Below are 115,343 nucleotides of genomic sequence, written 5' to 3'. Positions count from 1 at the left end.
CTGATATCACGACCATCGGCGCACAGCTGTACCACTTTTTTGGGACGGCCATCTTCCGCCAATTCCACCCAGCCCAAACCAGCGGCATTGAGCAGGCGTTCGCCGGAATCAGCCTGTTCCGGTTTACGGGGGATAATCTTCATTCGCCGCCGTTTGGTTAACCAGTTAAGTGGTGAACGAGGTGCATAAAGCCAGCGATTGAGGCGATCGAACCAATCCAGCAGACGGCGGGGAAATTCGTTTTTAATCCCGCTGCTGGTGATCTGGAAAATATCCGGCCCCCGCTCCCGACCTCGAAGTTCAATGTCATAAACAAACGAGTAGTGAACATCGCCGGAAAGGATGACGAAGTTTTGCGGGGTGCGGGGATGACGGAAGAGATTCATCAGGGCATAGGCAGAACCGGGATGGGCCATCCAGTTTTCGGCATCCACCATCAATGGCTGACCAGCCCAGGTAAACAGCCTTTGCACGCCTTCAATCAGCTTGACCCCGAACATGGGCGCCGGAGATACCAGCACCACGGCCTGATGCTCAAGCAATTCATGCTGCAGATCGGTCAGGGCTTCCCAGTCCATCAGCCCTGAAGGCTTGTCCGGTGAAATTTCTGAGCGCCAGCGATGAGTTCGGGTATCCATAACCAGCAGCGGGGGTTGGGTGTCCCACTGATAATGCCACTTCGGAAAACGTAACAACTGGTGGGCCAGCTCATCATGCCGCTCGCCGCCCGGCTGCCGGACTACACCGGCGATCTCTTCCCCTAGCTCCTCGGGAAAGTTTTCCGGTGCATTGCCCCAACCCTGGCAAATCCAATACCCCAAAAGGGCATTGCCCAGAATGCGGCGGGAAAAAGCCTGGCCATAGGCAGCTTCTTCCCAGGCAGCGGTCAGGTTCCAGTCATCGGTAATATCATGGTCATCAAAAATCATGGCCACCGGCAGATGGGCCAAAACCCGGCGAACCCGGTTAAGGCCCTGGGTAAAGCCACGCAAGGCTTGCTGTTCCTGGGCATAGAGAGCAGCCTGCTCACTGCTTAATTCCGGGGGGCACTGAGCGGAATCCAGGCTGGTCAGGCCCTTCCAGCCAGCCGGTGACCAGACCAGCAGATACATGCCCAGGACTTCACCCAGGGTAATCAGGTGGTTGTGGGCATGGTCCGCAGTAAAAATGGGTTTATGCACCCCGCCAAACACCTGGGATAGTGCCTGGCGTCCGGCTCGGGTCTTGGGCAAGAGGTCTTCGCGGTGGTAATAGTGGGGTTGCTGCTGGTGCAGTAGCTGGGAAGACGTGATTTCCGCTTCGGGCAGCTTTTCTTCCGGCAGTTCCAGTTGTGCCAGAAGTTCGTGAATCGCGGCCAAGAGAGGGCCGGCCACATCATCGGCATAAATCTGATCGCCACTCATCATCAGGAGCGAAGGCCAGTCCTCAGGTGGAGTTTCTTCGAGTAGCCGATCGGCGCGCCAGAGGCCATCACCACTGTCATGATGAGGTTTGCGGCAGGAACCGTGCAAGAGGTTGTTCAGGCGTGGTTGCACCACAAACCCGGGCCACTCCTGACCGGGATAGACCAGATCCTCGGCCCAATCCTGCCAGGCAAGGCCATTGACTCTCAGATCATAATCAATGCGCTCCCCCTGTGGCAGGGGCGAGGACAGCGGCAGATCCACCAGGTAAAAGTAAAGCCGCTCTCCAGCCTGGATAACTCGCGTGGCTTTTTGCAGTTGCTCGGTGGAATAAACCTGGGGTTCCTGGCTGGCGGGATAGAGGCTCAGGCTAAGCTCCAGTGGTTGCGAAGCCGCCAGCCAAAAAGTCATACGCCCGGCGGTAATCCGCCGCAGCAGAGGCCCGGCCAAGACTCTTTCCAGTGTTTCCTGCTGATCAGTCACTGCTGCCTGCATACTTGTCCACCTTTAACTTGCAACTTGCTTCAAAACCCTCGTAACGTCCGCTGGCGGGCGAGCGTAAAATCAGTTTTTCACCGAGGCCTTCCAAGAGGGCTGAAACCAAAGCCAGGCCCAAGCCGGCACCCTGAACCTCTACTCTACAACGGACAAAGGGTTGATGTAAGCGCTCCAGTTCAGCCTGATCCACAGGCGGACCCGCGTTGATCACCTTCAACCAGCCTTGCTGATCCAGCTGCAGCTGGATTCTTTGATCGGCCGGGGAATACTTGAAAGCATTTTCCAGCAGATTACCGACCACCAGGGCCAGAGCATCCGGGTCCATCAGAGTCATCACGGGTTGTTCCGGGTACTGCCAATCCAGACGCTGCTGATCCTGCTCCGGCAATTCATTCACTAGCCAGCGAAGCCAGGGGAGCAGATCATAGGCGTCTTCCACCAGCAAGCCGCCACCTTCGGCCAGCGCCAACTGAAATAGCTTATCCGTCAGCTGGCTTAAACGCTTCAAGCTGGTTTCCACCTTGCGACTGGCTTCTTGTTGATCGGGTTGCTGCAACTGCTGCTGCAGCAACTGCAGTTGAGCCAGGGCCGTTGCCAAGGGCGTACGCAGTTCGTGGGCTGCATTACCGGTAAAGCGCCTTTCAGCCTGAAGCGCTCTGTCCAGTCGAGCCAACAGATGATTGAAGCCCTGCCCGAGGGGTTGGATTTCCGCTGGCAGTTCTTGGGTTTGCAGCGGTGTCAGTTGACCGGGTGACAGGGATTCGACCTGACCCAGAAAATTTTTAACCGGCTTCAAGGCCTGCCTGACCGCCAGAAAACTGCTACCCAAACTCAAAGGAAGCAGCAACCCCAAGGGAGCCAGCAAAACCAGCAGGAAGCGAACCAGAAACTCACGGCGTTGAGAAAGGGGCTCCGCTATCTGGATAAAATAGTGATCACTGACTGCAGCAGCGGTATAAATGCGATAACCCGCTTGCTGGCTGAAACCCAGCCGGGGCTGCACGGGAAATCTATCCACCTGGGCGGTATGAGAAGCCAGAAGCGTCTCGCCATCAGGGTTGATTACCCGATAAGTAAGGTATTCGTCATGCTCATTCAAGGCAGGCAGGGATTGACCATTAACCTGCTGATCCCGGTTGAATATTTCCTGAATTGCCAGGGGCAGCAAACGCTCGCCGGTTTCCTGGAGCGCACTGTCATACATCTGGTTGAATTGCTGATACACCAGGCTGGCAGCCAGCCCGACCATCAGCAGCCAAAGTAAAGTCAGCCCCCAGCCGAGTCGCCATAGCAGCAGTGATTGCAGACTCACTCGCTTGCGCATGCTTTTTTCATCCTGTAGCCCAGGCCCCGGCAGGTTTCCAACCAACTCTTGCCCAGTTTTTTGCGCAGCCGACTGATATAAACCTCCAGGGTATTGCTTTCTATTTCCGCACCAAAGGCATAGAGACTATCTTCCAGTTGGGAGCGGGTCAGCAACTGACCGGGATGACGCAAAAAGACATCCAAAAGCGCCCATTCGCGTGAGGTCAGCTTGATCTCTTCGCCTTCTCGAGTCACCCGGCGAGCCGACAAATCGATGGCCAGGTCATCCAGCCGCAGCTGTGAACTGGCAGCGCCGGAGGCCCGCCGACAGACGGCCTGGATGCGCGCATCCAATTCCTGCAGATCAAAGGGTTTAACCAGATAATCATCTGCCCCGGCTTGCAGTCCGGCGATGCGTTCTGTCACCCGACCGCTGGCAGTCAGAATGATCACAGCCAGATCCTGGCCCCGGGCTCTCATTTTTTCCAGCCAATCCAGTCCCGAACCATCGGGTAAACGCAGGTCCAGTAGCAACAGTTCATAAGCAGTCGCACTCAGACAAAGATCTGCCGTATGCAGGTCTGCGGCCAGATCCACCGCCTGCCCCTGGTGCTCAAGATGGCTGGCAACCACCTCGGCCAGCTCTTGATTGTCTTCAACCAATAAAATACGCATGCTTGTCCCCGGTCATGGCTAGTCTGTTCATACTAGAGTTAAAAACTGACAACCAACTGAAAAGATCTTTAAGTTTTTTGACAGCTGCTTGGGTTAGACTCTTAAATGCCAGAATAACCCCAAGACAACAAAGGATGCTTTTGGATGTCCGCTTCTATTAAAGCCTTTCTGGACGAACTGCTTTTTTACTCCGGCCAGTTTGCTCTCTTTTATATCGTGATGCGTCTTTCTGCATCAGGCCCAATCTTTCTACTCGATACGGGCCATCTGCTACTGGTGATTACGCTGTTGATTCAAAGTGGCTGGCTGGCGGCTCAGGGCCAAAAACCCTGGGTTCGAATTGTCGGCAGCTTTCTGGTACCCGTGGTTTACAGCCTTTCGGAAATCGGTGAAGGCCTGGATTATTTCTTTAATGCCGCACACATGGGGTTCTGGATTTATGCGGCGGTATCCGCTGCGTTGCAATTGCAACTGATCCGCAGAAAAAAACAGGGGCGCAAGCAGCATCTGAGCGAACTCCTGCTGGTGGGCGTCACCATCAGTATCTTCTTGTTCCTGTATTTTTACTTTGATATTGCCAAGGAAGGTTTACCGGAAGAAGAACTGACGCTGGTGGGGATTTTTGCCCATCTGCCCGGTTTTTTACAGGACCCCACCCACCTTTACATCATTTTCGGCGGTCTGGTTCTGGCGCTGGTATTGGGTTTGGGACGGATGGAGGTAACCCGCCTCAAGGATCGCCTCAATACCCTTTTCGGGGTCTATGTCGACACCAGCATCCGTGATCGCATCCTCTCCGGCAAAGCCGTGGAATCGGAAACCGCAGAACTATGCATTCTCTTTGCCGACCTGCGTAACTTCACGAGTTTGAGTGAAAATCACAATGCCGAAGCGATCACCCGCATGCTCAATCGCTATTTTGAATTCTGGGACCAGGCAGTCCGTCGGGAAGGCGGGGTGATCGACAAGTTTATCGGTGATGCAGTCATGGTGATTTTCGGTTTGCGCCAGCAGGAACACCCCTGTGAAGCGGCAGTCAGCTGTGTGCATCAACTGCTTGAAGACTGGCCACGTTTTCAGAACTCCCTGGCCGAAGAAGGCCTGCCGGTTCCCGAGGTCTTTGGTGCTGGCTGCCATTTTGGCCGGGTGATTATCGGTAATGTGGGCAGTCGTGCTCGCCGCAGCTATACCGTCATCGGTGACGATGTTAACCAGGCCGCCCGCCTGGAATCCGCCTGCAAAAGTCAGCAACAGCAAATGATTATTTCCGACCGGGTTTACCAGCAACTCCCCCGGCACAAACAGGAGCCCTTTACCTCCCTGGGTTGGCTGGAGGTCAAGGGCAAGGCCCGCAGCATCCAAGCCTGGGGGGTTCGGGCCGAACACCACTAACAGCACCACGTTTTTCAGCAGCTTTAAGCCTGACGTCAGAAATCTCTGCAACCCTAATGCCTGTTTATTTTCAGGAGACAGGCATTATGTTTTTGTTGGCAAGATCGACCCCTTGGCTGCTTGTTTTTATCGGATTACAGCTGTTTTTCTGGGCAGGCTTATCCCCGGACCCGGCTCAGACACACTTCAGTTTTGATTCCCTGTTTTTTTTCAGCGGCTATCTGGCCATCAACAGCCTTTCCCTGGCCATGTTTCTGGCTTCGCGGCCTGCCTGGCTGGAACCCTGGCTGGGTGGTCTGGATCATCTATACCGGCTGCATCGCCGACTGGGGATTATTGCCGCCCTGACCGCGGTGGGTCACTGGCTGCTGGAAGAAGCCGATTCCACGCTGAAACATCTTTTAGGCCGCAGCTCACTGCAGGAGCCTGACTGGTCCGGCTGGTTGGAGAACCTTCAGGAAGCGGCAGAAGAATTCGGAGAAATCGGCTTTTACCTTCTGATTCTTCTGGTGGCAATCAGTTTTCTGCGTTTCTTTCCCTACCGTTACTGGCGTTATCTGCACCTGGGTTTTCCGGTGATCTACCTGCTCCTGGCCTGGCACAGCCTGCTGTTAACACCACTTGAATGGTGGCAGCAACCGCTAGGATGGTTGGAAGGAGGGTTGCTGCTGGTGGGCAGTTTATCGGCTTTACTGCTGCTAACCGGCCGAGCAGGCCGAAGGAAAAAGGTGAAGGGGCAAATCGAAGAGGTGGTGCGACTGGATGCCCGCCACCTCAAGGTTCGCCTGCGCCTGGATAAGGAGCTGCAGGGCTATCAACCCGGCCAATTTGCCCGAATCACTTTTAACCGCCTGGAAGGTGCCCACCCTTTCACGCTAGTTCCAGAGGGTACTTCGAACAATCACTTCAGTCTCTATATCAAAACCCTGGGTGATTACACTCGTCAGCTGCACCAGCATTTGCATTCCGGTCAAGGACTCGAGCTGGAAGGCCCTTACGGGCGTTTTTTACCACTGAAAAACAACTCGGCCAGAGCGCAAATATGGGTAGCCGGGGGCGTAGGTATCACCCCTTTTCTGGCTTGCCTGCAAGCTCGCAAAAACCAGCCGGGACCGGCAGTCAGCCTTCACTATGCCACCCCCAATGCAGCAACCGACCCTCTGGTTGACTGCCTGAATGGGCTGGCTGGCGAACAGCAGAATTTTACCTGGCAACTCCATGACAGCAGTCAGGGGCAACGGCTAACCGCCGATCGCTTGGCACTGCAACACCAGCGGGCCGATCTCTGGTATTGCGGGCCTGCATCCCTGGGCCAGGTACTGCAAACCCAAGCCGGTCAAGCGGCCCGATCGCTACGCTTTTACCAGGAAGCCTTCCGCTTTCGTTAAGGAACTGCGGGATTGGATTATTTTTATCACCGGGTACTTTATTCAGCTGAGTGTCAGCCTGCAAAACTAGACTGATCAGTGTCTGGAAAAACCAGCCAATACGAGGAGAAAGAAAATGAAAATGCTGAACAAATCTGCCCTGCTAATCTTGGCCGCCCTGCTTTCCAGCCCCCTGCTGGCCGACGATGATGATTGCTATGATCCCGTGGACAGCTGGCAACCCAAGGAGCAGCTGCAAGCCCAGCTGGAAGCCAAAGGCTGGCAGGTTGAACGCATCCGGGTTGATGATGGCTGCTATGAAGCCGAGGGCCGGGATACGCTGGGCAACTATTTTGAAGCCAAGTATGCACCAGCTTCCCTACAAATCCGGGAGCTGGAAATCCGTTTCACGGGTGAGGGGGCTGCAGAAGACTATCTGGATCAGTAAGCATCCTTAAGAAGATGACGCCAAAGTAACCACAGATTAGACTGGCCGCTTAACAGGAGGAATCCACATGAAATCCGGTTATCGCGGCTGGCGTCGTCTTCTGCAAGCCACCCGTTTTTCCTGGCAGGGTCTGCGCGCTGGTTGGAACAGTGAAGCAGCCATTCGCCAGGAAATACTGACCCTGGCCCTTTTACTGCCTTTGGCTCTGGCTCTGCCGGTTACTGCCTTGGAAAAGGCGCTGCTAATCAGTGTCAGTCTTTTGGTACTTGTGGTCGAGCTACTCAATTCGGCCATTGAAGCTCTGGTCGATCGCGTGGGTTCGGACTATCACCCCTTAAGCGGCAAGGCCAAGGATCTGGGCTCGGCAGCAGTGCTGGTGGCCCTGGTATTGGCGGCCAGTGTCTGGGTTCTGATCCTCTGGCCTTTGGTCTCAGACCACTTCAATTAAACAGCCGGAAAGGTTAATCTGGCCTGCCCGAGATCTTCAGGGTCCGCGCCCGTTAATGTCAGTTCGAGGAACTTCATGCCTGCCTTTACCCCGGAATTACCCACCAAACTGCCTCGGGTGGGAACCACGATTTTTTCCACCATGACCCAGTTGGCCCAGGAACATCAGGCCATCAATCTGTCCCAGGGGTTTCCGGATTATGATGGCCCTCAGGAATTGCTCGATCGGGTCGGCTTTTACATTCGCGAAGGGGCCAATCAATATGCCCCCATGACCGGGGTTCCTTTTCTGCGCCGCAGTCTGGCCGACAAGTTGGCTCGCTGTTATGGCCGCACTGCTGACCCGGAAACCGAAATCACCGTAACCTCCGGAGCTACCGAGGCCCTTTATGCCGCCCTAGCGGCCAGCATCCGGCCCGGTGATGAAGTCATCGTGTTCGATCCCGCCTATGACAGCTATGATCCGGCAATCGAACTCAATGGCGGCAAGGCCATTCACCTGCCCCTTTTGCCCCCGGATTTTCGTATCGATTGGGATGCCGTAGCTGCCGCCGTGACCCCCAAAACGCGCATGTTGATCATCAACTCCCCCCACAACCCAACCGGTCAGGTGTTGCACGAAGAAGACATTACTGCCCTGCAACAGCTGGTGGCGGGTACCGACCTGCTCTTGCTGGCCGATGAAGTCTATGAGCACATGGTGTTTGATGATCACGAGCATTTAAGTTTCAACCGTTACCCGGAGCTGGCGGCACGCAGCTTTATTGTTTCCTCCTTTGGCAAGACCTATCATGTCACTGGCTGGAAAGTGGGCTATGCTGTGGCTCCAGCCAGCCTGATGGCGGAATTTCGCAAGGTGCATCAATACCTGACCTTCAGTACACCGCCTGCTTTGCAGCTGGCACTGGGCGATTATCTGCATCAACATCCGCAAGCCGATGAACAGCTGCCGCGCTTTTATCAACAAAAGCGTGATTATTTTAATCAGCTGATGCAGCCCAGCAGTTTTATTTTCACCCCTTCAGCGGGGACCTATTTTCAGTTAATGGATTTTGCCGCTATCAGTCAGCAGGCAGATACGGACTTTGTTCTGGATCTGATTCGTCAGGCCCAGGTGGCTGCCATCCCGTTATCGGTCTTTTATCAGCAACCACCGGAAAACCTGCACTGGGTACGTTTTTGTTTTGCCAAGGAAGAAACCACCCTCAGGCGAGCGGCCGATCAGCTCAAACAGCTCTAGCAGCAAGGCCGAGCCCTTTCAGCTAGAGTAGTGATAAAGGAACTTTTGGAGGTTAACCCCTTGTTGCGCCAGCGGTTCGTGCAAAGCATCTTGTCTCCCTGGATACTTCTGCTTCCCCTGCCTTTTTGGGCCGGGGTTGTGGGACTGATCCATTTAAACAGCCACCAGCTGATTGAAGACGCTGGCTATGAGCTGGCCCGGCAGCGAGGAGAAGTCGCTTTTACGCTGGTTCAGACAATGCGCCACTGGAACACCCAGCATGGTGGTGTTTATGTTCCCCTCACCGAAGAAACCCCGGAAAACCCCTATCTGGAAGTTCCCGAGAAAAATATCACCACACCTTCAGGCGTGCAGCTAACCACCCTCAACCCGGCCTATATGACCCGCCAACTGGCGGAACTCATGCAAGGCAGTGATTTGGAAATCCACCTCACCAGTCTGCGCCTGATGAACCGGAACAATGAGCCGGATGCCTGGGAAAGGCAAGCGCTGCAAACCCTGCAAGAGACTGATCTCAAGGAATATGTTGAAGTTGAGGGTGACCGCTTTCGTTACATGGCCCCGCTTTATATTACCGAAGGCTGCATGCAGTGCCATGAACAGCTCGGTTATCAAGTCGGCGAGCAAAGAGGGGGACTCAGTGTTTCTTTTCCGAGCAGCTATATAGATCCGGTCACTGAACAGCTGCATCAGGAAAGTCTCTTCAACCATCTGCTTGCCTGGTTGCTACTCACACTGACCGGCAGTCTGGCGCTCTTTGGTCTGGGTCGCCTGCTTCGCAGTCTGCAACAGGAACGCAATGATCGTGAGGAGCTGATCACCGAACGTACAGCCAGCCTTAACGAAGAAATTGCCCGCAGTCGCCAGTCGGAAAACCAGCTTAACTACCTGGCGCACCACGATGAGCTGACGGGTGCCAAAAATCGTCGTTGGATACTCAACCATTTAGATCGCTTGCTAACAGAACAACAAGTCTTTGAACTGGCCGTTCTATTACTGGATATTGACCATTTCAAGGAGGTTAATGACAGCTTTGGCCACAATATCGGGGATGAAGTGCTCAAGGATTTTGTTGAGGTACTCCAGAGCACCCTGAGAGGCGAGGATTATCTAGGTCGTTATGGCGGCGAGGAATTCCTGATTATTCTACCTCATGCCAACCGTGATATTGCTGCACGAGTCGGCCAGAGGGTATGTGAAACAGTGGCTGCGGCCAGCTATTCCTCCCGATCGCTGAAGATTACCACCAGCATCGGCATTGCCCTGACAGCAGCTTCGGATCAGACCTCAGAAGATTTGATCAATCGTGCTGATGAGGCCCTTTACCAGGCCAAGGCAGCAGGGCGCAACCACTCGGTGATCATTTAATTTGAAATGAAAAGCTGCCCCCTAGGGGCAGCTCTAACCTATCAGAAGAGTTCCGGACGAATCGCAGTCAGAGGGTTGGCCTGCTGATAGGCATGCGCCGCTCTTAGCACCAGCAGGTCATCATGGCGGGCACCCACCAGCTGCAGACCTATCGGCAAACCGGCTTCTGTGAAGCCGCAGGGAACCGAGCAGGCTGGTTGACCGGTCATGTTGAACGGATAGGTGAAAGGCGTCCAGGTGGGCCAGCGCTTTTCCTTCCAGTCATCAGGGACTTCCTGGCCGGTCGTGAACGCAGGGATCGGCAGACTGGGGGTCAGCAGCAGATCATACTTCTTGTGGAAGAGGTTCATCTTCTCGGTCAAGGCCGCCCTGACATTCATGGCCCCGGTATAATCCAGCAGAGACAGCTTTTCCGCCCAGCTCACCACTTCAATCAAACCCGGGTCCATCAGGTCCCGCTTGTCTTTGCCCAAATCACGAACGGCATTGGCCGCCCCGCCATAGAAAAGCACGTTAAAGCTTTCCAGGGGGTCGTCAAATCCGGGGTCGACTTCTTCCACCTGTGCACCCAAGAGTTCGAATACACGGGCAGCCTCGGCCACACTCGCAGCAATTTCGGGATCGACATCCACGCGGCCAAAACGCGGGCTGTAGGCAATGCGCAGGCCGGAAATGCCTCCTTCGATGCCTTCCAGGAAGCTATCCTGACTGGGTGCCAAGGTGGTATCCCGGGCATCCGGGCCAACCATGATATCCATCATCAAGGCGGTATCCGCCACCGTCCAGGTCATGGGACCGGGGTGAGCCAGGGGTGCAAAAGGAGAAGCCGGCCACATGGGAATCAAGCCCTGGGTAGGCTTGTGCCCGACCAGGCCACAGAAACCTGCGGGAATACGAATCGAGCCACCGGCATCAGTACCCAGAGCCAAAGGAACCATGCCCAAAGGAACGGCGGCACCGGAACCACCACTGGAGCCCCCGGCTGTTTTTTCCGGGTTCCAGGGGTTGTTGGTGGCACCACACAGCGGACTATCAGTTACCCCTTTCCAACCCAGTTCTGGGGTTGTGGTGCGTCCCAAGCCGACAAATCCGGCCCGGCGCAGATTGGCCACCACCGGTGAATCCACCGGGTAGGGTTGAGGGTCTGCTGTTTTCGACCCCTTGAGATTAGGCCAACCCTGAGTCACAAACACATCCTTGATGGCCACCGGAATACCGTCCAGTGGCCCCAGTTCCAAACCCCGTATCCAGCGTTCTTCACTTTGTTTGGCCTGTTTGAGGGTGGTTTCCTCATCCAGATAACACCAGGCATTGACCTGATCATCCAGGCGGTGAATCTGGCGCAGATAAGCTTCTGTTGCTTCCACCGGGGAAACTTCCCGGGTGGCATACATCTCCAGCAACTCCAGGGCGGTGAGACCTTCGATACGGGTTGAGGTGGTCATGAACAGGCTCCTTTTTGAATCACCAACGAGGTTTACTCATCCAAACTAGACCTTTTTTCAACCCGGGGTCAAGTCAATTCAAACCCTTGATAATTAACTCTTGACCCGCCGTGTCTAGCGGCCTAGCCTGAAATTTCCAACCTTGGCAAGTTGCCGACCTTAGTGAACCGGGAGTTGTAGATATGAGTGATATGGATACTGAAATATATGACCGTTCCGAGGTTTCCATGTTTGGCCCTTCCATGCATGCCATCCCCATGCCGGGAATCAGGCGGATGATCAACATGGCGGCCGACCGTGAGAATGTGATTCACCTCTCCATCGGTCAGCCGGATTTCCCCACACCTGAGCATATTATTGAAGCTCATATAGATGCCTTGAGAGCAGGCCAGACCGGTTACACCATGGACTCGGGTCTGCCTGAACTCCTGACCGCTCTCAGGGATTACTACTCGGAACGCTATGGCGTTGACCGACTGACTGAAGACAACTTCCTGGTTACCACCGGCGCGACCGAGGCCATGTACCTGGCCCTGTCAGCGACAGCCGCGCCAGGGCGTCAGTTTATCTGTACCGACCCCACTTTTCTGCTCTACGCTCCGCTGATCCGTATGAACGGGGGCGAGGTTAAGCTGATCCCTACCCGTGCCGAGCATGGACACCAAATCGATCCCCAGGAAGTCATCGATGCCATGGGCATGCGTACCTTTGCCATCGTACTCAACTCGCCCAGCAACCCCACGGGCACTGTCTACCCGCGTGAAACCGTGGAAGCCATCGTCGAGGAAGCCGCTTACCGGGGCATCTATGTTTTTGCCGACGAAGTCTATGACCACTTGATTCTCGATCACATGGATTTCCCCAGTGTGATTAGCTGCACCTCGGATCTGGACCACGTCATGTCCATTTCCAGTTTTTCCAAAACCTTCAGTATGGCCGGCCTCAGGATCGGCTGGATTATTTCCAGTCAGGGCGCCATCCGTAAACTGCGTCGTTACCATATGTTCACCACCACCGTCGCCAACACCCCGGCACAGTGGGCCGGGGTAGCCGCCCTCAGGGGCGATCGCAGCTGTGTGGATGATATGGTGGCCGAATACCGAAGGCGAAGGGATAGAGTGGTGAAGCTGGTTAATGAAGCCCCCTACCTGCAAGGCTATGTGCCGGAAGGGGCCTTCTACATCTTCCCGTCCCTGCCCAAGGGTACAGACGGCAGTAAGCTGGCCCTGCAGCTACTGGATGAAACCGGTGTCTGCGTCATCCCCGGTGATGCCTTCGGGGAAGACTGCTCCAATTACATCCGCATCAGCTACTCCAACTCCATGGATCAGATCGAAGAAGCCTTTGATCGCATGATTCCCTGGTTGGGTAAACAGAAGCTGGGCAAGGACTACAAGTAGTCCCTTCTCAGCTGTCTGGCTGCTGCAACCATCGCCGCCAGTGCCGGTCGAACTTCGGCCCACTGGCGGGTTTTCAGACCGCAGTCGGGGTTGACCCAGAGGCGTTCGGCAGGAATTTTTTCCGCTGCCTTTTGCATCAGCTGCACCATCCAGTCAACTTCAGGAATATTGGGGCTGTGGATATCATAAACCCCCGGCCCGATTTCATTGGGGTATTCGAAATCTTCAAAAGCATCCAGCAATTCCATGTTGGAGCGGGAGGTTTCGATGGTAATGACATCGGCATCCAAATCAGCAATGGCTTCTATAATGTCATTGAATTCTGAATAGCACATATGCGTGTGTATCTGGGTTGCCTCTTCAGCCACAGATGCACTCAGGCGAAAGGAATCCACCGCCCAACGCAGGTATCCCGCCCAATCGGCTTGCCTCAAGGGCAATCCCTCGCGAAAAGCCGGTTCATCAATCTGAATCACGCCAATACCAGCCGCCTGTAAATCCTGCACTTCATCACGCAAGGCCAGGGCGATTTGTTTGCAGGTTACTTCACGGGGTTGATCATCACGAATAAACGCCCACTGCATGCAGGTTAAAGGCCCGGTCAGCATGCCTTTCATGGGTTTGGCTGTCAGGGATTGAGCATAACGACTCCACTCCACAGTCATGGGCTGAGAGCGGGCTACATCTCCATAAATGATTGGCGGTTTGACACAGCGTGAACCATAGCTTTGCACCCAACCGAAGCGGGTGAAAGCATAGCCTTCCAGCTGCTCACCGAAATATTCCACCATGTCATTACGCTCGGCTTCGCCATGCACCAGCACATCCAGTTCCAGGGCTTCCTGTTCCCTGACGGCCTGGGCAATTTCTTCCTGCATCACCTGCCGGTAGGTGTCGTCTGTTATTTGTCCCTGCTTGTAATCCCGACGTGTCTTGCGAATTTCAGGCGTCTGCGGAAAGGAACCGATGCTGGTGGTGGGAAACAGCGGAAGATTCAATGCCTGTTTTTGCACTGCTGCCCTAAGCGCATAGGCTGCTGGCCGCTTCAGATCGGCAGGGGTAATTGCTGCCAGGCGTGCAGCCACTTGAGGGCTGTGAATCAGCGCTGAAGTTTGTCTACTTTTCACTGCCGCCTGCTGTTCTATCCAAACGGAGGTGGTTTCAACCGCATCGCCGTCATCCAGGGCTTTGGCCAGGAGGGCCAACTCATCCAGCTTTTGGCGGGCAAAACTCAGCCAGGCCCGGATTTGCGGGTCCAACTGATCTTCCTGCGCCAGATCCTGGGGAAGATGCAACAGCGAACAGGAGGGCGCCAGCCAGAGCCGTTCGCCCAGGCGCTCTCGAGCTGACTCCAGGTTGGCTTTTAAGGCCGCCAGATCGGCCCGCCAGATATTGCGGCCATCGACAACCCCTGCAGAAAGAATCTTGTAGCCAGGCAGGCGGTCTAATACCTGTTCCAGCTCCTCAGGTGCTCTCACCAAATCCAGATGCAGACCGGCAACCGGCAGATTAACCGCCAGGCCGAGGTTATCCTGCAAACCACCAAAATAGACGGCCACCAGCTTATTGATAGTCACGGCCTGGAGCTGGTTGTAGGCAGTTTCAAAAGCCTGCTTCCATTCCTGGGGCAAATCCAGCGCCAGGATAGGCTCATCCAACTGCACCCAGTCCACTCCCTGATCCGCCAATTTCTGAAGCAGTTGAGCATAAACCGGCAGGAGAGCAGGCAGAAGCTCCAGGGCTGAAAACTCACCCTGGGGCTTGCCCAGCCACAGATAGGTCAGAGGACCCACCAGAGTGACCTTGGGCCGGTAGCCCAGTACCTGAGCTTCACTGACTTCAGCCAACAACCGCTGAGCATTCAGATTGAATAGCTGCTGCGGCTGAAATTCAGGCACCAGATAGTGGTAATTACTATCAAACCACTTGGTCATTTCACAGGCAGCGGCTGGCTGGCCGCAAGGTGCCCGCCCCCGGGCCATGCGGAAATAGGTATCCAGATCATCCTCCTGATCTGTGGTGTGAAAGCGCGGCGGTATTACTCCCAACAACTGGCTGAGATTGAGAATTTGGTCATAAAAGGCAAAATCACCGACGCTGACAAAATCCAGGCCTGCCTTCGCTTGCTCCAGCCAATGCTGCTCACGAAGCTGGCGACCCTGGGTCTCCAGTTCTGCCTTTTGCAGCTGACCGGACCAATACTTCTCCAGGGCAAATTTCAATTCACGCCGGGCGCCCATGCGAGGGTAGCCAGCAATATGGGTAATCGGTTTTGTCATCTTGCATCCTTATACTGATAGTCCAGCCACTGGGTAGCTGGTGATCCCAACATATGAAACGGCCGAAAACGGCTCGCAGAGAAGAACCCGTTTCCGGCCACAGAGGTTGCAAGTATTCTTGGGCAAACCCATAATTGAATCAAACTCAAGTTTTAAAACTTAAAATTGAATTTAATTCAAGGCAAAAGATGCTTGATCTAAGACACCTGAAAACCCTGGTCACCCTGCGCAGCTGCGGCAGCCTGGTGGATGCCGCCGAACGCCTGCATCTGACCCAGTCGGCACTTTCGCATCAGCTCAAATCCCTGGAACACCTTCTGGATAGCGAGCTTTTCATTCGCAAGAGCAAACCCTTACAGTTCACCCCGGCTGGTGAGCGCCTCCTGAAACTGGCTGATGACATCCTGCCGCGCGTGGATGCAGCCCATCGCGATTTACAACGCCTGGCCAAGGGGCAGGCAGGTCGCCTGCACCTGGCAATTGAATGCCACAGTTGCTATCAGTGGTTAATGCCGACCCTGGATGCCTTTCGCAAAGCCTGGCCGGAGGTGGAAATCGACATCCCCGGTGGTCATCATTTTGCTCCCTTGCCTGCCTTGAAACGCCAGGAGCTGGATCTGGTGATTACCGCTGATCCGCGTCCCATCGAGGGCGTCAGCTATACCCCCCTGTTTGAATACGAAAGCCTTCTTGCCCTGGCCAAGGACCATGCTTTTATCAACAAGGAATGGATTCAGCCTGAAGATCTGGCCGAAGAAACCCTGATTACCTATCCGGTGGAGCGTAATCTGCTGGATGTTTTTACCCGTTTTCTTGATCCGGCCGGCATCGAACCCCGACAAATACGTACGGCTGAATTGACTATCCTGATGATGCAACTGGTGGCCAGCCATCGCGGAGTTTGTGCCCTGCCCAGTTGGGCTTTGACGGAATATCTGGAAAGGGACTATGTTGCAGCTCGTCGTATGGGTGAAGAAGGAACCTGGGGAACACTTTATGCAGCCAGCCGGGATAACCAGCAGGATCTGGCTTTTATTCGTGATTTTATTCAACTGGCGCGCCAGACTTCAGCCCAGGTATTGAATAGCATCAAGGCCATTGAAGATTAGACCTTGCAGTCTACTGCACTTTTAGGCAAGATTAAACTTTACCACCCAGTAAACTAATCCGGTAACAGGGATGCAGATGCCAACCAAAAAAACCTTCTCCTTGCTGCTTGCTCTGGTTTTTCTTCTCCTGCTGGTTCTGTGGCTCATCAGCGGACAATTCTTGTCCAGCCGCGAAGAAGCTCCTCCGCCGCCGCCACCCGAGGAAGAAGAAGCTTTTCTGGTGGAAACCCGCAGTATTCAGGCTCAGGAATTCCAGCCACAGCTGCAACTCCAGGGTCAGCTGCAAGCCTCCCAAAGCCTTGTCCTCAAGGCTGAAACTTCGAGCCGTGTAACCCGTTTACCCGTGGCAGAGGGAGAGGCGGCTGAAGCGGGTGAAACCCTTTTGCATCTGGCAGCAGACAGTCGCCCGCAAGAGATCCAACGCCTGGAGGCGGAACGGGCGCGCAGAGCAGCTGAATTGCAAGCAGCAGAACGTCTGGTCGAGGGTGGCAATCTGGCACTTACCGAGTACCTGCGCCTGCAAAGCAGTCTGCTCCAGATAGAGGCCGATCTGAAATCAGCCCAATTGGATCTACAGCATACCCGGCCCCAGGCTCCTTTTAGCGGTTATCTGGAGGAGTTACTGGTCGAAATCGGGGATGCTGTCCAGCCCGGCCAGCAACTGGCTCGTCTGATCAATACCCGCCAACTGCGTGCCCTGGCCCGGGTTCCACAAAAATCAATTGATCAAGTCAGTGAAGGTCAGGTCGTGACCCTGGAGCTACTGGATGGTCAGCAATTAACCGGCGAAGTTGTGTTTGTCGGTCGCCAGGCCGATCCCCAGACCCGGACCTTCCGCCTGGAAGCCCAAATCGACAATTCCGGCCAGCAACGTCTGGCCGGGGCCAGCGCCACTCTAAGAGTTCAGCTACCCAGGACCCAGGCCCACTATCTGGCTGCCTCGCTACTGAGCCTCAACGAGGAAGGTTACCTGGGTATCAAGCATCTAGTGGACAACCAACAGGTGGCCTGGACCCGCGTAGAAGTTCTCAGTAACGATACCTCCGGTGTCTGGGTCGCCGGTCTGCCCGAACAGCTCGAGGTCATTACCCTCGGTGGTGGTTTCGTCAAGGAGGGTGATACTGTCAGAACTCGCACCGCCACCACAGCCGAGGCAAGTGAATAATGTATTTGCTGATCAAGACGGCTGTCGAGCGCAGTAGAGCGACCCTGCTGACACTGCTCTTTTTGTTACTGGGCGGCTGGTTTTCCTACGTGGATATTCCCAAGGAAGCCAACCCGGACGTCACCATCCCTTACGTTTATATTTCCATGTCGCTGGAGGGAGTCAGCCCGGAGGATGCCGAGCGTCTGCTACTACGCCCCATGGAACAGGAGTTGCGGGGGCTGGAAGGCATCAAAAAGATGGTGTCCACTGCCTCCGAGGGGCATGCCTCCATCATGCTGGAATTTGATGCCGGTTTTGATCCCGATCTGGCCTTGCAGAAAACACGCGAGCAGGTGGATACCGGCCAAAGCCAGCTTCCTGCTGAAGCCGATGAGCCACGTGTACACGAAATCAATACAGCCCTTTTTCCTATCCTCTCCATCGGCTTGTCCGGCCCCCTGGATGAAGCCACCCTCTTTGCCACCGGGCGACGCCTGAAAGAAGAATTGGAAGGACTCCCGGAAATCCTGGAAGTGGATATCGGCGGGGATCGCGAACATTTGCTGGAAATACTCGTCAGTCCCCAGGCCATGGAAAGCTATGGTTTGAATTACAGCCAGCTGTTCAACCTGGTTTCCCGCAATAATCGTCTGGTTGCGGCGGGTAGTCTGGATACCGGTTCGGGCCGCCTGGCCATGAAGGTCCCCGGTGTCATTGAGGAGCTGGATGATCTGATGCGCATGCCGGTCAAGGTCGAAGGCTCCACTGTGGTGACCTTTGGCGACCTGGCCCGCATTCACCGCACTTTCAAGGACCCTGATAGCTATGCGCAGATCAATGGTCAGCCGGCCTTGGTACTGGAAGTCACCAAACGCACCGGGACCAACGTCATCGAAACCGTGGAAAAGGTTCGTTACCTGTTGGAAGAGGCTCAGCCGCACCTCCCCGAAGGGCTGGAAGTGGACTTCATTATGGACCAGTCCACCGAGGTCAAAAACACGCTGGATGATCTGCTCAACAATGTTTTGACCGCTGTGGTGCTGGTATTACTTTTGGTCATCGCAGCCATGGGCGTTCGCTCAGCGCTTCTCGTCGGGGTCACTATTCCCGGTGCCTTTTTGATGGGGATATTGCTGATCTGGTCACTGGGTTACACCCTCAACATCATCGTTCTTTTTGCCCTGATCCTGGTGGCCGGGATGCTCGTTGACGGTGCCCTGGTGGTGACCGAGCTGGCTGACCGCTACCTGCACCAGGGGTTTAGTCCCACAGAAGCCTGGACTCGCGCCGCTTCACGAATGAGCTGGCCGATTATTGCCTCCACGGCCACGACTCTGTCGGTTTTTGCTCCCCTGCTTTTCTGGCCGGGCATGGTGGGGGAATTCATGAAATTCCTGCCCATTACGGTCATTCTCTGCCTGACTTCTTCGCTAGCCATGGCCCTGGTTTTTCTGCCTTCTCTGGGCAGCCTGGCCGGTGGACGCCGCTCGGTTGAACCCACGACCAGTGACCAGGACGACCTTAGCCTACTCGGAACCCAGGAATTAACACGCGCTGGGCGGGGTTATCGTAGTCTGCTGAATCAGCTGCTCAAGCGCCCCGGATTAACGCTCTTGGGGATGCTGGCATTAATCCTGGTGATCTATCTGGCCTATGCCAAATTCAACCATGGCATGAATTTCTTTCCTTCGATTGAACCCGAATCCGCCCAGGTTCAGGTCAGGGCAAGAGGCGATCTCTCCATTGAAGAAAGAGATGCGCTGGTCCGCCAGGTGGAAGAAAAACTACTGGGGATGCCCGAGGTCAAAGCCGTCTACGCCCGTTCCTTTGCCGGTCCTGCCGGTGGCGGCCCCTGGGGCGGACCTCCGGAAGATACCATCGGTATTATTCAGTTCCAGTTTACCGACTGGCATGAGCGTCGACCGGCCAGTGAAATCCTGGCCAGTATGCGAGAAAGAACAACGGGCATTCCCGGTATCCTGCTAAATTTCCGTGAGCAGGAGCAAGGACCGGGCGCAGGCAAGCCCGTGGTCTTGGAAATCAGCTCGCAAAGCCCGAGTAAGGCAGAAGAGGCACTGGAAGCCATCAAAGGCCGCATGCAGGAACTAGGTGGTTTCACCGATTACCAGGATGATCGTAATCTGGCGGGTATCGAATGGCGTTTCCAGGTGGACCGTGAAGCAGCAGCCCGCTACGGGGCCGATGTCGCTACCGTCGGCAGTGCTGTGCAACTGGTCACCAATGGCCTCTTACTGGCCACCTACCGCCCGGCCGATGCCGATGACGAGGTAGACATCCGGGTTCGTCTGCCCTATGCCGATCGTACCCTGAACCAGTTACAGCAGCAGACCCTGTCTACCAGTGCAGGGCAGGTCCCGTTGAATCAGTTCGTGACACTGGAACCTGCCCCCAAGATCGGCAACCTGCGCCGAGTGGATGGGCGCCGAACCCTCACTCTGCGCAGTGATCTGGAAAGCGGCTATCAGTTGGATGAAAGACTGACCCAATTACGCCCCTTTTTCAGCCAACTGCCTGAAGGTGTGGAAGTGAGAATCGGCGGTGAAGATGCCGATATGAAAGAAACCCAGACTTTCCTGATGCTGGCTTTTTTGGTCGCCATCTTCCTGATGCTGATTATTCTGGTGCTCCAGTTCAACAGCCTCTACCAGAGTCTGCTGGTGCTCTCGGCGATTGTTTTTTCCACTGCCGGGGTGCTTCTGGGGCTCCTCTTGGCCGGTCAGCCCTTTGGCGTGGTCATGGTTGGCATGGGGATCATTGCCCTGGCCGGTATCGTGGTCAATAACAATATCGTGTTGATCGATACCTATAATCATCTACGCCAGCAGGGTCTGGAAGCCCGCCAAGCCGCCCTGGAAACCGGCTGTCTGAGGCTACGCCCTGTTTTGCTGACGGCCTTGACCACTATCTTGGGGCTAATGCCTATGGTGATGGGCATCAACGTCAACCTGATAGAACCCAGTCTGGCTCTGGGTGCCCCTTCCACTCAATGGTGGCGGCAACTTTCCAGTGCGATTGCCGGTGGACTGGCCTTTGCTACCCTGCTTACCCTGGTTTTGACACCCTGTTTGCTGGTTTTGGGACAGAAGTTGTCAATCCGTGAAAGGAAAATGCAAGCCACTTCCTAGCTGCGTTCTTCTCTCAGGGCCACGAGATAGTACCCCGGAATAAAAAAGCCCGGCAAATTAGCCGGGCTTTTACAAATCAAGTGAGCAACGCATTACTTCTTAGCGTTGGCTGCATCCTTGTCCATGATGCTTTTCAGTTTTTTGATACTCCAGACGCTGGCAACAACCATTACGGCTACCAGCACAAGGCTTGCTACAACATATTGATCCAGATACATAAGGTCTCTCCACCGACTGATTAAGGCTGATGCCCATTTTCTAAGTTTAACGCATATTTTAACTGAGAGAATAGCACTAACCTTAATCTGGATCATGAATTACAATGTTCACCTTCCAACCATAAATGAGTCTGAGGGAGTTGCATCCAATGAAAAAAGCAGTTGAAGAGTTGAATCGTGGCGTTCCTACCTACTGGAAAGCCCGTTTGCTGCTCGCGGATGCAAGCCACCAGGGCTACAAGGGTTTTTGGGCCTACACCCAAAGCCTGAGTGAAGAGGAAATCCGCTTTCAAAGTGAGCGCAAGCTGAAAAAAGGTGCGGCGGTCAAACTCGAGGTTTTCGCCATTCACCAGGGACAAAAGCATCACCTGCTTCTGGGGGGCAAGGTGTTGAGCTCCGTACTCCTGGCTTGTGGAACCCTTTATGGTATTGATCTGGAAATCAAACAAATGAAAGCTGAAGACAAGGCTTTTATTCAGCAATACCTGAAGGATAAGAAGAACATGAAATTGACCTACACCAGCTTCTAGCTCAAAGATCAGGGAATCAGGCGGTTAATCCCGTATTCACGATCCAGCCACTGGCCAATGGCATTGTTACCACTAAGATGGTGGGCATACTGGGTATGCAGGCAGCGCACCTGCTGCCAGTTCTCGATTCCGCCAACACCTCGCCGCTCAAAGACTGGATTGAAACCCAGTTCTTCCACTCGGGCGCGGGTCGAAGCTGACATGGCTTCCCAACGGCGGCGAATATAATCCTCATGGCTATGCCGATAAGCCTGCATCAGGTCTTCGTCTTCCTGCAGACGTGCTTCCAGTTCCTTGATAACTCCGGCAGCCTCCAGGTGGGATAACTCCTTAACCAGAAGCCGACTGGAAAGCCAGTAGAGAGTGGGAAAAGGCTTGTCATCCACCAATGCATCCACCTGTACGACCAGAGGCCGGCCATGGCTGTCTACAGCAGTTACCCACTGCATTCCCTTGGGTTCGCGCCCCAGTTCTTCGGTAATGATGCGTTGCTGTTCGGGTGTCGGCTTTTGTTGGATGGCAGTTAACATGATGATCTTTATTCATTAAAAAAACCGAGTGGCCTGGCCACCCGGCTGTTGTACGACTGCTGAGAAAAGCCTGAAAACTTAACGGCCCAGATAGGCGCTCAACATCCAGACTGTTTTTTCCTGTTGAGAGATATAATCGCTCATCAGAGCAGCGGTGCCTTCATCATCGGCTTCACCGGCCAATTCCATGATAGAGCGCTGCATCTGAATAATGGTTTTATAGCCGGCCAGCAACCCTTCTACACAGGCTTTGCCTTCACTGACCTGCTTGTCTTCCTTGATCTCACTGGTAGCAATGTAATCACTGAAGGCATGCAAAGGACGATGGCCCAGGGTCAGAATACGTTCTGCCAGCTCATCAACCTTGAGCAGTAGGTCGTTATAGTGCTCTTCAAATTTAACGTGGAGTTCAAAAAACTCAGGACCCTGGATGTTCCAGTGGTAACCACGCACGTTCATGTAAAAAATCTGGTAGTTGGCCAAAAGGGTGTTCAGCTTCTCGGAAAGCTGGGTTGCCTTGGCTGTATCCAAACCGATGCGGTTAGTGCTCATTCTTACAACCTCCTTGCTCGTTAAATATTTCACTTAATACTTTAATGCTAAAAAGCCGGGCTGACTAAGTGAGACTTTTCATCTCTATTATAGGCATTGTTTATCAGAAACAAAGCTGAAATAGGGTTTGGGTGCAGAAGGCAACTCTTGCGCCAGTTCTTCTACCCCTCTAACCAGGGACTCAGTAGTCTCTGCCTGGAGATTGATATGGCCCAGTTTGCGCCCTGCTCTTTCTTCTTTGCCATAGAGATGCAGATGAGCCGCTTTCTTGGCCAGAATCTTCCGGGTAGCAGGCAACTGACCAATCAGGTTCAGCATACAAGTCGGTTTAACCACCTCAGTAGAACCCAAGGGCAAGCCAGCCACGGCCCGTAAATGGTTCTCAAACTGGCAGGTAATTGCGCCTTCCTGGGTCCAGTGACCGGAGTTATGCACGCGCGGGGCCATTTCATTGGCCAGCAACTGGCCATCGGCTTTCTGGAAGAGTTCCAGCGTCAGCACGCCAACATAGTCCAGTTCCTGAAGAAGGGAACGAATATAGGTTTCAGCCTGTTTCTGGGTATTGGCATCCAGATCCGGCAGGGGGGCCAGGGAATAACGCAGAATACCATCAACATGGTGATTTTCGGCCATGGGATAAAAGACCACTTCACCCTCCTGACCCCGGACAGCAATAATGGAAACCTCACGAACAAAATCGACAAAGGCTTCCACGATCAGGCAAGGGTGACCGATTTCCTGCCAGGCGGTTTCTGCTTGTGAAGCCTGCTTAAGCACTGCCTGCCCCTTGCCGTCATAGCCTTCAGTTACGGATTTGGCCACGACCGGACGGCCCTTGGCTTCACCTAATTCGGCAACAGCAGCGGCCAGTTCCTGAGCAGATTCGACCAAACGGTATTCAGGTGTTGGAATATCCAGCTGGGTAAAAAGCTGTTTTTCCAGTGAGCGGTTCTGACAAACCTCCAGAGCTCGGCTACCGGGATAAACCGGCTTGTGCTTTTCGATTTCTCTGACCAACTCGACCGGCAGATGCTCGAATTCATAAGTCACCTGATCCACCTGCTCAAGAAAAGCAGACAACTGCTCCCTGTCCGGATCGATCAGGGTGGTACCAATATCAGCGCTGGGATTACCACTGGTATCCAGGAAGACGAAGCGTTGACCCAGCGGATAACCCGCCAAGGCCAGCATCTGCCCGAGTTGTCCTGCACCGAGAATACCTGTTCGCATAGCGGCCTCTTAGTCTTCGCGCGGGTCGGGGTTGTCGAGAACGGTCTGGGTTTGCTGGCTGCGGAAAAGGTCCAGCTTTTCTGCAACGCCAGCATCCTGCAAAGCCACGATCTGAGCAGCCAGAATCCCGGCATTGGTTGCTCCCGCTTTGCCAATTGCCAGAGTAGCCACAGGAACACCGCCGGGCATCTGGGCAATAGAAAGAAGAGAATCCATCCCCTTAAGGGCCTTGGACTCAACCGGTACACCCAGGACAGGCAGCGGCGTTTGCGATGCAGCCATACCCGGCAAATGGGCAGCGCCACCGGCACCGGCAATGATGGCCTGGAGACCACGCTCTTTTGCTGTTTTCGCATATTCAAACAGCAGGTCAGGGGTACGGTGGGCAGAAACAACTTTCACTTCATAAGTCACGCCCAGTTTTTCCAGCATCTGCACGGCATGTTCCATGGTCGGCCAGTCCGACTTGGAACCCATAATGACGCCTACTTGTGGCTGCATGAGTTAAACCTCAGTTTTAAAAACTGCAAAAAAATGAAAGCTGGTGAGGATACCCTTAAACGCCACGCGGGAAAAGTCTCAATTATGACTTTTGCAAAGACAGTGTTCCGGTTAAGCTGACCGCTTTTAGCAACAAGCCTTAGGAGAGACTGAATGCTGGTTAAACTGGGACTGGCTTTGCTGGTACTACCTCTTGTGGTACTGATGGGTAGCTGGGGTATGGAATATGCGGATGTCAGTAGCTGCATTCATACAGGCAACCAGTATGACTACCAAACAGGGCAGTGTGTGGAAGGGTCCAGGGCTGTTTTCATTCCTTTTGCCGAACGCCACCCAACCCTCGTCAGTGCTAGCTTCTGGCTGGCCTGTGCCGGTCTGGTGATGTGTCTGGTAGGGCTCTACCAAAGCCGGCGCTAAAAGCGCCGGCCAGGTAGATTTAGATATAATTGAACAGACTCAATTGCGAAACCCGGCTGAAAGCCTGTTGGCCAGCCTGCAAAGACATCTGCTGTTGCTGAAAACGGGTGATGGCTTCGGCATAATCCAGATCTTCCAACTCGGACAGACTTTTCTTGGCAAAAAGCTCAAAGTCTTCGTTGCTGTTGATCACCGCTTCCAAAGTATTCTGGCGTGAACCAATTTGCGAACGGGTCTGAGACAGCTGCTCAAAAGCAATATCGATATTGTCCATGGACGTACGAATTGCTTCCTTGTCCACATCAGCGACGGTACCGCCGGTGCCATTACCCGTTGCGTTGACAAAATACTGGATAACCCCAAGCATATTGCCAACAGAGGGTGTAGAGGGATCAGCCACAGCAGGGATATCACCAACTCCCACAGCGGCATTATCAGCACCACTACCATCAGACTGCCAGAAAACCTCATCACCATTGGCATCAACCATACGCAAACCATCAAGATTCTCAAATGCACGGTCACCAGAGGTCAGCATCTTGATAAAGGTATCATCAGCGACCTGAGCCTCTCTTTCAATGGGATCACCCTGAAATTCATTGCCGTTATAAGCTTTTTGATCAGCCTGACTACCGGCAAAGATATATTCACCACTTTCATTCTTGGTATTCACCAACCCCTGCAGGTGACCCAGAATTTCCTTGGCTTCCAGCCCCGTGGCCTTGACCTGTTCGTCACTCCATTGGTCACTACTCAATTGGACGGCCATTTCTTTCAGACGAATCAGACTGCTTTCCATCTGATCCAGAACGGATTCAGTCTGGCTGAGGTTTTTATCGGCAAAATCCGCATTGCGGGTTTGCTGGGCCACCACGGAAATTCGGGTTTTGGTATTCAGGGTTTGAGCTGAAGCGACGGGATCATCAGCAGGGGTAACGATAGCCTTGCCGGAACCCAACTGGTTGTTGGTGTGGTTCATCCGGCTCTGACTCTGGGTCATGTTATAAAGGCCGGTATTAAACATCTGGGCTGTGGACATGCGAATCATGATCAATTACCTCCCGACGCTGTTCAGTAGCGTATCAAACATCTTCTGAGCAGCAGAAATCACTTGAGTGGAAGCCTGGTAGGCCTGCTGGAAACGAATCAAATTGGCTGCTTCTTCATCCATGTTGACGCCGGATGTCGATTCACGCATCGCCTTGGTCTGCTCAAGAACCGAGCGGCTGACTTCCGTGGCGGTACGCGACTCAGAGGTCTGGATACCCGTTTTCTCGACCAGCATGGAGTAGGTTTCCCCCAAACTGCTGCCACCCGTACCATCAGCCTGGGCTTCTACCAGGGCCTCATTTTGCAGTGCTGACAAGCCAGCACCATTTTCACCGCCGGCCTTGCCTTCCAAGACCCAGGAATCACCGGCTTGAGCAGCAGCGGCATCATTGACGTTCAAAATCAGGTTGGAACCACCAATTGTGAAAGTATAGGTGCCGTCACCATTATCGACACCAGTTGTCGCCGCACCGGTTTCATCGGTCAAAATAAAATCGGCACCATCATAGTCAACCTGAGCGCCAGACAGATCGACCGGACCAGCACCAAAGCTGGTCAGCTTCTCACCTGACAGATCACTAAAGCTCAGCGTGGTTGTACCTACATTATCTTCATCCGGTGAAATACCACTCAAGGCAATTTTATCGGTATTACTCAGGTCACCAGAGCGCTCTAGCTGGGATGCACCGATGCGCACAGGAGAAATCAGCAAGCCATCTTGAAATACTGCCTGAACATTGGCAGAAGCAGCATCCAGATCAAAGGGGTTGGTCCCTGTTCCTGCATCAGTGACCCGGAAGCCATACTCAGTTGCCATGGCATCGTTCAACAAACCCAATCCGGCTGTCGAGGCAGCAAAAGGGCCACCTGCTGGCGTAACATCTTGACCAGTCACCGAATCACGAAGTGTCAGGTTGGTACCATCGCTTTTAAGAATAAACTCTTCGGCAGGCAACTGATCCAGATTATCTGAATCCAGCCAAACGCCGATATCCAGATCGCGCTGCAAACCGGGTACCCGGTCCTGCATGAATTCACGCGTATTAATGTCTTTGAAAAAATTGCCGCCCTGGTCACCATTCAGATCCACACCCTGCTGGTGCTGATTATTGAACTCACCAGCAAAAACCATGGCGATGCGCCCCATTTCATTGAGCGCCGGGTCCAGGGTATCAGTGCGATAGCGCAGTACTCCACCCATTTCGCCGCCAGTCAGGCTGGAGTTGACCTTCATGGTCGCACCATCCTCATCAACCAGATTGACGTCATAGCGACCCTTGTCATATTCACCAGGCACAGCTTCCAGATGATTCACATTTTCGCCGACAATCAGGGGCACCCCCTTGCCGATGAAAACATTGACATCCAGCTCGTCCTGCTTGATCACATCCACTTCGATAATTTCACTGAGTTGGCGCAGCATTTCTTCGCGCTTGTCCAGCAAATCATTGGGCGGCTGATTGCGGCTCGCCTGGTAAACGCGGATTTCACGGTTGATTTCACCAATACCATCGGCCAGCTCATTGACCCGTGCCGAGTAGGTACGCAACTGGGTATTGATGTTGTTATTCTGGTCAGCAAGACGCGACTGGGCTGACTTGAAACGTTGACTGACACTGTCACCCTGACTGAAAAGAAGTTCACGAGCTGGCTTGGATAGAGGGTCATTGGCAGCTGACTGAACACCATCAAAGAAACCGTTCAAGGCTGTACCCAGAGCAGAACTTTCATTGGCCAACAGGTTATCCAGCTCATTGGCATTTCTGAGGAAGGCTTCATTATCCATGACCCGGCTGGTATCAACACGCACCTGGTTGGTCACATACTGATCAACGATCCTTTCGATAGTCTGGGTACGAGACCCGGTACCCAAATAGCCAGCTCCGGTACCAAACGGCGGATTGGTTTCCTGAATCGCCCGCTGACGTGAATACCCGGGAGTATCTATATTGCTGATATTGTGACCGGTCACGGAAAGATTGTTGCGACTGGTGCGCAACCCGGTTAAGCCTAAATTCAGTAGATCTGACATACAGCCTTCCCTCTAATGGTATTCAGTAACTCAGGATGATATCGGCAGCCTAGCGATCTTCTGCACCGCTATCCCGTTGTTCATCTTCAAGTGTTTGTAACGCCTGGTTAAGGGTTGAACCATCCAGGATATTGACAATCTTGCGGGCATACTGGGGGTCAGTTGCGTAACCAGCCTGCTGCAATCCCTGGGCAAAAGCCTGGGGGTTCTCTCTTTGTTCCAGGGCTTGCTGATAGCGCGGATTGGCCGTCAGAAAGTCAATGTAATCATGCATGGAATCTTCAAAAGATTCGTAAGCCCGGAAGTGAGCTCTTTCCTGCTGTGGCTGGCCGTTGCGATATTCCAGAGTAGGAATTTCTGCCGCTTCCCCTTCCCAGCGCTGGTCGGCCTTGATACCAAACAGGTTGAAACTGTTGGAGCCATCTTCACGGGCAATCATATGGCGACCCCAACCGGTTTCCAGCGCCGATTGCGCCAGCATTACCCTGGGATCAACACCCAGCCTTTCCGCTGCTCTTTCAGCAATCGGGTAAAGGTGGCGTACAAAGTCTTCCGGTGAAGCAAAATAGGCTCGCTTGTCTTCACGTACCGGCAGTCCCTGGATCTCCAAAGGCTGACGGCCCGCAACCTGACTGGCTGCCACAAGTGGTGGGCGCTGTCCGGCCTGAATGGCTTCAGCGGCAGCACGGCGATCAGCCTGACTCATTTCCGTGGCTTCACGGTTGGCTGCAGCAGCCAGAGGCACGGAAGGACTTCTCAGGCGTCTTTCTTGAAGCTGCTGCATCACATCTTCAGCCAGCAGCTGAGCACCCCGGCGTACGTCTGCAGGCACATCGTTTTGTGCTTCAGCTGGAGAATCACCCAGTTGCTTGACCAGTACATCAGCCAACCCCAGACCTTCACCACCGTTACCCTGGGAAATAGCCAGAGAGAATTGCTCGTCAAGCATCCCCCGGTAATGCTGCATCTCATTGGAGTTAAACAGGGAGTCTTCACCACCAATGAGCTCATCAGCCTGACGTGCGCTCTTCATGATCATCTGTACAAAGAGGGCCTCAAACTGGCGGGCAACCTCCTTCAGCGCTTCGGGATCGTCTTCAACTGCACCCTGTTTCAGGTCACGCAGACCTTGAAAATCGTGATAGGTTTCCTGAGCGCGACGGTAGTGTCCATTATTTGCATCAATCATCTGGCAACTCCCTAGATCACGATAAGTTCAGCATTCAGTGCACCCGCCTGTTTCAGGGCTTCCAGTATCGCCATCAGGTCACCGGGGGCAGCACCGATCTGGTTCACCGCTCGAACAATCTCATCCAGTGTCACCCCGGCATCAAACTTGAACATGGGGTTGTTTTCCTGTTCAGCATCGATTTGGGTATTTTGCTGCACCTGGGTTTCCCCGTCGGCGAGAGCCTCTGGCTGAACCACTTCAGGATTTTCAGTAATAGTGACGGTCAGAGCGCCATGAGTAACTGCAGCCGGAGCAACACGAACATCCTGACCGATGACGATGGTGCCGGTTCGTGAATTAACAATCACCTTGGCCGCCGAGCTGGCAGTATCCACTTCCAGATTTTCCAGCACTGACAGAAAAGCGACCCGTTGGCTGGTATCACGAGGAGCACGCACGCGAACAGACACTGGGTCCAGAGCTTGAGCAACACCCGGCCCCATCATTTCGTTAATCTTTTCTTCAATACGACGAGCAGTGGTGAAATCCGGGTTATGCAGATTGAAGGTCAGGGTGTCCTTTTCCGAGAAGATATTGGCAACTTCTCTTTCCACCATACCACCATTGGGAATACGGCCAACACTGGGCACATTAACGGTAATACTGGAACCATCTTCACCCTCAGCACCAAAACCACCGACGACCAGACTACCTTGGGCAACGGCATAGGTATTGCCATCGGCACCTCTTAGCGGAGTCATCAACAGGGTGCCACCTCGTAGGCTTTCGGCATTACCAATTGAAGAAACGGTGACATCCAGACGCTGACCCGGTTTGGCAAAGGCAGGCAATTCAGCATTGATGGTAACTGCAGCCACGTTCTGGGATTGAGGATCAACACCTGGCGGCAGAGTAATGCCAAACTGATTCATCATGTTGGCAAATGTCTGGTTGGTAAAAGGGGCGTTATCCCCCGTACCATTCAGGCCCACGACCAAACCATAGCCAATCAGTTGGTTACTGCGCACCCCTTCTACCGAAGTAATATCCTTTAACCGGCTGGTCTGGGCATAAAGCGATCCAGAAAAAAGGACCAGACCCAACACAAGCAGGGCAAGCTGCTGAATAAATCTGATCGATGTTTTATGTTTACTGGGCAACATAGCTTTACCTGTTAATCCAACCGGATCCTGTTAATTAAAGTGGCCACCAACCGCTATTGAAAAAGCGGGTCAACCAGCCCTGGCGATTGTTATTGGCCAAGTCACCCGTACCATTATAAGTCAAACGAGCATCAGCCATTTGCACTGAGCTGACGGTATTATTAGGCTGGATATCCTCGGGACGAACGATACCGGAGACACGTACATACTCGGAGCCTTGATTGAGAGTCAGCCATTTTTCACCGCGAATCAAGAGATTGCCGTTGGGGTAAACCTCGTGAACAGTGGCTGTAATCGACCCCTGAAGACTATTGCTCTGATCTGCACTGGCATCGCCGGAAAATTCACGCCCTGAACTCATACCCACACTCAAATCCAGGGGGTTACGCCCGCCAATGGTAGGGCTGGCAATATCCACTTCTGTCTCACGGCTCATATCAGTCGATGACGAGTTGCTGGATTGGGTCTGCTCTTCCAGAACGATAGTAATGACATCCCCCACCCGGTAAGCCTTGCGGTCACCATAAAGACCATTGCCATAACCTTCCTGGTAAAGCGAACCGGCCGTTGCAGGAGGCGGCTGCATGCGGCTGGGCTGAACGGGAGCATAATGCGGATCATCGGGCTGGGCCGCAGGCTGGCTGCTTGCACAGCCAGTGATCAGGGCCAGCAAAACACCAAGGATCAAGGATGTTTTAAGAAACTGCATTACTGCCTCCCCTTCAAGCTAAGGCTCGATTAAAGCGTCTGGTTCAGATTGCGCAGCATATCATCTGCAGCGGAAACCACTTTGGTATTCATTTCGTAAGCACGCTGGGTGGTAATCATATCCACCAGCTCTTCCACCGCACTGACGTTGGACAACTCCAAGCTGCTCTGCTCGATAGCACCATAGCCATCTTCACCACCCACACCAACAAGCGGCGCACCTGAGCCTGCAGTTTCAGCAAAAACGTTATTACCTTTCGCCAGAAGACCGGCAGGGTTAATAAAGTCGACTACTTCAATCTGGCCGATTTGCTGGGGACTATCTTCTTCACCAGCCTGGGTTACTGTCACGGTGCCATCGCGACCAATGGTAATAGAGCTGGTGTTGTCAGGCAGGATAATTTCCGGATCCAGAGGATAACCATTGGTATTAACAACCCGGCCGTCTTGATCCAAATGGAACTGACCGTTACGGGTATAGGACACGCTGCCATCCGGCATCGCCAGACGGAAGAAACCGCGACCGTTGATGGCCATGTCCAAAGGCTGACCGGTTACTTCCAGGCTGCCTTCAGTAAATTCGCGCTGGGTGCCCGCCACACGTACACCAGTACCCAGTTGCAAGCCGGTCGGCAGGGTAGCATCGCCACCATTTTGGGCACCTGGCATGCGCTGAGCCTGATACAGGAGGTCTTCAAAAACCGCCTTGTTGCGCTTGTGACCAATGGTGTTAACGTTTGCCAGGTTGTTGGAAATGGTGGACATCTTGGTGTCCATCGCCTGCAAACCTGTTTTACCTGTCCAAAGTGCCGGATGCATAACTTACCCCTTAAAAATTCTAAAAAATCGTTTCAATGAAAGTCTAAGCTGTCTTAACCCATCCGCAGGATGGAGTTGACCTTGGCCGCATTATCATCAACCGACTTCATCATCTTGACGTTCATTTCATACTGGCGAGATAGCGCCAGGATGTTGGTTAATTCGTTCACAGCATTCACATTGCTGGTTTCCAGGGTGCCGGATTCCACCTGAACAAATTCATTATTTGGCAAAACACCCCCGGGGAAATCAGCTGGGCGCATCAGACCATCCAGCCCTTTCTCCATGGTGACATCCAGCTCCTGAGCACTCACCAGCTTGATATTGTCCACGATGGTTGAGTCGGCACCGCCAGCTTCATTGCCCACGGAAACACCGCCATTGCCATTGATATAAATGTACTGCCCCGGCGGCAAGACCACAGGCCCACCATTGCCGATCACCGGCAAGCCGTTGCCGGTTCTTAGCACCCCGTTGGGGTCAATATTGAGATCGCCACGACGAGTATAGGCTTCAGTCCCATCAGGGGCCTGCACAGCCAACCAGCCTTCACCTTTGATAGCGATATCCAGAGGGCGCCCGGTATGATCGTAATGACCCGACTCGATATCCGTGGCAGGACGCTCAGTCAGCGCATAAACGCGGCTGGGATGATGCTGCCCAAAGACCGGCATGGCACGAGCCTGCTCAAAATCAGCACGAAAGCCGGTTGTATTGGCGTTGGCCAGGTTATTAGAGCGTGCCGTTTGCGCCATCATATTGTGCTTGGCACCGGTCATCGCAATAAAGAGGGCTTTATCCATGAGTACCTCCGAAATCAGAATTACCCTTTTACTTGCAAGGCATGTGCCAAAAATAACAAAAGCGCACTCTGGTGCGCTTTACAAGGAGGTTTCATCTATTTGGAAGCAACTCAGCAAAATCCAGATAGGCAAGCTTTTGCCATAAAAAAAGCTCCAGAGGCAATTACCCCTGAAGCCTTTTTAAACCGCAAGCTGACGAGAGTCAGCCACCGCTTAGCGCAGGTTAATAATGGTCTGCGTTAGGGTGTCCTGAGTCTGGATGGTTTTGGCATTGGCCTGGTAGTTACGCTGGGCAATAATCATATTAACCAGCTGCTCGGACAGATCCACCGTCGAACCTTCCAGAGCACCACCCTCGACAACGCCGGTAATGCCCGTACCTGCCATATTGACCGTAGGAATCCCCGACTCAAAGGTTTCAACCCAAGCAGTTGAACCCACAGCCTTAAGGTTTTCCGGACTGGTAAAGGTGGCAATAGGAACCTGACCAATTGCACGGTTCTGACCATTGGTATAACGGCCAAAGATCGTTCCATCTTCACTAACTTCCATACCAGCCAGACGACCGGTGGTATAACCATCCTGGGTTTGCGACTGAACTGCTGATTCCGCGCCGTATTGAGTGGAACCCAGGATATTGAATTCAATTTGATCCTGAGTAGCCCCTGCCTGACCAAAGTAAGCCCCGGCAACCTGACCAGCAACATCCAGATTGATACGCTGGTTAGCATTCGTGGTAGTACCACCGCCGCCAGTCGTAGGGTCAATCCCACCGCCAGCAACAGCATCGTGCACCTCGGCCAGACCACCCTCTTCATTGAAGAGCAGCATGCCATGGTAAAAATCATCAATGGTATTACCTGAAGTCGACCAGGCATCAGCAGCCACCGTGGTACCGGAACCATCATTCTGGTACATATTGCCGTCCAGGGTAGTCACCACTGCCCAAGCATTACCGCCAGTGTAGGAGTTAGCTATCAAGGGGTTGGCATTACTGGGATCCACCTTGATAAAGTATTCACGCAGAGTGTGGGGATTACCCAGACTGTCATAGGTGGTCGTGGAGTTAGCGTAGCTATAAGTGGTTGAATCCGTTGGATCAAAGGTGGTCGGATCCAGAACGGTGTCGGTAGCATCCAGGTTAAACTCGACATCCACTTCCGAGGTGGCATTGGGCTCAACGTTGGACTGGGAAATGCGCACATCACCCAAAGCACCCGATTGAATATTACCCTGAAGATCCGCCTCATAACCCTGCAAACGCTTGCCGGTGTTATTTACGATGTAGCCGTCTTTATCCAGGCCAAAATAACCGGCACGGGTGTACTGGGTCTGACCATCTTCAGAAACGATAAAGTAGCCATTACCGTTAATCGCCAGATCCAGAGCATTGTCAGTGTAGTCAATATTACCCTGGGTGTGCTGTTGGAAAATACGCTCAACCAAGACACCGGACCCTACCGAGTTCTTGCCGGTTCCTAAAACAGCCGATGCATAAACATCGCCAAATTCAGCGCGGGATTGCTTAAAACCCACTGTGCTGGCATTGGAGATATTGTTACCCGTTACACTCAGATCCATTTGCGCGCCGCGCAGACCGGATAGACCAATATTAAAACTCATAGTAGCGCTCCCCTGCTTGGAATTAGTTGATTACTTTAACTTCGCGCAAGGGCACAGCATCGCCCAAGCCACTGATATTAAGCATGATCTCACCCCGCTCACCGGCGTTCAGAGCCACACTATCCACGTTGCGACCCAGGTAGAGATCTACCTGCTCGTTGACGCCATCGCGGGTAGCATAAGCTCGGAATTGATAATTACCGGGCGGGAAAGGCTGACCTTCCGTATCCAGACCATCCCATTCAAAAGCCACATCACCCTTCTCGCGAGAACCCAGAGTGATATCGCCGATGTACTCACCTTCTGCCGTGTAGGCTGCCACAAACACATTGGAGGCAGAATCCTGCAGCTCAATAGTGCCCTTAACAGACTTGCCTTCTTCCAGCTGGGTAGAATTGGCCAACACCTGTACAGAGCGACCCACCAGCGTGGAAGCCTGAAGCGCCTGAGTGGACTGCAACTGGCTGGTAAAGCCTTCCAGACTGGAAGACATATTGGTGATACCTTCCAAAGAAGAAAACTGCGCCAGCTGAGCAATGTACTCGGTATTGTCTGTTGGCTTCAGCGGGTCCTGATTCTCCATCTGGGTAATCAGCAGTTTCATGAACTCGTCTTTGCCCAGCTCATTACTACCCTGCGTTTTACTTGCTTCGCGCTGTCGGTTTTCTACCTGAAGGCTTTGGTAGAAGTCAGTTTTTTCAATACTCATAGCTAGGATCTCAAGTATTAATTGCTTTTGCCGCTTACGGCACCGGGCGGCAAGTTGTTGCCGCCTGCATTCAAATCAGCCTCAGGCACCCTGACCCAGGGTCAGCACACGCTGCATCATCTGCTTGCTGGTATTCATGACTTCCACATTGGTCTGGAAAGACCGGGAAGCAGCCAGCATGTCAGTCATTTCCTCCACCACATTGACGTTGGGGTAGAAAACATAACCTTCTTCATTAGCCATGGGGTGATTGGGCTCATGGCGCATCTGCAGCTCCTGGTTGCTTTCCACAATACCCAGAACATTGACGCCCTCACCGGCCACATCACGAGGATTAAAACTGGTTGTAGGATTCTGGAAACCGTATTCATCGGTAATGCCCTGCTTGTAACGCTCCAGCATGGGGGCAAAAACCGGCTTACGAGCCCGGTAGGTCTCTTCCACAGAAGAACTCACACTCTGGGCGTTAGCCAGGTTGGAGGCGGTCGTGTTCAGCCGCACGCTTTGTGCGTTCATGCCGCTGCCAGCAATATGAAAAATATTATTCAGTGACATCAGCTAGACTCCTATTGGTTCTTCATGGCTTTAGTCAAGCCGGAAAACTTGCTGTTCAAAAAGGTGAAGCTGGCTTGAAAGTCCATGGCATTCTGGGAAAATTCAGCCTGCTCGATATCCGCTTCAACGGTGTTGCCATCAATGGCTGGCTGATGAGGAATCCGGAACTTCAATGCCGAGTCAACTAGAACCCCTTCGGCAGGGATGTGCCGATTTTGGGTGCGCTCCAACTGCATACGCTCGCGGTTTTCATACTCGCCCTGCAGAATACCCTTGAAATCCAAATCGCGAGCTTTGTAGCCCGGCGTATCACTGTTGGCCAGGTTGTTGGCCAGGATTTCTGCCCGCTGGCTACGCACATTCAAAGCATCAGCATGAATACCCAGAGCATTGTTGAAGTTGATTGACATGGCGTCCTCCGAATTTCTTTGCTTTATAGCATTCAATTAACGTGCCACAAATAAAATATCCTTTAATATCACTGATCTACACAAAATCTTGTTTAGCTAATGCATTTTTCAAAGCGGGGGTGGCCGGTCAGGCGGCAAAAGTCTGCCGCCTGCATTGCAGGGTGATTTTTTATCCACCCTGCCTCCACGACTGGAGATAGGCTTGGTCTGTCTAATCAGGATGCTTTACTATTACCCTGATCCGATCAGAATTCAGAAAATATCCAAACAACCATGCAAGCACGCAAAAAACTGCTCTATAAGCTCCTTTATCTACTTCAGCAACGTCTGGACCAACAAGGCCACTGGCAGGTCAGCCAACCTGCGCCTCAGGCTTTTGAAAGCCAAGAACCCTTTTGCGTCGATTCCATGACGCTGCAACAGTGGCTGAGATATATTTTTGTACCCAGAATGCAGGCTCTACTGGAATCACCCACGCAATTACCCGGCGAGTGCGCCATCACCCCCCAGGTAGAAATGCAAATCGAAACCGCCAACCTTTCCGAGATCACCGAAGTCACCCAGGCGATCGATCAGCTGATCAGTGAAGGCAAGGTTCCGCCGACACAACTCTTGCGACAAGCGTAAGACCGAACACAGGAATAAGTACCCATGATTGAAGCCGTCTGGATCGTTTTCGCCTTTGTACTGGGATTGGGGGTTCAACGCCTGGGCCTACCGCCCTTGGTAGGCTACCTGACTGCCGGTTTTGCCATAGCTGCATCCGGCGATTTTCTGAACCTGCCAGTGGAAAGTACGGATGCCTTGGGTCATCTGGCTCATCTGGGGGTACTCCTCCTCCTGTTCACTGTTGGCCTGAAACTCAAGATCAAGAGCCTCTTCAAGCCAGAAGTCATCGGCGGCGGTCTGCTTCACTTCGTAATCAGCTCAGCGATTTTTACAGCCGGTCTCTATCTGCTGCTGGAAGTCACTCTTTATACGGCACTGATGCTGGCCATCGCCCTGTCCTTCTCCAGTACGGTTCTGGCTGCCAAGGTACTGGAAAGCAAAAAGGAGTTAAGAGCCTTTCACGGGCGGGTCGCCATCGGCATCCTCATCATTCAGGACCTGATTGCCCTTTTCGTAATGAGCCTGGCCAGCGGCAAAACGCCTTCGGCCTGGGCCCTGATGGTCTTTGCTTTGCCCTTGTTACGCCCGTTGATCTACCGTCTGCTGGACATGAGCGGGCACGATGAACTGCTTGTTCTTCTGGGCCTGTTACTGGCCCTGGTGGGTGGCTATGGCTTCGAAAGTGTTGGGCTCAGTTCAGAACTGGGTGCCCTGGCCTTTGGTGCGCTGCTGGCCAATCATCCCCGGGCCCACGAACTTTCCAAAGCCCTCTGGAGTATCAAGGAAATCTTTCTGGTTGGCTTTTTCCTGCATATCGGCATTGATGGCCTCCCCGATCTCCAGGCCTGGACCTTCGCCCTGATCGCTCTGGTCGCCCTGCCCTTGAAAGGCATTCTTTTCTTCTTTCTGCTCAATGGCTTTAAACTCCGGGCACGCAGCTCATTTCTCAGCAGCCTGACTCTGGCCAACTACAGTGAATTCGGTCTGATCGTTGCCAGCGTGGTACTTCCGGAATGGCTGGTTCCCCTGGCCCTCACCGTGGCTCTTTCCTTCGTCGCCTCGGCCTTCCTCAATCGCATCGTCCATCAGCTCTATGAAAAATGGAGTCCCTTCCTGGTTCGCTTTGAACGCAAGGGCTTTCACCCGGACGAGCAGCCGCTGTATATCAAGGAGGAGGTACTGGTCATCGGTATGGGCCGCACAGGGACAGCAGCCTACATGCATCTGGCTGACAAAGGCTATTCGGTGGTGGGGCTGGATTCCGACCCCATGAAGGTGGAAACCCACTGCAATGCTGGCATGAATGTCGTCTTTGCCGATGCTGAAGACCTGATGCTCTGGAAACGCCTGGAGATGCCTCACCTCAAGTCAGTTATCCTGGCCGCCAATGATGTGGAAGCCAAGGTACTGGCGACCCGCAAACTGCGTGATGGCGGCTTCAAGGGGCTGATTATCGGCCACAGTCTCTACCCCGATCACGCCAAGGCCATTACCGATGCGGGTGCCGATTACACCCACCTCACCTTTGCTGAAACCGGCATAGGTCTGGCTGAGCACCTGATGCAGGAAAACAACCAGGAGCATCTGGTTAAAAGAGTGGAACAGCCCAGCTAGTCCAAGGGCTTGTCGGGCCGGTCACCCACTCGAGTAAAACGGGTAACCGGCTCTCCACTAGCATCCTCAACAAGCTCGCTAAAGCTCTTCTGTGGTCTGGCCCAGCAGGTGTGATCGCCATATAACTGGCGATAAATCACCAGGTACTCATCGGTTTCTGCGTGGCGGGCCAGATACAAAACCTCATAATCGCCACCCTTGAAGTGGCGATATATTCCGGGGCGAACCTCTGCGCTACTCATACCTCCCCTCCTAGGGTCCGGCAGTTCCGGCTCTTCGGGCAGGGCCTTGGTCAGCAGCCGTAGTGCGGTTATAGGTATAGGAAGCGACCTTACCCTCCTCATCATAGCGGACGACCAGATCACTGGTTTGGGCATCGGAAAAGAGGCTGTAGCGATAATAGCCGTAAGTCCAGGTCTGTTGGCCGCTTTCCAGCCCGACCCGCCAGGGAGCACCAAACAGCTCTTCCACTTCAGAACGAGTCGTTTCGCCCACTTCCAGCTGATTAACCTTGTGTTCGGCATAAGGCTGACCGACCGTGGCACAGCCATCCAGCAGCAGAACCAAGCCCAAGCCTACAAACAATGCTTTCATTTTCAGCATGAATAACCTCTTTGTCTTGTCTATCAGGGAGCTTGAATAAATCTGAAGTTTTCAAGCCTCTTTTTCAGTAAAGCATACATCTGCCGAATTAGGGAACCAGATGCAAAGTGTCTCAGCTTTAACCATGACTCAGTGCCCACTTTCTGGTAGCGTGAAGTCATTACATCCATGACAGAGGTGCAACCATGAAGTTTTCTGTACTGGTCGCTATTATTCCCGAAGAACTGGAACAACCCTGTACCGATGCCGCCAAGGAATTGGGTGCAGGCGGTATCACCGTCCTCTCCGGCCGGGGGATCAGCAACACCCCCAAAAAGACCCTCTTCGGCCTGTCTTTTGAAGGCGGACAAACGGTGTTGATGATGGTTCTGGAAAAAGGCCTCTCTCTGGAAGTGCTGAAATGCATTCAAAACCAGGTTATGCCGGACGGCCACAACTCCCGCGGGGTGGTTTTCACTCTGCCTCTGGAACACCTGGGCGGCATAGATCCGACCCAAATCGACCAATTTGAAGAATATCTGCGCGACAAGAACTAAGGGGATTCAAGATGCAAGCTAAGGACGTCATGGTTCGTGATGTGGTAACCATCTCACCCTTCGCCAAGTTACGCGAAGCCCTGGCCAAGATGAAACGCCACCGCCTCAAATCCCTGGTGGTCGAAAAACAAAATGATCAGGATGCCTGGGGACTGATTACCTACACCAACATTCTCAAACTGGTCATTGCCGAGGATGGTGATATCGACCTGCTGAATGTCTATGACGCCTGCGCCAAACCGGTCATTTCCGTCGGTGCCGATCTCGCGGTCAAGCATGTGGCAGCCATGATGGTACAAAGCCGGGTCAAGCGGGTGCTGGTGCTGGAAAACAATGAAATGCTCGGCCTGGTGGCCATGGATGACATCATTGATGTGCTCCTGGAAGACATCAACGAGGAAACCGAAAGCCAGGTATAGACCGAGAGAAACCAGGCCCTGCGAATGCAGGGCCAAGTGGGCTATTGGCGCATCAACAGCAGCGGGACAGAAGTTTTGCGTAACAGATTGGTGGTGGTGCTACCAACCAGGAACTGGCGAATGCGCGAATGCCCGTAGGCACCCATAATAATCAGATCCAGCTGCTGCTCTTCACGGTAAGCCAGCAGAGTTTCTTCCACTTCACCTGAACGAATCGCCGTTGTCACCTCCTGGTGTCCCTGCTCCTGCATTTCCTGCTGGGCCGCATCCAGCAACTGCTGGTTCTTATCCGTCTTCTCACCCACCATCAGTAAATGAAAAGGCAAGCCTTTGCACAGAGGGCTGCGAGCCATGATATAAAGCACCTTCTTGGCCGTGGCGCTGCCATCATAGGCCAGCAAAACCTTGCTAGGGCGGGTAAAACCGGGAGGCGTGATCAGGATTCGGCAACTCAGCGTGCGGATAACACTTTCCAGATTGCCACCGATTTCCTGGGCATCACCATGATCTTCACCCTGACGCCCCATCACCAGAATACGGGTATCTTCCTGCAGGTCAGCCAGGGTTTCGACAAAGTGACCATGGCGCTGACGGGTTTCCGGTGCCTCAACACCTGCAGCCTTGACTCTTTCTGCCGCCGCCTTGAGTTGCTGCTTACCCTGCTCCAGAGCCAGCTTGCTGCGCTTGGCATCCAGTTCGGCCAGCTCTTCAAGCAGATGGTCACGACTTCCCAGACCCAGATTACCGCTCATGTCCGTCTTGGCGGGATAGATGCTTTTATCCAGCACGTGCAAAAGAACCAGTGGACGGTTGACCTCCAGGCTCGCCCAGGCAGCAGCATCACATACCGCTTCAGCAGCCTGGGAGCCGTCTATGCATGCAAGTATCTGTTTCATTGTTTTAATGGCCTCCCATCAGTTTTTCAACTTCCTTGGGATCATCATGAACTCCAAAACGGTCAACCAGGGTGGCACTGGCTTCATTCAAGCCAACGACCTCCACTTCCGCGCCTTCACGCCTCAATTTGATGATCACCCGATCCAGGGACTCCACAGCGGTAATATCCCAGAAATGCGCCCTTGTCAGATCTATAACCACTTTATCAACCACTTCCTTGAAGTCAAAGGACTGCAGGAACTTGCTGGAAGAGGCAAAGAACACCTGACCCACCACCTGGTAGGTACGCTCACTGCCCTCGGCATTGATGGACTTCTTCACCTGCATGTAATGGCCGACCTTGTTGGCAAAGAAGAGCGCAGCCAGAAGCACCCCGACAAACACCCCTATGGCCAGGTTATGGGTTGCCACTACCACCGCGACGGTGGTCACCATGACAATATTGGTGGAAAGCGGGTGCTTTTTCAGATTAATAACTGAATCCCAACTGAAGGTACCGATAGAGACCATGATCATTACAGCCACCAGAGCTGCCATGGGAATCACTGACAACCAGTCCGCCAGGAAAACCACCAGAATCAGCAGAAAAACACCGGCAACCAGTGTGGAAAGGCGTGTACGACCACCGGATTTAACATTGATGATCGACTGGCCGATCATGGCACAACCGGCCATGCCACCAAAAAAGCCGGTGATGGTATTGGCCAGACCCTGACCCTTGCATTCACGGTTTTTGTCGCTCTTGGTATCGGTCAAATCATCCACAATCGTGGCTGTCATCATGGATTCCAGCAAACCCACCACCATCATCATGATCGAATAGGGCAGGATAATCAGCAGGGTTTCCAGATTCAGCGGCACCTCGGGCCAGAGGAAAACCGGCAGGGTATCCGGCAGTTCACCCATATCGCCTACCGTACGGATATCCACGCCCCAGACCAAAGCGACAGCAGTAATGGAAATAATACAAACCAGCGGAGAAGGCAGCAGCTTGCCGATTACAGGTACATAGGGGAAGAGATAAATAATGCCCAGGCCCGCCAGGGTCAAAGCATAAACTGGCCAGGTCACATTGGTCAGTTCAGGCAGCTGAGCCATAAAAATCAGAATGGCCAGGGCATTCACAAAGCCGGTAACCACTGAGCGGGAAACAAAACGCATCAGATTGCCCAGTTTCAGATAACCGGCAAGGATTTGCAGCAAACCCGTCAATACGGTGGCGGCCAGCAAATACTGCAGCCCGTGATCTTTCACCAGGGTCACCATCAATAGCGCCATGGCACCTGTGGCTGCTGAAATCATACCGGGACGCCCCCCGGCAAAAGCCGTGACCACGGCAATACAGAAAGAAGCGTAAAGCCCCACCTTGGGGTCCACTCCGGCAATGATGGAAAAGGCAATCGCTTCGGGAACCAGCGCCAGCGCGACTACGATACCGGCCAGAAAATCGCCACGTAGATTGGAAAACCAGTTGTACTTAATAGACTGGATCATGAACATCTCATTTCATTTGATTGAAAAACATCCCGCTCCCCGGGAATACCGAGGCTAGTTGTTGTTTTTTGTGCAGGTACGAATACAAGAGGAGCGTCACCCTGAATCAGGGTTTGCAAGAGGCACGCCAACCGGCCCCCTGATAAAAAAAGCAGCAAAATGCCTGGAAAAACGCCCATCTTTGGCAGGTTTGAAAAGCCGCGCAGTTTACCATACCCGCCTGCAAATTCCACGCAGCTTGAACAGGAACCCGCGAGTCAACTTTACCGCTTGCCAAGTGCGGTAATTTGTCGCACTATTTGCCGCAATTTGATCCCGGCGATCCAACCGATTTCTACAGGCCACAGCCATGTATCCCCTTTACCTATCGCAATTATCTAAAAAACTAAAAAAGGAAACCCACCATGACTGCTTCCCTGACGCAGGGTTTGCTCAAGAACTTTCTCGGCAACGCCCCCTACTGGTACAAATACCTGATCCTCCTGTTTTTGATCATTAACCCCATCATGCACTGGTTGCCTGGCCCCTGGTCGGCCGTGGCTGGCTGGGCATTGTTGGCACAATTTATTTTTACCCTGGCCATGGCGCTCAAGTGCTACCCACTGCTGCCGGGTGGTCTGCTGGCTCTGGAGGCAGTCGCCTTGGGATTGACCACGCCGGATATGGTGCTGGAAGAGGTCAGGCATAACCTGGAAGTTATCCTGCTGCTGATGTTCATGGTGGCCGGGATCTACTTCATGAAGCAGCTACTGCTTTTCACCTTCACCAAGATCCTCATTGGCGTGCGCTCCAAATCCCTGCTATCCCTGATTTTCTGTATCAGCGCCGCACTTCTGTCAGCTTTTCTTGATGCTCTTACCGTAACGGCCGTGATCATCTCCATTGCCGTCGGCTTCTACTCGGTTTATCACCGCGTGGCTTCGGGTCAGGAATACCACAATCATGGCCACGACCATGGCAATGATCTGACGATCCTTGAAGCCCAACGCGAAGACCTGGTGCAGTTCCGTGGTTTCTTGCGCTCACTGCTGATGCATGGAGCCATAGGCACGGCCCTTGGCGGGGTAGCCACCCTCGTGGGCGAGCCGCAAAACCTGCTGATCGCCAAGGAAGCCAGCTGGGGATTCAAGGAGTTCTTTTTCAGGGTCGCACCCGTGAGCATGCCGGTACTGGCGGCCGGTCTGACGACCTGTCTGCTGCTGGAGAAGATCAAACCCCTGGGACGGGCTTTTGGCTATGCCGGTCGCCTCCCCGCAAGGGTTAGAAGTATTCTGGAAGACTTTGACCGCTACCAGACAGAGGCACGTACACCCAGAGAAACGGCTCAATTGCTGGTTCAAGCCGTGGTAGCTGTCTTTCTGGTTTTTGCTCTGGCGCTGCATCTGGCCGAGGTGGGTTTGATTGGACTGGCGGTCATCGTGCTCTTGACCAGCCTTAACGGGATTAACGAAGAACACCAGATCGGCAAGGCCTTTCAGGAAGCCCTGCCCTTTACTGCTCTGCTGGTGGTCTTCTTCACCATCGTGGCCGTCATTCACAGTCAGCATCTTTTCCAGCCATTCATTGAGCTGGTCTTGAGCCAGCCCGTGGAGAAGCAACCAGGCATGCTGTTTTTTGCCAATGGCATTCTTTCTGCCATTTCCGACAATGTGTTTGTAGCAACGATTTACATCAGTGAAGTAAAAGCCGCTCTTATGAACGGCAGCATCAGCCAGGCGCATTTTGAAGATCTGGCAGTGGCGATCAATACCGGCACCAACCTGCCCAGTGTCGCCACGCCCAATGGTCAGGCGGCCTTTTTGTTCCTGCTGACCTCAGCCATAGCCCCGCTGATCCGCCTGTCCTACGGCCGCATGGTACTCATGGCACTGCCCTATACACTGGTCATGAGTGGTGTCGGCTTCTGGGCGGTCACCCACTGGTTGTAAGCTTAAAAATGTAGGTGCTCATCGATAAAAAAACGGCCACCCTAACAGGTGGCCGTTTTTCTCAAAGGCTTTTAAAGAGTCTCTGATTCCCGTGATAAGCGTCGACTAAAGCTGAATTCCTTCCTGGTGAATCCTTGCACTTTCCACATCCCTGGTAATCACTACGCAATAGCTGGGCAGAGATTTCTTAATCCTTGGAGGGTGCCTTGCAGGTTTTAATACCAAAAGGCAGGTAGGCTGGGCAGGTTCCCACCAGACCGGTCAGCAAGGGAACCACGCCGATCCAGCCCCAGACGCCGATTGTGCCGGTGAGGGTCAGTGCCAGCAAGACAACACCAGCCAGAATACGGATGATCCGATCAATACCACCTACATTCTTAATCATGTTCGACCTCCTTAAAGGTTCGCTATTAACAACCGCTAAATTAGTGGCTTATCTGCATTTTGCAGCGCACAGCAAAGAGAAGCAATAGTGGTTAGAATCTAATAACAAAAAACAATAACAAGGATAGGCATGTGGAATTTTTAAGGCGACACCCTCTGGCCACCATCGTCCTGGCCCAGTTATTGGGAACCTCCCTCTGGTTCAGCATCAACGGCGTGGCCCAGAGCCTTGCGCAAACAAGCGGCTTGACCGAAGCCGGCCTGGGGCAACTAACCCTGGCCGTACAGATGGGGTTTATCTGCGGCACCCTGCTGTTAGCCACCAGCGGACTGGCCGATCGCTTTCCCGCCAGTCGCATCTTTGCCCTGGCAGCCTTCTTGGGTGCCCTGATCAATGCCGTTTTCATTTTGGGTAGCAGTCATTTCCCCCTGGCCTGGGGGCTAAGATTCATAACCGGTCTCTGCCTGGCAGGCATCTACCCGCTGGGCATGAAACTGGTCGTCAGCTGGACGCCGCAATATGCCGGTCGTGCGCTCGGCTGGCTGGTTGGCATGCTAACGCTGGGCACTGCCCTGCCGCATTTTCTTCGAGCCATCACCCCGCAACTGGTTTGGCAGTACCCCCTGCTGCTGTCTTCGCTCTTGGCGTTGGTTGCCGGACTGCTGATTTATCTTCTCGGTGAAGGGCGGGAGTTACCGGCCAGGGCGGCCAAGGGGTCGCCGTTCCAGGGGTTGGCTGCTTGGCGGGAAGCCACCTTCCGGCGTATCAGCCTGGGCTATTTCGGCCACTGCTGGGAACTCTATGCTTTCTGGACACTCACGCCTTTTTTGGTGACAAGAGAAATTCAACGCCTGGGCTGGGATGGCTTACTGACCAGCGGCCTTTCCTTTGTGATCATTGGGCTGGGGTTGGCGGGATGCGTCTGGGGCGGCTCTTTAAGTCGCCGCCTGGGTAGCCTTAAGGTGGCCCGGGCCATGCTGCTGGTCTCGGGCAGTTTGTGTCTGATCTATCCTTTTGCCGGCCAGCTACCGCCGCTGGTTTTACTCGGTCTGCTGGCTGTCTGGGGCTTTACCGTGATTGCCGATTCCCCCCAGTTTTCTGCCCTGGCTTCGGCCAATGCACCACGCGAACACCTGGGCTCTGCTTTGGCCATGATGAATGCCATCGGTTTCAGTCTGACCCTGCCTTCCATCGCACTGGCAACCTGGCTGTGGCAGGACTGGCAACTGGCTTCTTTGCTGATCCTGCTACCCGGCCCACTGGTTGGCCTCTGGGCCTGTGGACGCATCGACACCCAGCGCCTGGCGGAAATCTGACCGGCTAATGGCCGGGGGCCTGACTGGTGGGTAAATCGCGACTGATTACCCAGCCTCGGGCATCCAAAGGAACACGCAACACCAGACCCAGGCGGGAATCCTGATAGTCGGGTGCAAAGGCCTGCTGGAAGTAACCGCCGACCAACAGATGCGGGGCAACCCGATAGCTACCTTCCAGCAAGAGGTCACCCCCCAGACCGTTATTTTCGGTATCTCCGGAAACGCCCTCTTCAGTACTGGCATTCCAGGACAACTGCGCCTGGGAAGCCAGCTGCCAGTTTTGTTTTTCCAGCGTCAGCAGTTGTAGCTGCACACCGGCCCGCCAGTAAGTCTGGGGACTGAAATAGCCACCTTCCTGCACAGCAAAGCCACTCAGGTTTTTATCCCACTGACTGTACTCCACAAAGGGCCCCAGGCGCAGATAATCGAGTCGATCTCCCGGTAATAGCTGGGGACGATTCCAGCTTAAATCCAGGCGTAGATTCTGGTGAGGGTTAGCCGCGACCCTTTCACCGGTCACTTCCCCCCAACTACCGCTTACAGCCAGACTGGTGGTAGCGGGCAGAGAGAAAACACCCAGCAGGGAAATACCCTGATCAGCTAGAGTTCCCCAACTGGAAGAATCCGCCGGATCCACGGCTCCGTGAAGGGACAGAAGACTATCACTGACTTCCTGGCGGAAAAGACGGGCTGATAGAAAACCAAAGGCCGGGAACAAATCCGTTTTCAGGCTGGCATAAAGCTGACCGGAAGCCGCCTCAGTGGCGTGAAGGCTGCGTAGACTGGCTTGCAGATTAAAGGTCGCCTCTTCCTGGCGCAGACTGATCTCGGGCGAATAAGCCAGGTTATCAGCCAGTGCACGCGTTTGATTGGCTGCCGTCAGGCTGCCACTACCAAAACGACTGCCTGCCGGGGGAAGGCCTGAGTCCACATGATCACCCAGTAGGCGCACACCCAGACGCCAGTCTTTCCAGAGACGGGAAGCCCCCAGATAACCCTGAAGTCTTTGCAGGCGGGTGGTGCCGGTATCCCCGGCCTTGGCACGGAAATGCAGGCCTGATGAGAGGATCCAATCAGCCCCGGCTCCGGTTTCCCCATTCAAACGGGTCGCTAAATCAAATTGCTTGCGTGCCCAGGCCAGGGCAGCGACCTGCTGGCGGCTGGCAGCCCTGAGCAAGGGATGACGTTCACGGGCTACGGCCCAGGCTTGAGGCTGACCTAAACGCTGAAGAGTGTATTCCAGCGCTTCGGCCAGATCCGTCGAGGCAGGAGAAGCCAGCAGTAGACGATCAAAACCCTGGCGGGCCAGTTCATAATCACCGGCATCATAAGCCTGCCAAGCCAGCTGAACCTCCAGGTTATAGCAGGCTTCACGCAGGCGTTGCGACTTTTCCCGGTGCAAACAAGCCAGATCCCGGGCTTCATCCAATCGCTGCAGACGCTGCAGCGCCAGATAACGGCCAAAGAGTTCGCTTTCGCGGGGTTCGGCCTGGGCAAACAGCAGATAGGCCTGCTGCCATTTTTCCTGATCAAAGGCCTGCCAGCCCAGCTCGGCATAAATGCCTTCCCGACCCCAGGTATAACTTTGGCGGGCAGCTTCAAGAAGCTCATCACTCTGTTCATTCGCCAGGGCGACCAGCGCCAGTTGGTAATAGGCAGTAGCCAGACCATCACTGACGGGGGCGGAAGCTTGCAAGCGGCCTGCTTGCAGGAAACGATCACGCGCCAGCAGAGGCTCACTGCGCTCCAGATGGATCCAGCCCAACAGCAGGAGATGATCGCTTCTTTCGCGGGTAAGAGCCTGACGCCCCAGATCATTTAAGTGTGCGGACTCCACTCGATCCAGTTCATTCGCTGCCAGGCTGGCCAGACGCCCCATGGCAAGCAGATAGGGATCAGGTGGCGGCCCCTCGGGCGTGGTTGCCGACGGCCGGTTGGCCCGTGCAAAGGCTGCTTGTAGATCAGCGGGTGTCTGCCAACCCGGATTTTCCTGGCGTAGACGCAGCCATTCGGCCCGGGCAGCACTCAGCCGCCCCTGCCTGAGGTGATACCAAATGCCCGTGGTATCCACTTGCTGATTTTCCGGCGGCTGGGCCTGCGGCTGTTCGGGACGCAGGTAATAATCGGCCGAAACCTCACGCTCATTGGTTTCAGGATGCTGTTGATGTTCCAGCAAATCCGGTTGTGAAGCCAGTACTTCGGCCGCCAGCAGCAGACTGCCAAACAGCAGCAGCAAACGGGTAAAGGCTGTCATGGGTGGCTCTCCTGCTGCTTGTCTGCCAGGGCCAATTGACTCAACAAAAACAGACTCCAGGCATAGTAACCGCTGGTGGCATCCGGGCGAATCAAGTCTTCAGCGGCTAACCCCTGCCCCTGGGACAAGGCTGTCACCACCTGGGAAACCGCCTGCATGCCCCGACTCCAGGCATAGTCGGCCTGCTCTTCACCGCTGAGACTGATCCAGGCCGGTGGTGGTGAGTGGTTTTGCCAAAAAGTCAGATAGGGTTCTGCTTCCTGTTCACTGATGCCCTCTTGCGACCAGGCCAGATGCAAAGGGACTCTCACTGCATCAAAACCGTAACGCCAGGGAAAGAGGCTGGAAGCCTGCCACTCGCCTTCAACCAGGGCAACCCAATCCGGCGCCAGTCCCGAAGTCAGGGAAGCCATTTTACGAAGATCGGTTCGACTCTGCTCGGCCAATTGCTGCCAGGCTTGCTCGGGGAAGGCTTTAGCCAGGGCGTCCAAAGCAGGGAAGACCCAGTAGGAAGGATTGAGAGTTACAGCCTCGCCCTGGATGAAGCCCAGCTCACCCGGCAAGAGCAACAGCTGTCCCTGATGTTGCAGCAGCAATTTATCGCTGGCTGCCCTGGCAATACGATCCGCCGCTTCCCGATATTCATCCACCTGCCAGCGATCGGCTGCTCGCAAAAGAGCCCAGGCAATCAAAATTTCGGCATCACTGGCATTGTTAGGATCACTGATGCAGGAAGCATCCTTTTCAGGACAGGGAGAATACTTCCAGGAAAAAAGACCGTCTTGCCGTTGCAACTGGGTTTGGGTCCATTGCCAGATGCGCTCGAAAGCTTGACGATCATCGGCAGCTTGGGCAAAGAGAAGGCCGTAACCCTGGCCTTCACTATGGGAAATACCCCCGTTATCCCGGTCGACCACCCGACCGGAAGCCTCGACAAACTGCTCAGAAAAAGCCTGCCAGGTGTCGGCCTGAAGCCTTGGAGGAAGGGGTTCCGGTTGCTGTTGCAACAACCAGAAACCGGCCACCAGTGCAACGACCACCACTCCGGCAAACAGCCCTTTCATTATTCAGCCTCCAGTTCTTTCCTGCGTTTACCCAGCAGTTTGACCGCAAGCAGAGTGAAAGCCAAGAGGACCACCAGTACCCCACCCAACCAGTACCAGGGGTTGTTGGACAGGATTAGACGCAGCTTCATCCAGGTATCCTTTTCGCCCAGTTCATAGCGGTTGGCAACCTGAAGATGAGCTATCTGATCAGGATCTTCTTCCCAGATAAACAGATCGCCCTGCAGCTGCGACCAGAAGGGTGAAGTAACCAGGGTCAGCAGGCGCTCATGCAAAAGTGACTCGGTTTCCGCAGTAACCAGGGTCAGGGTCGCCTTCTCTTCGCTGTAGGGGTTGGCAAAAGCGACCAGCACACCCAAATCACCCAGGCCGCTGCGTTGATGGACCTGACCACTCAGGCGGCTGGCGGAAATTGCTTCCGGGGAAGCCTGAAAGAGAGAAACCTCATCCTGGTTCAGGCGTGCACGCAAATCATTCAAGGCCGGATAAGGCCAACGCTGAGTCCGTCCCAGAGACAAATCCCAGGTAGAAAAGAGATCATCGGGCAGGCTCGCCGGGGTACCCAGCATCAAGGCATGACCCGAAGGCTGACCACCGACTTTTAGCTGCAGGTTTTCCAGGGGGGCACCGGCTGCTTGAGCCAAGCGACCCACCAGCGTCAAGGCACCGGCAGTCAAATCGGAAGAAGAGAGGATGACTTCACTGGGTGTTTTATAACCGGAAGCAACATAGGGAAAACCGGTATTGGCAAAGAGTGTCAGGTTAGGCTGAACACTGACTTCAGCGGCATCCGGCAAGATCACCCGAGACGTATCCTGCATCTGGAAAACCAGATGGGTTCCGGGAATACCGGCACATTCACCCACCACCAGCTCAGGTCTCAGGGTGACATCAAAATCCAGCGTATTGATGCCGGGATTGAGTTTACGAATAGGAATACGAATCCGGTAATTGCGGAAGGCACTACCGCCGGGTTGATCCAATAGAAGACCGTGAACATACTCGCCGTTAACCAGGACATTCATAACCGAACCGGGTCCCATGCCTGCGCCATAACCAAAGTCCAGCTGCAGCTCCAGGTGTTCTGATTCCACCGCATAGTAATCAGCTGGCAAGGGCAGATTTACACGAATCCGCCTGCTGCCCATATCCTGGAAGGTGGCTGTTGGCTGCTGCAGATCAGCAAAGCTATAACTGCTTGCCGGGTGTAAAAAGCGGCCACTGGCCTGGGGTAACTGATCATTCTGCTGCAAACGCTCCAGCAGGGTGATTTCACCCACCGGGTTAAAGCGATCATCCATTTCCTGCAGTAGACGTGCAGCCTGCAGCACTTCTTCTTCATCGCGACCACTGACCAACAGGCGCACCCCGCCGGGCACCAGCACCTCACCCTCCTGATCCACCAGGGGTTGAACCTTCTGCAGGCGCAGATAAGGACCACGAATCAAATCGATTTCAGCAGGCGTCATGATTGAGTGCAGTTGCTCGCGAGTTGCCAACAGCAGATGAAACGGCTCGGAAGTTTCCAGGTAGGAGATAGCCTCGCGTGGGTCCAGCTGCAGTTCGGTTTCCTCGATAGCCAGCATATAAGGAGTACGATCCTTCATCCAGGCCTGATGACGGATTTCCAGACTGGTATAGTCGCGTCTTAGCGCCAGCGCCTGAGCCGCCAAGGGAAGCGCCTCGCGATAGACCCGCGAAGCGGTATTCACAGAACCATCCAGATCGGGTGCCGTCACCAGCAGGGCCTCTTCCAGACCGCCGATACCAGGAGAAAAGAGATTGGAAAGATCGGCCAGGGTCAGTTCACTGGAAGTACCGGTATGAGTGAGTTCCAGATGGGAGTGATAAAGATCCAGCTCTGTCCAGAGTTCCGGTGCCGTGGCATCTTCACAGCTATTGGTGTAGTGCTGATTGACGGCCAGAGTCAGCTTGTTGAAGCCTTTGCGCCAGAGTTCAGCCGGCAGACGCACACGGGCATCGGAAATGGGCTGTTTGGAATCAAAGGGAATCTGCGCCAGGGTGGTCTCGTTGAAGCGAACCAGCAAAAAAGAGCGTTCATCTTGCAGGGCAATGGAGTTGACCAGGCGCAGACTTAACACCGCATCCTGGATATCCCGGGTTTCAGCCAGGGGAAAGAAAAGCTCTCGCTGCTCGGTCACGCCATACAGACGCACCGGCCCGGCCTGCGCAGAAAAGTCCGACAGGCGCATGACTTCCGTCTTGGCCGCCTGCAAATCAGCTTGGGCAGTGACTGCCTGACCCAGAAGAAGTACCACCAGTAAGAGCCAGCCCAGCTGTCTGACGGCTAATCCTGAAGCGGCATGAGTAAGAGAAGTCATAGTTTTCTCCATTGAATGACCCGTCAGCCTTCAGGCTGCCAGTTGTTTTTTATGTTTTTTAAATAAATGCTGGTAACGCTGCACAATCAGAACCCGGAAGTGTGCACGTACCGGAACCCAGATCAGGCTTAAAACAATTCGTAAAGCCCGCATAAAGCTGATTGGACGGGCGCGCCGGTTCTGGAAATACAACCAGCGAGCACTATCGGCAAAACTCAATGCCACCAGATCGTTCATCTGGGTGGAGTTCTCGGGAACAAACTCAACACCCAGCTCTTCTCCCCTAGGGTCGGGAAAGACCGCACGTATGACCAGAGGCAGATGTATCCAGCGTTCCAGTACCGGTGACCAGAAGTCCAGCTGATATTGCTGTCCCACCTGCAAACCCAGAGATGTATCCAGCCTCAGGCGACTGCCATTGGCAGAGATATCCAGAAGTTTGCAAGCCAGAGCCTGATCATCACCCAGTCGCAGCCGCCCCTCTTCCTTGATCGGCAAACGCGGTGCCACCCGCTTCTGGCGACGCTCCAGCAAGGCTCCCAAAGCAGCAAAAACCGTCAGAAAGTTAAACAGGTTCCAGAGCAGCACCACGGTAGTTAGATCTCGGGTCAGAGGCTCCGCCCAAAAACGGTAAGCCCCGGTAAAGAAGCCAAGAATCAAGAGGGCAAAGAGGACATAAAAGGGTTTGGCCAAAGGAGAGACAAACTCCTCATCCAGCGTATCCCCCTTGGGTGTCACCATAAACGAAGGCTTGCGGGGGTTGATAAACACCTTGACGATGGCCACCAGGGAGAAAACGCATTGCATGATTTCGTAGAGTTCGGAAATCAGGGGCCAACGGGTGCGACCAAACAGGAAGGAGGAAACCATGTAGGTGCCGATGATATGCGGAAGCGTGAAGGCGAGTATCTCCATAAAAGAGGCGTTATAAACCTGCATGCCAAAATACAGGTAAGCCAGCGGAGACAGCAGAAAGATGCTGCGCGCAAAAGGGAACATCCAGAAAAGAATGGAACTCATGTAGCCCACACGCTGATGCCATTTCAGGCCGGGAGCCTTATAAGGCTTTTTCAGCAGCAGGATCTGTGTCATCCCCTGAGCCCAACGCATGCGCTGGGTCACAAAACCGGTAAAGGTTTCCGGTGCCAGACCGGCCACCATGGGGCGATCCACATACACGGAGCGATACCCCTTGCTGTGTAGATCGAAAGCCGTTTCGCAGTCTTCGGTAATGGAATCCCCGGCCAGACCACCCACTTCATCCAGATGTTTGCGCCTGAGCACTGCAGCAGAACCACAGAAGAAGGAAGCCTCCCAGAAATCCAGACCTCTCTGAATGGTTTGATAGAACATATCGTTTTCAGAGGGCATGCGACTGAAAGATTGCAACAGATTGCGGTCAACCGGGTCAGGATTGATCATAAAGTGGGGAGTCTGAACCAGAAAGATGTCGTCATGGCGCACAAACCAGGGAACGGTGTGATCCAGGAAATCCACGGTCGGCACATGGTCGGCATCCAGTACCACCACCAGATCCCCCTCAACAAATTGCAGGGCGTGGTTCAGATTACCAGCCTTGGCTTTTTCGTTGCGTGGGCGCGTCAGATAACGGCAACCCAGACGCTGACACAGAGCTTGCAATTCCGCCCTGCGTTGACGGGCTGCTGCAGCGACCTGCGCATTATCAGAGTTAACCTTCTGATCCGTACCGCCATCATCCAACAGATGAACGTTCAGCTTTTCGGCAGGATACTGCATCATCAGGGCAGCTCTCAGCGTGGTTTCCAGAAGTTCTGCATCTTCATTATAGGAAGGAACCAGGACATCAACGCTAGGCAAATCCGTGCCCTCGGGTAGATCCTTAAGGCTCAATAAGGGCCGCTTGAGTGGCACGGCATTGATAATGCAGCCCAGGACATGAATACAGGAGGAATAGATTTCGGCAGTAAAAAGCAAAAGGACAACGATCAGCGTCATCCAGTCCACCGCAGAGAGGGTATAGATACCGCGCCAGGATAGGTAACGCAGGGTCAGAAAGCAGCCCAGAACCAGAACCAGAATCCGGGCAAAATCTCCCCAGCGGGAGCTTTCACGAAAGGATTCACAGACCCACATCAAGCACAGCAGAGTGACCGCCGAGAGCAGCTGTCCCAGCGAGTCCATGGGCATAACAACTGCCAGCCCGGCCGCTGCCAGCAAAGCCAGAATAACAAAAACCAACAGGCGGCCAGGCTGCTTAATCATAGACAGGAACCTGATGCTGGGCAGCCTCACCATCAAGACAGGCGACCAGCTCCGGATGGGCTGCATTGGTTTGCAAACGCCGACCTTCTTCATCAACTTGAAGACCGGCATAAAAGAAACGGCGAGCCAGATCATTTTTCTTTTTGCGTGCCCGGCGCAGGAAATGACTGACCCAAGGCAATACCAACAGCATGACAGGTAACAGGAAAGCTGGAACATTCACCCAGAAATCCGTATGAGGCGCCATGCGCATCATGAAAAACAAATTCAAAATGGCAACCAGCACCCCGCCTACCAGGAGGGATTTAAGAAATTGTAAACGTTGATGGCGCTCAACCAGCCCTCTGTAAATATGGAGCTGTTGCAGCCAATAGAGATTGTCTCCGCTCGCCTTAATCATCAGTAACGCCTCGCAACTATTTTGTTACATCAGGTTACTACAGGCGCAGAGAAAAAGATAGATACAAGACTTAACAATCAATTAATGCAAGCTTTACCTGTTATCAATGGAAGAAGCCTGTAACAGACTCCAGAAAAAACTTAAAAATAAATTAATAATTAACAACTTATAAATAGACAATCCGCTGAATAAGTGCCAAAACAAAAAACCGAACACCGGTCTTCCCGGTTTTTTTGTCCTTGCAGACTGAGACTAATTGTTACATTTAAGCTTTAAAAACCCTTCATTTTAAAGGGTTAACCCATAAGATCTGTTTGATCTCAAGGCACAGAAGCACCTATCTCGCTTCTGTCGCTGACATGAAGTCAGCCCAGGGGATGATCAGTTAACAACGCAGCCGGTAGCCCTTCTTGGGCATGTTTTGAATCATCTGCTTATCGCCCAGCTTGCGCCTGATCCGGTGAATCAATACAGCGATGGTTTCAGGTGAGGTTTCGCATTGTCCGCAGTCGAGCACATCCATCAACTTCATTTTACTGACGTAGACCCCCTCGGCTCTCAAGAGGGTCAGGAGTATCTTGTATTCGGCAGGCGTAAGATACACCTCTTCGCCATCGGACCCGAACAGGCTGCAGGTCTTTTCGGAAAAGGTCCAAGGCCCCAGCTCCCATTCTGCTTTCTGAATCGAAGCCGGTGCCTCTCCTCGCATGCGCGACATCCGCCCCAGGAAGTTTTTAACGCGAACCAGCAGCTCCTGGGTATCAAAGGGTTTGAAGATATAGTCATCGGCCCCCATTTCCAACGCGGCCAGACGGGTTTCGCGATCCGTTCGTCCGGAAACAACAAAAAGAGGAACATCACTTTGCAAACGCAGCTTACGCAAAAGCACCAGGCCATCTTCATCGACCAGGTTCAAATCCAGTAGAATCAGGTCATAACTGCGTTTCTTCCAGAGCGCAAAGAATTCATCAACTCCCTCGGCTTCATCAACAATAAAACCCTGGATCCGAAACACTTCAACCAGGACACTACGCAGGGTCATATCATCTTCAACTAGAATAATTCGCGATGGATCAGTCATTGCTTAACCTTCTTCTTGGGTTTTTAGGTAGGGTTAGGATAAAACCGGCATCCTGATGATCGGATTTGTACTCCAGCGAGCCACCCAGCTTGCAGGCTGCCGCTTTGGCCAGATGGAGTTTGCCGTCAGTTTTGTGTTCTTGTTGGCTTCGTGCTGTCACATCAACCGCAAGCGCCTGACTGGGAGTCGACACGGTCAGCAGCAGCTTGGCTTCATCGGCCTGGTAATTCAATGTGATTTCAGTATCCGCTGGCAGGCGAGCAACCAGAACCCCTACCAGATTTTGCAATAGCATTTGCAGGATTTCCGGGTCTGTTTCCACTTCACAGGCCTTAGAGCCCAGCAAAACCAGATATCTATTGTTATACATTCTGCGCAGGTTTTCCGTGAGCTGGAGCATCCAGGGCAGAAAATCAAGAGAGTGATTACTGGGATGCCAGTCGGCATCAGCCAGACGCTGGTCCCATATACTGGTATTCACCAAGGCAACCAGATCTTGTTGGGCGCCCCTTATTTTTTCCAGCCAACCTCTGCGTATCTTGATATCAGCTTCTCCCTGGATAGCAAAAAGCGTCAGGGCACCATCAATCACGGTCAAAGGCGTAGCAAACTCATTGGCCATACGACACAGAAAATCCTGTTGGGCTTTGCGGATTCGGCTTTCCTGTTTCAGGCTTTTGCTCAGATCACTCTGAAGCTGCAGATTCTTTTGATGGCTGGCCAACAACTGCTGATTGCGTTCCTGCAATTCCTGGGTTCGAGTGAATACCCTGACCTCCAGCTCCTGCGCATTGAGTCTTTGATTACGGGCAATCGTCTCCAGAATCATTAACTGCATGGCTAAAAGATGCACCAGGGTTCCCAGATAGATGGCATTTTCAGTCCAGAAATTATTGGGCAGCCAGGACTGCTCACGCAGGATGCGCAGGGTCACTCCCAGAGCCAGAACACCAAAAACCAGCAGATAGGCACTACCTAACCGGATTTCCCCGGTGACCAGTCGATAGATGGAGAAGACAACAGCAAAAGCGGTCAACAAGAGGATGTAGACCTGAATCCAGGAGGCAACCCACTGATAGTGATCCGCAAAGGTCAGCAACAAGCCGGTCGCACTCATCCCTCCCGTTAGCAACAAAAAACAACGCGCCATGGCAGGAAAATCCCTGCTCATTGCTGTCAGGCGTACTAACAGGCAAGCAAAGAAAATCAGGCTTAAGGAAACGGATGCTGAGGTCAACCAATCGGGCAAGCGTGACCAGGGCAGGGGCAGCAACCAAGCCAGGTAACCTGAATGTGCCAGCTGAAAAACCAGTTGGGTGAGCACATAGAGGGTATAAAAGGAATAGCTGCGATCGCGCAGGATATTGCTGTAAACCAAACCCAGCAAGGCCATCAAGGCCAGCACCCCGAGATAGGCTGACCAGTAGAAGTGCCTTTTTTGACTGGCTTCCAGAAAGGCATCCCTGTCTCTCAGGGTCAGGTCGGCAAACAGCGGGTTGGTTCCCGCCACTTGCAACAAAAAAGTTCTTTGTTCACCCGGCTGCAAGGTCAGGGGAAAAACCTGTTGCGGCAGATCCAGGGGCCGCTGGTCGGGCGAGAGCAAATCACCCGCCTGAAGCTGTTGCAACCGGCCCTGCTCATCAGTCCAATAGAGGCTTAGCCGGTCGGTAAATACTGGATCGACTTGCAGCCACCAGTCTTTTGGCTCACTAAAATGCGATGCCAGGGTAAAACTCAGCCAGTGGGTCTGACTACTAAATCCCCAGGCCGGACTGCCTGCCAGAGGAGTAAAGGCCTGCGCAGATGCCAGTAACTCCTCGGGGGAAAGGCCGCTATCTCTAGGCCCCTCGGCAAGATAGTTATCCAGTGAGCGGCTGGCATTCTGTCCGGGCGTTAGATGCATAACAACAGAAGCCTGCACCTGAAAGGCCAGCAAGAGTTGCAATAAAATACCCGCGACAAAAAAAACTAGCTTCACAGGAACACAGTCAACCGGGACCGCCTCCTTCGACGCTGGCAAGCTGCATGCGATAATGATTGCGTCCTTGTTGTTTGACGCTGTAAAGCAGCCGGTCCGCCTGGTTAACCAGCTCCGCAGGCGTTGCCATCAACCCCGGGGCCAGATGCACACCCCCCAGACTGGCAGTAATCACGCCGGGCGCCGGAGCCAGGGGATGCTCAAGATTCAGGTTTTGGATCAGACCACACAACTGCTGCATCAGTTTTTCCAACTCCGAGGGGGACACCTGCCTGAACACTATGGCAAATTCCTCCCCACCATAACGGGCAACCTGCCCTCCGCGAGGACTGACAAAATCCTTGATGGCTTTAGCCAGACTTTTGAGTACCTGATCGCCAGCCCAGTGCCCGCAGCTGTCGTTGTAGTCTTTAAAATAATCCACATCCAGCAGAACCAGGGACAGGGATAACCGGCCTGCGGCAGCCAACTGCAGGCCGGTCTGAAGACTGGCATCCAAGACACGACGATTGCCTATCCCCGTCAAGGCATCCTGACAGGAATCGCGGTGAAGCTGACGCACTCTTGCCGTAGCCTGTAAATGGTTACCGACTCTAAGCCTGAGTAGATCCGGAGGCACCGGTTTGTTGATAAAATCTATGGCTCCCAGACGCAGCCCCTTGCGCTCCTCGTGCAGGTCTTTGCGGGAGGTCAGGAAGATAACGGGAATATAAGCGGTTAAGGGATCTTTCTTCAGTTGCCTGCAGATTTGATAACCGCTCTTTCCCGGCAGAACGACATCCAGCAGAATAAGATCAGGTTGCAACTCAAGGGCCCAGGAGTGGGCATCCAGCCCTGTGCTAACCAGATGACAGTGACCTAGTCCTTCCAGCACGCATTCAATGACTCTGGCCAGCGTGGGGTCATCCTCCACCACCAGAATCTGAAAGTCTTGTGAAAGACAGGACGCATCCGGAGCCGGAAGCAAACTGTGGGCGACCATGCTGCTTTTCCTTTGCGTATTTAAACCTAACCGCAAAGCCTACACCCTTAACAAGCCGGGTTATTTAACAGCATCTTGAAGCTGTCTTAACAGCTTATATATGCGACTTACCATCCAGTAGCAAACGAGTAGAACCCGGCTGGGAGGTATCCAGACGTAAATTCATCTGCAGCACCTCGGCAATCAATTTGGCTGAATAGGTACCCAAACCGGTTCCCTGTTTCTTGCCGGAAGTGACAAACTTGTCAAAAAAGACAGGGCGTATCTCTTCGGGGACTTCACCGGCATTTTCCAGCAGCAATTGGTAGCCCTCTTCCAGTGGCTGCAAACGGATTTTAATGCAGCCTTCACGCGGCGAGGCCTCGCAGGCATTCTTGAGCAGGTTGGCAAGAAGGTTATAAGCCAGCAGTGGTTCGGTCATGATTGTCAGCGACTGCAAAGCAGAGGGGATCTCCAGCTGCAAATCCAGGTGTTTTTTACGAAAAGCCTGGGCCATTTCCCGGACCACCTGGTCGAGAAGGTCCGGCAGGCTTTCTTCCTGCAGTTCCGGCTCATAGGTTCCGTATTCAATTTTCAGCAGCACCAGCGACATCTCGATCATATTGAGCATGCGCCAGCCTGCCGCTTCCAGCATCTCCATAAACTCCTGCTGACGCTGGGTCAGGTTGTCGTATTCCTTAAACAGAGCGGGAATGCTGGTGATACTGCTGAGCGGCCCTTTTAAATCGTGGTGCATGATGCGCTCAACATCCTCGCGCATTCGTGCCGATTCCTTGAGGGCCTGATTCTGTTCTGCCAGTTGGCGGCGCGTCTCGTCCAGCGACAAGTGGGTGTTGATTCGGGTCAGCAGGATATCAGGATTAAGCGGCTTGGCAATATAATCCACAGCTCCCAGTTTCAAGCCCTGGGTTTCATCATCCGCACTGTCCAAAGCCGTCAGGAAAATCACCGGGATATCGCGGGTGGCATCACTGGCCTTCAGGTGCTGGCAGACTTCATAACCATCCATTTCCGGCATCATCACATCCAGCAGGATCAAATCGGGCCGCTGTTTTTCCGCAATCTTGAGGGCAATTTTGCCGTTAATTGCTGCTTTAACCTGATAGTGATCAGAAAGAAGGCTGGTCATGATATCCAGGTTTTCAGGGGCATCATCGACGACCAGGATCACCTTGGGTATAGGTTGGTTAGATTCAGTCATGGTAGTTAACTTCCGGGGTTGGGCTGTTGACGAGCCAATAGCTCCTCGGCCGCTTCAAAGTCATAGTCCGTCAGGTGATCCCTGATGCTTTCCAGGCAGGCTTGCCAGGAGGCAGGCAGAGGGCGTTCCAACAGCTCATCCACCTTTTTAACGGCCATCGCATCATAGTCTTCCAATTGCTGGTGCAAAACCTGCAAGGCTTGCTGCAATTCCTCTTCCGTCCAGCCGGTTTGCGACTGCGACGCCTGAGTGCGCTTGGATGCCAGCCAGGTCTGCAGATAATCCAGCAGGTTTTGCAACGCCTCAAGGGTTGGCTGAATCGTCTCCGGCGATAACTGCAGCCCCTGTTTGAGCTCTGCTTCCAGTTCTCCGGCCCGGCTATGCAGTCGATTGGCTCCCAGATTACCCGCCACCCCCTTGAGGGTATGTGCCTGACGCAGGGCTTCTTGCTGATCCTGCTTGGCCAGTGCCGCTTCCAGTCGTGTAGCAAAGCCTTCCTGACTGGTGACGAAACGCTCCAGCAGCCGACGATAGGCCTGACGATTGTCACCCAGACGTTTTAATCCCAGCGAGGTATCCAACTGCTGCCCCCACTTGGGAGGCAATTCAATTTCAGCTTCAGTGCTTGTCGTCATTTCTATTTCCGGTGGTAATTCACGTTGACCGGCCGGAATCCATTCAATTAAGGCTGTCATCAACAGATCCGGATCTATGGGTTTGTTGAGATGATCGTTCATGCCTGCATCCAGGCTTTTTTGACGATCTTCCAGAAGTGCATTGGCCGTCAGGGCAATAATCGGTATATCCGTCTGGTGAAGGACTTCACGAATATAGCGGGTAGCCTGGTAACCATCCATGACCGGCATTTGTATATCCATCAGCACGGCATCAAACTGCTGCTGCGCTAGCTGATCCACGGCTTCCTGACCATTATTGGCCAGTTGAACATGCAAACGTGCCTGACTCAGTAACTCGAAAGCCACCTGCTGGTTGATTTCGTTATCTTCGACCAGTAGGACTCTTGCTCCCTGAATAGCCTGGAGTTGCTCCTCTTCAAAAGAGCCGCCAGAACGCTGGCCCTGGCCCGATATGGGAGCAAACCCCAAGGCATCAACCAAAGAATCCAGCAGCAACGAAGGGTTCACGGGTTTCTGTAAAAAAGAAGACAGCTGCTCAGCCCCCGGCTCTGCTAGCACCTCTTCACGTGCAAAGGCAGAAACCAGAATGCAACGAGGTTTGTTGACCGGCAGCTCGGCCTGCATGATTTCCTGAATCAACTGTAAACCCGTCATCTGGGGCAGGGACATATCCACGAGCAACAGATCAAAAGGCTGACTGGCCGTTTGCAGGGCTTGCTTGGCCGCAGCCGGTGTCGAGACCACCTGGGTTGCAAAACCAAAGCTGTGCAAATAGCTGAAAAAGATATCCCGGGCCGCTTCATTATCATCGACCACCAACACCCGATAGCCTTCCAGTTGATGCTTGATGACCAACTCTTCAGGAGGCTTCTGGGTACTCGCCGCAGCTTCCAGCCGGATGGTAAAAATAAAGCGGCTACCCTTACCCGGCTCACTTTCCACGCGGATTTGCCCGCCCATCATTTCCACCAGCTGGCGGGTAATGGACAAGCCCAATCCGGTACCACCGTAACGACGGGTGGTTGAGGTATCCGCCTGGGAGAAGGACTGGAAGAGCTTGGCCTGCTCTGCTGCCGTCATGCCGATACCACTATCGGCAACCGTGAACTCCAGTTCCAGGTCTTCTTGATCCTGCTTAAGTTTGCGAACGGAGACAACGATTTCGCCTTCATCGGTGAACTTGATGCCATTGCCAACCAGGTTGATCAATACCTGACCAATACGCAGGGGATCACCTTTCAGGCCATAGGGAACATCGCTTTCCCGGTAAAACAGCAGTTCCAGCCCCTTGTTTCTTGCTGATTCAGCCACCACTACCCACAACTGATCCAGCACCTCGTCCAGCTCAAAGGGGACCTCTTCCAGATGCAGTTTTCCTGCCTCGATCTTGGAAAAATCCAAGATGTCATTGATCAGCCCCAGCAGGGAGCGCCCGGAGGCCAGGATCTTATTGAGATAATTTTGCTGTTGGGGAGAAAGATCTGTGCGCATACAGAGTTCAGTCAAACCCAGAATGGCGTTCATGGGCGTGCGAATCTCATGACTCATATTGGCCAGAAATTCGGATTTTGCCTGGGTTGCCGTTTCGGCAACCTGTAGAGCTGCCTCCAAACGCCGCCGGTAATCCAGTGTTCGCAGCAGCAGATGAATGACCAGAGCGATCAGCAGACTAACCAGCAGAGCCGCAAACATCTGCCCCGCCAGCTGTACCTGGTCACGCCAGCCCTCGACCGGCGTTACATCCAGATACCAGCGGCCATTGGATAGACTCAGGGACTGCCGGACAGGTTCATCCTTCAAGGCACCATCACTATTCAGGAGCGTCTGCACCCCCTGACCGGAAGGGGCTTCCCGCCACAGGTGCCAGGCATAACCCTGAGAGGTCAATTCCGGCAAGCGGGCTCCCACCAGAGCTTCAGGGAAGCGCAGGGTCACGGAAACAAAACCCCAGAAATCCTCCTGCTGCTCATCCATAAAAACAGGCAGACGGCCCACAGCTCCCAGCCCACCCTGACGCAATTCAAAAGGGCCTGCCAGAATCATTTTCCCGCTATTCATGGCTTTGAGCGCTTCGGCAGAACGTTCCGGATCGGCAAATTCATCCTGTCCCAAAGCCGCCTGATTCCCTTGTAAAGGTGCAATACGAGTCAAGACTCCATCAGGCAAGAGAGCGATTGCAGAAGCACCGGGATAGTAGGGGATGAGTTCATCAGCCAGGGCTTCAAAGTGCTCTACCTCGCCTTGCCCTTCACGTACCAGAGCAGCCAGGGCATAGGTGATGGAAAGAGAACTTTCCAGCCCTCGCTGCAGGGCCGCAGCATAATCGCTGGCGAGATTCAGGGCACGGGACTGGCTCAGTTCGACCTGACGCTGATCCCAGGCGATGACCAGGGCCAGACTCAATGCCAGACTCAAGAGGAAAGTTACAAGAACGGCTGGATGGATGCCCCGGGTTTCAGTTGGTGCGATCCTGTCATTTTTAAAGTGGCTAGCAACCAAGGGCAAGGCTCCGTTAATAAAATGCCAGGCCGCCAGCAACCTGGCTTGTAGTCAGGCCATTTGTGGCCCCAACCAAACATGCAGAAAATAGCATTATATGCGAAGCCCTGCCCTGATGACTTAACAGGAACTTAATGAGCCAACTGCTCAGCCACTGGTTCCGGTCAAGAGGCCAAAGATCCTGAAGCCACCGATATAGGTTCCGGCAGCCGAGCCCAGGGTGGCAAAAATAAACACCAGCAGGGTGCGTGAAACGCGATTGCGCCACCACCCCTTCATGCTTGCAGTATCCACTCGCAAAGAGGAAAAATCCGCCACCTTGGGTTTACGCACCAACAGCTCAGCACCGGCAGCGACAAAACCGGCCCCGATGGTCGGGTTCAGCGAGGTCAGGGGAGCAGCAACAAAAGCAGTCAGAATGGTCAATGGGTGGGCACCGGCAATCAGAACACCCAGCGCACTCAAACCACCATTAATCAGCACCCAATCGATCACCAGTTGCATACCCAATTCGGTATTGCGGTTAAAACCGATAACAAAACCGGTAATGATCAGAGCGGCAATAATCCAGGGAAGAAACTTGGGCCAGCGACTGGCGGGAGGTACAGCTTCCAGAACATCCAGCTGTTCCTTGGGATTTTCGGGCAGATGACTGTGCAAATTGGTTTCCAGGCCTTGCAGGTGACCGGCACCCACCACCACCAGCACCTTCTTGTAGCGGCTATCGCCATTTTCCTGAGCCAGACGCAAGGCCATATAATGATCCCGTTCGGCAATCAGCGCCTGATAAAGCTTTTCCGATTCCTGGGCAAATTCACTGAAGGTGGATTCCAGCACGTCCCCTTCCTTCAGCCTTTCAATCTCTTCGGCAGAGACTTTTTCCCGCGAGAAGAGACTGGAGACCAGCCCACTGACCAACGCGGTTCTCTGCCACCAGGGCACACCGCGATAAACTCTTTTCAAGGTGACACCGATATCCCGGTCAATCACCATCAGGGGCAGACTGGCCGCCTTGGCTTCTTCAATCGCGGCCTTCATTTCCTCACCCGGAGCAATACCGGATTCTTCAGCAACCCGCTGTTGGAAAGAACCCAGAGCCAGGTTAGCGGCCACCATGCCAGCCTTGCCCTGTTTAATCACCTGGAAAAGATCCATTTTGGCCAGAGCATCAGGGTTGGTCAGGTTGGCGTGGCGAGCAGGACAGAGCTCTACCGCAACGGCATCAAACTCACCACTGCGAATCAGTTCACGAACCTCATCGGCACTGGCTCGGGAAACGTGGGCGGTTCCTAGAAGGGTGTAATCGGTATCCTGCTTGTGGACAAGTTTGCGGGGGCCACCGGTCGTCTCTGAAGGGGCTGCTGCAGTCATCAATTCCTGTATCCTGATTCAAAAGCAAAGGCGCATTAGACCAGAAAGCGGGTTAAAAGTCAGTGGTCAGCGACACCCCTGTACAAGACCCCCGACAACCACTAGGCTAGAAAGCCTCTGAAGACTGGCTACTACCACTGCAACAGGAGAGATTACCATGGCCCTTAATACTGTCACTGCCATCATGGAAGAACTGGCCGAAGAACCCAGCCTGAAAAATGATTCGGCAGCCCTGCTCAAGGCCATTATCCTCAACCTGCACATGAGTCCTGATGCCCTGCGTGAAATCCTCGACCATCAGGATGTCCAGCTTGCCAGTCAGGGAGCAGGTATCAATGTCACCTCCAATCGTGAAGAGCCCATTTTTATTGCCGTCGGTGATACCAACTTCACCGTGGATGGTGCCACCGCCAAAGACTTCTTTGATTGTGCCGACCTGATTCAGAACAAGATGAACTGCACGGAAAAGCTGGCGGAAATTGCCGAGATGGTATTGATTCAGCAGGTGCAAAACTGGTTCTGGGAAAGAGAAGACAACAAGCCCATCCCTGTTCAGGGCTTTCGTCCGGGCATGGTCATCAACTGATTAGCTACTGGCCAGTTATTCTAAAGAGCCTTGGATCAGGTTAAGACTTAAAGCGAGCCTTTCTCCTCCTGCTCGCTTTTGTTAGATGAACTTGAACACCTTCTACATCCATGCAGGTCGCAGCACAAACGTTAATCCGAGGCTTTCTAGAAAATTCCCAGTTCCAACTGAGCTTCTTCAGTCATCATTTCTCTCGACCAGGGAGGGTCGAAGACGATTTCTGTATTCACCTGATCCAGGTCTTCCGCGCCCTGGATTTTGCGGCGAGCATCGGCGGCGATAACTTCTCCCATACCGCAGCCGGGTGCGGTCAGGGTCATGCGGATATTGAGCATCTTGCGGCCATCGAGAAGATCGACGATCTTCAACCCATAAACCAAGCCCAGGTCAACAATATTCACCGGGATTTCCGGGTCAAAGCAGGTTCTAAGTTGTTCCCAGGCGAAGTCTTCTATTTCCTGGTTGGAAGCACCGGCAGGCAGCCGGGGTCTTTCCAGGGCGGGCAAGCCCAGGGCATCCAGATTACTGCCTTCAACCATGTAAAGGCGGCCCTGGTGACCGATACTGACAGTACTGCCCTTGGCCTGCATGACTTCCACTTCCTCGCCTGCAGGCAGAGTAATGGTCTTACCGTAGGGCACCGAAATGACTTCGGTTTCACGACTTAGCTGAATCTTGTCACCCTTTTCAATCACAATAGCATCTCCCTGACTCGCTTTAAGGCCGCGACAAAGACATCCACTTCTTCCAGGGTGTTATAGGCGGCAAAAGAAGCTCTCGCGGTGGCATCCACACCCAGATGATGAAGAACCGGCATGGCGCAGTGATGGCCGGTGCGTATCGCTACCCCCAGTTGATCGGTCAAGAGCCCCAGATCCTGGGCATGGGCACCTTCCAGCACGAAGGAGATAACGGCTGCCTTACCGGGAGCCTGCCCCAGAATCCGCAATCCGGGCAGCTCGGCCTGCATCTGTTCACTGGCATAGTGCAACAGGGAATGCTCCCAGGCAGCCAGATGGGAAATTCCCAAAGCCTGCATCCAGTCAGCAGCCACACCCAGACCGATTGCTTCAGCAATGGCTGGTGTCCCGGCTTCGAACTTATGCGGTAAACCGGCGAAGGTGGTTTTTTCAAAGCTGACCTTCTCGATCATTTCCCCGCCACCCTGCCAGGGTGGCATGGCTTCCAGCAGTTGCTCCTTACCATAGAGGACACCAATGCCGGTGGGACCATACATTTTGTGGCCGGAGAAAACATAAAAATCGGCATCCAGCGCCTGCACATCCACGGCCTGATGAGGCACAGCCTGGGCTCCATCCACCAGAATCAGGGCACCGGCATCATGGGCTTCACGGGCCAGCTGGGCAATAGGGTTTACTGTTCCCAGGGCGTTGGATACCTGGGTCACGGCCACCAGCTTGACTCGCTCGGTCAAGAGTTGCTGGTAAACCGCCAGATCCAGACTACCATCGTCCAGAATCGGGATGACCTTGATCTCGATGCCCAGCTGTTCTTCTAGCTGCTGCCAGGGCACGATATTGGCATGATGTTCCATCATGGAAACCAGCACCTGGTCTCCCGCCTTTAAATTGGCCCTGCCCCAGCTTTGGGCCACCAGGTTGATGGCCTCGGTGGCTCCGCGGGTAAAAACGATCTCTTTACTGGAAGCAGCATTAATGAACTTTTGCAGCTGTCTTCGAGCGGCCTCATGGGCATCGGTCGCTTCCTGGGACAAGCAGTGAAGACCGCGATGGATATTGGCGTTGGTATGACGGTAGTAGTCATCCATCACCTCGATCACGGCCCTAGGTTTCTGGCTGGTTGCCGCATTGTCCAGATACACCAGAGGCCGACCATGCACCTGACGCTGCAGAATGGGGAATTCAGCCCGCAACGCCTGGATGTCATAGTTGGGTTGCTGCAGATTTTCAAAATCTAATTCGGTCATCAATTCTTGTCCTGTGCTTCAGAAATCCGCTCTTTTGCCCTGAGCGCCCGTAATACTGGAGGCTAGAGGGTTTCGATCAAAGCTCTTCCAGATCCACCTGATGAGGCAGGTGGCCGGCCACACTTTCTTCAACCCGCTTGTAGAGAGGTGCCAGCTTCAGCTCGTCAATCACCTCGTTGGCAAAGGCTAAAGTCAGCAAGCCTCGAGCCAGCTCATCGGACAGGCCACGGGATTTCAGGTAAAAGAGAGCGGTTTCATCCAACTGCCCCGTGGTCGCACCATGGGAGCATTTAACATCATCCGCGTAGATTTCCAGCTCCGGTTTGGTATCGATTTCTGCCTGATCACTTAGCAGCAGGTTGGCGTTACTCTGATCCGCCTGGATTTGCTGGCTGTCTTTTTTGACCACGACCTTGCCATTGAAAACACCCTTGGCCTTATCGTTCAGAATGGCCTTGTAGTTTTCATGGCTGTAAGTCTGGGGTGCATTGTGATGAACCAGACTGTGAATATCCAGGTGCTGCTTGTTGCGGCCAAACAGCAGGCCGGAGAAGTGGCTGCTGGCTCCCTTGCCATTGAGATCACAAACCAGATCATCACGCACCAGCTTACCGCCCAGATTCATATGGTGGCAGCCATAACGGCTGTCGCGCTGCTGTTCGACCTGGGTGCGCCCGATCAACCAGCTCTGGTCGCCCGGTGTCTCCAGCAGGTAGTGGGTCAATTGAGCATTTCTTTCCAGGACCACCTCGGCAACCCGGTTGGTAAAATGAACGGCTTCATCGTCACCGACAAATTGTTCCACCAACTGCAGCTGACTGCTGCTACCGGCAGCAATCAGTATCCGCGGATGCGACATCTGCGGCTGGTCACTGGCTGTGGATAGATGAATCAGGTTGATTGGCTTGTCGATCACCTGGTTATTGCCGACACGGATCACCGCCCCTTCACCGGCAAAGGCAAAGTTCAACGCGGTAAAGACATCGCTATCGATACCCGCCAGTCGCCCCATCATGCCGCAGGTCAGTTCCAGCTCCTTGTCCAGAGCCTCGGACAGGGGTTCCACCACCAATGCCTGGGGCAGTGAACTTAAATCGGAGAGCTCGGGGACAAAAATGCCGTTAACAAAGACCAGTTGATGACTGTCCAGCGTTACGGCTGCTTCATTCAGCAGTTTTTGCGCGGCTTGAAGATCGTAGCCTTCAGCCAGAACAAAAGGACGCTTGGCCAAGGCCTTGGTATTGGTGTACTTCCAGGCTTCCACGCCATTGATGGGAAAGCCCAGATGCTCAAAGCGGGCAAAGGCCGCAATCCTTTGGCTTTTCAACCAGCCGCTTTCTGCGTGGCGATTGAATGCCTCGAAAGCTTCTGCGTACTGGTTCATGCAACTCCCTCCAATAACCAGTCATAGCCTTTTTCTTCCAGTTCCAGCGCCAGGGATTTATCCCCGGTCTTGATGATCTTGCCATCGGCCAGGACATGGATTACATCCGGCACGATATAGTCGAGAAGACGCTGGTAGTGGGTAATCATCAGGATGCTACGCTCCTGGGAACGCAGGGAATTGACCCCTTCTGCCACGGTTTTCATGGCATCGATATCCAGGCCGGAATCAATTTCGTCCAGCAGTGCCAGCTTGGGTTCCAGTACCAGCATCTGCAGGATTTCGTTGCGCTTTTTCTCACCACCGGAGAAGCCTTCATTCACGGCACGATGCAGGAAGCTGTTATCCATCTTCATGAACTTGATCTTTTCACGAATCAGCTTCATAAACTCGGGGGCTTCGATCTCGGGCAGGCCCTGGGCTTCGCGCTTGGCATTCAAAGCGGCCTTGAGCAGGTAGACATTCTTCACCCCAGGGATTTCCACCGGATACTGGAAACCCAGCAGCAGGCCAGCTCTGGCCCTGTCTTCCACATCCATTTCCAGTAGATCCTGACCTTCGAAGGTGACGCTGCCGGAAGTAACCTCATAGCCTTCGCGGCCGGTCAGAACTGCAGAAAGCGTGGATTTACCCGCACCGTTGGGGCCCATGATGGCGTGTACCTCACCCGGCTGAATGCTCAGGTTAAGGCCCTTGAGAATTTCTCTGCCTTCGACTTTGGCATGGAGGTCTTTAATTTCGATCATCTTGGTATCCTGTAATTAACTCATCAATTCGGGGAGATTCGGCTATTTAAATAGCAAAAGGTGGCATGATGCAGGCTGCTGAGCGTTAGTGGAGCCAGGGATGGCGTAACGCAGTTCGTACAAACCGGGAAGGTTTGTCCGACTGGCAAGCCAGCAGCCTGTTCAGCAGTACTTACCATCATCAGCCGACGGCACCTTCCAACGTCACATTCAACAAGGCTTCAGCTTCTACAGCGAACTCCATCGGCAGTTCCTTGAAGACATCCTTACAGAAGCCATTGACGATCATATTGACCGAATCTTCTTCGGAAATGCCGCGCTGCATGCAGTAAAACAGCTGATCTTCACCAATCTTGGAAGTGGTGGCCTCATGCTCTACCTGGGTCGAGGAATTACCGATTTCCTGGTAGGGGAAGGTATGCGCACCACACTGGTCGCCCAACAACAGGGAGTCACACTGGGTGAAGTTACGGGCATTCTTGGCCGAGGGCAGCACCTTGACCAGGCCGCGGTAGGACTGGTTGGAACGTCCGGCAGAAATCCCCTTGGAAATAATCGTGGAACGGCTGCCTTCACCCAGGTGAATCATCTTGGTGCCGGTATCGGCCTGCTGGAAGTTGTTGGTCACCGCCACCGAATAGAATTCACCCACCGAATCCTTGCCGCGCAGAATGCAGCTGGGGTATTTCCAGGTAATGGCTGAGCCGGTTTCCACCTGAGTCCAGCTGATCTTGGAACGATCACCGCGACAGTCGCCACGTTTGGTGACGAAGTTGTAAATACCGCCCTTGCCCTCTTCATCACCGGGATACCAGTTCTGCACCGTGGAGTATTTGATGTAGGCATCATCCAGAGCCACCAGCTCGACAACCGCCGCGTGCAACTGGTTTTCATCACGCATGGGCGCGGTACAGCCTTCCAGGTAGGAAACCTGGGCTTCTTCTTCACAAACGATCAGGGTGCGCTCGAACTGGCCGGTATTGGCCGCGTTAATGCGGAAGTAGGTCGAGAGTTCCATGGGGCAGGTTACGCCCTTGGGAACAAATACAAAGGAACCATCGGTAAAGACCGCCGAATTCAGCGCGGCATAGTAGTTATCGGTATGCGGAACCACGGTTCCCAGGTAGGCTTTCACCAGCTCGGGGTGCTCCTGCACCGCTTCGGAAATGGAACAGAAGATTACCCCGGCTTCGGCCAGTTTGTCTTTGAAGGTGGTACCCACAGACACGGAATCAAAAACCGCATCGACAGCCACCCCGGCCAGGGCCGCTCTTTCGTGCAGGGGAATACCCAGCTTGTCGAAGGTTTCCAGCAGCTTGGGGTCAACCTCGTCGAGACTCTTGGGAGCATCCTTGTTTTTGGCACCGGGCGCGGAATAGTAGGAGACCGCCTGAAAATCGATTTCCGGGTAAGAGAGATGAGCCCAGGCCTGGGGGTCCTTCATTGTCAGCCAGTGACGGTAGGCTTCCAGTCGCCATTCCAGCAGCCAATCCGGCTCATTTTTGCGGGCCGAGATATGCCGGATGACATCTTCATCCAGACCCGGCGGCAGGGTGTCACTTTCGATATCGGTTACAAAGCCTTGCTTGTACTCTTTACGTACCAGCTGCTCCATTTCTTCGCTTGCCATAACGGCCTCCGGGCATCATCAAGTCTTTCTATCTATTCTTTCTTGTCTTTCCTTCCGACGGCTGTCAGGAAAGAAAGCTATACACAGTAGTTTTAGCCAGCGGCACTGGTTTCATAAACACTCAGAGCCTGTATCTGCACCCAGGGCAGCTTGATCGGCTGGGTCTGGGCCAACTGAGCCAGGGTGACCGAAGCCAGCAACTGATGAATCGCCTGGGTGACTCTTTGCCAGTTAGTGGCTACGCCACACTGACTGATCAGGTCGCACTGGGAATCTTCCAGGCTGCATTCAGTCATGGCCACCGGCCCTTCTATCGCTGCAATCAAGTCGCTGGCCGTAATCGCCGAAGCGGGCCTGGCCAGTTGGTAGCCTCCCTGAGTCCCGCGCCGAGATACCAGCAAATCTGCCTTGACCAGCATCTTGAGCAGTTTGCTCACGGTAGGCTTGGGCAGACCGATGTCTTCAGCCAATTCCGCAGCCGCATACTGATGCTCGGAATCACGAGCCAACTGGGCCATGATCACCACTGCATAGTCAGTTAGTTTGCTCAACTTCAGCATGCCGACTCCAAAAAGCTTTATTGAGTACCATTTTAGTGCTTTTTAGAAACCGAGTAAAGCAGTCAGGTTTACACTAAGCGGCCAGGAGCACCAGAGACTGGGATAAAGAATAGAGCAACAGCAACTGTGCGGTGAGTGCCAAAAGGCGGTTTAAAGCCCGCCCCTCGAAGCGTCCTATCGCAATCCAGAGAAAAACCAGTAGAGGGGCCGTCAGCAGCAGGGGCAACCAACTGAGCAGCTGCCAGTGTGGATGCAAGACACCATGCAAGAGAGGCAAACCCAGCAGCAACAGCCGGTAGAGGTGGCGGCTACCGCGATCACCCAGATAGACAGCCAGGGTATTCTTGCCTGCTGCGGCATCCGTCTCACGGTCACGCAGATTGTTGACCAGCATGATGGCCGCACTCAGCAAACCGGTCAGATTGGCATAAACGAAGGAATTCAGGGTTAGGCTCTGGGTGTGGATAAAATAACTGCCCATCACTGCCAGCCAGCCAAAAAAGACCAGCACGGTCACTTCACCCAGGGCATGGGATGCCAGCGGATAAGGCCCACCACTGTACGCCAGGGCCGCCAGGATAGAAGCCAAGCCCAGAAGCAGCAACCACCAACTGGCCAGGGCGGCCAGAACAAAACCACTCACAACCGCCACTGCCAGGACGGCAAGCAGCCCTAGCTTCAATTCTGCCGGAGTGACCTGCCCCAGGTGCAAGCCGCGTAAAGGCCCCAGTCGCTGCTCACCATCCACGCCTCGCTGAGCATCAAAGAGATCATTGGCAAAATTTACCGCGATCTGCAAGGAGAGTGCGCAGATAAGCGCCAGAACAAAAGCCAGAGCATCAAAATAACCTTCCGAGGCCGCCAATGCAGAACCCAGAAGAATTGGAGCAATTGAAGCCGGCAGTGTTTTAGGACGCAGCAGTAAAAACCAGGAGGCCGCGCCAGAGGGTACAGAGCCAGCCAAATTAGACACCCTCGTTCACTTCCCCACCGGGACGCCCTGCCGCAAGACCATCCTTGCGAAGGACCCAGAAGACAAAACTAAAGGCCGGAATATTCATCAAAATACCGTACATGAGAGGCACCACGGCCAAGGCTGGCTGCTGCAGTAGCGTCAAGGCCACCAGAATGGCGGTGCCTGCATTTTGCACACCGACTTCCAAGCCCAGGGTTCTCTGCTCGGCTTCCTGCAACCCGGCACGGGCCGCCAAAAAGTAGGCGATCAGCAGAGAACAACTACTCAGCAGTAGTATGGCCAGACCCTCGAGGCTGAAAAAACGCTGCATCAGATGCAAATGAGTGGCCAGAAGAGCAATAACGATTAACAGCATGGCCAGGGTCGACAGGCGGCGTAACAAGGGCTGAACCTTCTCGGCCCAGTCCGGCAAGAAACCACGGATCAGCATACCCAGGGTGACCGGAACCAGGGTTACCAGCGCCAGCTGCTTGATGGCTGGCAACAAGGGCATGGAAAAATAATCGGCTTCCAGGGGATGGAGCTGCAAATAGGCAACAAACAAGAGCGGCAGGGTCACAGGCGTCAGCAGACTGGTCACACCGGTCAGCGTTACGCTCAAGGCCGCATCTCCACGGGCAATCAGGGAAAACAGATTGGAGGTGGCACCACCCGGGCAAAGAGAAACCAGAAACAGCCCGGCTGCAGCCAGAGGCGATAAGGGCAAGATGCTAACCAGTAACAAGGCCAGGCAAGGCAGAAAGAACAACTGCAGCGCCAATCCCAGAAAGGCTACCCTGGGTCTTTCCATCACTCGTTTAAAGTCTGCAGGCTGCAGACCCATACCGATGCCCAGCATGACCAGGGCCAGAATCAGGGGCAAAAGGACCTGGGTGACTAGCTGCTGCATTATTACTCCTCCAAATGACGGGGCTGCATCTGATCTATCCAGGCAGCATTCAACCAAAAAGCTTACCACTTTTCATGACAAGACAGGCAGTACCCCGACCCAACAGCCATAAAAAAACCCGAAGCCCTGAGGGCTTCGGGTTTACAGTTTCCAGATTAAACTGAAATTACTTCAGGGTATCCAGAATCTGATTGAAGGTGCTGCTGGGACGCATTACCTGATCAGCCTTGGCTTTATCCAGGTGGTAGTAACCACCCAGGTCGGCAGGCGAACCCTGAGCATCGCTCAGTTCTTTCAGGATCTGGTCTTCCTTCTCGCTCATCTGCTTGGCCAGAGGGCCCATCTTCTCGGCCAGTTCTTTATCTTCAGACTGAGCAGCCAGCTCGTCAGCCCAGAACTTGGCCAGGTAGAAGTGACTACCACGGTTGTCCAGCTCACCCACTTTACGTGAAGGCGACTTGTTTTCTTCCAGCAGACGGCCTGTGGCCTTGTCCAGAGCCTGGCCCAGAACCTCAGCACGCTTGTTGCTGTTTTTCTGGCCCAGCTCTTCCAGGGAAACGGCCAGAGCCAAGAACTCACCCAGTGAATCCCAGCGCAGGTGGTTTTCCTGCAGAACCTGTTGTACGTGCTTGGGTGCAGAACCGCCCGCACCGGTTTCGTACATGCCGCCACCGGCCAGCATAGGAACAATAGACAGCATCTTGGCTGAAGTACCCAGTTCCATGATGGGGAAGAGGTCAGTCAGGTAGTCACGCAGAACGTTACCGGTAACCGAGATGGTGTCCTTGCCACGAACCATGCGCTCCATGGAAGTACGGATAGCGCGGACATAGCCCATGATGCGCAGATCCAGACCCGCGGTATCATGTTCAGGCAGGTATTTTTCCACTTTCTTGCGCAGTTCACGGTCGTGAGCACGCTCGTTGTCCAGCCAGAAGATGGCAGTGGTATCGGACTGACGCGCACGGTTAACAGCCAGCTTGACCCAGTCACGGATAGCCGCGTCTTTGGTCTGGCAAGCACGCCAGATATCGCCCTTCTCAACCTGGTGCTGCATAAGAACGCTGCCACCAGAGGCAACCACACGCATGGTGCCGGCTTCGCTCATTTCAAACGTCTTGTCGTGAGAGCCGTATTCTTCGGCTTTCATGGCCATCAGACCAACGTTGGGCACGGTACCGCAGGTGGTGGGATCGAAAGCGCCGTGAGTCTTACAGAAGTTGATCATCTCCTGGTAGATACGGGCATAGGTGGACTCGGGCATAACTGCCTTAACGTCCTTCATCTTGCCATCACGGCCCCACATGCGACCGGAATTACGGATCATGGAAGGCATGGAGGCATCAACGATTACGTCGCTGGGTACGTGCAGGTTAGTGATGCCCTTGACGGAATCAACCATGGCCATTTCAGGACGGTGCTCGTAGCAAGCGTGGATGGCTTCCTCGATTTCGTCCTGCTTGGAAGCAGGCAGAGACTTGATGCTGTCCAGAACGCTGGCCATACCATTGTTGGGGTTGGCGCCCAGCTCTTCAAAGAGGCTGCCGTACTGGTCAAATACTTCTTTATAGAAGGCGCGTACAGCGTGACCGAAAACGATGGGGTGAGAAACCTTCATCATGGTCGCCTTAACGTGCAGGGACCACATCACACCGTCTTCTGCACATTCTTCAATGGTGCGCATGAAGAAGTCGTCCAGCGCCTTGGCGCTCATGAACATGGAATCCAGAACTTCACCTTCTTCCAGGCTCAGTTCTTTTTTCACTTCAGCCTTGCCGCTCTGGTCAACAAATTCGATGCGAACCTTGTCGGCCTTTTCCAGGGTTACGGACTGTTCGCTGGAGAAGAAGTCGCCACCACGCATCCAGTCGGCGTGAGAGCGGGAAGCCTTGCTCCACTTGCCCATGGAGTGAGGGTATTTACGGGCAAAGGCTTTAACAGCGGGGGGCGCACGACGGTCAGAGTTACCCTGACGCAGGACGGGGTTAACCGCACTACCCAGCACCTTGGCATAGCGTGCCTGGATGTCTTTTTCTTCGTCGTTTTCAGGCTCGAAAGGATATTCGGGCACGTCATAGCCCTGTTCCTGCAGCTCTTTGATACAGGCGCGCAGCTGAGGAATGGAAGCACTGATGTTAGGCAGCTTGATGATGTTGGCTTCAGGCTTTTTGGTCAAGTCGCCCAGTTCAGCCAGAGTGTCCGGCATGCGCTGCTCTTCTTTGAGGCGCTCCGGAAAAGCAGAAAGAACACGTGCAGCCAAGGAAATATCGCTGGTTTCTACATCAATACCGGCAACCTTGGTAAAGGAACTGACAACCGGCAACAGGGAAAAGGTTGCCAGGGCAGGTGCTTCGTCTGTAAGGGTATAAACTATCTTATTGCTGGATGTTGTCATTTTCTTCCCCGATTCCATCGTTGTATGACTGACAACTCATGCAAAAGGCAGCTTTTGGCCGCCTTTTTCAAGAGGAGTAAGCTTTAGCTAGTAAAATTACAACAGGCATTCTACCGAAAAAGAGTCTCTTTTTGTACGCTTTCCTGCTAATACCAAGGGCTAAGCTGCGGAGCAGCAAGTCTGGCTGAATTTTATAAATTGGCACCCAGCAGCTGTTCCAACTCGCTCAAGGGTGTTGGCTTGGCCCCCAGGTAAGGCGCTTGCCACTGCTGAAATTCCTGGACTTCTTGGTTATTCAACGGCAGATAAACCGGCAGCCCGCATCCTAACGCCAGAAGCGCCTGGGCATTATCCAGCGCCAGGGCAGCGCGCGCCTGACTGACCAGATCCACGGCTTCCTCCCAGGTGACCTTGCCGGCCAGGTTGATGACCTGATCGGCCAGAACCGGGGGAAGACTGGATAAAAGCTGTTCGACTTCCAGCAATTCGTAACGCGAAGCCAGCAGGCAGATTTGCCAGCCCTGCCCGGCCAGTTTCTCCAACAGTTCAGACCACTGATCAGCGCTGGGCTGGGCCCTGCGTGCAGCGGCAGAAACTCTCAGGGAGCCCGGACAAACCATCAACAGCGGCTTGTCATCAGGTATCCCGAACTCGGTCGCCACCGCCTGTTGCTGTTCGGGTCGACTGGTCAATTTCAAGGGTTGCGGGGGTGCCAGTTCATCGACAATATCCCAGGCTAGGGCCCTATAGCGGTCAACCGGATGAGGGTGGCGACGCGGGTTGGGCAGGCGGATATCAATCAGCAAGGAGTAGCGATAGCGACCCCGATAGCCGGTGCGCTCACCGATATTGGCCAGCATGGGAATCAGTGCCGGTTTAAAGCGGTCGGGCAGAACCCAGGCATGGCCGTGATCCTTGCCCTGCATCTCCAGCCCTGCACGCCAGAAGGTTTTCCAGCTCATCTGGGGGTCGGGCAGGTTATAGATCTGGTCGACCTGAGGGAAGCGCTCAGCCAAGCCGCTCAGGCGCGTGGGCACCATAATATCCAGAGGCTTGCGGGGAAAACGCTGTTGCAAATCCGCCAGGGTTGGCTGGGCGAGCAGGAGCTTTTCCGGCGAACCCGGCATCACGACCAGATTGCGACCAGCTGCCTTTCTGAAAAATCCCGACATCAATGCCCTCCTCAGGCCTCGGCAAAGAAGTTATTCCAGATACGACTGACCTCATCCCGGTAGCTCTGCCAGGGCGCTGCCGGCAGGCTGGTTCCCGCTTTTTCCAGGGCGGCGTGATGAGCAGCCTTGCGGTAGGCCAGATAGGCCTGTTGCAGGCTCCCGGCTTCAGCTTCGGGCAAAACGCCTGTCGAGGCCAGTGCATCCAGCAGGCGCATGTTATCCGTCACTTCCAGCAACTCGGGGTGCTGGTGACTAAAGGCGAGCACGCAATACTGGACGATAAATTCGATATCGACGATACCACCGGCATCCTGTTTGATATGAAAGACCTCGTCCCCGCCGGTCTTTTTACTACCCAGATTTTCGCGCATCTTCTCGCGCATGCTGACGACATCTTTACGCAGCTGGGGCAGGTCACGTTGCTGGGTCAGTATCTCTGCCCTCAGTTGGTTAAAACGCTCGACCAGCGCCGGATCACCACAGATGGCACGGGCACGCACCAGGGCCTGATGCTCCCACGTCCAGGCGTTTTCCTGCTGATAGTCGGCAAAGCCCTTGAGATTGCTGACCAAAAGACCCGAGTTACCCGAAGGCCGCAGGCGCATGTCCACCTCGTACAACTGGCCCGAAGGGGTAACCGTTGCCAGGAAGTGGATAATCCGCTGGCCCAGGCGGCTGTAGAAGGTCACCGAGTCCAACTCCTTGCAACCATCGGTGGCGGCTGTGGAGTGACCATCATGGATAAACACCAGATCCAGGTCGGAACCATAACCCAGTTCGATCCCACCCAATTTGCCGTAGCCGACAATAATAAAACCGGGATCGGCGGGTTCACCGTTGGTTAGCTGTGGCCGCCCGTAACGGCGGGTGAGGTCATTCCAGGCATAGTGCATCACGGCTTCCAGGATGACTTCGGCAATAAAGGTCAAGTAGTCACTGACTTTCATCAGATGACGGTCGGCGACAATATCGGAAGCCGCAACCCGCAGCACATTGGCATGACGGAAATAGCGCAGGGCTTCCATCAGGGCCTCCATATCCTCTTCGGGAATGCGGCTGAGATGCTGACGCAGCTCATCCTGCAACCGCTGCTTGTCGGCCGGCGAGTAGAGGGTATCCGGGCTCAGGAGTTCATCAAGCAGAATCGGCATCCGCGCCAGCTGTTCGGCCAGCCAGGGACTGGCTGAACACATCTTGATCAGCTGCTGAAGCGCGCCCGGATTCTCACTCAACAGAACCAGATAGGCGGTACGTCGCAAGACCGCTTCGATCAACCAGAGGCTGCGCTCCAGGGTAACATCGGGATTATCGACTTCAGTGACGCTGGCCAGCAGCAGAGGCATGAGATTATCCAGACGCTCCTTGCCTACCTTTTGCATGCTGGCCACCTGACGGCTGGCCCGAAGTTTCTGCAGAAGGGTAAAACTGGATTCGGCCTGCTGGAAACCCTTGTCGGTCAGCAGGGCCGCGCCCTGGTCTGCATCCAGATCATCCGTCCAGAGGGTCGACAAATCCTCGTCTGTCGCCACCTCGTCTTCCTCTTCAGGATCGGCAATCACGGCATCAAAATGCTGGCGAACCTCGTCGCGCACGGCCTGCAAGGACTCCAGCAATTCAGCCCAGGATGAAAAACCGCAACGCAGGGCTATTCTGGCCTGGTGGATCTCATCATCCGGCAGCACCTGGGTCTGGCGGTCAGCCAGTCCCTGAAGAGCATGCTCCAGATCGCGCAGAAAAGCATAATCCTTGAGCAGCTGGTCAGCCGCTTCTTGAGGCATAAGCCCCAACCCGGCAATGACCGGCAGCACCCGGCGAATGGATCTTTCCTGTAATTCGGTATCCCGGCCACCGCGAATCAACTGGAAAACCTGGGTGATAAATTCCACCTCGCGGATACCGCCTCGACCCAGCTTGATGTTGTTGTCCAGACCGCGACGCTTCACTTCACGGTTGATCATGGCCTTCATCGCGCGCAGGGATTCGATGGCGCTGAAATCCAGGTATTTGCGATACACGAAGGGGCGCAGGTCAGCCAGCAGACGTTCACCTGCTTCCTGGTCCCCTGCAATCACACGCGCCTTGATCATGGCATAGCGTTCCCAGTCCCGCCCCTGATCCTGGTAATACTCCTGCAAGGCGGAAAAGCCCAACGCCAGGGCACCGGCATCACCATAGGGCCGCAAACGCATATCCACCCGGAAGACATAGCCATCCACGGTCATCTGATCCAGGGCCGTAATCAGTTTTTGCCCCAGGCGGATAAAATATTCCTGATTCTCAAAACTGCGCCGCCCGCCCTGGGTGACCCCGGAATGAGCAAAAGCAAAAATCAGATCAATATCGGAAGACAGGTTAAGTTCCTTTGCCCCCAATTTGCCCATCCCCAGAACCACCAAACGCAGAGGTGAGGCTTCTCCGGACTCGGCCTGCTCCGGGGTAACGCCTCTGGCAAAGGGTTTCCCCCAGGCCGGAGCATAGTGTTCCTCTAGCCAACTCAGGGCGGCTTCCACCGTCACATCCGCAAGCTGTGAAACCTCTGCCGCCGTCTGCCAGACTGCCTGGGGGTGACCGGCCTGGTGCACATCCCGCCATAGAAGACGCAGCATCACAGCCCGGCGAAAACGCCTCAGACCACGATGCAGACCAGCTTCATCAGCCACCGCTTGGCCCTGGTCATCAACCAGATAGCTCTGGCACCACTGCTGGTAAGCCTTTTTATCCAGGCTGCCGGACAGCCAACCCTGGTCAAGCAGGTCGGGTAACAGACCCGGTTCCTTGGCCAGCTCTTCGCCAGCATAATCACTGCTGGCCAGGAGCAGGGCAGCTCCCTGCCACTGCTCGGGAGTCAGTTGTCGCCAGCGCTCGGAAACCGGCGGGCGTTGCAGGGTTGAGGCCAGGGAGTCAGCGCTATCCAATGCTGAAAAAACACGTCCGAAAGCCTGGTTTACACCGTCCTGAAGGGCGACAGGCAAGTGACTAAGATCAGGTTTAAGTTCTTGTGACATAAGATTTCTTTGGCAGGGAGAAGGGTTTTTCTGCCAGCATAAACAGCCTCAGCCAAGGGCTCAAGCATTCAAATCAATAAGCAGGTCTTTGATAGCCGCCCGGCACGCCGAAAGGCGATAAAAACCTCTGCCAGACTTGCACCCGGCGGGCTCTGAAAGCTCCTTCGGCTGGACCCGGCAACCACTCCTGGCAGATTTTTGTTTCCGTTCCCAGCAAGCCAGGCATGCGTTTGTCGCCAGGATGCACCCGGAATGCCTGCGTCTAGATTGCAGATTGGACACTGCCAAGCTAGGCATCCATGCTTTTTGCGAGTGTTTTTGAGTCGATGACAGTATTTGCTGTACTTGACTCGGAAAACAGATAAAAATTGCTTTTTTTAGAATGTGATCCTGCCATGACCGAACACTTGACCCACCTGGCTGAAGAACTGGCCTGCGAATATCCACCTGCTCCGGATCTGGTTGAAGAAGCCAATCCGGTTAAAAACCGGATTAATTTTGCCTCTCTGGTGGAAAGCCTGGTGGACCGCCACTGGTTTGTTGCTGAAAACTACCTGCCCAGGGAACTCTGCGAGGGTCTATTGCAGGAAATCCATCACCTGCGCCAGGCCCAGGCTCTCACAGCAGCCGGAATAGGGCGCGGCAAGGATCATCTACTGACTGAAAAGATTCGTGGGGATTTTACCCATTGGCTGGATGGCAGCAGCCTGATCCAGCAAGAATTTCTCGTACTGATGCGTGAACTCAAGGACTATCTCAACCGTGAATTGTTTCTGGGGCTCTTTGAGTATGAATGCCACTATGCTTTCTACCCGCCTGGGGCTTTTTACCAGAAACACCTGGATGCTTTTCGGGGCCGCTCCAACCGGGTGGTAACCACAGTGCTTTACCTGAACGCCGATTGGCAACCCGAGGATGCCGGACAGATGCGGATTTATCACCCGCAAACCGGCGAACGCCTACTCGATGTTGCGCCGAGAATGGGGACACTAATCTGCTTTTTATCCGAAGAAATTCCCCATGAGGTGCTAACCACCAATAAGAATCGAGCAAGTATTGCCGGCTGGTTCCGGATCAACACCTCCGTCAATGGGCTGGTCGATCCGGCACTTTAGCGCCGTGAAACATTCATGCAGGAAACAGCCTGGAACCAAAAACTACATCCATGGTATAGACTAACTACGGACAAGCCCAAGACTTTGGGTTAAGATTCCCGATCCAGATCCAGTTAATTTCAGGAGCAGACTTCCATGCCTTCGCAGCAGGATAAAAACAGCACTGCCGCTCTGATCGCAGCCCTTCTATTTTTCTTGGCCGTCGCTGTGGGTGCCTTTATGTTTTTCAATACCTATGATGTCAATCCGGCCATCATGCGTGAAGGCCACCGTTATGAAGACTATTGCCGCCAGGTTCACCTCTACAAGGAAACCAACGGACGCGAAGGCTGGAGGGATTATCGCGGTATCTACTTCAAGGAATGCCTGGAGTAAGCTGAAATTCAGCCAGCTTCTGGATGCAGCTGGCTGACATGCAGTTGCAGGCGTGTTTGCCCCCGAAAATGATTGGCTTCCAGCTTATAAGCCAAGCGAACCCGCTGCCCTTGACTCACCGGAAGCTCTGCGCCTGTTTCCGGTAGTGCCCGAAACCAGATTGCCGGAAAAACCGGTTCTCCCGGCCCTCGCGTCACCTGCATCAACAGATGCGTCTGGTCAGCTCCGATCAGGCGCAACTCATCAATAACAAAAGAACCTTCAAACAAAGGCGGCTCGAATTCCCGCCCAAAAGGCTCCAGTCCCGAGAGTAGCTGCTGGGTCTCCAGATTCATCAACTCTGGCGGCAACTCACCATCGGTATACAGACTCGGCTCCAATCTGCGATTGCCCAGCTGCAACAGGATGGCCTGTTCAAAGGCCTGCTGGAATTCAGCCAGTCGCTGCCCCCAGAGTGTCAGGCCCGCTGCTCCCCGGTGACCGCCAAAACGTACCAGCAAGCCTGGGTGTAAATCATCCACCCGCTGCAGGGCTTCGCGTAAATGAATACCGGGCACACTACGTGCCGAAGCCGATAAGTGACCGCTTTCGCGTCCCGGAGTCAGGACTACGCTGGGGCGTCCGAATTTTTCGACCAGGCGTGAAGCGACTATGCCTTGCACCCCCGAATGCCCTTCCGGCACCCAGGCCACCAGACTCTGCATGCCTTGATCCACCTGCTCCTGCACCCGCTGCAAGGCTTCGCGGGTCATTTCCGCCTCTACAAAGCGCCGGTCCTGGTTGTCTTCATCCAGCAATTCCAGCTGCTGGCGTGCTGCTGCCGGAGTGGCGGCAAGGAGGTAATGCAGGGCGGCATAGGGATCAGCCATACGCGAACGGGCATTAATCCTCGGCCCCAACTGAAAACCCAGGGTGGATGCAGTGAAAGACTTGAAACGCTCCCCCTGCAACTCACGAAATGCTTGCCAGCAGGGAGCTGTAGAAGCATTCATCAATTGCAGACCGGCAGTGACAAAAGCCCGGTTGGCGGCACTTCCACCCAGGGAAACACAATCCGCCACCGTACCCAGAGCCACGAAAGGTAGCAACGAAGACAGCTTGGGGCTGGAAGCTTCCAGCTGCCCTGCCGCAACCAGTTGACGCCGCAGTTCGGACATCAGCAACCAGACCACACCACAACCGGCCAGGGTCGGGTCGGGGTAATCGCAATCCTCACGGGTGGGATTGACCACGGCCAGGGCCGAAGGCGGTGGCCCCTCTTTGGGCAGGGCATGATGATCGGTCACCAGCACATCAATACCGGCAGCCTTGAGTCGAGCGATTCGCGGCTCATCCGAGGAACCACAATCAGCAGTGATAATGACATCCGGCAGGGGCTGCTGATCGAGAATCCGGTTGACCAGGCCATCACTGACGCCGTAACCATCCTTCATGCGATGACCGATCAGGCTGGATACCTGCGCCGGTGCAACACCAAAAAACTCCGTTATAGCCTGATAGATGACAACATGCGAGGTAATACCATCCACATCATAGTCGGTGAGGATGCCGATTCTTTGCTGTTGTTGAATAGCGGTCAGCAGGCGCTGGGCCGCCAGCCCGGCATCTTTTAGCAGATCCGGGGGCGGCAGGTGTTTCAGGTGGGGATGAACCAGACTGGTCAGGCTACCCTGGGTCTGGTCAAGACGCCCGGCCAGAATTCTGGCCAACAAGGGATGCAGGCCTTCAGCAATCGCCTGCTGATAGAGGCCCTGATCCAGAGGACGAGGAACAAATACCGTCACCCGCCGCTACCCATCCAGCTTGGCTATAAGTTGATTGAGCAGCGCGACAATCTCTTCGGAGTGCACTTCCACTTCTTCGTAATCCTGCTCGGCTTCTTGCAAACGCCCGGCATGCTTGGCTTCAATAATCTGGCGTATCAGCTGATGCATGCGTTTATGCGGTTCTTTCAGGGCCTGCATTTCCGGATAATCACCAAAGTGCTTCAAGCCATCGGTGTCATACCAGCGTCCCAGGTCACACTGGTGATGATCAACAGCCTGATCCGGGGAAAGACTGCTCTGACCATCCAGGAAGCTACGCAGGCGAACCTTCCAGGCGCGGTGGGCACTCTTGGCCATAGAAAGCTCGACCTTGGGATCAATGTTGACCTTGAAGGTGCGCATTTCCTTCATCAGCGCAGAAATTTCGCTGCCAATATCACTGGTTGCGGCAACGATATTGCCGGTGTGATCAACGGTTTCCCTGGCGCCATCGCTAATCGTGATGATATGGCGATTGATGTCTTCGGAAACCGCCGTCTGCTCTTCTGCAGCCGAAGCAATCTGGGTGCTCATCTGACTGATGCGATCCATGGCCTGGGTGATTTCTTCCAGGGCACGACGTGCAACCTGGGTTTGTTCCACCGTTTCCTCGGCCTGGCGATGACTCTGTTCGATTACCTTGACGGAATTTTCCACGCCTTCCTGAAGGCGGGCAATCATGCTGTGGATTTCCGTAGTCGCTTCCTGGGAACGCTGCGCCAGCTGACGCACTTCATCGGCCACCACGGCAAAACCGCGACCATGCTCGCCCGCGCGGGCGGCTTCGATAGCAGCATTCAATGCCAACAGGTTGGTCTGCTCGGAAATACCGCTAATCACATCCAGAATACTACCAATCTGCTCACTGTATTCATCCAGCTTGCGAATCACCTGAGCAGCCTCATCAACATCAGCCGCCAGACGCGAAATTCCCTGGCTGCTGTTTTCAACCACTTGGCTGCCCTGTTCGGAACTACGATCGGCCTGCTCGGTCGCGGTCGCTGTTTCTGCAGCGTGACCGGCAATTTCGGCAGCTGTAGCCGACATTTCGTTCATCGCTGCCGAGACTTCTTCAGTGCTGGCTTGTTGACGCTTGATAATCACTGAAGCTTCATCAGTAACCCGAAAGGTGTATTCAGCCCGCGAGCCCAACTGGCCAACACGCTGTAAAACACTCAGTACAGTTGCTTCAACTTTTTCTACAAAAAGGTTAAAGGAAACGGCCACATCCGAGAGTTCATTGCTACCTTCAACGGGAATACGGCGGCGTAGATCCTGATCGCCTTCGGCAATATTCTTGAGTGCCCGATTGAGCCGCTTGATGGGTTGAATAATACTTTGCGCCAAGAACCAGGAAACCAGCAGCCCGGCCAGGAGGATGACTGCAGCAACAATCAGTGTGGAGTAGATGGTCGACTGGAAGGCGGCAACACCCTGGGAGCGGTCCGAATAGATGGTCATGACCCCGATGATGTCACCACTAAAATTTTTCAGGGGAGCAGCCAGAGCGGCAAATTGTTTGCCCTCATATTCTTCCCGCTTGATTTGGGTTTCCCCGGCCATGACAGCCTGTAGCTGGCTTTCACTAAAGAGTTTTACTCCCTGCCAGGTCGACACCAGTTGCTTAAAACCCTCGCCTTCCGGCAGATATATGGCTAAATCTGCAGCTTGGCTGGCTTTGAAGGCGTCAGCATAGGTTTGGTGCAAGGACAGGCCGAATTCAAAACTACCGGTATGCTCACCGCGCCAGAACATGGGCACCACACCGCGTATTCCGATACCGGCACGCCCCACTTCTATCCCGGAAACAGGTTCACGCGTTTCGTTAACGGCCACCACGGTATGGCGAAAAGAAGAAAGGTCATCGCCATGGCGGCCCACGCGATGAAGTCGCAAAAAAGAAGTGGCTGGCGGCAAGTGAAACTGCATCTGCTCGATCCCGACTTCTTCGCTCAGGGTGCTGAATACAGGAACCAGCTCTTCACGCAGGGCATTGCGATCCTGCTGGGCAAAACTCAGTTGGATGCTGGGTTGCTGGGCCAATGCCAGTGCCAGATTAACGGCTTGATCCTCCTGGGACTGGATTTCATCCAGTGCGGCCTGATGCAGGCGCTGTAATGCTCTCTGTTCGGTTTGCTGCATCAGCTGATCCAGCTGATTCAGAAACAGGGGCAAAAGTACGCCTATCCCCAAGGCCAGTACCAGTACAAACCCCAATTGAATTCTTTTGCTAATATTCATCCTGCTGAGCATCCGGGCCCTCTCCATCTAGCTAGATCACATCGAATCAACCTACGAATCTAAGCTATTTTACATGAAGTAGCAAAAGTTAATACAAGTACAAGACTCACCTCCCTGTGAGCCGGGCTTGATGCCATCAGTAGTTCCAGCTGACACTCAACTGAGCACTACGGGGGGCACCATAATAGGCCTGATCCCAGTAGACACTGTTGATGTATTTCTCATCGGTAATATTGTTCAGATTCAGACTCATCTTGAGTGAATCTGTCCACTGGTAGACTGCCATCAAATCGGCCAGGGCGTAGGCTTCCTGCTCGGCAACACTGCTGGAAACCTCACTCTGCCAGCGTACCACTGTTCCCAGTCGCAATTCAGGCAGGGCCGGCAGTTGATAATTGGCCGCCAAGGTCAACTGATTACGCGGAATCTGCTTACGCGTGGCTTCCCCTTCGGCATCTTCAATCACCAGATGAGTAAAGCCAGCCTGGGTTTGCAGACCGGGGATGAATTCACCCACCCAGTCGATTTCCACGCCCTGACTGGTCATGCCGTCAACTCCACGGTAGTAGTCATCCACGCCTGAGGTTCCACCAGGCCGGGTTCCCACTTTTTCGGCAACATTGTCCTGGGTGGTGGCAAAGATAGCCACCGAAGCCTGGGCCTGCCCCTCCGCAAGAAGGGTCTTGATCCCAGCTTCGTAGGTACGACCCTCAACCGGATCAAGCAAATCTCCATCCAGGTCTTCCTTGGTTTGCGGATTGAAAATCTGGGTATAGCTGCTGTAGAGAGAAAGCTCCGGGGTCATCTGGTAAACCACGCCAGCATAGGGAACAGGCACAAGATCATAGTCCGAGTCTTTGCTGTCGCCATAGGTACTACCTTCAACATCCAACTGGGTCAGGCGTAGACCACCCAGTACGGAGAACTCATCACTCAACATCAAACGAGTCGATGCAAAGAGACTGCTTTGGGTCGAGGTCCATTCACTGCCATCAACACTGGAGTCAAAGCTGGGTTCGGGATAGCTACCATCAAAGGCTTCTTCAGCGCCCAAGTTGGTGCCAATGCCCTGGCCGTAGTTGGATTCATCCCAAACCTCGGCCTGATACCACTGGGCACCCAGGGCAAAATCCTGCGGGTAGCCATTCAGCAGAAAACTGCCATTCAGCTGAATATCACCGATCAGGGTTTCCGTGGTCATATCATAACGGCTGGGATAAGCCTTGAGGCCCAGACCGGTACTGGCATCCGGCTTGCCATAGACATAAAAGAGCTTACTTTCAGAATCCGTTTCGTTGCGGGTCAAACGCGCGGTCAGCGTCCAGCCGTTATCCAGCAGGTTTTGCAGTTCTGCATAGCTACTGCGCGTGGTGTTATCCCAATAAGCCCAATCCGCCGAGGTGCTGGTTGAGACATCATAGTCAGTGGAGGTGCCGTCGGTGTACTGCATAGGCAGGGCTCCCCACATGGGGCTGTCGGTTGCATCCACCTGTTCACTGTGACCCAGGGTCAACAAGAGGCTGTCAGTGATATCCGCTTCGATCACGCCCTGTCCCAGCAAGCGCTGTTTGGCATAGCGATCCAGATAGGATTCCTTGTCTTCAACTGCCAGAGACAAACGCCCCCGCAGACTGCCCGATTCCGTCAGAGCACCGGATACATCCCCCTCGGTACGCAGTTGTTGCCAGGAACCGCCCAGGATTCTGGCTTGCGCCTGGAATTCACGGGTTGGGCGTTTACGTACCAGGTTGACAGTTGCCGAAGGGTTGCCACTACCACTCATCAGACCATTGGCCCCTCGCAGGACCTCAACCCGTTCATAAAAGAAGGTATCCAGGTCCCCCATGATATTACCGTAGGCCGAGGGTACACCCGTGCCATCCACCTGAAAGTTGGTGATATCAAAGCCCCGAGCCGTATAGTAGGTTCGATCCGTTTCCACCCTCTCCACGGTCACTCCTGAAGTCAGACTGAGCAGCTGATTCAAATCATTAAGATTAAAATCTTCCATCTGCTGACGGGTCACCACCGTTTGTGCCTGAGGAGTCTCCAGGGAATCCAGAGCCAACCCCGTACCACTGGCCGCCCGGGGAGCCAGGTAGGTATCTTCCTGAAGCTCGCTGCCACGAATTTCCAGGGTTTCCAGAGTTCCTTCCTGATCGGCAGCCAAAGCCGCTTGCGCACTGATCGCCGTGACTACCGCCACAAACAGCTGCTTACGTTGCAATCGCATGAATAGCCTCTCTTGTATAATTAATATTGCTTGGTTAATGATAATCGTTAACTTTAATGAGCAAAGGCAGGCCCTGATCCGATAAATAAAAAGGCCTTCCTAATCCCTGATAAAACCACCGCTTTGCCGGGCCCAGAGCTGGGCAAAACGCCCTTTTCTAGCCAGCAAATCGGCCGGTGCTCCCTGTTCAACCAGCTGTCCCCCTTCCAGGACCAGGAGACGATCCATGGCAGTGAGGGTGGACAGCCGGTGGGCGATGGCAATCACTGTTTTTCCCGCCATCAACTGCTGCAAATTCTCCTGAATAGCAGCCTCCACTTCCGAATCCAGGGCTGAAGTGGCTTCATCCAGAATCAAAATCGGGGCATCCTTTAACAACACCCGCGCCAATGCCAGACGCTGACGCTGGCCACCGGAGAGCTTGACGCCCTTTTCCCCGATATGAGCGAAATAGCCTTCGCGTCCCTCGGGATCCCGTAATCCCTCGATAAACTCGTCAGCGTGAGCCTGACGAGTGGCTCTTAATAGCTCCTCTTCGGTGGCGTCCGGTCGCCCATAAAGCAGGTTGTCGCGAACATTGCGATTGAGTAGCCCGGCATCCTGGCTGACCATCCCGATATGAGCCCTCAGACTCTCCTGGGCGAGATCACCCAGCGACTGGCCATCGACTCGGATTTGCCCGGCGTCCAGATCATAAAAACGCAACAAGAGGCTGATCAGCGTGGTTTTACCCGCTCCGGAAGACCCCACCAGGCCCACTTTTTCACCCGGCTTCACGGTCAGGGAAAGCCCCTGGAATAATTCCGGCTGGCCGGGGTAGGCAAAGTGGATGTCATCAAATTCAATTTTGCCCTGGTGAAATTCCAGTTTCTTCGCTTGCGGCTGGTCTTGTACCTCGGTAGGACGTGCGAGGGTGGCGATGCCATCCTCGACATTACCCAGATTGCGAAACAGACCGGCAATTTCCCACATGATGAACTGCGACAGGCTCTTCAAACGCAGTGTCAAAGCCACAGCAATCGTAATGGCGCCAGCCGTCACCTGGTTATTGGCCCACAGATAAATGGACAGACTGGCTGTCACCAGGATCAAGACAATATTCAGCATCCACAGCGACAGATTCAGCCGGGTCACGCGCCGCATCAGTGGATAGACCGCCTGTAAGAACTCTTCCATGCTGAGTCGACTGTGCTCGGCTTCCCGGCTGGAATGGGAAAACAGCTTGACCGTCAGAAAATGGCTGTAGCTGTCCACCAGCTGGCCCATCATGCTGGCCTGAGCGGCAGCCTGGTTTGCCGCCTCTCGTCGCAAGGGCGGGATCTGACTGCGTAGCAGCAGGCCATAGCAGCCCGCCCAGAACAGCAGAGGCAGGCTCAGCATCCAGTCGGAAGCTAGTATCAACCCCAGCATGCCACCTAGATAAACCAGTACATAAAGCAGCACATCCAGCAGCTTCATCACCGCTTCACGCAGGGATTCCGAGGTCTGCATCACCCGATTGCCCAAACGCCCGGCCACCTCGTCCTGGTAAAAGGAGAAACTCTGCTGCAAGAGGTACAAATGAGCGCGCCAGCGAATGGCCATGCTGTAATTTACAAACAGCGACTGGTGAAAGAGCAGCGAGTGACCAATCACCGCCAGGGGCAAGACCACCCCCACTAAAAGCCCCATCGTCCAGAAAACCCCGGCCTTTTCAGCGAGTAAATCTGACGGTGCATAGTGACCGACCCAGTCCACCAGATCGCCAAGAAAATTGAACAGGGCCACCTCGATACCGGCAACCACAAAGGTCAGCAAGCCCAGACACAGGAGTGCTTTTTCAAACCCCCGGGTATAGTGGCGGAAAAACGCCAGCAGGGTTTTGGGTGGCTGTTCAACTGTCACCTCTGGCAGAGGATTGGTCAGTTTTTCAAAAAAACGAAACATGGGTACAACCACTCACGTCAGACGGCGGCGGGTCAGCAGCCAGATAAAATAGCTCCCGCCCAGAACCGAGGCGATCAAACCGGCAGGCAACTGCTGAGGATAGAGCAGCACCCGCCCCAGCCAATCGGAGAAAATTAAAATGGCGGCACCGGCCAAAGCGCCCACCAGCAATTGTTGATGCAGTTGCCGGGCACCCAAAAGGCTGGCCAGATGCGGGGCTAACAACCCCACAAAGGCCACCGGCCCCATCAAGGCCGTGACCAAGGCAGTGCTCAGAGCCACCAGCAATAACAGGGAAACCCGGGCCAGATTGATATTCAGCCCTCGTGCCAGAGCAAAGGCATCACCAATAGTGATGAGTACCAGTGAACGCCGCCCCACCCAGGTCAAAAGGCCTATGACCAGGCCGCCTGCCAGCATCCAAAGGGCATCCTGGCCCTGAATCCGATAGGTGGAGCCCGACAACCAACCCAATAGCTGGCGAACCTCATCACCGCCCCGGGCCAGAGTGAACTGAATAACGGCATCCAGAACGGCGGCCAGCGCAATCCCCATCAAAGCCAGAATGCCGGGGGCATACTGGTGGCGGCGTCCCAGCAACAACAGCAAAAACATCACCAGCAGGCAGCCAATAAAGGCCACCTGAGGACCGTAATCGCGTAGGGAACCGCCCAGAAAAATCACACTAACCACCAGAGCCAGTGTCGCCCCGGCCGACAGCCCCATAATATCCGGGCTGGCCAGGGGGTTACGGATCAGCCGCTGCAGCAGCACCCCGGCCACAGCCAGAATACCGCCTGCAGCCAGTGCAGCGACGAGACGCGGCCAACGCAAGGACAAGACCAGGTCTTGTGGCCAGGCAAATACCCAACCCTGCTCGGAAGGCGCCAACATCAGGGAAATCACAACACACACCAGCAGCACCCCCAACAGGAGCAGAAGCCGGTAAAGGGGCAACTGCAGTTCTCGGCCTGGCAGGGTGTAGTGCCCGCCGCTGCTCATCTGCATCCGCTTGCGTACCAGCCAGATTAGTGCCGGTGCCCCGATCAAGGCAGTTGCAGCCCCGCTGGGTACGAGATTGGGCAACTGCTGGGAAAAGAAAATCGCCAGGGCATCGGTGATCAACAGTAACCAAGCACCCAAAAGCACGCTGAACAAGAGCTCTTCGCCGGCGCGTCGGCAACCCAGCAAACGCACCAGATTCGGGGTCAAGAGGCCGATAAAGCCAATCAAGCCCACAGCCATGACTGAAGAAGCCGTCAACCAGAGAGCAGCCAGGAAAATCAGGGCGAAAACCGGCAGCAGGTTCAACCCCCGGGCCTGAGCGGCCGTTTGTCCCAGACGCATCAGAGCCAAAGGACGCAGGGCCAGCAGCAGGATCAGCGGCAGAATCAGCAAGCGAGTTGCCAACGCCTGCACCTGGCTCCAATCGCTTTGCGCCAGATTGCCCGCCCCCCAGATAAAAAGATTGCGGGCGTATTGATCATTGAGAAGAATCAATGCCGTGGCCAGAGCCCCCAGCAGCAGATTAACCGCCATCCCGGCCAGGACCACCGGCAAACCGGATAGACCTTCACGACCGGCAATCAACCCCACCAAGAGGCTGGAGGCCAGGGCACCGGCAAAAGCCCCCCAGGTTCCGTAGGCCGCGGCCGCCGCAGGCCAGACCAGGGTCATCACCAGCAAGCCCAGCCAGGCACCGGAAGAGGCTCCCAGGGTCATGGGTGAAACCAGAGGGTTTTGCAACAGCTGTTGTAACAGACTACCCGCCAAGCCCAGGGCAGCACCAACCAGTAGAGCGATTACGGCTCTGGGCAGGCTGGAATAAAAAAACTGGAAGTCAGCAAAACTGCTCAGCTCACGAGTCATCAGCAGCTGCCATTGTTCAGTCACTGCCAGACTGGTCTCCAACTGCAGATGCAAGACCCAGGTCAAAGGCAGAAGCAGCAAGACCCCCAGATAGCGTCGCTTCACCAGTCACGCTCCAGCAGGGTCGTCGCCAGGGCTTCGCCCAGATATTGGATGGACAGAGGCCCGCCATAGGTCCAGACAGGAGGCAGGGACCCGATCCTATCCTGCTGAACAAAAGGAAAACGCTGCCAGAGCGGATGCTGGGCCAGGCGATCTTCCTGGGCAAAGGGCTGGATATACAACAGGATTCCGTCATCGACTGCCACCAGTTCGGTCAGGGTCTTCTGGGTCTGCCCCCAGGTAGTCACCGGCTGTGGCAGGGCGGCTTCCAGACCCAGGGCCTGCATGGCAGCCAGAACCAGGGAATTGCGACCGTAAACCCGTACATGATTGACGTCGGTAAAACGTATCACCGCCACCTCGGGCAAGCCCTCGGGAAAGTGGCCCTGAAGTTGAGTAGCCAGCTCTTGCAGGCGGCGATCCCGTTCAGCCAGTTTTTGCTCGGCCAGGTCTTCGCGATCCAGCAGACGCGCCAGCTCCCTAAAGGTGCCCTCCACGGCCTCGGGGTTGGAGTGATCAGCCCGGTAGTTGTCAAAATAAAGTACCGGCGCGACCTGTTCGAGCTTGTCTTTCAGACCCAGTTGCTGGGTGCCGATAATAATGACATCCGGCTGCAGGCTTGCCAGCCGTTCAATATTGGGCTCATCACGCAGGCCCACATCAGCGATTCCTTGAGGCAGTTGCGGCTGGACGACCCAGGTGCGATAGCCCTCGACATCGGCAATCGCCACAGGCGCTACTCCCAGCTCGACCAGGTTCTCCGTCACCGCCCAATTCAGGGCCACGATTCGCTCGGGACGCTCGGCAAATTCATGCGTCCCCAGGCTATCAGTCACGCTCACTTGCGCCTGAACAGTGACGGGCAGCAGCAGACAAGCAGCCAAAAGATAAACCTTGATCCAGGACCAGGCAGAAGACATAGCTTTAACTCCAGATAATCAACAAAACCCGACTAGGCCACAACGGCAACCGGTTGTTTGTTCAAAGGGTGGGGGCAAAGACGGATATCCAGCTCGTAAAGACCGGACAGATGAGATTCATCGAGAAGCTGATCCGGGCGACCATCAAAAGCCAGCTCTCCCTGTTTGAGAGCCAGAACCCGGTCGGCATAACGGCAAGCCAGATTAATATCATGCAGGATGATCACCAGCCCGCGGCCTGTATCGCGATTCAAACGCGACAGCAGCTGCATCAATTCGTACTGGTGGGAAAGATCCAGTGCCGAGGTGGGTTCATCCAGCAATAACAGCGGTGCCTCCTGCGCCAAAAGCATGGCAATCCAAGCACGTTGGCGTTCTCCCCCGGACAAGAGATCGGTTGATTGATCACGATATTTCAGGACATCCGTGGCCTGCATAGCCTCATCCACCCGGGCAAAATCACTCGCTTGCCAACGTCCCAGAAGGCCTCGCCAGGGATAGCGTCCGAGAAGCACCAGGTCCTTGACGGTCAAGCCGCCAACTTCGGGCAGCTGTTGGGGCAAAAAAGCCAGTTTCTGAGCCAGAGATCGCTGACTGAAGCGGGCGATGGGCTTTTGTTCGAGAAACACTTCCCCCCGATCGGGCTGCAACTGTCGGGCCAGGAGCTTCATCAGGGTGGATTTACCCGAGCCATTGTGACCCAGGATGACCGTTACCTGGTCTTCAGCCACCTCCAGCTGAGGAACCCGGAGAATAGAACGTTCCTGACGGATGACCTCGATATTTTCAAGTCGCAACATAGTGAATCGCTTTCTCTTGCAGCAAACGCTGTTGTTTATCTTGGGGTTGCAAACGCGGACAGGTCAGACAGAGTTCGCCATCATCACGCCGATAATGCTGGCAACAGGTCTTACGCTCCAACAGCAGCTCTTCCCGGCCACGGGTGGTAACGCCCGTAACCAGACGACTGGTCTTTTCCAGCTTGAGAGCCTGCAGCCAGTGTGTGGCCAAGGCCTGCAAAGCGGTGTTATTCATCCCCCAGGCCGACTGAAAATGCAGAAGCAAACCCAGCAGGCGGTCGGCGAGAAGGCCTCTGGCCAGTGCCGGATTCATGCGCACGACCCGGTTCAGCTGCACCAGCCAGGCTTCGGCAAACTGCTCCAACTCGGCAGCCTGGTGTTGAATCAGCTCGCCTGACGACTCTTCCAGAGCACCTGGCGGCAATACGATGCCTGCAACCCAGCCTTCTCCAAATTGCTGGCCCAGCTGATCCAGCTTGAGTTGGCACTGCAGCCCCTGAACAGCCACCAGAGAGACAAGAACCGGCTGCCAGAGGAGCAGATTCCAACAGCGTGCTGACCAATAAAGACGACCGGCTCGGGGGTGTTGCTGCATCTCATGTTCCAGCAGTCTTTGCAGACTCCTGCTGTTATCCTGCTGCAAACTCAAGTGCTCGGGCCGGGGTTCATCCAGAGTTATTTGCAGCCCCGGATAAATGCCAGCCAACTGCTGCACTAACAACGAAGACAAAGCTGCATCACTTTTACCCGGCAAGACAGCACCTCTCTATGCACCCAAACCTTAATGAGAAGTGATCTTATCAAAGGAATAGTTAATGTCAATCATTATCATTCACATTAGAAAAGCCTACTGCTTATTATTTTTATGTGTTTTTCAGGCACAAAAAAAGGGGAGCCTGAGCTCCCCTTGAGATGGTCGGTGTTGATTTTACTGAATCAGCAGCCCTGCTGGCGGGCAACCTCCTGCTGAACGGCTTCCAGTTCAGCCGGCAACACCTGGTATTCCTCTTTACGTTGCAACAGATCACTCATGTGACTGGGCAAAGCAACGCCCTGGAACCCAGCCTGAATCACGGCCTCTTCAAACTTGGCCGGATGCGCGGTAGCCAGAGTCACCACTGGCGTTTGCTCATCCCAGGCACACTGGCGAGTGGCTTCATAACCAGTGGCTGTGTGAGGATCCAGGAGCTCGCCGGTGCGCTCAAAGGCTTCGGCAATAATCTTGAGAATACCCGGATCATCCAGAGTAAAGCTGGAAAAGAGATTTCTGGCTTTCTTCCAGGCCACTTCATCCAACTGGGTTGGCCCCTGCTGGAAGTTATCCAGCAGTTGGTTAATTGCTTCCCCGTCCTGACCATAGAGATCAAACAGCAGACGCTCGAAGTTGGAGGAAACCACGATATCCATGGAAGGTGCCAGGGTGGCCTGCAGCGGCTTCTTGCTGAAATCGTTTTCGCCCAGAGTACGGTGCAGGATGTCATTGGCATTGGTGGCCACTATCAACTGCTTGATGGGCAGGCCCATTTGACGAGCCACGTAACCGGCAAAAACATCACCAAAGTTAGCTGAAGGCACGCTGAAGGAAACTTCCCGGTGAGGCGCACCCAGAGCGACCGCGCTGGTGAAGTAGTAGACCACCTGGGCCATGATACGGGCCCAGTTGATCGAGTTAACCGCGATCAGACGCTGCCCTTTGAGGAAGCTCTGGTCAGCAAAGCTGGCTTTGACCATCGCCTGACAGTCATCAAAATTGCCTTCAATGGCCAGGTTATGGACATTGGGCGCAATCACGGTGGTCATCTGGCGGCGTTGAACTTCGGACACCCGGTTATGTGGGTGAAGGATATAAATATCCACATGCGAGCAGGGCTTGCAGCCCTCGATCGCAGCCGAACCGGTATCACCGGAGGTAGCTCCCATGATCACACCCCGCTCACCACGCTTGCCCAGGAAGTGGTCAAGCAGACGACCGAGCAGCTGCAAGGCTACATCCTTGAAAGCCAGGGTAGGACCATGGAAGAGCTCCAGCAGGAAATGATTGCTGTCGAGCTGCTTCAGAGGCGCCACCGCATCATGGCTGAAGGAGGCATAGGTTTCCTTGAGCATGGCCCGGAAAGTCTCTTCCGGGATGCAATCACCGACAAAGGGCTTCATCACCCGGAAGGCAGCTTCGGCATAAGGAAGGCCTGCCAGCTCGGCAATTTCTTCTTTACTCATCTGGGGGAAGCTTTCCGGCACATAAAGGCCACCATCAGTGGCCATGCCAGTGAGCACAACTTCTTCAAAGTTCAGTGCGGGCGCTTTCCCGCGAGTACTGATATAACGCACGGTTTTTAATCTCGCTCGTAAGGGATTATTGATCTTCCAGGCTTTCCACGCGGATACGCATCACGCTACCAGCCACATCGGCCAGGGATTCCAGCTGACGAATCACCTCGTTCATCGCCGCCTCCTTGGTCTTGTGGGTCAAGAGGATAATCGGAATCAAGTCTCCTTCCAGAGTATCCTTTTGGATAATGGCTTCGATGCTGATGCCCTGATCACTCAGAATCGTTGCCACCCGGGCCAGAACACCGGGACGGTCCACGGCCAGCAGACGCAGGTAGTAGGCCGTTTCGATTTCATCCATGGGCAGCACCGGCAGGTCATCGGCCTGCTCGGCAAAGGCCAGGTAGGGTACGCGTGAATCCGGCTCGGCACCCATCTCGCGGGCAACATCGACCAGATCGGCAATTACCGCAGAGGCGGTGGGTTCAGAACCGGCACCCGCGCCGTAATAAAGAGTGGGGCCGACCGCATCGGCAGACACCATAACCGCATTCATAACGCCGTTAACATTGGCCAGCAGCCGCTCTTTGGGAATCAGGGTCGGATGTACGCGCAATTCCAGACCTTCTTCAGTACGGCGGGTGATGCCCAGATGCTTGATCGCATAACCCAGGGCATCGGCCTGGCGGATATCTTCCACATCGATACGACTAATGCCTTCGGTGTAGACATTATCGAAACTCAGCGGTACACCAAAGGCAATGGCAGACAGGATCGCCAGCTTGTGGGCGGCATCGATACCTTCGACATCAAAAGTGGGATCGGCTTCGGCATAACCCAGCTGCTGGGCTTCTTCCAGCATCTCGGTAAAGTCGGCACCCTTGTCATTCATGTTGGTCAGAATGTAGTTGCCGGTGCCATTGATGATGCCGGCCACCCAGTGAATCTTGTTGGCTGTCAGGCCTTCACGAATGGATTTGATGATCGGGATACCACCGGCTACAGCGGCTTCAAAGGCAACGATGACGCCAGCTTCACGAGCGGCCTGGAAGATTTCATTACCATAGACGGCAATCAGGGCCTTGTTGGCGGTTACCACGTGCTTGCCGGCAGCGATAGCCTTCATGACCAGATCGTAAGCAGCATCATAGCCACCGATCAGCTCAACCACGACATCAATTTCAGGATTATCGATCACATCCAGTATCTCCTGGGAGACATAGACACTGGAGGTATCACAATCAGGGTTGTTGCTGCGGGTAGCCACCTGCTCAACCACTATTGGGCGGCCAGCACGACGGGCAATTTCACTGGCGTTACGCAGCAAAACATTGAAGACACCGCCACCAACAGTACCTAGGCCACAGATAGCGACTTTTACAGGTTTCAAAATACTCTCCTTACAGACTTTTATGTTTATAGACCCAGCTCACTGAGCAGACGTGCAGCCGGTACATAACCGGGAATAATGCGCCCCTCGGGCAGAATGATTGCAGGGGTTCCCTGGATGCCCTGACTGCGTGCCAGTTGATACTGCTCGGCAATCGGCGTTTCACAGTCGGCCGCGGGCAGGTTTTCCCCCGACTTGGCCAGTGTCATGGCTTCTGCCCGATCATCGGCACACCAGACATTGACCAGCTGCTGATGACCATCACTTTGCAGGCCCTGACGCGGAAATCCAAGATAACGTACTTCCACACCCGCAGCATTGAGTTCGGGCACTTCTCCGTGCAGACGACGGCAATAGGGGCAGGTGATATCGGTAAAGACCTGAACTATAGCGCGTGTTTCACCTTCGGCAGGAAACACCACCTGCTCTTCGGCAGGGATGGCCTGAAGCTGGCTACGGCGCAGTTGACTGCGTTTGTTTTCGGTAAGATCGGTAACACCATCATCGTTCAGCGCCAACAGACTGCCAGCAAACAGATGCTCACCGTCTTCACTGACATAGACCAGATCGCCCGAGTTGAGCAGGACTTCAAAAACACCTTCAACAGGGGTCGACTCCAGGGATTCAATTGCAATCCGGGGGTCGATGGTTTGTAGCTGCTGCTCGATGAAGCTCTGGTCGGGTTGTGCGGCCTGAGCCGAAGCAGCCAGGGCCAGACTCAGGACCAGTGAGGCCCAGATAACCTGCAAAATACGCATTAAATTTCTCCCGGGAATCCAAGGCGACAGTATGCCTAGGAGTAGCCCAAAAAACAAAAACGGGCACCCTGGGGCGCCCGTTTTTCTCTGCACTGCCAGCTGGCAGCAAGCTCGGCTTGAATTAAGCCAGCTTTTCCTTGATACGTGCAGATTTACCTGAACGCTCACGCAGGTAGTAGATTTTGGCCTGGCGTACATCACCACGACGCTTGACTTCAATAGAGTCAACCAGCGGGCTGTAAACCTGGAAGGTACGCTCAACACCCAGACCACTGGAGATCTTGCGCACGGTGAAAGCAGAGTTAAGGCCGCGGTTACGCTTGCCAATAACCACACCTTCGTACGCCTGCAGGCGCTCACGGTTACCTTCCTTAACCTTGACCTGAACGACAACTGTGTCGCCGGGACCAAAGCTGGGGACTTCTTTGTTCATCTGTTCGGCTTCAAGAGCCTGGATAATAGGGTTTCTGTTACTCATTGCTGCTCGCTCCTAGACTAAGGCCGCTCGACTTGCGCCCTGGTAAGCGGGGCATCGTATTCGCGGATAAATTCTGCTAACAATTCCTGCTGCTCCTTATCCAACTGGCGGTCTGCCAGCAGATCAGGTCGCCGCAACCAGGTTCGACCCAGCGCCTGCTTGAGGCGCCACCGGCGTATAGCTTCATGGTTACCGCTCAGCAGCACCTCGGGAACGCCGTGCCCGTCGATCACTTCGGGTCTTGTATAATGTGGACAATCCAGCAGCCCTTCAGCAAAGGAATCTTCATCTGCCGAAGCCTCGTGCCCCAGGACACCCGGAACCAAACGGGATACCGAATCCATCAGCACCATGGCGGCCAGTTCTCCACCACTGAGGACATAGTCACCAACAGACCATTCCTCGTCGATTTCTGAGGCCATAAGGCGCTCATCAATCCCTTCATAACGACCAGCAACCAGAATGTGCTTCTGCCTGGACGCCAATTCCACTACGCCTGCCTGATCCAGCTTACGCCCCTGGGGCGACAGGTAAATCACCTTGGCCTCAGGTCCAGCAGCCTGCTTCGCGGCCTGGATGGCTGCACGCAGCGGTTCAACCTTCATCAACATGCCGGGGCCACCACCGTAAGGACGATCATCAACAGTCCGATGACGGTCGTGGGTAAAATCCCGAGGGTTCCAGAAATCCACTTCCAGCAGGCCCTGTTTAATAGCCCGGGAAGTCACCCCCTGGTCGGTGATAGCTGTAAACATCTGTGGAAACAGAGAAACTACACCAAACCACACCCTGCACATCTCACTTATTCAGTTGTTTAAAAGTCAGCGTCCCAGTCAACCTGCAAGACACCGGACTCCAGATCCACCTGCTTGACAACTTCCGGCAATAGCCAGGGAATCAGACGCTCCTGACTATCCAGACTGCCTTTACAGGGCTTGACGATCAAAACGTCATTGGCGCCTGTTTCCAACAGATGGTTGACCTTGCCGTACAGCTGACCTTCGCTGTTATACACCTGAAGACCAATCAACTGGTTCCAGTAGTACTCCCCTTCCGGAAGCGGGGGCAAGGCTTCTTCAGGCAAACGTATTTCTGCTCCGGCTAACAGCTTGGCTTCCTCAGGGGTGTCATAACCCTTGATTTTGGCCACCAGGCCTTTGCCCTGTTTGCGGCCACCGGTTCTGGTGACAGAAAAACTTTTGCCTTGATGCCAAAGAATCCACTCGGGATACTCCAGCAGATTTTCCATCGGCTCTGTGTAGGAGTAGACCTTCACCCAGCCTTTAATACCAAAAACACTGGTAATGCGTCCTAAAAGGACTTCACTGTTGCCGCTAGAGTTCGGTTTGTTCATACAACCCGATCCACTTGCGACAAGAAGTGATTTGCCAGCAATTACTGCTGCTCAGCAGCTTCTTTGGCCAGCTTGGCAACGCGATCTGACAGCTGTGCACCCTGACCTACCCAGTGCTGCAGGCGGTCCAGATCCAGACGCAGACGCTCAGAGTTGCCACGGGCGACAGGGTTAAAGAAACCCAGACGCTCGATGTAGCGACCATCACGCGACTTACGAGAGTCGGTTACGTGTACATGATAAAAAGGGCGTTTTTTTGCACCGCCACGAGCCAAACGAATGGTTACCATTGCAAGTCTTTCCTTTAAGCTATTCGGAAATGCAGATCAGGCTGCTTTTAGCCTGAATCCACTAAAAAAATTTAGCGACCAGGGATATTCAATTCGAGTAGCCAACCCCGCATTGAAAACCTGTTCAAAAGGCAAGGCACCCGAAAGGCGAAGTATTCTAATGGATAACTTCTTCCTTGGGAAGCTTTGCCTTTATTTTTACGCCAATTCACGTCATAAAAATTCAGGTTGCGCTATTGTAGTAACCAACGCGCGAAACGCAAGCCGTTTCCTGCTTTTATCAGAAGCGAGGCGGGAAACCGCCCCCACCCATGGGACCACCGCCACCCATACCGGGAGGCATCTGACCCTGCATGCCGCGCATCATATTGGCAACAGCACCCTTGCTGGTCATCTTCTTCATCATCTTCTGCATCTGCTTATGCTGCTTGATCAGACGATTCAGATCCTGCAACTGGGTGCCCGAACCTTCACAGATGCGTCTTTTACGCGAACCATTGAGCAGTTCCGGCTTGCGTCTTTCCCAAGGCGTCATGGAATTGATGATGGCCTCCATCTTACCCATCTCCTTCATGGGCCCCTGCTGCTCAGCCAGCTTGGCCATATTGCCCATGCCCGGGAGTTTTTCCAGCATGCTCGACATGCCGCCCATCTTTTTCATCTGCAGCAGCTGCTCACGGAAATCTTCCAGATCAAAGCCTTTACCCTTCTTGACCTTCTTGGCCAGCTTTTCCGCCTTGCCCTTGTCCAGCGTACGCTCAGCTTCCTCGATCAGGGACAGGAGGTCACCCATACCCAGGATGCGCGAAGCGATACGATCAGGATAGAAAGGCTCCAGAGCATCGGTTTTCTCACCCATACCCATGAACTTGATGGGCTTGCCGGTGATGTGACGTACCGACAGGGCCGCACCACCACGGGCATCACCATCTGCCTTGGTGAGCACGACACCGGTCAGCGGCAGGGCTTCATTAAAGGCCTTGGCGGTATTGGCGGCATCCTGACCGGTCATGGCGTCAACAACAAAGAGCGTTTCTGAAGGCTTCAGCTCGGCATGCAGAGACTTGATCTCCGACATCATTTCTTCATCGACGTGCAAACGACCGGCAGTATCCACCAGCAGCACATCGTAGAATTGAATCTTGGCTTCCTTCATCGCTGCCGACACGATTGCAGAAGGCTTCTGGTCAGGTTTGGCCGGGAAGCAATCCACTTCAACTTCGGTCGCCAGAGTCTGCAACTGATCCATGGCTGCGGGACGATAGACGTCGGTGGAAACCACCAGCACCTTTTTCTTTTCCCGCTCGCGCAGATACCGCGCCAGCTTGGCCACGGTGGTGGTTTTACCCGCCCCCTGCAGACCAGCCATGAGCACAACCGCAGGCTCCCCTTTCAACTCCAGAGGCACCTGGGATTCACCCATCAACTGGGTCAGGGTTTCATTAACAATTTTTAGAAACTGCTCGCCCGGCTTGAGGGCCTTGGATACCTCCTGACCGACCGCTCTTTCCCGCACCTGATCAATAAAGGCTTTCACCACCGGCAGGGCGACATCCGCCTCCAACAGGGCCATGCGCACTTCGCGCAGGGTATCCTTGATATTGGCCTCGGTCAGCTTGGCATTACCGGATAGGCTACGCAGCGTATTCGATAGACGGTCACTTAGACTTTCAAACATCTTCATCCCCAAAAATTGTAATTTGTGCGATTATAGACTAGACACCCCTGATTACTCCATGAAGTCGGCAAGAATTGATGTCAAAGCTGTCTTAATCCGCTAGGATAGGCGGTTAACCCGTTTCTTTTTAGGAGCATTCGTTTCCGAGCATGGCTGCCTTTCTTCCTTTTACTTTACTGGCAATTGCCTTTTACCTGGCCGGGGCTTCCTGGGTGGGTATGCGCCTGCTGGGCCGAGCCCCGGAAAACAACCGACTGGTCCGTGTCCTGGGTCTGGTCGCCCTGATCAATCATGCTATCGTTCTCTACAGCCAACTGGATTTAGCCACGGGACTTTCCCTGGGCCTGCTGGATGTCGCCTCGCTGCTGAGCTGGCTGATCTGCGCCTTCATCCTGCTGGCCAGTCTGCGCCATCCTACACTGAATCTGGCCGTAGCTCTTTTTCCCCTGGCGGGTGTTCTGTTGCTGCTGGGACAGCTCCCTGAAGAACACTATCAACTCCCGGCTGGAAAAGAAGGACTTCTATTCCACGTACTGGCCTCTCTATCAGCTTACAGCCTCTTTGCCCTGGCCAGCGTACAGGCAGTACTCCTGGCTCTGCAGAACCGCCAACTCAAGCATCACCATTTAAAAGGGCTGATTTCGGTACTGCCTCCGCTACAAACCATGGAGCGGCTGCTCTTCGACCTGCTGATCGCCGGTCAAGTTTTGCTGACTCTGGGCATTCTTAGTGGCTTTATTTTTCTTGACCAGCTATTTACCGGCGGCAACGCCCACAAGACTTTCTTTTCCCTGGCCGCCTGGCTGACCTTCGGCATTCTTCTGGTTGGCCGTTGGCGTTTGGGTTGGCGGGGTATTATCGCCGTGCGCTGGACTCTGGGAGGTAGCCTCTTGCTGCTCCTGGCCTATTTTGGCAGCAAGCTGGTACTGCAGTTTTTAACTGGATAGAGGATAAGTTTGTTTGAACACTGAATTACCCCTGGGGCTATTACTGGGACTTCTCGCCCTTTTGATAGCCCTTTCGGCTTTTTTCTCCGGTTCCGAAACGGGAATGATGTCGATCAACCGTTATCGTCTGAACCACAAGGCCAAGCAGGGCGATAAATCCGCTCTGCGCATCACCCAACTGCTGCAGCGTCCCGACCGTCTGCTGGGTGTCATCCTGATCGGCAATAACTTCGTCAACAATTTTGCCGCAGCAATTGCGACGGTTATTGCGATTCATTTTCTCGGCGAAAGCCTGGGGCCACTGGTCGCCACCACGCTCCTTACCATTACGGTTCTGATCTTTTCCGAGGTCACACCCAAGACGCTGGCCGCCCTGCATCCGGAAAAATTTGCCCGGCCCGCCTCCTTTGCCCTGCATCCCTTGTTGAAATTGCTTTACCCGCTGGTTTGGCTGGTCAATCTATTCAGCAACTTCCTCTTGCGCCTCATGGGGGTTCGCCCGGACGAGCGCAAGCAGGACAGCCTTACCAGCGAAGAATTGCGCAGCGTGGTTAACGAAGCCGGCAATCTGATCCCCAGCCGTCACCAGGCGATGCTCCTGTCCATTCTGGATCTGGAAAACATCACCGTGGATGACATCATGATCCCCCGCCAGGAGGTGGTCGGTCTGGACCTGGAGCAGGATATGGACACCCTGCTTAAACAGCTCAGACACAGCCAGCATACGCGCTTACCGGTTTACAAGAATGACATCAACAACGTGGTTGGCATTCTGCATCTGCGTGGCGGTCTAAGGCTTCTGGCAGCCTCCGAACCCACCAAGGGGATGCTGGTCCAGGAAACCCGAGAACCCTATTTCATCCCTGAGTCCACCCCCCTGCAGACACAGCTTCTCAATTTTCAGAAAGAAAAGCGCCGGATTGGCATCGTCGTGGATGAATACGGCGATGTTCAGGGGCTGGTGACTCTGGAGGATATTCTGGAAGAGATCGTCGGCGAATTCACCACGGATGTACCCAACCATCAGGATGATATCCAGCCACAACAGGATGGCTCCTGGCTGATTGATGCCAGCGCCACTGTTCGTGAAGTGAACAAGCAGCTGGAGTGGGAACTACCGACCCACGGCCCCAAGACCCTCAACGGTTTGATTCTGGAATACCTGGAATCCATCCCCGATGGCAATACCTGCGTAACCTTTGGCAGCTACCGCATCGAAACACTGGAAGTCAAAGAGAACCTGATCAAGGCGGTTCGCTGTTGGGAAGTCTCCCCGAAGAAGCGTAAGGGTAAAAAGAAAAAAGCCGGCGGCTCTTGAGAAGCCACCGGCTGATTAGCAGGTTAGAGGCCAGGGCATTTATACAAAATTGCCCAAACCTGCGGCCTGCTTCAAACGCTCTAAGAAGGGTGTGGCATAGCTTCTGGCTTTTTCAGCACCCTGCTGCAGGACGGCTTCGATATGCCCAGGATCGTCAAGAAGACGCTGGTACTCTTCACGAGGTCCACGCAGCTGTTCGTTCAGGTATTCAAACAGTTCCTTCTTCATTTCACCCCAGGCAATACCCTCGGCGTAACGCTGCTTCATGGCCTGGGCTTCTTCTTCACTGGCAAAAGCCGAATAGATCTGGAAGAGCGTGCAGCCCTCGGTATCCTTGGGTTCACCCGGCTCCAGGGAATTGGTTTTGATCTTGTTGATCAGCTTGCGGAATTTCTTTTCCGATTCAAACAGCGGAATGGTGTTGTTGTAGCTTTTGCTCATCTTGCGGCCATCCAGGCCATTCAATACCGCCACCCGGTCATCGACTACCGCTTCCGGCAAAGCAAAGAAGTCTTCACCAAAAATGTGGTTAAAGCGCTGACCGATATCACGGGCCATTTCAATATGCTGAATCTGGTCACGACCCACAGGCACACGATTGGCATTGAACATCAGAATATCGGCAGCCATCAGGATCGGGTAGCTATACAGCCCCATATTGATGCCCGCATCCGGGTCCTTGTCACCGGCATCCAAGTTTTCCTGTACAGCCGCTTTATAGGCATGAGCCCGGTTCATCAAACCCTTGGCGGCAACACAGGTCAACAGCCAGGTTAATTCGGGAATCTCGGGGATATCACTTTGCCGATAAAAAACCGCATTGTCCGTATCCAGACCCAGTGCCAGCCAGGTTGCAGCAATTTCACGACGCGAGGCTGCAACCCGCTCGGGTTCATGACACTTGATCAGGGCATGAAAGTCCGCCAGAAAAAAGTAGGGGGTCATGCTCTGGTCACGGCTGGCAGCAATAGCCGGACGTATAGCGCCGACGTAATTACCCAGATGAGGAGTACCCGTGGTGGTGATACCGGTCAGTACGGTTGTTTTACTCATGCTTGTTATAAAACCTTATAGACATCAATGAAGAAAAATCAGGGGCGGGGACGGAAGCTATTCAGATAACGCTGGCCATTTTCTACATAATGGGCGGCACTGGCTTCCAGATGGGCTTTTTGCTCTTCGGTTAGTTCCCGCTTGATCTGGCCGGGTGAACCCAGCACCAGGGAACCATCGGGAACCACCATTCCTTCAGGAATCAGGGTATTGGCACCAATCAGGCAATAGCGACCGATCTTGGCTCCATTCAGAACCACCGCATTCATACCGATCAGGCTGAAATCGCCGATCTGGCAACCATGCAGCATGGCCTTGTGGCCGACTGTCACACCACGCCCGAGGGTCAGGGGAAAGCCCACATCGGTATGCAGAATGCTGCCATCCTGAACGTTACTTTGCGGACCCAGGGTAATGGGATCATTATCGCCCCGGGCGACAACGTTAAACCAGACGCTGGCTTCTTCGTGCAGGATCACACTACCGATCAGGGTGGCATTGGGCGCGATAAAAATCTCTTCACTCAGAAGCTGGACCCGGCGGTCTTCAAGATCATAAAGCATCTTCTTTACCTGTCTTAAGCAGTTATCCACCCACGGGGATACTGGTTGGTTCCGAATAGATCTGAACTTGATTGCGCCCCTGGCGTTTGGCCAGATAAAGGGCATCGTCCGCCCGGGTCAAGGCTGCATCCAGAGGCAGATCGGCATCAAAGCAAGTCAGACCGATGCTTATAGTAACCTTCAGATTGATTTCATCCAAGCAAATCGGGGTAGCCGCCAGATCGCGGCAAATATTCCAGGCCTGCTTTTCTGCTGCCGGTAAATTTTCTCCGGGTAAAAAGGCGGCAAACTCCTCCCCGCCCATGCGAGCCAATATCTGGTTTTTGTTGAGATGTTCTTGCAGGATATGGGCCACCACCTGCAGGGTCTTATCCCCCACGGCATGACCATAGCGGTCGTTCACCTTTTTGAAGAAATCCACATCCAGCATCATCAAGCAGCCGCCTGCTTTACGGGCTAGTTGACGCTCACTGGCTTGAAGAAAATAGCGCCGGTTCGCCAGGCCGGTCAGGGAATCGGTAATCGCCATCCGCCGCATGGCGGCATCAGTATCCTCCTTGACCAGCAGAATAAAGCTAAAGCCGTTGACCAGCATCAGCGCATAATAGAAGAGATAAGCCAGTTGGTTGGTCAAAGAGCTGGTGAGCGCTGCATGCTCGGGATTCACCCAAGCCCCCAGGCAACGGAAAGCAAAAATCACCACAGCCATACTCTGGGCAACAATCAGCAACCACAGCAAGGCTGATTTCTTCGGCCTGGAACGAAAAAGCACCCAAGCGCTGATAGCGGTAAAGCTGCCCATGAACAGAGAACCCATGACGGTCAGATGACCTCGGGGGCCTTCTTGCGGGGTCAGAGCAGCGGCTAGATTGATCACCACCAGACTGAAGAGCAGAAAGCCGGGCAGAAAATGCCTGCTCCAGCGCCCGAAGGCATAATGGAAGTAGGCCATGACTTCCAGCGCAAAACCCAGGTAGAGCAGGGTATTGCCCAGATGCACACTCAAATCATAGTGAATCCAACCACGCAGACCGACAATAAAAATGGCCAGGCCCTTGCATAGTTGAGCCCACAGCCAGGCATAAAGAGCCGGGTTACGATGATTTTCATGTTGGTAAAGAAGAATCACCAGCCCCAAAACGATGCCGCCCACTCCGAGCATCACCATCATGGTTCGAATATCAATAAAAGAATCCAGGCTCATCGTGTGGCTGCCACCCTGCGCTAACGTGTTTGCAGTTTACTTCAGATCATCCTCTTCCGGACTTGATCTGTCATGTATATAAAATCCATAAAATACAATTTATCACTCCCCCCACATTCGGCAAGTTAACCACCGGTTTACTTAAGGCATTTTATCGCGGTGGAAAAGGCCTGACCGGGTGGCGAACCAGGTCGCCGCCGGGCTTTTGATCCAGACTGATATCCTGCTGCAGACCTACCTGAAGCAACTCCACCAGCATCATCGCCGAAAGCCCCCAAATTCGATATTCCTGCCATTGATAGCTGGGCACATAAAGGCAGCGATCAGCAACCTGGATCTGGTCCGTATGGCTACGTTGATCCTCGGCAAACCAGCGCAGGGGTACAGAAAAAATGGCGTCCAGCTCATCTTCACAGGGAACCAGTTCCAGGGATGCAGGGATCAGGCCAACATAGGGGGTCACACGAATACCATGCAGGGAAATCAATTCGCCCAAGGCGCCCAGCACCTCCACCTGCTCTGGCTCCAGCCCTATTTCCTCTTCGGCCTCACGCAGGGCTGTAGCCACCAGCGAAGGATCTTCAGGATCACGCTTACCGCCGGGAAAAGCCACCTGGCCACTGTGTGTGGATAGATGGCCCGCCCGCCGGGTAAAAATCAGCTGGGGGTCCGGCTCACGGGTAATCGGCAAGAGCACAGCAGCCTGAGGATAATCAATTCCTTCGAGCTGAGAAGGCTGATGGCCGGCCAGGTTTTGCCGCAATAAATCCAACATTAGGAACGATCCAGTTTGGCTTCAATACGATCGAGTTGCGCCTGCTGGCGTTCAACATGCTCACGCAACCAATGAATTTCTGCGGCTTCCCCCTCACCCGTTTCAATCTCCTGAAGAGCCGTTTCCTTTTGCATTACATCCAAAACAATACCGATCATCATATTCAAAAAGATAAAAGCATTCAGGAAAATAAAACTCAGAAAATAAATCCAGCTGTAAGGGTAGTGCTCCATGGCCGGGTAAAGCACTGCAGTTGCCCAGCTTTCAAAAGTCGCCACCTGGAAGAGTGTCAACATGGCCAGGGCGATATTACCCCAGAGTTTTTCATCAACATCATGGAACAGAAAGCTGCCTATCGCACCGTAAATATAAAAAATAATAAACATGATCAGGGCGACATAGCCCATACGCGGCAAGGATTTCACCAAAGAGGTCAGTAGCATACGCAGTTCCGGAATCATGGAAACCAGACGCAAAACCCTGAGCACCCGCAGCAGGCGTGCCAGCAATACCATTTGCGAATCGTCGATGGGAATCAGGCTCGCTGTCACTATGACAAAATCAAACAGGTTCCAGCCCCGGCGGAAAAAATCCAGTGTTCGTTTTTCAGCAGCGATCCGGATGATAATTTCAATCAGAAAAAAGAAGGTGACGGCCCAATCCAGCCAATAGATCACCTGTTCAAAATGGCTGCTTTCTTCATAGGTTTTTGCACCGATCAAAAGCGCCGACACGATAATGATGGCGATAACAATCAGTTCAAAAAACTTGTGGCTGCGCAGGTTTTCCAGACGGTCACGCCACAGGGATGCTGTTACACTCATTTAAGCTGCTGACTCCAAAAGGGTACAAAGCAGACTATTATCCGTGAAGCTAGGCAGGGCGCAAGCTTTGTCTGGGTCAGCGGGATAAGAAAGCTCTTCCCTGAGCTTTCCCGCCAACATCAGGGCAGAGCAGGAATTGCCACGTCTGGCATCTCCCCAGTCAGGGTATGCAAGAAGGCGACAACATCTTCAATGGTTTGCTCATCAAATTCACGGCCTAGCATTTCTCTGGCCATGACCTGAACCGCACGATCCAGTTCAGCAACCCCACCATTATTAAAATAAGGATAGGTGACAGCGACATTACGCAGGGTTGGTGTCTTGAAGCGGTGCATGTCACCCTGGTCACCAGTCACGCCATAACGCCCTTCGTCAGTGGAACCCGGTACCTGGATGGCATGAAAGTTACTATCGGTCAAAGCTGGCCCCGAGTGACAAGCGGTGCAACCATTGTCAGCAAAGGCGGCCATACCCCGCTTTTCCTGCTCGGTGAGTGCATTGAGGTCACCGCGCAGGTAGCGGTCAAAACGCGAATTGGGGGTATTCAAGGTGCGCTGGAAACTGGCCAGGGCACGGGCCACGTTTTCCTCAGTAATGGTGTCGGGCGCCCCATAGGCTTCAGCAAAAGCCTGTTGATAGGTTTCAAAACTCTTGAGGCGCTTGATGGCTTCTTCCAGAGGCATATTCATTTCCACCCCGGCTTCAATCGGCCCCAGGGCCTGGGCTTCCAGATCTTCTGCCCGACCATCCCAGAACTGGGCATCAAAAAAGCCGGAGTTTAATACCGTGGGAGTATTGCGCTCCCCGACTTGACCGGCATGCCCCGTAGCGCGGGGAATCCGATCCGTCCAACCCAGTGCCGGATTGTGACAGGTGGCACAGCTGATCACGCCACTGGATGAAATACGGGGTTCAAAAAATAACATCTTACCCAGCTCAATCTTTTCCGGTGTCAGACTATTATCACCCGGAAGCGGAGCTATCGCTGGCAGGGGTTCAAAACGATCAGCATAGTCCTCATAGTAACCATCACTCGCCAGCAGCGGTTGGCTCAATATTAAGAGCCCACCCAGAAGGGTTGAAACTGCAGCGACCTTCTTTAGGGGTTGTTGATAACTCATAGCCTACTCCTCATTTAATTGAACTGATAGTATAGCTATTAGCCTTTAACTATCAGCCTATTAGCTTATATCAATCAATAACTTAGCAATCAATATAAACCCTGATTCGAGACTAGAGTGTTTTCATTAAACCAACAAGACGCCCCGGACAGAAGTCATGATCCAAATCAAGATAAAGACAAATAAAACGGATTTTAAAAAAGCCGAATAAAAACCACTTTTAATATTTAAATAAAACTATCAGCCTGGTAGAAAATTACTATTATTAGAAGTTTTCCAACTTCCAGACTTCATAAGCAGGTTCTTCATAAGGATGACTGGATTTAATGGCTGCCAGGGCTTCTTTAATCAAATCCTGGGGACAAAGTAGCTCTACCTTCAACTCAGCAACTTTTTCCAGTTGTCCGTTTTTTCCCAGGTGAGGGTTGGCTCCCTCCAGTGGCCGGAATTGCCCCTGGCCCGGGGTCTGAAAGCAGCATTCGGCGTAATCCCCCAAGCGGCCCGCCCCGGTGGCAAAAACCGCCTGTTTAACGACCTCAGCGGCCTCTTCCGGCACATAGAAAGCTAGCTTGTACATAGAAGGTCTCCTTAGACTTACTTGTAAAGTTATTACCCGGCAGCAATCCCGGTACGGTAACGCCCTTGATAGTCAAATAGCTTTTTCTGAATCCGCCAGTGCTTTTTATGCAGTTTACGGGCAATGACAAAATCCGGATAACGCAGATACTCCTGGTTGGCAATCACTTCCTCGGGCGTTTGCGGTGACCATTGCAGCCCGGGGGCTCGGAGATGCTCGCGCAGAAAGACTTTCTCAAAAACCTGGCGTTGGGCCGGGGTTTCCAATCCATACCAGTCGCTGAGGCTTAACCCTTCTTCATCGTAGTAGCTCACCTTCAAACGCTTCAATCCGCGGCCATTCAAACAGACTTCCAGCGTCATACCGCTGACTCTGAGTACCCGTGCATCCCGCAATTGCAGAGCCTGTTTCAGTTGCTGATCCGCATCGATCAGAATTGCATCACAGTGGGGACAGCTGCGCGCAGCGATATCAGCCTCTCCTCCGCATTCAGGACAGGTTCGAAAACGAAAGCGAAAATCGCAAGCTTGTCCGGCTTGATCATCCACCCCATCCAGCCAACCCTGACAGCGGCGTCCGTAGTGTTCGATCACTTCGCCATCAGCAGTCGTTTTACCCCAAAAGCTATTGGCAAAACCACAAGCCGGACAGAGTACCTGCACCAATTCGGTTGCCCCCTTGGGTTTGGGGTCGGCAATTTCCGGTGCCCAGGGATCCCAGGGATTGCCGGCGTAATCCAGTAGCAGACAGTCCTGCTTGTCCGTCTCCGGCGAGAGTCGCAGCCCCCGCCCCAGAATCTGCTGATAAAGGCTGACAGATTCTGTCGGGCGTAAAAGCGCAATGACATCAACATGAGGGGCGTCAAAGCCTGTAGTCAGGACAGAGACATTGACCAGGTATTTCAGTTCTCGGCGCTTAAATTGTCGGATCAGAGCTTCGCGCTCGCTGCTTTTAAGCTCACCGGTAATCAAAGCGGTTGCCTCCTCTGGGAGTAGACTGGCCACTTCACGAGCATGGCGAACACTGGCACAGAAAACCATGACTCCCTGTCTCTTTTCAGCTCGACGCTGCAGATCAGCAACAATCGCTGGAGTGATGCGGCTGCTATCGACAACGGCCTGCATTTCATCTTGAGAAAAATGGCCTGAAGCTTGAGGAGTCAGCGCAGAAAAATCATAAGCCAGAAGCGCCATATCCATTTTTACCGGCTTAACCAGATAACCCTTGGAGACCATCCAGCGCAGGGGCAACTCGTAAAGACAGGCCTGGAAAAAGGCCTCTTCTGTTCCTCTTACAGCCTGTTGCTGCAGGTGGCGATAATAGATAAACCCCTGCCCCAGACGATAGGGGGTAGCCGTCAGGCCCAGCACCTTCAACTGCGGATTGAGTTGATGCAGAAAAGCCAGAATCTTTTGATAGCCGGAGTCTTCCTGGGGGCTGATCCGATGGCATTCATCAATGACGACGAGGGTAAAACCGGCATCTTCAAAGTGCTCCAGGTGGCGAACCACAGATTGCACTGAACCAAAGACCACCTGGCGGGCGGCCTCCTTCTTACCCAGGCCAGCACTGAAGATATCAGCTTCGAGTCCATAGGCTGCATACTTGGCCGCATTCTGTTCAACCAGTTCGCGCACATGGGCCAGCACCAGAACCCGGCCTCGCGCCAGACGGGCCAGTTCAGCAATCACCAGACTTTTACCAGCACCGGTTGGCAGGCACAAGAGACCGGGCTGACTGGTTTGCCGAAACCAATCCAAAACCCGGGTGACGGCTTCCTGTTGATAAGGACGAAGGGTTACACTCAGAAGCTGACTACTCCGTTTTAAAATGGGGGGCGCGCTTCTCCAGGTTGGCTCTTACCGCTTCCATTTGATTGGCTGAACCCAGAAGCCTTTTTTGCAATTTCTCTTCCATGGCCAGGCGTTCATCATCGGTTTGGGTATAGGAGTCGCGTAGCAGGCGTTTGCTGGCCTTGACCATATCCGGCGAACGCTGAGTCAGGATAGCCGCCACCTCCCTGGCCCGGGCCAGGGGTTCTGCAGCAGTTTCGGTAACCAGTCCAGCTTGCAGAGCCTCATCCCCACTTAGAATCTCGGCGGTCAGAGTCAGCCGCAGCAACAAATCTTCCCTGACACAGCCACGTGCGGTCACGCTCAATCCCATGTCAGGAATAATCCCCCAGCGGCCTTCCATCACCGACAACTTGCTTTGCGGATGGGCAACTCTAAGATCCGCACCCAGAGCAATCTGCAAACCACCGCCATAGCAGTGCCCCTGGATGGCTGCAATCACCGGTACGGAGAGGGAACGCCAGCCCAAAGCCAGGTGTTGCACCTTGTTATGCGGGTAGCCGTCACAGCCACTCAGGAGATAATGAATATTCTTGGGATCAGCCATGACTCCGGCAACATCCAAGCCACTGCAAAAGCTGGCTCCAGCTCCCGTCAGAATGACAGCCCTTAGATCTCGTTGACCGTGCAGTTGCTGGATCACCTCTAGCAACGCCTCGATCAAGGGCATATTCAGGCTATTATGTTGATCAGGCCGGGACAGGATGACCTCGGCCACCCCGTTTTCTTGGGTGACCTCGAGAGGGGAACTGCTGGATAGCGATAGAGTCGACATAGGGGCCTCGTGAGTTGTTATTTTTCACAAGACTATTCAAACAGGCGTTTAAAAACAAGCCCTGTCACTGACTGGCTGTCATGCGGAAAGTTCTCTGGAGCATATAAGCGTCGTCTGCAGCGCGATGGCGGACCAGATGCAGATCATCCAGAACCTGCTGCTTGATTTGCCCCCAAGCGGCCAGCTGTTTTTCACTCAATAGCTTGTTAAGCGTATCGATACGAAAACGTTGCATGCAACCAGCATGATGGAAAAGGAGAGCCAGCCAGCTGCTATCAAACCCCCAGCTGTCACTGTAAACCGTCTCACCCTGAAGTTCCTCGTTCAACCAGAGTGCGACTTCACGGGCAGAAAGACCTTCTTCAAACAGCTGTTCACGGGAAATGCCATGGACCTGTTCAGCCTCTTCGCTCCAGTGCGTCCAATCAGGTTCAGGTTTTATCAGGCGCGCAGCCACTTGCCCGTCAGGTCGCGCAAAACCCACTTCTATGGGATAGCTGCCGCGGCCAAACCCTGAGGCTTCAAGATCAATAATGAATGGCATATCCATTCCGTGCCCTTACATTGGAAAACAGACTTAACTTGAGCTGAGTTTAGCTCATTCGGGGCCTCTTTGGTAAGCCCGCGCAGGATGCCTGTTAGGCGTCTGTATCCCACTGACTGGCTTTTTCAGCACTGGCAGACAATCCCAGCTCACCCAGCCTGAACGCCTGAGCCAGTCGCTGGCGTGCTTTGGCATGTCCCTGCTCGGCTGCACGGGCATACCAGGTCACAGCATTGGGATCACTGGAAACAAAAGGAGGAAGTCCTTTTTCATAGATGCAACCCGCCAGCCATTGCGCTTCGGCGTTACCCTGATGGGCAGCTTGCATCAGATATTCAGCACCCAGCATTTTCTCACGGCTGGTCGTCCCCTCAGTCAACAAACGCTGACCAAAAACCAGCAGAGTGCGCTGGTGCCCCAGTTTTGCAGCATGATGCATCAGAGCACGCGTGGCGTGTCTGAAAAGCTTCAAGCCGGGCTTGCAGGCAAGCTTGTAGAAACGGTCGGCAAGTGAGAATTCCAAACTGGCTAGGAGCTGGTTTGATGATGGCATGAAGACCTCATGATTAAGCTTCAGGGCACAGGGATTAAGTTGATGCTCAACAAGCAAAAATGCTCGCATCTGTGAAAGTGTGCGGATTGTAATCATATGAGAGGTATTTGATAAGTTTTTTTTAAAATTTTATGCAAACAAAATGACAGCTTTTGGATCAGGATCAAAAAACCACCTGGAACAGGAGTCCCTGCTGACCCTGCCGTGTTTCCCAAGGGCTTGATATACTAGGTCAAGAAACCTTCAGATGGAGTCCCCCCATGCTAAGTCTGCTTTCCCCGGCCAAGTCTCTGGATCTGGAAACACCTGCCACCACATCAAGCTACACCCAACCGGATTTTCTGGAGCCAGCCGCTCAACTGATTGATGTACTCAGGCCTCTGGCCCCTCAAGAGCTGTCCGAGTTGATGAAAATCAGCGACAAGCTGGCCTCATTGAATGCAGCCCGCTATCAGGAGTGGCAGCCTCCTTTTACCCCTGACAATGCCAAACAAGCGGCCATGGCCTTTACTGGCGATGTTTACACAGGGCTGGATGCGTCCAGTCTGGATCAAGAGGCACTGGACTTCGGCCAAAAACACCTGCGGATACTTTCAGGGCTTTACGGCCTTTTGCGCCCGCTAGATCTGATTCAGGCCTATCGCCTGGAAATGGGCACCAAACTCAAGAACCCAGCAGGCCCGGATCTCTATGCTTTCTGGAAAGAAACCCTAACCGAACGCCTGAATGCAGAACTAGCAGAACAAGAACAACCGTGGATTATCAACCTGGCGTCCCAGGAATACTTCAAAGCACTCGACAAGAAAAAACTTCAAGCTGAGGTCATCACACCTGTCTTCAAGGACTGGAAAAACGGCCAATACAAAATCATCAGCTTCTTTGCCAAAAAGGCGCGGGGGCTAATGGCACGCTATCAATTGGATAATCGTATTGACCAACCCGAAGGACTCAAGGGTTTTGATAAGGAAGGTTACGCCTACAACTCTTCACTGTCGGAAGGCAATAGCTGGGTCTTTACGCGCAAGGAGACCTAGCCAAGAGGCCGGTTCTTCCGGCCTCTAAGCGTTATTCTGCCTGTTCGATACCCTGAATCAACCAGGGTGCAGAGGGCTGACTCCAGTCACGGGTCAGATGCCAGATTTCACAGAAAGGCTGCTCCGGTGCACCCTCCTCACTAATACTACCGGTAAACCTGACTGCCACTTCGTAGCTGTTGCCGACAGGTTGCATTAGCAGGATTTCAGCATCCAACTTGCCCACACGAGTTCGTGTCTGTCCTGGCTGGCGAGAGCGCTCTTCTTGCAGAAAGCGAAAGAGCGCCGGGGTTACAAATTCTTCAATCAAACTGAAATCACGGTTATCCCAGGCCTGCTGCAAGTCAACAAAGTACCTCTTTGCACGGGATAGAAAGCCTGCCTGATCAAAACCCGGAGGATACTCTTGCCTGGACTGACTATAACTAGCCTGCTGGACGCTGCTGCCTGGAGCAGTATCAAAAAGGTTTTTTTCAGCAAACGGCTGCCCGGGTACAGAAGCCCCTGCAGGACTTAATGACTGGGCCCTGCGCCGACGCATCAGGGAAAAAGCAAACCATCCCAGTAGCAATATTAAGATCCAATCCAGACCTTGCATGCCTTCAAAGCCCCCCCCGAAAAACAAACTGGCCAGAAGACCGCCTGCAGCCAGACCCATCAGGGGACCGGCCAAACCTCGATTTCTAGCAGTTGATTTGCCCGCCTGGTTCACTGCAGGTGTTTCCTGGCGTGTGGGGGGAGGAGAGGATTTAGCCTGACGAGAAAACAAGCCACTTGAAACGCCACCACCAAAACGCCTTGCATCGGCCTCCTGAGCCCAGGCAAAAAAGATTAACAAACAACTCAAACTCAGGGCCAGAAAACGTGTCAAGATACTATCCTCATAAAAAAACCGGATGAAAAGCGGAGTTTCACAGCAACCAGACAAGGCTTGCCTTATTAGACTCAAGTCTAACAATAATACCATTAGTAAGGGAGTTAATCATGCTGTTACAGCCAACACAAAGCCTTTTACTTGTTATTGACGTTCAAGGTCGTCTTGCCCCTCATATCCATCAGGCTTCCCAGGTCGTCAATACCTGCCAATGGCTGATGGAAATAGCCAGAGAAATACAAGTTCCCGTCAGAGCTACAGAACAATATCCACAAGGACTAGGAGCTACTCTCTCCCCCTTAAAAAGACTTCTTAACGATGATGAAATCCTTCAGAAAATGCACTTCAGCGCTCTGAGAGAAGAGCACATCAAAAACCACCTTGCCGATCTGGGCCGCAAGCAGGTTGTTCTGGTCGGTACCGAAACCCATGTTTGCTGCCTACAAACTGCAGCAGACTTGCTTGAACACGGCTATCAGGTATTTCTCGTCGAAGAGGGTCTGGGATCACGCCGAGCTGATGACAAGAACCTGGCCCTAGCGCGCTTACAAGCAGCCGGAGCACAGCTTGTCAGCAAAGAAATGGTGGCCTGTGAATGGCTGGAAAAAGCAGGAACCGATCTTTTCAGAAAAATCAGTAAAGGCTGGCTGGTTTAGAGGTGGTGTATTTCAATTTATAAGAGATCTTCGCCCTAGCAGCCTTCATCTGAGCCAATTTTCATGCATAAAAAAACCCCTTGAGCAGTGCTCAAGGGGTTTAGTAGAGGTGCCTGACGATGACCTACTTTCACATGGGGAGGCCCCACACTATCATCGGCGCTGAGTGGTTTCACTACTGAGTTCGGCAAGGGATCAGGTGGTTCCCACTCGCTAAGGTCGTCAGGCGTAACG

Annotated in this window: 102 protein-coding genes and 1 rRNA gene (2 of these 103 only partly in view); 26 read left to right on the top strand and 77 right to left on the bottom strand. The window is 54.0% G+C overall.

From position 1 onward, the window contains the following. Nucleotides 1-4: the end of an ATP-binding protein gene (locus DFK18_RS07635; RefSeq protein ID WP_114417664.1), read on the top strand. Its footprint begins 1,439 nt before the window's first position; only the last 4 of its 1,443 coding nucleotides appear in the window; its start codon lies beyond the left edge, outside the window; its stop codon occupies nt 2-4. Here DFK18_RS07635 and DFK18_RS07630 read toward each other — a convergent pair. The 3 genes in view from DFK18_RS07630 to DFK18_RS07620 are tightly spaced (each overlapping or abutting the next) and all read right to left on the bottom strand, a layout consistent with a single transcriptional unit that may run on beyond the window. Further along, nucleotides 1-1,898: the 5' portion of an alkaline phosphatase D family protein gene (locus tag DFK18_RS07630; RefSeq protein ID WP_114417663.1), read on the bottom strand. 37 nt of this gene lie to the left of the window's left edge; 1,898 of the gene's 1,935 nt are visible here — the first part of the coding sequence; it begins with the start codon at nt 1,896-1,898; its stop codon lies off the left edge, out of view. The two genes, DFK18_RS07635 and DFK18_RS07630, sit on opposite strands and share 41 nt — an antisense overlap. Continuing rightward, nucleotides 1,879-3,225 carry a sensor histidine kinase gene (locus DFK18_RS07625; RefSeq protein ID WP_114417662.1) on the bottom strand — a complete coding sequence of 449 codons (1,347 nt, stop codon included), beginning with the start codon at nt 3,223-3,225 and terminating at the stop codon, nt 1,879-1,881. Before DFK18_RS07625 ends, DFK18_RS07630 begins: the two co-directional genes overlap by 20 nt. Further along, the gene (locus tag DFK18_RS07620; RefSeq protein ID WP_114417661.1) at nt 3,210-3,881 is read right to left on the bottom strand and encodes a response regulator transcription factor; all 672 of its coding nucleotides are present in this window, start codon (nt 3,879-3,881) and stop codon (nt 3,210-3,212) included. The genes DFK18_RS07625 and DFK18_RS07620 overlap by 16 nt, the downstream gene beginning before the upstream one ends. Before the next feature lie 144 nt (nt 3,882-4,025). Here DFK18_RS07620 and DFK18_RS07615 point away from each other — a divergent pair, with 144 nt between their 5' ends. The 6 genes from DFK18_RS07615 to DFK18_RS07590 all read left to right on the top strand — a co-directional run bounded on the left by DFK18_RS07615 (nt 4,026) and on the right by DFK18_RS07590 (nt 10,143). Continuing rightward, a complete protein-coding gene (locus DFK18_RS07615; RefSeq protein ID WP_114417660.1) occupies nt 4,026-5,273 on the top strand; it encodes an adenylate/guanylate cyclase domain-containing protein in 1,248 nt (415 codons plus the stop codon). A gap of 86 nt (nt 5,274-5,359) precedes the next feature. Beyond that, nucleotides 5,360-6,661, top strand: a complete 1,302-nt coding sequence (locus DFK18_RS07610) for a ferredoxin reductase family protein (protein ID WP_162299728.1) — start codon at nt 5,360-5,362, stop codon at nt 6,659-6,661. A 115-nt stretch (nt 6,662-6,776) separates the two neighbouring features. Then, nucleotides 6,777-7,088: a PepSY domain-containing protein gene (locus tag DFK18_RS07605; RefSeq protein WP_114417658.1), complete on the top strand. Its 312-nt coding sequence runs from the start codon at nt 6,777-6,779 to the stop codon at nt 7,086-7,088. 67 nt (nt 7,089-7,155) lie between these two features. Continuing rightward, the gene (locus tag DFK18_RS07600; protein ID WP_114417657.1) at nt 7,156-7,536 is read left to right on the top strand and encodes a diacylglycerol kinase; all 381 of its coding nucleotides are present in this window, start codon (nt 7,156-7,158) and stop codon (nt 7,534-7,536) included. Nucleotides 7,537-7,611: 75 nt separating this feature from the next. After that, nucleotides 7,612-8,775: a methionine aminotransferase gene (locus DFK18_RS07595; RefSeq protein ID WP_114417656.1), complete on the top strand. Its 1,164-nt coding sequence runs from the start codon at nt 7,612-7,614 to the stop codon at nt 8,773-8,775. Nucleotides 8,776-8,835: 60 nt separating this feature from the next. Further along, on the top strand, nt 8,836-10,143 hold the full coding sequence (locus DFK18_RS07590; RefSeq protein WP_162299727.1) for a diguanylate cyclase: 1,308 nt from the start codon (nt 8,836-8,838) through the stop codon (nt 10,141-10,143). A 41-nt stretch (nt 10,144-10,184) separates the two neighbouring features. Here the strand turns inward: DFK18_RS07590 and DFK18_RS07585 are convergent, their stop codons facing one another. After that, nucleotides 10,185-11,588 (bottom strand): amidase, encoded by a 1,404-nt coding sequence (locus tag DFK18_RS07585; protein ID WP_114417654.1) that lies wholly within the window; start codon nt 11,586-11,588, stop codon nt 10,185-10,187. A gap of 182 nt (nt 11,589-11,770) precedes the next feature. Here DFK18_RS07585 and DFK18_RS07580 point away from each other — a divergent pair, with 182 nt between their 5' ends. Continuing rightward, nucleotides 11,771-12,988, top strand: a complete 1,218-nt coding sequence (locus tag DFK18_RS07580; protein WP_114417653.1) for a pyridoxal phosphate-dependent aminotransferase — start codon at nt 11,771-11,773, stop codon at nt 12,986-12,988. Here DFK18_RS07580 and metE read toward each other — a convergent pair. Beyond that, nucleotides 12,979-15,267, bottom strand: a complete 2,289-nt coding sequence (metE, locus tag DFK18_RS07575; RefSeq protein ID WP_114417652.1) for a 5-methyltetrahydropteroyltriglutamate--homocysteine S-methyltransferase — start codon at nt 15,265-15,267, stop codon at nt 12,979-12,981. The two genes, DFK18_RS07580 and metE, sit on opposite strands and share 10 nt — an antisense overlap. 188 nt (nt 15,268-15,455) lie before the next feature. On the opposite strand from metE, the gene DFK18_RS07570 reads away from it, so the two are divergent. The 3 genes from DFK18_RS07570 to DFK18_RS07560 all read left to right on the top strand — a co-directional run bounded on the left by DFK18_RS07570 (nt 15,456) and on the right by DFK18_RS07560 (nt 20,669). Then, on the top strand, nt 15,456-16,376 hold the full coding sequence (locus DFK18_RS07570; protein ID WP_114417651.1) for a LysR family transcriptional regulator: 921 nt from the start codon (nt 15,456-15,458) through the stop codon (nt 16,374-16,376). 76 nt (nt 16,377-16,452) lie between these two features. Further along, the gene (locus tag DFK18_RS07565) at nt 16,453-17,541 is read left to right on the top strand and encodes an efflux RND transporter periplasmic adaptor subunit (RefSeq protein WP_162299726.1); all 1,089 of its coding nucleotides are present in this window, start codon (nt 16,453-16,455) and stop codon (nt 17,539-17,541) included. Next, nucleotides 17,541-20,669, top strand: a complete 3,129-nt coding sequence (locus DFK18_RS07560) for an efflux RND transporter permease subunit (RefSeq protein ID WP_114417649.1) — start codon at nt 17,541-17,543, stop codon at nt 20,667-20,669. Before DFK18_RS07565 ends, DFK18_RS07560 begins: the two co-directional genes overlap by 1 nt. A 92-nt stretch (nt 20,670-20,761) precedes the next feature. On the opposite strand, the gene DFK18_RS14740 is transcribed toward DFK18_RS07560, so the two are convergent. After that, on the bottom strand, nt 20,762-20,887 hold the full coding sequence (locus DFK18_RS14740) for a hypothetical protein (RefSeq protein WP_281269766.1): 126 nt from the start codon (nt 20,885-20,887) through the stop codon (nt 20,762-20,764). Between the two features lie 149 nt (nt 20,888-21,036). Between DFK18_RS14740 and DFK18_RS07550 the strand changes: the two genes are divergently transcribed. Beyond that, nucleotides 21,037-21,417, top strand: a complete 381-nt coding sequence (locus tag DFK18_RS07550; protein WP_114417647.1) for a hypothetical protein — start codon at nt 21,037-21,039, stop codon at nt 21,415-21,417. Between the two features lie 8 nt (nt 21,418-21,425). Here DFK18_RS07550 and DFK18_RS07545 read toward each other — a convergent pair whose 3' ends face one another. The 4 genes from DFK18_RS07545 to purE form a co-directional block, all read right to left on the bottom strand. Further along, a complete protein-coding gene (locus DFK18_RS07545; protein ID WP_114417646.1) occupies nt 21,426-21,947 on the bottom strand; it encodes a DUF501 domain-containing protein in 522 nt (173 codons plus the stop codon). A gap of 78 nt (nt 21,948-22,025) precedes the next feature. Further along, a complete protein-coding gene (locus tag DFK18_RS07540; protein WP_114417645.1) occupies nt 22,026-22,499 on the bottom strand; it encodes a Dps family protein in 474 nt (157 codons plus the stop codon). An 87-nt stretch (nt 22,500-22,586) separates the two neighbouring features. Beyond that, nucleotides 22,587-23,729 (bottom strand): 5-(carboxyamino)imidazole ribonucleotide synthase, encoded by a 1,143-nt coding sequence (locus DFK18_RS07535; protein WP_114417644.1) that lies wholly within the window; start codon nt 23,727-23,729, stop codon nt 22,587-22,589. Nucleotides 23,730-23,738: 9 nt separating this feature from the next. Continuing rightward, nucleotides 23,739-24,230, bottom strand: coding sequence for a 5-(carboxyamino)imidazole ribonucleotide mutase (gene purE, locus DFK18_RS07530; protein ID WP_114417643.1), 492 nt, complete (start codon nt 24,228-24,230; stop codon nt 23,739-23,741). Between the two features lie 153 nt (nt 24,231-24,383). Here purE and DFK18_RS07525 point away from each other — a divergent pair, with 153 nt between their 5' ends. Next, nucleotides 24,384-24,647, top strand: a complete 264-nt coding sequence (locus DFK18_RS07525; protein WP_114417642.1) for a hypothetical protein — start codon at nt 24,384-24,386, stop codon at nt 24,645-24,647. A 19-nt stretch (nt 24,648-24,666) separates the two neighbouring features. Here the strand turns inward: DFK18_RS07525 and flgL are convergent, their stop codons facing one another. The 11 genes from flgL to flgB form a co-directional block, all read right to left on the bottom strand. After that, nucleotides 24,667-25,695, bottom strand: a complete 1,029-nt coding sequence (gene flgL / locus DFK18_RS07520; RefSeq protein ID WP_114417641.1) for a flagellar hook-associated protein FlgL — start codon at nt 25,693-25,695, stop codon at nt 24,667-24,669. 6 nt (nt 25,696-25,701) lie between these two features. Next, entirely contained in the window at nt 25,702-27,729 is a 2,028-nt protein-coding gene (flgK, locus tag DFK18_RS07515) for a flagellar hook-associated protein FlgK (protein ID WP_114417640.1), read from the bottom strand. Between the two features lie 49 nt (nt 27,730-27,778). Continuing rightward, nucleotides 27,779-28,918: a flagellar assembly peptidoglycan hydrolase FlgJ gene (flgJ, locus tag DFK18_RS07510; RefSeq protein ID WP_114417639.1), complete on the bottom strand. Its 1,140-nt coding sequence runs from the start codon at nt 28,916-28,918 to the stop codon at nt 27,779-27,781. An 11-nt stretch (nt 28,919-28,929) separates the two neighbouring features. Beyond that, on the bottom strand, nt 28,930-30,063 hold the full coding sequence (locus DFK18_RS07505) for a flagellar basal body P-ring protein FlgI (RefSeq protein WP_114417638.1): 1,134 nt from the start codon (nt 30,061-30,063) through the stop codon (nt 28,930-28,932). A 34-nt stretch (nt 30,064-30,097) separates the two neighbouring features. Then, nucleotides 30,098-30,772, bottom strand: a complete 675-nt coding sequence (gene flgH / locus DFK18_RS07500; RefSeq protein WP_114417637.1) for a flagellar basal body L-ring protein FlgH — start codon at nt 30,770-30,772, stop codon at nt 30,098-30,100. Nucleotides 30,773-30,801: 29 nt separating this feature from the next. Beyond that, nucleotides 30,802-31,590, bottom strand: a complete 789-nt coding sequence (flgG, locus tag DFK18_RS07495) for a flagellar basal-body rod protein FlgG (RefSeq protein WP_114417636.1) — start codon at nt 31,588-31,590, stop codon at nt 30,802-30,804. 53 nt (nt 31,591-31,643) lie between these two features. Then, nucleotides 31,644-32,393: a flagellar basal body rod protein FlgF gene (locus DFK18_RS07490; protein WP_114417635.1), complete on the bottom strand. Its 750-nt coding sequence runs from the start codon at nt 32,391-32,393 to the stop codon at nt 31,644-31,646. Nucleotides 32,394-32,606: 213 nt separating this feature from the next. Beyond that, on the bottom strand, nt 32,607-34,016 hold the full coding sequence (gene flgE, locus DFK18_RS07485; protein ID WP_114417634.1) for a flagellar hook protein FlgE: 1,410 nt from the start codon (nt 34,014-34,016) through the stop codon (nt 32,607-32,609). A 22-nt stretch (nt 34,017-34,038) separates the two neighbouring features. Next, nucleotides 34,039-34,725 (bottom strand): flagellar hook assembly protein FlgD, encoded by a 687-nt coding sequence (locus tag DFK18_RS07480; protein ID WP_114417633.1) that lies wholly within the window; start codon nt 34,723-34,725, stop codon nt 34,039-34,041. An 81-nt stretch (nt 34,726-34,806) separates the two neighbouring features. After that, a complete protein-coding gene (flgC, locus tag DFK18_RS07475; RefSeq protein WP_114417632.1) occupies nt 34,807-35,280 on the bottom strand; it encodes a flagellar basal body rod protein FlgC in 474 nt (157 codons plus the stop codon). Between the two features lie 11 nt (nt 35,281-35,291). Continuing rightward, nucleotides 35,292-35,690 carry a flagellar basal body rod protein FlgB gene (gene flgB, locus DFK18_RS07470; protein ID WP_114417631.1) on the bottom strand — a complete coding sequence of 133 codons (399 nt, stop codon included), beginning with the start codon at nt 35,688-35,690 and terminating at the stop codon, nt 35,292-35,294. A gap of 273 nt (nt 35,691-35,963) precedes the next feature. Between flgB and DFK18_RS07465 the strand changes: the two genes are divergently transcribed. Together DFK18_RS07465 and DFK18_RS07460 are read left to right on the top strand one after the other, a co-directional pair. Further along, nucleotides 35,964-36,317, top strand: coding sequence for a YqcC family protein (locus tag DFK18_RS07465; RefSeq protein WP_114417630.1), 354 nt, complete (start codon nt 35,964-35,966; stop codon nt 36,315-36,317). 24 nt (nt 36,318-36,341) lie between these two features. After that, nucleotides 36,342-37,913, top strand: coding sequence for a cation:proton antiporter family protein (locus DFK18_RS07460; RefSeq protein ID WP_114417629.1), 1,572 nt, complete (start codon nt 36,342-36,344; stop codon nt 37,911-37,913). On the opposite strand, the gene DFK18_RS07455 is transcribed toward DFK18_RS07460, so the two are convergent. Then, nucleotides 37,910-38,155 (bottom strand): DUF1653 domain-containing protein, encoded by a 246-nt coding sequence (locus tag DFK18_RS07455; RefSeq protein ID WP_114417628.1) that lies wholly within the window; start codon nt 38,153-38,155, stop codon nt 37,910-37,912. The two genes, DFK18_RS07460 and DFK18_RS07455, sit on opposite strands and share 4 nt — an antisense overlap. A gap of 10 nt (nt 38,156-38,165) precedes the next feature. Beyond that, a complete protein-coding gene (gene bamE, locus DFK18_RS07450) occupies nt 38,166-38,516 on the bottom strand; it encodes an outer membrane protein assembly factor BamE domain-containing protein (protein WP_114417627.1) in 351 nt (116 codons plus the stop codon). A 185-nt stretch (nt 38,517-38,701) separates the two neighbouring features. On the opposite strand from bamE, the gene DFK18_RS07445 reads away from it, so the two are divergent. Continuing rightward, complete coding sequence (locus tag DFK18_RS07445) at nt 38,702-39,052, top strand: transcriptional regulator (protein ID WP_114417626.1); 351 nt, start codon at nt 38,702-38,704, stop codon at nt 39,050-39,052. An 11-nt stretch (nt 39,053-39,063) separates the two neighbouring features. Further along, nucleotides 39,064-39,471: a CBS domain-containing protein gene (locus DFK18_RS07440; RefSeq protein WP_114417625.1), complete on the top strand. Its 408-nt coding sequence runs from the start codon at nt 39,064-39,066 to the stop codon at nt 39,469-39,471. A 41-nt stretch (nt 39,472-39,512) separates the two neighbouring features. Here the strand turns inward: DFK18_RS07440 and DFK18_RS07435 are convergent, their stop codons facing one another. Both DFK18_RS07435 and DFK18_RS07430 read right to left on the bottom strand, forming a co-directional pair. Continuing rightward, nucleotides 39,513-40,367, bottom strand: coding sequence for a universal stress protein (locus tag DFK18_RS07435; RefSeq protein ID WP_114417624.1), 855 nt, complete (start codon nt 40,365-40,367; stop codon nt 39,513-39,515). Nucleotides 40,368-40,371: 4 nt separating this feature from the next. Further along, a complete protein-coding gene (locus DFK18_RS07430; protein WP_114417623.1) occupies nt 40,372-41,862 on the bottom strand; it encodes a SulP family inorganic anion transporter in 1,491 nt (496 codons plus the stop codon). A 404-nt stretch (nt 41,863-42,266) separates the two neighbouring features. Between DFK18_RS07430 and nhaB the strand changes: the two genes are divergently transcribed. Further along, nucleotides 42,267-43,790: a sodium/proton antiporter NhaB gene (gene nhaB / locus DFK18_RS07425; RefSeq protein WP_114417622.1), complete on the top strand. Its 1,524-nt coding sequence runs from the start codon at nt 42,267-42,269 to the stop codon at nt 43,788-43,790. Nucleotides 43,791-43,977: 187 nt separating this feature from the next. Here the strand turns inward: nhaB and DFK18_RS07420 are convergent, their stop codons facing one another. Further along, nucleotides 43,978-44,175: a YgaP family membrane protein gene (locus tag DFK18_RS07420; protein WP_114417621.1), complete on the bottom strand. Its 198-nt coding sequence runs from the start codon at nt 44,173-44,175 to the stop codon at nt 43,978-43,980. Between the two features lie 131 nt (nt 44,176-44,306). Here DFK18_RS07420 and DFK18_RS07415 point away from each other — a divergent pair, with 131 nt between their 5' ends. Beyond that, entirely contained in the window at nt 44,307-45,491 is a 1,185-nt protein-coding gene (locus tag DFK18_RS07415) for an MFS transporter (RefSeq protein WP_114417620.1), read from the top strand. Between the two features lie 4 nt (nt 45,492-45,495). Here DFK18_RS07415 and DFK18_RS07410 read toward each other — a convergent pair whose 3' ends face one another. From DFK18_RS07410 to DFK18_RS07360, 11 genes are all read right to left on the bottom strand, one after another. Next, the gene (locus DFK18_RS07410) at nt 45,496-47,745 is read right to left on the bottom strand and encodes a cellulose synthase subunit BcsC-related outer membrane protein (RefSeq protein WP_114417619.1); all 2,250 of its coding nucleotides are present in this window, start codon (nt 47,743-47,745) and stop codon (nt 45,496-45,498) included. Next, a complete protein-coding gene (locus DFK18_RS07405; protein ID WP_114417618.1) occupies nt 47,742-48,809 on the bottom strand; it encodes a family 8 glycosyl hydrolase in 1,068 nt (355 codons plus the stop codon). Before DFK18_RS07405 ends, DFK18_RS07410 begins: the two co-directional genes overlap by 4 nt. Beyond that, a complete protein-coding gene (locus tag DFK18_RS07400; RefSeq protein ID WP_162299725.1) occupies nt 48,809-51,151 on the bottom strand; it encodes a cellulose biosynthesis cyclic di-GMP-binding regulatory protein BcsB in 2,343 nt (780 codons plus the stop codon). Before DFK18_RS07400 ends, DFK18_RS07405 begins: the two co-directional genes overlap by 1 nt. 30 nt (nt 51,152-51,181) lie before the next feature. Continuing rightward, the gene (gene bcsA, locus DFK18_RS07395) at nt 51,182-53,395 is read right to left on the bottom strand and encodes a UDP-forming cellulose synthase catalytic subunit (RefSeq protein ID WP_114417616.1); all 2,214 of its coding nucleotides are present in this window, start codon (nt 53,393-53,395) and stop codon (nt 51,182-51,184) included. Next, nucleotides 53,388-53,795 (bottom strand): hypothetical protein, encoded by a 408-nt coding sequence (locus DFK18_RS07390; protein WP_114417615.1) that lies wholly within the window; start codon nt 53,793-53,795, stop codon nt 53,388-53,390. Before DFK18_RS07390 ends, bcsA begins: the two co-directional genes overlap by 8 nt. A 385-nt stretch (nt 53,796-54,180) precedes the next feature. Further along, nucleotides 54,181-54,876, bottom strand: a complete 696-nt coding sequence (locus DFK18_RS07385; RefSeq protein ID WP_114417614.1) for a response regulator transcription factor — start codon at nt 54,874-54,876, stop codon at nt 54,181-54,183. Next, a complete protein-coding gene (locus tag DFK18_RS07380) occupies nt 54,869-56,854 on the bottom strand; it encodes a sensor histidine kinase (protein ID WP_114417613.1) in 1,986 nt (661 codons plus the stop codon). Before DFK18_RS07380 ends, DFK18_RS07385 begins: the two co-directional genes overlap by 8 nt. A gap of 10 nt (nt 56,855-56,864) precedes the next feature. Then, entirely contained in the window at nt 56,865-57,836 is a 972-nt protein-coding gene (locus tag DFK18_RS07375) for a diguanylate cyclase domain-containing protein (RefSeq protein WP_114417612.1), read from the bottom strand. Between the two features lie 94 nt (nt 57,837-57,930). After that, complete coding sequence (locus tag DFK18_RS07370) at nt 57,931-59,037, bottom strand: hybrid sensor histidine kinase/response regulator (protein ID WP_114417611.1); 1,107 nt, start codon at nt 59,035-59,037, stop codon at nt 57,931-57,933. A gap of 5 nt (nt 59,038-59,042) precedes the next feature. Continuing rightward, a complete protein-coding gene (locus tag DFK18_RS07365) occupies nt 59,043-62,174 on the bottom strand; it encodes a hybrid sensor histidine kinase/response regulator (RefSeq protein ID WP_162299724.1) in 3,132 nt (1,043 codons plus the stop codon). A 147-nt stretch (nt 62,175-62,321) separates the two neighbouring features. Continuing rightward, nucleotides 62,322-63,545 (bottom strand): TraB/GumN family protein, encoded by a 1,224-nt coding sequence (locus DFK18_RS07360; protein ID WP_114417609.1) that lies wholly within the window; start codon nt 63,543-63,545, stop codon nt 62,322-62,324. A 157-nt stretch (nt 63,546-63,702) separates the two neighbouring features. Here DFK18_RS07360 and DFK18_RS07355 point away from each other — a divergent pair, with 157 nt between their 5' ends. Next, nucleotides 63,703-64,131, top strand: a complete 429-nt coding sequence (locus DFK18_RS07355) for a hypothetical protein (protein WP_114417608.1) — start codon at nt 63,703-63,705, stop codon at nt 64,129-64,131. Between the two features lie 146 nt (nt 64,132-64,277). Here the strand turns inward: DFK18_RS07355 and sufT are convergent, their stop codons facing one another. The 11 genes from sufT to glnE form a co-directional block, all read right to left on the bottom strand. Further along, nucleotides 64,278-64,826 carry a putative Fe-S cluster assembly protein SufT gene (gene sufT / locus DFK18_RS07350; protein WP_245944351.1) on the bottom strand — a complete coding sequence of 183 codons (549 nt, stop codon included), beginning with the start codon at nt 64,824-64,826 and terminating at the stop codon, nt 64,278-64,280. Continuing rightward, nucleotides 64,823-66,079, bottom strand: coding sequence for a cysteine desulfurase (locus DFK18_RS07345; RefSeq protein WP_114417606.1), 1,257 nt, complete (start codon nt 66,077-66,079; stop codon nt 64,823-64,825). The genes sufT and DFK18_RS07345 overlap by 4 nt, the downstream gene beginning before the upstream one ends. A gap of 76 nt (nt 66,080-66,155) precedes the next feature. Beyond that, a complete protein-coding gene (gene sufD / locus DFK18_RS07340) occupies nt 66,156-67,463 on the bottom strand; it encodes a Fe-S cluster assembly protein SufD (RefSeq protein WP_114417605.1) in 1,308 nt (435 codons plus the stop codon). Then, nucleotides 67,460-68,209 (bottom strand): Fe-S cluster assembly ATPase SufC, encoded by a 750-nt coding sequence (sufC, locus tag DFK18_RS07335; protein ID WP_114417604.1) that lies wholly within the window; start codon nt 68,207-68,209, stop codon nt 67,460-67,462. The genes sufD and sufC overlap by 4 nt, the downstream gene beginning before the upstream one ends. A 181-nt stretch (nt 68,210-68,390) precedes the next feature. After that, complete coding sequence (gene sufB / locus DFK18_RS07330; protein ID WP_114417603.1) at nt 68,391-69,839, bottom strand: Fe-S cluster assembly protein SufB; 1,449 nt, start codon at nt 69,837-69,839, stop codon at nt 68,391-68,393. A gap of 92 nt (nt 69,840-69,931) precedes the next feature. Beyond that, nucleotides 69,932-70,399: an SUF system Fe-S cluster assembly regulator gene (locus DFK18_RS07325; RefSeq protein WP_114417602.1), complete on the bottom strand. Its 468-nt coding sequence runs from the start codon at nt 70,397-70,399 to the stop codon at nt 69,932-69,934. A gap of 73 nt (nt 70,400-70,472) precedes the next feature. Further along, nucleotides 70,473-71,372 (bottom strand): 1,4-dihydroxy-2-naphthoate polyprenyltransferase, encoded by a 900-nt coding sequence (locus DFK18_RS07320; RefSeq protein ID WP_114417601.1) that lies wholly within the window; start codon nt 71,370-71,372, stop codon nt 70,473-70,475. Continuing rightward, nucleotides 71,365-72,264, bottom strand: coding sequence for a bile acid:sodium symporter family protein (locus DFK18_RS07315; protein WP_114417600.1), 900 nt, complete (start codon nt 72,262-72,264; stop codon nt 71,365-71,367). The genes DFK18_RS07320 and DFK18_RS07315 overlap by 8 nt, the downstream gene beginning before the upstream one ends. 166 nt (nt 72,265-72,430) lie before the next feature. Next, a complete protein-coding gene (locus tag DFK18_RS07310; RefSeq protein ID WP_114417599.1) occupies nt 72,431-74,659 on the bottom strand; it encodes an NADP-dependent isocitrate dehydrogenase in 2,229 nt (742 codons plus the stop codon). A 191-nt stretch (nt 74,660-74,850) separates the two neighbouring features. Further along, a complete protein-coding gene (waaF, locus tag DFK18_RS07305) occupies nt 74,851-75,831 on the bottom strand; it encodes a lipopolysaccharide heptosyltransferase II (protein WP_114417598.1) in 981 nt (326 codons plus the stop codon). Between the two features lie 11 nt (nt 75,832-75,842). Beyond that, on the bottom strand, nt 75,843-78,836 hold the full coding sequence (gene glnE, locus DFK18_RS07300) for a bifunctional [glutamate--ammonia ligase]-adenylyl-L-tyrosine phosphorylase/[glutamate--ammonia-ligase] adenylyltransferase (protein ID WP_114417597.1): 2,994 nt from the start codon (nt 78,834-78,836) through the stop codon (nt 75,843-75,845). Between the two features lie 395 nt (nt 78,837-79,231). On the opposite strand from glnE, the gene DFK18_RS07295 reads away from it, so the two are divergent. Both DFK18_RS07295 and DFK18_RS07290 read left to right on the top strand, forming a co-directional pair. Beyond that, a complete protein-coding gene (locus tag DFK18_RS07295; protein ID WP_114417752.1) occupies nt 79,232-79,951 on the top strand; it encodes a 2OG-Fe(II) oxygenase in 720 nt (239 codons plus the stop codon). Between the two features lie 135 nt (nt 79,952-80,086). Next, nucleotides 80,087-80,326, top strand: a complete 240-nt coding sequence (locus DFK18_RS07290; protein WP_114417596.1) for a hypothetical protein — start codon at nt 80,087-80,089, stop codon at nt 80,324-80,326. An 8-nt stretch (nt 80,327-80,334) separates the two neighbouring features. Here DFK18_RS07290 and recJ read toward each other — a convergent pair whose 3' ends face one another. The 16 genes from recJ to ffh all read right to left on the bottom strand — a co-directional run bounded on the left by recJ (nt 80,335) and on the right by ffh (nt 100,438). Then, nucleotides 80,335-82,110, bottom strand: a complete 1,776-nt coding sequence (gene recJ, locus DFK18_RS07285) for a single-stranded-DNA-specific exonuclease RecJ (protein WP_245944350.1) — start codon at nt 82,108-82,110, stop codon at nt 80,335-80,337. 6 nt (nt 82,111-82,116) lie between these two features. Next, complete coding sequence (locus DFK18_RS07280; RefSeq protein WP_162299723.1) at nt 82,117-84,372, bottom strand: methyl-accepting chemotaxis protein; 2,256 nt, start codon at nt 84,370-84,372, stop codon at nt 82,117-82,119. Between the two features lie 136 nt (nt 84,373-84,508). Then, nucleotides 84,509-86,605: a TonB-dependent siderophore receptor gene (locus DFK18_RS07275; protein ID WP_114417594.1), complete on the bottom strand. Its 2,097-nt coding sequence runs from the start codon at nt 86,603-86,605 to the stop codon at nt 84,509-84,511. A 99-nt stretch (nt 86,606-86,704) separates the two neighbouring features. Further along, nucleotides 86,705-88,531 (bottom strand): ABC transporter ATP-binding protein, encoded by a 1,827-nt coding sequence (locus DFK18_RS07270; protein WP_114417593.1) that lies wholly within the window; start codon nt 88,529-88,531, stop codon nt 86,705-86,707. Nucleotides 88,532-88,543: 12 nt separating this feature from the next. Beyond that, entirely contained in the window at nt 88,544-90,505 is a 1,962-nt protein-coding gene (gene fhuB / locus DFK18_RS07265; protein WP_114417592.1) for a Fe(3+)-hydroxamate ABC transporter permease FhuB, read from the bottom strand. Beyond that, on the bottom strand, nt 90,502-91,422 hold the full coding sequence (locus tag DFK18_RS07260) for an iron-siderophore ABC transporter substrate-binding protein (protein ID WP_114417591.1): 921 nt from the start codon (nt 91,420-91,422) through the stop codon (nt 90,502-90,504). Before DFK18_RS07260 ends, fhuB begins: the two co-directional genes overlap by 4 nt. A gap of 32 nt (nt 91,423-91,454) precedes the next feature. Further along, nucleotides 91,455-92,222: an ABC transporter ATP-binding protein gene (locus DFK18_RS07255; RefSeq protein ID WP_114417590.1), complete on the bottom strand. Its 768-nt coding sequence runs from the start codon at nt 92,220-92,222 to the stop codon at nt 91,455-91,457. Further along, nucleotides 92,209-92,952 carry a siderophore ferric iron reductase gene (locus DFK18_RS07250; RefSeq protein ID WP_162299722.1) on the bottom strand — a complete coding sequence of 248 codons (744 nt, stop codon included), beginning with the start codon at nt 92,950-92,952 and terminating at the stop codon, nt 92,209-92,211. The genes DFK18_RS07255 and DFK18_RS07250 overlap by 14 nt, the downstream gene beginning before the upstream one ends. A 206-nt stretch (nt 92,953-93,158) precedes the next feature. Then, nucleotides 93,159-94,550, bottom strand: coding sequence for a threonine synthase (gene thrC, locus DFK18_RS07245; RefSeq protein WP_114417588.1), 1,392 nt, complete (start codon nt 94,548-94,550; stop codon nt 93,159-93,161). Nucleotides 94,551-94,575: 25 nt separating this feature from the next. Beyond that, nucleotides 94,576-95,880 (bottom strand): homoserine dehydrogenase, encoded by a 1,305-nt coding sequence (locus tag DFK18_RS07240; protein ID WP_114417587.1) that lies wholly within the window; start codon nt 95,878-95,880, stop codon nt 94,576-94,578. 26 nt (nt 95,881-95,906) lie between these two features. Next, entirely contained in the window at nt 95,907-96,638 is a 732-nt protein-coding gene (locus tag DFK18_RS07235; protein WP_162299721.1) for a DsbC family protein, read from the bottom strand. A gap of 121 nt (nt 96,639-96,759) precedes the next feature. Beyond that, on the bottom strand, nt 96,760-97,116 hold the full coding sequence (rplS, locus tag DFK18_RS07230) for a 50S ribosomal protein L19 (protein WP_114417585.1): 357 nt from the start codon (nt 97,114-97,116) through the stop codon (nt 96,760-96,762). A 17-nt stretch (nt 97,117-97,133) separates the two neighbouring features. Next, the gene (gene trmD, locus DFK18_RS07225; protein WP_425451592.1) at nt 97,134-97,913 is read right to left on the bottom strand and encodes a tRNA (guanosine(37)-N1)-methyltransferase TrmD; all 780 of its coding nucleotides are present in this window, start codon (nt 97,911-97,913) and stop codon (nt 97,134-97,136) included. Between the two features lie 17 nt (nt 97,914-97,930). Continuing rightward, complete coding sequence (gene rimM / locus DFK18_RS07220; RefSeq protein WP_114417583.1) at nt 97,931-98,470, bottom strand: ribosome maturation factor RimM; 540 nt, start codon at nt 98,468-98,470, stop codon at nt 97,931-97,933. 41 nt (nt 98,471-98,511) lie between these two features. Further along, nucleotides 98,512-98,760: a 30S ribosomal protein S16 gene (rpsP, locus tag DFK18_RS07215; RefSeq protein WP_114417582.1), complete on the bottom strand. Its 249-nt coding sequence runs from the start codon at nt 98,758-98,760 to the stop codon at nt 98,512-98,514. A gap of 280 nt (nt 98,761-99,040) precedes the next feature. Then, entirely contained in the window at nt 99,041-100,438 is a 1,398-nt protein-coding gene (gene ffh, locus DFK18_RS07210; RefSeq protein ID WP_114417581.1) for a signal recognition particle protein, read from the bottom strand. A 149-nt stretch (nt 100,439-100,587) separates the two neighbouring features. On the opposite strand from ffh, the gene DFK18_RS07205 reads away from it, so the two are divergent. Together DFK18_RS07205 and DFK18_RS07200 are read left to right on the top strand one after the other, a co-directional pair. Then, a complete protein-coding gene (locus DFK18_RS07205; RefSeq protein ID WP_114417580.1) occupies nt 100,588-101,385 on the top strand; it encodes a cytochrome C assembly family protein in 798 nt (265 codons plus the stop codon). A 13-nt stretch (nt 101,386-101,398) separates the two neighbouring features. Beyond that, the gene (locus tag DFK18_RS07200) at nt 101,399-102,703 is read left to right on the top strand and encodes an HlyC/CorC family transporter (RefSeq protein ID WP_114417579.1); all 1,305 of its coding nucleotides are present in this window, start codon (nt 101,399-101,401) and stop codon (nt 102,701-102,703) included. Between the two features lie 39 nt (nt 102,704-102,742). Here the strand turns inward: DFK18_RS07200 and DFK18_RS07195 are convergent, their stop codons facing one another. The 11 genes from DFK18_RS07195 to DFK18_RS07145 form a co-directional block, all read right to left on the bottom strand. Beyond that, nucleotides 102,743-103,756 (bottom strand): tryptophan--tRNA ligase, encoded by a 1,014-nt coding sequence (locus DFK18_RS07195; protein ID WP_178006180.1) that lies wholly within the window; start codon nt 103,754-103,756, stop codon nt 102,743-102,745. 38 nt (nt 103,757-103,794) lie between these two features. After that, the gene (locus DFK18_RS07190; protein ID WP_114417577.1) at nt 103,795-104,319 is read right to left on the bottom strand and encodes a gamma carbonic anhydrase family protein; all 525 of its coding nucleotides are present in this window, start codon (nt 104,317-104,319) and stop codon (nt 103,795-103,797) included. 22 nt (nt 104,320-104,341) lie between these two features. Beyond that, entirely contained in the window at nt 104,342-105,523 is a 1,182-nt protein-coding gene (locus DFK18_RS07185) for a GGDEF domain-containing protein (protein ID WP_114417576.1), read from the bottom strand. Between the two features lie 151 nt (nt 105,524-105,674). Further along, entirely contained in the window at nt 105,675-106,298 is a 624-nt protein-coding gene (locus tag DFK18_RS07180; RefSeq protein WP_114417575.1) for a CoA pyrophosphatase, read from the bottom strand. Further along, entirely contained in the window at nt 106,298-107,122 is an 825-nt protein-coding gene (locus DFK18_RS07175) for an ion transporter (RefSeq protein ID WP_114417574.1), read from the bottom strand. Before DFK18_RS07175 ends, DFK18_RS07180 begins: the two co-directional genes overlap by 1 nt. 119 nt (nt 107,123-107,241) lie before the next feature. Next, nucleotides 107,242-108,243, bottom strand: a complete 1,002-nt coding sequence (locus tag DFK18_RS07170; RefSeq protein ID WP_114417573.1) for a cytochrome-c peroxidase — start codon at nt 108,241-108,243, stop codon at nt 107,242-107,244. A 265-nt stretch (nt 108,244-108,508) separates the two neighbouring features. Then, complete coding sequence (locus tag DFK18_RS07165; RefSeq protein ID WP_114417572.1) at nt 108,509-108,820, bottom strand: YqfO family protein; 312 nt, start codon at nt 108,818-108,820, stop codon at nt 108,509-108,511. A 32-nt stretch (nt 108,821-108,852) separates the two neighbouring features. After that, nucleotides 108,853-110,628, bottom strand: a complete 1,776-nt coding sequence (gene radD, locus DFK18_RS07160; RefSeq protein ID WP_114417571.1) for a DNA repair helicase RadD — start codon at nt 110,626-110,628, stop codon at nt 108,853-108,855. A gap of 7 nt (nt 110,629-110,635) precedes the next feature. After that, complete coding sequence (locus DFK18_RS07155; protein WP_114417570.1) at nt 110,636-111,448, bottom strand: crotonase/enoyl-CoA hydratase family protein; 813 nt, start codon at nt 111,446-111,448, stop codon at nt 110,636-110,638. Between the two features lie 64 nt (nt 111,449-111,512). Continuing rightward, nucleotides 111,513-111,992, bottom strand: coding sequence for a 3'-5' exonuclease (locus tag DFK18_RS07150; RefSeq protein ID WP_342769746.1), 480 nt, complete (start codon nt 111,990-111,992; stop codon nt 111,513-111,515). A 94-nt stretch (nt 111,993-112,086) separates the two neighbouring features. After that, on the bottom strand, nt 112,087-112,545 hold the full coding sequence (locus tag DFK18_RS07145; protein WP_114417568.1) for a tetratricopeptide repeat protein: 459 nt from the start codon (nt 112,543-112,545) through the stop codon (nt 112,087-112,089). 260 nt (nt 112,546-112,805) lie between these two features. Here DFK18_RS07145 and yaaA point away from each other — a divergent pair, with 260 nt between their 5' ends. Then, nucleotides 112,806-113,579 (top strand): peroxide stress protein YaaA, encoded by a 774-nt coding sequence (gene yaaA / locus DFK18_RS07140; protein ID WP_114417567.1) that lies wholly within the window; start codon nt 112,806-112,808, stop codon nt 113,577-113,579. Between the two features lie 31 nt (nt 113,580-113,610). On the opposite strand, the gene DFK18_RS07135 is transcribed toward yaaA, so the two are convergent. Beyond that, nucleotides 113,611-114,450, bottom strand: coding sequence for a Tim44 domain-containing protein (locus DFK18_RS07135; RefSeq protein ID WP_162299720.1), 840 nt, complete (start codon nt 114,448-114,450; stop codon nt 113,611-113,613). A gap of 113 nt (nt 114,451-114,563) precedes the next feature. Between DFK18_RS07135 and DFK18_RS07130 the strand changes: the two genes are divergently transcribed. Continuing rightward, nucleotides 114,564-115,109, top strand: a complete 546-nt coding sequence (locus DFK18_RS07130) for a hydrolase (protein WP_114417565.1) — start codon at nt 114,564-114,566, stop codon at nt 115,107-115,109. A gap of 111 nt (nt 115,110-115,220) precedes the next feature. Here the strand turns inward: DFK18_RS07130 and rrf are convergent. Beyond that, nucleotides 115,221-115,336 (bottom strand): 5S ribosomal RNA (rrf, locus tag DFK18_RS07125). Nucleotides 115,337-115,343 lie beyond the last annotated feature (7 nt).

This window comes from Marinospirillum perlucidum (assembly GCF_003336805.1).
Lineage (GTDB): Bacteria > Pseudomonadota > Gammaproteobacteria > Pseudomonadales > Halomonadaceae > Marinospirillum > Marinospirillum perlucidum.
The sequence above is the reverse complement of the archived record's forward strand: the minus strand, read 5'-3'. Positions and strand labels throughout refer to the sequence as shown.

Bases quoted from the DNA above. Each gene is read 5' to 3' on its own strand.
- DFK18_RS14740 (WP_281269766.1), bottom strand. From the start codon at position 20,887: ATGTATCTGGATCAATATGTTGTAGCAAGCCTTGTGCTGGTAGCCGTA.
- DFK18_RS07175 (WP_114417574.1), bottom strand. From the start codon at position 107,122: ATGAGTGTAACAGCATCCCTGTGGCGTGACCGTCTGGAAAACCTGCGC.
- DFK18_RS07155 (WP_114417570.1), bottom strand. From the start codon at position 111,448: ATGTCGACTCTATCGCTATCCAGCAGTTCCCCTCTCGAGGTCACCCAA.
- DFK18_RS07565 (WP_162299726.1), top strand. From the start codon at position 16,453: ATGCCAACCAAAAAAACCTTCTCCTTGCTGCTTGCTCTGGTTTTTCTT.
- DFK18_RS07195 (WP_178006180.1), bottom strand. From the start codon at position 103,756: ATGAGTAAAACAACCGTACTGACCGGTATCACCACCACGGGTACTCCT.
- DFK18_RS07205 (WP_114417580.1), top strand. From the start codon at position 100,588: ATGGCTGCCTTTCTTCCTTTTACTTTACTGGCAATTGCCTTTTACCTG.
- DFK18_RS07270 (WP_114417593.1), bottom strand. From the start codon at position 88,531: ATGTTTCGTTTTTTTGAAAAACTGACCAATCCTCTGCCAGAGGTGACA.
- bcsA (WP_114417616.1), bottom strand. From the start codon at position 53,395: ATGATTAAGCAGCCTGGCCGCCTGTTGGTTTTTGTTATTCTGGCTTTG.
- DFK18_RS07620 (WP_114417661.1), bottom strand. From the start codon at position 3,881: ATGCGTATTTTATTGGTTGAAGACAATCAAGAGCTGGCCGAGGTGGTT.
- DFK18_RS07325 (WP_114417602.1), bottom strand. From the start codon at position 70,399: ATGCTGAAGTTGAGCAAACTAACTGACTATGCAGTGGTGATCATGGCC.
- DFK18_RS07260 (WP_114417591.1), bottom strand. From the start codon at position 91,422: ATGTCTTCTGCCTGGTCCTGGATCAAGGTTTATCTTTTGGCTGCTTGT.
- DFK18_RS07360 (WP_114417609.1), bottom strand. From the start codon at position 63,545: ATGACTGCAGCAGCCCCTTCAGAGACGACCGGTGGCCCCCGCAAACTT.
- DFK18_RS07505 (WP_114417638.1), bottom strand. From the start codon at position 30,063: ATGTTGCCCAGTAAACATAAAACATCGATCAGATTTATTCAGCAGCTT.
- DFK18_RS07150 (WP_342769746.1), bottom strand. From the start codon at position 111,992: ATGCCATTCATTATTGATCTTGAAGCCTCAGGGTTTGGCCGCGGCAGC.
- glnE (WP_114417597.1), bottom strand. From the start codon at position 78,836: ATGTCACAAGAACTTAAACCTGATCTTAGTCACTTGCCTGTCGCCCTT.
- DFK18_RS07235 (WP_162299721.1), bottom strand. From the start codon at position 96,638: ATGCGTATTTTGCAGGTTATCTGGGCCTCACTGGTCCTGAGTCTGGCC.
- DFK18_RS07605 (WP_114417658.1), top strand. From the start codon at position 6,777: ATGAAAATGCTGAACAAATCTGCCCTGCTAATCTTGGCCGCCCTGCTT.
- DFK18_RS07385 (WP_114417614.1), bottom strand. From the start codon at position 54,876: ATGACTGATCCATCGCGAATTATTCTAGTTGAAGATGATATGACCCTG.
- DFK18_RS07535 (WP_114417644.1), bottom strand. From the start codon at position 23,729: ATGCGAACAGGTATTCTCGGTGCAGGACAACTCGGGCAGATGCTGGCC.
- DFK18_RS07430 (WP_114417623.1), bottom strand. From the start codon at position 41,862: ATGATCCAGTCTATTAAGTACAACTGGTTTTCCAATCTACGTGGCGAT.
- flgE (WP_114417634.1), bottom strand. From the start codon at position 34,016: ATGAGTTTTAATATTGGTCTATCCGGTCTGCGCGGCGCGCAAATGGAT.
- DFK18_RS07290 (WP_114417596.1), top strand. From the start codon at position 80,087: ATGCCTTCGCAGCAGGATAAAAACAGCACTGCCGCTCTGATCGCAGCC.
- bamE (WP_114417627.1), bottom strand. From the start codon at position 38,516: ATGCTGAAAATGAAAGCATTGTTTGTAGGCTTGGGCTTGGTTCTGCTG.
- DFK18_RS07355 (WP_114417608.1), top strand. From the start codon at position 63,703: ATGGCCCTTAATACTGTCACTGCCATCATGGAAGAACTGGCCGAAGAA.
- DFK18_RS07390 (WP_114417615.1), bottom strand. From the start codon at position 53,795: ATGATTAAGGCGAGCGGAGACAATCTCTATTGGCTGCAACAGCTCCAT.
- rimM (WP_114417583.1), bottom strand. From the start codon at position 98,470: ATGAACAAACCGAACTCTAGCGGCAACAGTGAAGTCCTTTTAGGACGC.
- flgB (WP_114417631.1), bottom strand. From the start codon at position 35,690: ATGTCAATCAACTTCAACAATGCTCTGGGTATTCATGCTGATGCTTTG.
- DFK18_RS07545 (WP_114417646.1), bottom strand. From the start codon at position 21,947: ATGTTAACTGCCATCCAACAAAAGCCGACACCCGAACAGCAACGCATC.
- DFK18_RS07405 (WP_114417618.1), bottom strand. From the start codon at position 48,809: ATGAAAGGGCTGTTTGCCGGAGTGGTGGTCGTTGCACTGGTGGCCGGT.
- DFK18_RS07310 (WP_114417599.1), bottom strand. From the start codon at position 74,659: ATGACAACATCCAGCAATAAGATAGTTTATACCCTTACAGACGAAGCA.
- flgK (WP_114417640.1), bottom strand. From the start codon at position 27,729: ATGTCAGATCTACTGAATTTAGGCTTAACCGGGTTGCGCACCAGTCGC.
- DFK18_RS07370 (WP_114417611.1), bottom strand. From the start codon at position 59,037: ATGACTGAATCTAACCAACCTATACCCAAGGTGATCCTGGTCGTCGAT.
- DFK18_RS07275 (WP_114417594.1), bottom strand. From the start codon at position 86,605: ATGCGATTGCAACGTAAGCAGCTGTTTGTGGCGGTAGTCACGGCGATC.
- DFK18_RS07540 (WP_114417645.1), bottom strand. From the start codon at position 22,499: ATGAGCACTAACCGCATCGGTTTGGATACAGCCAAGGCAACCCAGCTT.
- DFK18_RS07190 (WP_114417577.1), bottom strand. From the start codon at position 104,319: ATGCTTTATGATCTTGAAGACCGCCGGGTCCAGCTTCTGAGTGAAGAG.
- DFK18_RS07525 (WP_114417642.1), top strand. From the start codon at position 24,384: ATGCTGGTTAAACTGGGACTGGCTTTGCTGGTACTACCTCTTGTGGTA.
- DFK18_RS07420 (WP_114417621.1), bottom strand. From the start codon at position 44,175: ATGATTAAGAATGTAGGTGGTATTGATCGGATCATCCGTATTCTGGCT.
- flgH (WP_114417637.1), bottom strand. From the start codon at position 30,772: ATGCAGTTTCTTAAAACATCCTTGATCCTTGGTGTTTTGCTGGCCCTG.
- rpsP (WP_114417582.1), bottom strand. From the start codon at position 98,760: ATGGTAACCATTCGTTTGGCTCGTGGCGGTGCAAAAAAACGCCCTTTT.
- DFK18_RS07255 (WP_114417590.1), bottom strand. From the start codon at position 92,222: ATGTTGCGACTTGAAAATATCGAGGTCATCCGTCAGGAACGTTCTATT.
- purE (WP_114417643.1), bottom strand. From the start codon at position 24,230: ATGCAGCCACAAGTAGGCGTCATTATGGGTTCCAAGTCGGACTGGCCG.
- DFK18_RS07130 (WP_114417565.1), top strand. From the start codon at position 114,564: ATGCTGTTACAGCCAACACAAAGCCTTTTACTTGTTATTGACGTTCAA.
- DFK18_RS07165 (WP_114417572.1), bottom strand. From the start codon at position 108,820: ATGTACAAGCTAGCTTTCTATGTGCCGGAAGAGGCCGCTGAGGTCGTT.
- DFK18_RS07400 (WP_162299725.1), bottom strand. From the start codon at position 51,151: ATGACTTCTCTTACTCATGCCGCTTCAGGATTAGCCGTCAGACAGCTG.
- yaaA (WP_114417567.1), top strand. From the start codon at position 112,806: ATGCTAAGTCTGCTTTCCCCGGCCAAGTCTCTGGATCTGGAAACACCT.
- DFK18_RS07315 (WP_114417600.1), bottom strand. From the start codon at position 72,264: ATGCAGCAGCTAGTCACCCAGGTCCTTTTGCCCCTGATTCTGGCCCTG.
- DFK18_RS07490 (WP_114417635.1), bottom strand. From the start codon at position 32,393: ATGGATAAAGCCCTCTTTATTGCGATGACCGGTGCCAAGCACAATATG.
- DFK18_RS07185 (WP_114417576.1), bottom strand. From the start codon at position 105,523: ATGAGCCTGGATTCTTTTATTGATATTCGAACCATGATGGTGATGCTC.
- DFK18_RS07480 (WP_114417633.1), bottom strand. From the start codon at position 34,725: ATGAGTATTGAAAAAACTGACTTCTACCAAAGCCTTCAGGTAGAAAAC.
- DFK18_RS07455 (WP_114417628.1), bottom strand. From the start codon at position 38,155: ATGAGTAGCGCAGAGGTTCGCCCCGGAATATATCGCCACTTCAAGGGT.
- DFK18_RS07625 (WP_114417662.1), bottom strand. From the start codon at position 3,225: ATGCGCAAGCGAGTGAGTCTGCAATCACTGCTGCTATGGCGACTCGGC.
- sufC (WP_114417604.1), bottom strand. From the start codon at position 68,209: ATGATCGAAATTAAAGACCTCCATGCCAAAGTCGAAGGCAGAGAAATT.
- DFK18_RS07280 (WP_162299723.1), bottom strand. From the start codon at position 84,372: ATGAATATTAGCAAAAGAATTCAATTGGGGTTTGTACTGGTACTGGCC.
- DFK18_RS07610 (WP_162299728.1), top strand. From the start codon at position 5,360: ATGTTTTTGTTGGCAAGATCGACCCCTTGGCTGCTTGTTTTTATCGGA.
- ffh (WP_114417581.1), bottom strand. From the start codon at position 100,438: ATGTTTGAAAGTCTAAGTGACCGTCTATCGAATACGCTGCGTAGCCTA.
- DFK18_RS07180 (WP_114417575.1), bottom strand. From the start codon at position 106,298: ATGTTGGATTTATTGCGGCAAAACCTGGCCGGCCATCAGCCTTCTCAG.
- DFK18_RS07550 (WP_114417647.1), top strand. From the start codon at position 21,037: ATGAAAAAAGCAGTTGAAGAGTTGAATCGTGGCGTTCCTACCTACTGG.
- DFK18_RS07600 (WP_114417657.1), top strand. From the start codon at position 7,156: ATGAAATCCGGTTATCGCGGCTGGCGTCGTCTTCTGCAAGCCACCCGT.
- flgC (WP_114417632.1), bottom strand. From the start codon at position 35,280: ATGTCACTGAATAATATTTTTCATATTGCTGGCAGCGGCATGAACGCA.
- DFK18_RS07440 (WP_114417625.1), top strand. From the start codon at position 39,064: ATGCAAGCTAAGGACGTCATGGTTCGTGATGTGGTAACCATCTCACCC.
- DFK18_RS07410 (WP_114417619.1), bottom strand. From the start codon at position 47,745: ATGACAGCCTTTACCCGTTTGCTGCTGCTGTTTGGCAGTCTGCTGCTG.
- DFK18_RS07295 (WP_114417752.1), top strand. From the start codon at position 79,232: ATGACCGAACACTTGACCCACCTGGCTGAAGAACTGGCCTGCGAATAT.
- DFK18_RS07570 (WP_114417651.1), top strand. From the start codon at position 15,456: ATGCTTGATCTAAGACACCTGAAAACCCTGGTCACCCTGCGCAGCTGC.
- sufD (WP_114417605.1), bottom strand. From the start codon at position 67,463: ATGAACCAGTACGCAGAAGCTTTCGAGGCATTCAATCGCCACGCAGAA.
- metE (WP_114417652.1), bottom strand. From the start codon at position 15,267: ATGACAAAACCGATTACCCATATTGCTGGCTACCCTCGCATGGGCGCC.
- DFK18_RS07435 (WP_114417624.1), bottom strand. From the start codon at position 40,367: ATGAAACAGATACTTGCATGCATAGACGGCTCCCAGGCTGCTGAAGCG.
- trmD (WP_425451592.1), bottom strand. From the start codon at position 97,913: ATGTGCAGGGTGTGGTTTGGTGTAGTTTCTCTGTTTCCACAGATGTTT.
- DFK18_RS07465 (WP_114417630.1), top strand. From the start codon at position 35,964: ATGCAAGCACGCAAAAAACTGCTCTATAAGCTCCTTTATCTACTTCAG.
- rplS (WP_114417585.1), bottom strand. From the start codon at position 97,116: ATGAGTAACAGAAACCCTATTATCCAGGCTCTTGAAGCCGAACAGATG.
- DFK18_RS07580 (WP_114417653.1), top strand. From the start codon at position 11,771: ATGAGTGATATGGATACTGAAATATATGACCGTTCCGAGGTTTCCATG.
- flgG (WP_114417636.1), bottom strand. From the start codon at position 31,590: ATGCATCCGGCACTTTGGACAGGTAAAACAGGTTTGCAGGCGATGGAC.
- DFK18_RS07375 (WP_114417612.1), bottom strand. From the start codon at position 57,836: ATGGTCGCCCACAGTTTGCTTCCGGCTCCGGATGCGTCCTGTCTTTCA.
- DFK18_RS07595 (WP_114417656.1), top strand. From the start codon at position 7,612: ATGCCTGCCTTTACCCCGGAATTACCCACCAAACTGCCTCGGGTGGGA.
- DFK18_RS07560 (WP_114417649.1), top strand. From the start codon at position 17,541: ATGTATTTGCTGATCAAGACGGCTGTCGAGCGCAGTAGAGCGACCCTG.
- DFK18_RS07145 (WP_114417568.1), bottom strand. From the start codon at position 112,545: ATGCCATCATCAAACCAGCTCCTAGCCAGTTTGGAATTCTCACTTGCC.
- DFK18_RS07345 (WP_114417606.1), bottom strand. From the start codon at position 66,079: ATGACCGAATTAGATTTTGAAAATCTGCAGCAACCCAACTATGACATC.
- DFK18_RS07585 (WP_114417654.1), bottom strand. From the start codon at position 11,588: ATGACCACCTCAACCCGTATCGAAGGTCTCACCGCCCTGGAGTTGCTG.
- DFK18_RS07445 (WP_114417626.1), top strand. From the start codon at position 38,702: ATGAAGTTTTCTGTACTGGTCGCTATTATTCCCGAAGAACTGGAACAA.
- flgL (WP_114417641.1), bottom strand. From the start codon at position 25,695: ATGATTCGCATGTCCACAGCCCAGATGTTTAATACCGGCCTTTATAAC.
- nhaB (WP_114417622.1), top strand. From the start codon at position 42,267: ATGACTGCTTCCCTGACGCAGGGTTTGCTCAAGAACTTTCTCGGCAAC.
- flgJ (WP_114417639.1), bottom strand. From the start codon at position 28,918: ATGATTGATGCAAATAATGGACACTACCGTCGCGCTCAGGAAACCTAT.
- DFK18_RS07460 (WP_114417629.1), top strand. From the start codon at position 36,342: ATGATTGAAGCCGTCTGGATCGTTTTCGCCTTTGTACTGGGATTGGGG.
- DFK18_RS07170 (WP_114417573.1), bottom strand. From the start codon at position 108,243: ATGAGTTATCAACAACCCCTAAAGAAGGTCGCTGCAGTTTCAACCCTT.
- sufB (WP_114417603.1), bottom strand. From the start codon at position 69,839: ATGGCAAGCGAAGAAATGGAGCAGCTGGTACGTAAAGAGTACAAGCAA.
- waaF (WP_114417598.1), bottom strand. From the start codon at position 75,831: ATGTCGGGATTTTTCAGAAAGGCAGCTGGTCGCAATCTGGTCGTGATG.
- DFK18_RS07615 (WP_114417660.1), top strand. From the start codon at position 4,026: ATGTCCGCTTCTATTAAAGCCTTTCTGGACGAACTGCTTTTTTACTCC.